Annotated in this window: 107 protein-coding genes and 1 pseudogene (2 of these 108 cut by a window edge); 51 read left to right on the top strand and 57 right to left on the bottom strand. The window is 63.7% G+C overall.

The genetic code is table 11. The features are described from left to right. The 4 genes from NO889_RS06500 to NO889_RS06485 form a co-directional block, all read right to left on the bottom strand. On the bottom strand, positions 1–212 hold the 5' end (the start) of the coding sequence (locus NO889_RS06500) for a 30S ribosomal protein S3ae (protein WP_256411474.1). It extends 430 nt beyond the left edge of the window; the window shows 212 of its 642 coding nt (coding positions 1–212); its start codon is at positions 210–212; its stop codon lies off the left edge, out of view. After that, complete coding sequence (locus NO889_RS06495) at positions 209–598, bottom strand: KEOPS complex subunit Pcc1 (RefSeq protein WP_256411473.1); 390 nt, start codon at positions 596–598, stop codon at positions 209–211. Before NO889_RS06495 ends, NO889_RS06500 begins: the two co-directional genes overlap by 4 nt. Further along, positions 595–1,755: an exonuclease RecJ gene (locus NO889_RS06490; protein WP_256411472.1), complete on the bottom strand. Its 1,161-nt coding sequence runs from the start codon at positions 1,753–1,755 to the stop codon at positions 595–597. Before NO889_RS06490 ends, NO889_RS06495 begins: the two co-directional genes overlap by 4 nt. 73 nt (positions 1,756–1,828) lie before the next feature. After that, the gene (locus tag NO889_RS06485; protein ID WP_256411471.1) at positions 1,829–2,296 is read right to left on the bottom strand and encodes a 30S ribosomal protein S15; all 468 of its coding nucleotides are present in this window, start codon (positions 2,294–2,296) and stop codon (positions 1,829–1,831) included. 357 nt (positions 2,297–2,653) lie between these two features. Here NO889_RS06485 and NO889_RS06480 point away from each other — a divergent pair, with 357 nt between their 5' ends. From NO889_RS06480 to NO889_RS06465, 4 genes are all read left to right on the top strand, one after another. Next, positions 2,654–4,192: a Na+/H+ antiporter NhaC family protein gene (locus tag NO889_RS06480; protein WP_379787600.1), complete on the top strand. Its 1,539-nt coding sequence runs from the start codon at positions 2,654–2,656 to the stop codon at positions 4,190–4,192. Then, complete coding sequence (locus NO889_RS06475) at positions 4,189–4,455, top strand: DUF7513 family protein (RefSeq protein WP_256411470.1); 267 nt, start codon at positions 4,189–4,191, stop codon at positions 4,453–4,455. Before NO889_RS06480 ends, NO889_RS06475 begins: the two co-directional genes overlap by 4 nt. 66 nt (positions 4,456–4,521) lie before the next feature. After that, on the top strand, positions 4,522–5,205 hold the full coding sequence (locus NO889_RS06470; RefSeq protein ID WP_256411469.1) for a PHP domain-containing protein: 684 nt from the start codon (positions 4,522–4,524) through the stop codon (positions 5,203–5,205). 13 nt (positions 5,206–5,218) lie between these two features. Further along, complete coding sequence (locus tag NO889_RS06465; RefSeq protein ID WP_256411468.1) at positions 5,219–6,436, top strand: asparagine synthase C-terminal domain-containing protein; 1,218 nt, start codon at positions 5,219–5,221, stop codon at positions 6,434–6,436. Positions 6,437–6,739: 303 nt separating this feature from the next. On the opposite strand, the gene NO889_RS06460 is transcribed toward NO889_RS06465, so the two are convergent. Continuing rightward, positions 6,740–7,438, bottom strand: coding sequence for a uracil-DNA glycosylase family protein (locus tag NO889_RS06460; RefSeq protein WP_256411467.1), 699 nt, complete (start codon positions 7,436–7,438; stop codon positions 6,740–6,742). A 337-nt stretch (positions 7,439–7,775) separates the two neighbouring features. On the opposite strand from NO889_RS06460, the gene NO889_RS06455 reads away from it, so the two are divergent. Together NO889_RS06455 and psmB are read left to right on the top strand one after the other, a co-directional pair. Then, entirely contained in the window at positions 7,776–7,949 is a 174-nt protein-coding gene (locus NO889_RS06455; RefSeq protein WP_256411466.1) for a hypothetical protein, read from the top strand. Positions 7,950–8,161: 212 nt separating this feature from the next. Beyond that, positions 8,162–8,893, top strand: coding sequence for an archaeal proteasome endopeptidase complex subunit beta (gene psmB, locus NO889_RS06450; protein ID WP_256411465.1), 732 nt, complete (start codon positions 8,162–8,164; stop codon positions 8,891–8,893). 67 nt (positions 8,894–8,960) lie between these two features. On the opposite strand, the gene NO889_RS06445 is transcribed toward psmB, so the two are convergent. After that, positions 8,961–9,704 carry a protein sorting system archaetidylserine synthase gene (locus NO889_RS06445; protein WP_256411464.1) on the bottom strand — a complete coding sequence of 248 codons (744 nt, stop codon included), beginning with the start codon at positions 9,702–9,704 and terminating at the stop codon, positions 8,961–8,963. 99 nt (positions 9,705–9,803) lie between these two features. Between NO889_RS06445 and NO889_RS06440 the strand changes: the two genes are divergently transcribed. Both NO889_RS06440 and NO889_RS06435 read left to right on the top strand, forming a co-directional pair. Then, positions 9,804–10,940: an SPFH domain-containing protein gene (locus NO889_RS06440; protein ID WP_256411463.1), complete on the top strand. Its 1,137-nt coding sequence runs from the start codon at positions 9,804–9,806 to the stop codon at positions 10,938–10,940. Between the two features lie 65 nt (positions 10,941–11,005). Next, the gene (locus NO889_RS06435) at positions 11,006–11,608 is read left to right on the top strand and encodes a winged helix-turn-helix transcriptional regulator (protein WP_256411462.1); all 603 of its coding nucleotides are present in this window, start codon (positions 11,006–11,008) and stop codon (positions 11,606–11,608) included. 30 nt (positions 11,609–11,638) lie between these two features. Here the strand turns inward: NO889_RS06435 and NO889_RS06430 are convergent, their stop codons facing one another. From NO889_RS06430 to NO889_RS06420, 3 genes are all read right to left on the bottom strand, one after another. After that, entirely contained in the window at positions 11,639–11,893 is a 255-nt protein-coding gene (locus NO889_RS06430; protein WP_256411461.1) for a DUF7123 family protein, read from the bottom strand. Between the two features lie 187 nt (positions 11,894–12,080). Beyond that, positions 12,081–12,659 (bottom strand): DUF84 family protein, encoded by a 579-nt coding sequence (locus NO889_RS06425; protein ID WP_256411460.1) that lies wholly within the window; start codon positions 12,657–12,659, stop codon positions 12,081–12,083. Continuing rightward, a complete protein-coding gene (locus NO889_RS06420; RefSeq protein WP_256411459.1) occupies positions 12,656–13,438 on the bottom strand; it encodes a cobalamin-binding protein in 783 nt (260 codons plus the stop codon). Before NO889_RS06420 ends, NO889_RS06425 begins: the two co-directional genes overlap by 4 nt. Positions 13,439–13,683: 245 nt before the next feature. Here NO889_RS06420 and NO889_RS06415 point away from each other — a divergent pair, with 245 nt between their 5' ends. From NO889_RS06415 to NO889_RS06405, 3 genes are read left to right on the top strand one after another with little or no spacing between them, the layout of a single operon-like run. Further along, on the top strand, positions 13,684–14,655 hold the full coding sequence (locus tag NO889_RS06415; RefSeq protein WP_066414566.1) for a transcription initiation factor IIB: 972 nt from the start codon (positions 13,684–13,686) through the stop codon (positions 14,653–14,655). 51 nt (positions 14,656–14,706) lie between these two features. Further along, on the top strand, positions 14,707–15,108 hold the full coding sequence (locus NO889_RS06410) for a DUF7994 family protein (RefSeq protein WP_256411458.1): 402 nt from the start codon (positions 14,707–14,709) through the stop codon (positions 15,106–15,108). A 25-nt stretch (positions 15,109–15,133) separates the two neighbouring features. After that, on the top strand, positions 15,134–15,829 hold the full coding sequence (locus tag NO889_RS06405) for a type I 3-dehydroquinate dehydratase (protein ID WP_256411457.1): 696 nt from the start codon (positions 15,134–15,136) through the stop codon (positions 15,827–15,829). Positions 15,830–15,872: 43 nt separating this feature from the next. On the opposite strand, the gene purN is transcribed toward NO889_RS06405, so the two are convergent. Continuing rightward, entirely contained in the window at positions 15,873–17,477 is a 1,605-nt protein-coding gene (purN, locus tag NO889_RS06400; RefSeq protein ID WP_256411456.1) for a phosphoribosylglycinamide formyltransferase, read from the bottom strand. Between the two features lie 168 nt (positions 17,478–17,645). On the opposite strand from purN, the gene purB reads away from it, so the two are divergent. Together purB and NO889_RS06390 are read left to right on the top strand one after the other, a co-directional pair. Beyond that, a complete protein-coding gene (purB, locus tag NO889_RS06395) occupies positions 17,646–19,166 on the top strand; it encodes an adenylosuccinate lyase (protein ID WP_256411455.1) in 1,521 nt (506 codons plus the stop codon). 56 nt (positions 19,167–19,222) lie between these two features. Continuing rightward, entirely contained in the window at positions 19,223–19,870 is a 648-nt protein-coding gene (locus NO889_RS06390; protein ID WP_256411454.1) for a sensor domain-containing protein, read from the top strand. A 26-nt stretch (positions 19,871–19,896) separates the two neighbouring features. Here NO889_RS06390 and mce read toward each other — a convergent pair whose 3' ends face one another. Then, entirely contained in the window at positions 19,897–20,289 is a 393-nt protein-coding gene (gene mce / locus NO889_RS06385; protein ID WP_256411453.1) for a methylmalonyl-CoA epimerase, read from the bottom strand. A gap of 119 nt (positions 20,290–20,408) precedes the next feature. On the opposite strand from mce, the gene NO889_RS06380 reads away from it, so the two are divergent. Next, on the top strand, positions 20,409–21,212 hold the full coding sequence (locus NO889_RS06380; RefSeq protein ID WP_256411452.1) for a formate/nitrite transporter family protein: 804 nt from the start codon (positions 20,409–20,411) through the stop codon (positions 21,210–21,212). Positions 21,213–21,242: 30 nt separating this feature from the next. On the opposite strand, the gene NO889_RS06375 is transcribed toward NO889_RS06380, so the two are convergent. Both NO889_RS06375 and NO889_RS06370 read right to left on the bottom strand, forming a co-directional pair. After that, a complete protein-coding gene (locus NO889_RS06375; RefSeq protein WP_256411451.1) occupies positions 21,243–21,737 on the bottom strand; it encodes a hypothetical protein in 495 nt (164 codons plus the stop codon). Next, positions 21,734–23,410 (bottom strand): acyl-CoA mutase large subunit family protein, encoded by a 1,677-nt coding sequence (locus tag NO889_RS06370; protein ID WP_256411450.1) that lies wholly within the window; start codon positions 23,408–23,410, stop codon positions 21,734–21,736. Before NO889_RS06370 ends, NO889_RS06375 begins: the two co-directional genes overlap by 4 nt. A gap of 178 nt (positions 23,411–23,588) precedes the next feature. Between NO889_RS06370 and NO889_RS06365 the strand changes: the two genes are divergently transcribed. Then, positions 23,589–24,254 (top strand): O-methyltransferase, encoded by a 666-nt coding sequence (locus NO889_RS06365; RefSeq protein WP_256411449.1) that lies wholly within the window; start codon positions 23,589–23,591, stop codon positions 24,252–24,254. 20 nt (positions 24,255–24,274) lie between these two features. Here the strand turns inward: NO889_RS06365 and NO889_RS06360 are convergent, their stop codons facing one another. Both NO889_RS06360 and NO889_RS06355 read right to left on the bottom strand, forming a co-directional pair. After that, a complete protein-coding gene (locus NO889_RS06360; RefSeq protein WP_256411448.1) occupies positions 24,275–25,219 on the bottom strand; it encodes a DUF368 domain-containing protein in 945 nt (314 codons plus the stop codon). Positions 25,220–25,224: 5 nt separating this feature from the next. Beyond that, positions 25,225–28,311 (bottom strand): oligosaccharyl transferase, archaeosortase A system-associated, encoded by a 3,087-nt coding sequence (locus NO889_RS06355; protein WP_256411447.1) that lies wholly within the window; start codon positions 28,309–28,311, stop codon positions 25,225–25,227. 97 nt (positions 28,312–28,408) lie between these two features. On the opposite strand from NO889_RS06355, the gene aglG reads away from it, so the two are divergent. After that, positions 28,409–29,347: a glucosyl-dolichyl phosphate glucuronosyltransferase gene (gene aglG / locus NO889_RS06350; protein ID WP_256411446.1), complete on the top strand. Its 939-nt coding sequence runs from the start codon at positions 28,409–28,411 to the stop codon at positions 29,345–29,347. Here aglG and NO889_RS06345 read toward each other — a convergent pair. The 3 genes from NO889_RS06345 to NO889_RS06335 all read right to left on the bottom strand — a co-directional run bounded on the left by NO889_RS06345 (position 29,337) and on the right by NO889_RS06335 (position 31,410). Next, entirely contained in the window at positions 29,337–30,233 is an 897-nt protein-coding gene (locus tag NO889_RS06345) for a glycosyltransferase family 2 protein (protein ID WP_256411445.1), read from the bottom strand. The genes aglG and NO889_RS06345 overlap by 11 nt on opposite strands. A 530-nt stretch (positions 30,234–30,763) precedes the next feature. After that, positions 30,764–31,078, bottom strand: coding sequence for a glycosyltransferase family 2 protein (locus NO889_RS06340; protein WP_256411444.1), 315 nt, complete (start codon positions 31,076–31,078; stop codon positions 30,764–30,766). 14 nt (positions 31,079–31,092) lie between these two features. Further along, a complete protein-coding gene (locus NO889_RS06335) occupies positions 31,093–31,410 on the bottom strand; it encodes a glycosyltransferase family A protein (RefSeq protein ID WP_256411443.1) in 318 nt (105 codons plus the stop codon). Between NO889_RS06335 and NO889_RS06330 the strand changes: the two genes are divergently transcribed. Continuing rightward, the gene (locus tag NO889_RS06330; RefSeq protein ID WP_256411442.1) at positions 31,409–32,599 is read left to right on the top strand and encodes a glycosyltransferase family 61 protein; all 1,191 of its coding nucleotides are present in this window, start codon (positions 31,409–31,411) and stop codon (positions 32,597–32,599) included. The two genes, NO889_RS06335 and NO889_RS06330, sit on opposite strands and share 2 nt — an antisense overlap. 16 nt (positions 32,600–32,615) lie before the next feature. Here the strand turns inward: NO889_RS06330 and NO889_RS06325 are convergent, their stop codons facing one another. Further along, on the bottom strand, positions 32,616–32,999 hold the full coding sequence (locus NO889_RS06325) for a hypothetical protein (protein ID WP_256411441.1): 384 nt from the start codon (positions 32,997–32,999) through the stop codon (positions 32,616–32,618). A 734-nt stretch (positions 33,000–33,733) separates the two neighbouring features. Between NO889_RS06325 and NO889_RS06320 the strand changes: the two genes are divergently transcribed. Then, positions 33,734–35,146, top strand: a complete 1,413-nt coding sequence (locus tag NO889_RS06320) for a sulfatase-like hydrolase/transferase (protein WP_256411440.1) — start codon at positions 33,734–33,736, stop codon at positions 35,144–35,146. Between the two features lie 89 nt (positions 35,147–35,235). Further along, a complete protein-coding gene (locus NO889_RS06315) occupies positions 35,236–36,699 on the top strand; it encodes an oligosaccharide flippase family protein (protein WP_256411439.1) in 1,464 nt (487 codons plus the stop codon). Between the two features lie 444 nt (positions 36,700–37,143). Here the strand turns inward: NO889_RS06315 and aglM are convergent, their stop codons facing one another. Beyond that, positions 37,144–38,460 (bottom strand): UDP-glucose 6-dehydrogenase AglM, encoded by a 1,317-nt coding sequence (gene aglM / locus NO889_RS06310; protein ID WP_256411438.1) that lies wholly within the window; start codon positions 38,458–38,460, stop codon positions 37,144–37,146. 134 nt (positions 38,461–38,594) lie between these two features. Here aglM and NO889_RS06305 point away from each other — a divergent pair, with 134 nt between their 5' ends. Further along, a complete protein-coding gene (locus tag NO889_RS06305; protein WP_256411437.1) occupies positions 38,595–39,110 on the top strand; it encodes a TIGR04206 family protein in 516 nt (171 codons plus the stop codon). Positions 39,111–39,177: 67 nt separating this feature from the next. On the opposite strand, the gene NO889_RS06300 is transcribed toward NO889_RS06305, so the two are convergent. Next, positions 39,178–40,047: an RNA ligase family protein gene (locus tag NO889_RS06300; RefSeq protein WP_256411436.1), complete on the bottom strand. Its 870-nt coding sequence runs from the start codon at positions 40,045–40,047 to the stop codon at positions 39,178–39,180. Between the two features lie 146 nt (positions 40,048–40,193). Between NO889_RS06300 and NO889_RS06295 the strand changes: the two genes are divergently transcribed. Both NO889_RS06295 and NO889_RS06290 read left to right on the top strand, forming a co-directional pair. Beyond that, positions 40,194–42,875, top strand: a complete 2,682-nt coding sequence (locus NO889_RS06295) for an outer membrane protein assembly factor BamB family protein (RefSeq protein WP_256411435.1) — start codon at positions 40,194–40,196, stop codon at positions 42,873–42,875. A gap of 125 nt (positions 42,876–43,000) precedes the next feature. Beyond that, a complete protein-coding gene (locus tag NO889_RS06290) occupies positions 43,001–43,669 on the top strand; it encodes a DUF6517 family protein (RefSeq protein WP_256411434.1) in 669 nt (222 codons plus the stop codon). Positions 43,670–43,804: 135 nt separating this feature from the next. Here the strand turns inward: NO889_RS06290 and NO889_RS06285 are convergent, their stop codons facing one another. Genes NO889_RS06285 through NO889_RS06275 form a run of 3 tightly spaced genes read right to left on the bottom strand, consistent with a single transcriptional unit; the run spans position 43,805 to position 50,147 of the window. After that, on the bottom strand, positions 43,805–45,520 hold the full coding sequence (locus tag NO889_RS06285; protein ID WP_256411433.1) for a carboxypeptidase-like regulatory domain-containing protein: 1,716 nt from the start codon (positions 45,518–45,520) through the stop codon (positions 43,805–43,807). Between the two features lie 6 nt (positions 45,521–45,526). Further along, positions 45,527–46,969, bottom strand: a complete 1,443-nt coding sequence (locus NO889_RS06280; RefSeq protein ID WP_256411432.1) for a hypothetical protein — start codon at positions 46,967–46,969, stop codon at positions 45,527–45,529. 7 nt (positions 46,970–46,976) lie between these two features. After that, positions 46,977–50,147, bottom strand: coding sequence for a tubulin-like doman-containing protein (locus NO889_RS06275; RefSeq protein WP_256411431.1), 3,171 nt, complete (start codon positions 50,145–50,147; stop codon positions 46,977–46,979). Positions 50,148–50,311: 164 nt separating this feature from the next. On the opposite strand from NO889_RS06275, the gene NO889_RS06270 reads away from it, so the two are divergent. After that, positions 50,312–51,511, top strand: coding sequence for an iron-containing alcohol dehydrogenase family protein (locus tag NO889_RS06270; protein ID WP_256411430.1), 1,200 nt, complete (start codon positions 50,312–50,314; stop codon positions 51,509–51,511). A gap of 41 nt (positions 51,512–51,552) precedes the next feature. Here NO889_RS06270 and NO889_RS06265 read toward each other — a convergent pair whose 3' ends face one another. Beyond that, positions 51,553–52,998 (bottom strand): MATE family efflux transporter, encoded by a 1,446-nt coding sequence (locus tag NO889_RS06265; protein ID WP_256411429.1) that lies wholly within the window; start codon positions 52,996–52,998, stop codon positions 51,553–51,555. Between the two features lie 87 nt (positions 52,999–53,085). Then, on the bottom strand, positions 53,086–53,517 hold the full coding sequence (locus tag NO889_RS06260; protein ID WP_256411428.1) for an EamA family transporter: 432 nt from the start codon (positions 53,515–53,517) through the stop codon (positions 53,086–53,088). Positions 53,518–53,631: 114 nt separating this feature from the next. Between NO889_RS06260 and NO889_RS06255 the strand changes: the two genes are divergently transcribed. Together NO889_RS06255 and NO889_RS06250 are read left to right on the top strand one after the other, a co-directional pair. Then, positions 53,632–54,399 (top strand): VOC family protein, encoded by a 768-nt coding sequence (locus NO889_RS06255; protein WP_256411427.1) that lies wholly within the window; start codon positions 53,632–53,634, stop codon positions 54,397–54,399. 108 nt (positions 54,400–54,507) lie between these two features. Then, positions 54,508–54,894, top strand: a complete 387-nt coding sequence (locus tag NO889_RS06250; protein WP_256411426.1) for an Ig-like domain-containing protein — start codon at positions 54,508–54,510, stop codon at positions 54,892–54,894. Positions 54,895–55,076: 182 nt separating this feature from the next. Here the strand turns inward: NO889_RS06250 and NO889_RS06245 are convergent, their stop codons facing one another. The 7 genes from NO889_RS06245 to NO889_RS06215 all read right to left on the bottom strand — a co-directional run bounded on the left by NO889_RS06245 (position 55,077) and on the right by NO889_RS06215 (position 59,083). Then, positions 55,077–55,517: a Zn-ribbon domain-containing OB-fold protein gene (locus NO889_RS06245; protein WP_256411425.1), complete on the bottom strand. Its 441-nt coding sequence runs from the start codon at positions 55,515–55,517 to the stop codon at positions 55,077–55,079. Then, complete coding sequence (locus NO889_RS06240; protein ID WP_256411424.1) at positions 55,514–56,680, bottom strand: thiolase domain-containing protein; 1,167 nt, start codon at positions 56,678–56,680, stop codon at positions 55,514–55,516. Before NO889_RS06240 ends, NO889_RS06245 begins: the two co-directional genes overlap by 4 nt. A 74-nt stretch (positions 56,681–56,754) precedes the next feature. Beyond that, positions 56,755–57,510: a proteasome assembly chaperone family protein gene (locus NO889_RS06235; RefSeq protein ID WP_256411423.1), complete on the bottom strand. Its 756-nt coding sequence runs from the start codon at positions 57,508–57,510 to the stop codon at positions 56,755–56,757. Positions 57,511–57,586: 76 nt separating this feature from the next. After that, on the bottom strand, positions 57,587–57,769 hold the full coding sequence (locus tag NO889_RS06230) for an RNA-protein complex protein Nop10 (protein WP_256411422.1): 183 nt from the start codon (positions 57,767–57,769) through the stop codon (positions 57,587–57,589). Between the two features lie 38 nt (positions 57,770–57,807). Next, positions 57,808–58,608: a translation initiation factor IF-2 subunit alpha gene (locus tag NO889_RS06225; protein ID WP_256411421.1), complete on the bottom strand. Its 801-nt coding sequence runs from the start codon at positions 58,606–58,608 to the stop codon at positions 57,808–57,810. Positions 58,609–58,625: 17 nt separating this feature from the next. After that, positions 58,626–58,799: a 30S ribosomal protein S27e gene (locus tag NO889_RS06220; protein WP_256411420.1), complete on the bottom strand. Its 174-nt coding sequence runs from the start codon at positions 58,797–58,799 to the stop codon at positions 58,626–58,628. A 2-nt stretch (positions 58,800–58,801) separates the two neighbouring features. Beyond that, positions 58,802–59,083 carry a 50S ribosomal protein L44e gene (locus NO889_RS06215; protein ID WP_066414660.1) on the bottom strand — a complete coding sequence of 94 codons (282 nt, stop codon included), beginning with the start codon at positions 59,081–59,083 and terminating at the stop codon, positions 58,802–58,804. 57 nt (positions 59,084–59,140) lie between these two features. Between NO889_RS06215 and NO889_RS06210 the strand changes: the two genes are divergently transcribed. After that, positions 59,141–59,296, top strand: coding sequence for a hypothetical protein (locus tag NO889_RS06210; protein ID WP_256411419.1), 156 nt, complete (start codon positions 59,141–59,143; stop codon positions 59,294–59,296). On the opposite strand, the gene NO889_RS06205 is transcribed toward NO889_RS06210, so the two are convergent. After that, entirely contained in the window at positions 59,284–60,375 is a 1,092-nt protein-coding gene (locus NO889_RS06205) for a M42 family metallopeptidase (RefSeq protein ID WP_256411418.1), read from the bottom strand. The two genes, NO889_RS06210 and NO889_RS06205, sit on opposite strands and share 13 nt — an antisense overlap. A gap of 129 nt (positions 60,376–60,504) precedes the next feature. On the opposite strand from NO889_RS06205, the gene NO889_RS06200 reads away from it, so the two are divergent. After that, positions 60,505–60,762, top strand: a complete 258-nt coding sequence (locus NO889_RS06200; protein ID WP_256411417.1) for an MTH865 family protein — start codon at positions 60,505–60,507, stop codon at positions 60,760–60,762. Positions 60,763–60,854: 92 nt separating this feature from the next. Here the strand turns inward: NO889_RS06200 and NO889_RS06195 are convergent, their stop codons facing one another. Next, positions 60,855–62,066, bottom strand: coding sequence for a PQQ-binding-like beta-propeller repeat protein (locus tag NO889_RS06195; RefSeq protein WP_256411416.1), 1,212 nt, complete (start codon positions 62,064–62,066; stop codon positions 60,855–60,857). 240 nt (positions 62,067–62,306) lie between these two features. On the opposite strand from NO889_RS06195, the gene NO889_RS06190 reads away from it, so the two are divergent. Beyond that, on the top strand, positions 62,307–63,026 hold the full coding sequence (locus tag NO889_RS06190; protein WP_256411415.1) for a J domain-containing protein: 720 nt from the start codon (positions 62,307–62,309) through the stop codon (positions 63,024–63,026). A gap of 89 nt (positions 63,027–63,115) precedes the next feature. Beyond that, positions 63,116–63,310 carry a hypothetical protein gene (locus NO889_RS06185; protein WP_256411414.1) on the top strand — a complete coding sequence of 65 codons (195 nt, stop codon included), beginning with the start codon at positions 63,116–63,118 and terminating at the stop codon, positions 63,308–63,310. 37 nt (positions 63,311–63,347) lie between these two features. Here the strand turns inward: NO889_RS06185 and NO889_RS06180 are convergent, their stop codons facing one another. Together NO889_RS06180 and NO889_RS06175 are read right to left on the bottom strand one after the other, a co-directional pair. Continuing rightward, entirely contained in the window at positions 63,348–64,163 is an 816-nt protein-coding gene (locus NO889_RS06180) for a metal-sulfur cluster assembly factor (protein ID WP_256411413.1), read from the bottom strand. After that, positions 64,163–65,224 (bottom strand): amidohydrolase family protein, encoded by a 1,062-nt coding sequence (locus NO889_RS06175; protein ID WP_256411412.1) that lies wholly within the window; start codon positions 65,222–65,224, stop codon positions 64,163–64,165. Before NO889_RS06175 ends, NO889_RS06180 begins: the two co-directional genes overlap by 1 nt. Positions 65,225–65,378: 154 nt before the next feature. On the opposite strand from NO889_RS06175, the gene NO889_RS06170 reads away from it, so the two are divergent. The 6 genes from NO889_RS06170 (at position 65,379) to NO889_RS06145 (ending at position 71,936) form a co-directional block, all read left to right on the top strand. Further along, the gene (locus NO889_RS06170) at positions 65,379–66,419 is read left to right on the top strand and encodes an NAD(P)-dependent alcohol dehydrogenase (protein WP_256411411.1); all 1,041 of its coding nucleotides are present in this window, start codon (positions 65,379–65,381) and stop codon (positions 66,417–66,419) included. A 64-nt stretch (positions 66,420–66,483) separates the two neighbouring features. Further along, positions 66,484–66,966 carry a hypothetical protein gene (locus tag NO889_RS06165; RefSeq protein ID WP_256411410.1) on the top strand — a complete coding sequence of 161 codons (483 nt, stop codon included), beginning with the start codon at positions 66,484–66,486 and terminating at the stop codon, positions 66,964–66,966. 22 nt (positions 66,967–66,988) lie between these two features. Further along, entirely contained in the window at positions 66,989–68,173 is a 1,185-nt protein-coding gene (locus NO889_RS06160; protein WP_256411409.1) for a thiamine pyrophosphate-dependent dehydrogenase E1 component subunit alpha, read from the top strand. A 205-nt stretch (positions 68,174–68,378) separates the two neighbouring features. Then, positions 68,379–70,430, top strand: coding sequence for an ATP-binding protein (locus NO889_RS06155; RefSeq protein ID WP_256411408.1), 2,052 nt, complete (start codon positions 68,379–68,381; stop codon positions 70,428–70,430). Between the two features lie 136 nt (positions 70,431–70,566). Beyond that, positions 70,567–71,346, top strand: a complete 780-nt coding sequence (locus NO889_RS06150; protein WP_256411407.1) for a ribonuclease H-like domain-containing protein — start codon at positions 70,567–70,569, stop codon at positions 71,344–71,346. 98 nt (positions 71,347–71,444) lie between these two features. Next, positions 71,445–71,936, top strand: coding sequence for a universal stress protein (locus NO889_RS06145; protein ID WP_256411406.1), 492 nt, complete (start codon positions 71,445–71,447; stop codon positions 71,934–71,936). Between the two features lie 65 nt (positions 71,937–72,001). Here NO889_RS06145 and NO889_RS06140 read toward each other — a convergent pair whose 3' ends face one another. Next, complete coding sequence (locus tag NO889_RS06140; protein ID WP_256411405.1) at positions 72,002–73,204, bottom strand: polymer-forming cytoskeletal protein; 1,203 nt, start codon at positions 73,202–73,204, stop codon at positions 72,002–72,004. Between the two features lie 159 nt (positions 73,205–73,363). On the opposite strand from NO889_RS06140, the gene NO889_RS06135 reads away from it, so the two are divergent. Beyond that, complete coding sequence (locus NO889_RS06135; RefSeq protein ID WP_256411404.1) at positions 73,364–73,540, top strand: DUF5786 family protein; 177 nt, start codon at positions 73,364–73,366, stop codon at positions 73,538–73,540. Between the two features lie 190 nt (positions 73,541–73,730). On the opposite strand, the gene gltB is transcribed toward NO889_RS06135, so the two are convergent. The 6 genes from gltB to NO889_RS06105 all read right to left on the bottom strand — a co-directional run bounded on the left by gltB (position 73,731) and on the right by NO889_RS06105 (position 85,790). Continuing rightward, positions 73,731–78,371, bottom strand: a complete 4,641-nt coding sequence (gltB, locus tag NO889_RS06130; protein ID WP_256411403.1) for a glutamate synthase large subunit — start codon at positions 78,369–78,371, stop codon at positions 73,731–73,733. A gap of 224 nt (positions 78,372–78,595) precedes the next feature. Then, positions 78,596–78,763: an HEWD family protein gene (locus tag NO889_RS06125; protein ID WP_256411402.1), complete on the bottom strand. Its 168-nt coding sequence runs from the start codon at positions 78,761–78,763 to the stop codon at positions 78,596–78,598. A 75-nt stretch (positions 78,764–78,838) separates the two neighbouring features. Next, the gene (locus NO889_RS06120; RefSeq protein WP_256411401.1) at positions 78,839–82,618 is read right to left on the bottom strand and encodes a PGF-CTERM sorting domain-containing protein; all 3,780 of its coding nucleotides are present in this window, start codon (positions 82,616–82,618) and stop codon (positions 78,839–78,841) included. 279 nt (positions 82,619–82,897) lie between these two features. Then, a complete protein-coding gene (locus tag NO889_RS06115; protein WP_303653076.1) occupies positions 82,898–83,716 on the bottom strand; it encodes an undecaprenyl-diphosphate phosphatase in 819 nt (272 codons plus the stop codon). A 133-nt stretch (positions 83,717–83,849) separates the two neighbouring features. After that, positions 83,850–84,470: a hypothetical protein gene (locus tag NO889_RS06110; protein ID WP_256411398.1), complete on the bottom strand. Its 621-nt coding sequence runs from the start codon at positions 84,468–84,470 to the stop codon at positions 83,850–83,852. Between the two features lie 219 nt (positions 84,471–84,689). Next, positions 84,690–85,790 (bottom strand): DUF4330 family protein, encoded by a 1,101-nt coding sequence (locus tag NO889_RS06105; protein ID WP_256411397.1) that lies wholly within the window; start codon positions 85,788–85,790, stop codon positions 84,690–84,692. 512 nt (positions 85,791–86,302) lie between these two features. On the opposite strand from NO889_RS06105, the gene NO889_RS06100 reads away from it, so the two are divergent. Beyond that, complete coding sequence (locus tag NO889_RS06100) at positions 86,303–87,502, top strand: orc1/cdc6 family replication initiation protein (protein ID WP_256411395.1); 1,200 nt, start codon at positions 86,303–86,305, stop codon at positions 87,500–87,502. 346 nt (positions 87,503–87,848) lie between these two features. On the opposite strand, the gene NO889_RS06095 is transcribed toward NO889_RS06100, so the two are convergent. From NO889_RS06095 to NO889_RS06080, 4 genes are all read right to left on the bottom strand, one after another. Beyond that, on the bottom strand, positions 87,849–88,373 hold the full coding sequence (locus NO889_RS06095; protein ID WP_256411394.1) for a hypothetical protein: 525 nt from the start codon (positions 88,371–88,373) through the stop codon (positions 87,849–87,851). 134 nt (positions 88,374–88,507) lie between these two features. Further along, the gene (locus tag NO889_RS06090; protein WP_256411393.1) at positions 88,508–88,945 is read right to left on the bottom strand and encodes a toxin-antitoxin system TumE family protein; all 438 of its coding nucleotides are present in this window, start codon (positions 88,943–88,945) and stop codon (positions 88,508–88,510) included. Further along, positions 88,942–89,475 (bottom strand): DUF7342 family protein, encoded by a 534-nt coding sequence (locus tag NO889_RS06085; RefSeq protein ID WP_256411392.1) that lies wholly within the window; start codon positions 89,473–89,475, stop codon positions 88,942–88,944. Before NO889_RS06085 ends, NO889_RS06090 begins: the two co-directional genes overlap by 4 nt. A gap of 86 nt (positions 89,476–89,561) precedes the next feature. Further along, entirely contained in the window at positions 89,562–89,990 is a 429-nt protein-coding gene (locus NO889_RS06080) for a helix-turn-helix domain-containing protein (protein WP_256411391.1), read from the bottom strand. Between the two features lie 115 nt (positions 89,991–90,105). Here NO889_RS06080 and NO889_RS16590 point away from each other — a divergent pair, with 115 nt between their 5' ends. The 3 genes and pseudogenes from NO889_RS16590 (at position 90,106) to NO889_RS06060 (ending at position 91,293) form a co-directional block, all read left to right on the top strand. Continuing rightward, complete coding sequence (locus tag NO889_RS16590) at positions 90,106–90,780, top strand: DUF8170 family protein (protein ID WP_465261022.1); 675 nt, start codon at positions 90,106–90,108, stop codon at positions 90,778–90,780. Between the two features lie 65 nt (positions 90,781–90,845). Then, a pseudogene (locus tag NO889_RS06065) lies at positions 90,846–90,965 on the top strand (NTP transferase domain-containing protein); the annotation flags it as partial. Positions 90,966–91,044: 79 nt separating this feature from the next. After that, positions 91,045–91,293 carry a UPF0175 family protein gene (locus NO889_RS06060; protein WP_303653068.1) on the top strand — a complete coding sequence of 83 codons (249 nt, stop codon included), beginning with the start codon at positions 91,045–91,047 and terminating at the stop codon, positions 91,291–91,293. 107 nt (positions 91,294–91,400) lie between these two features. Here the strand turns inward: NO889_RS06060 and NO889_RS06055 are convergent, their stop codons facing one another. Further along, on the bottom strand, positions 91,401–92,657 hold the full coding sequence (locus tag NO889_RS06055; RefSeq protein ID WP_256411387.1) for an RNA-guided endonuclease InsQ/TnpB family protein: 1,257 nt from the start codon (positions 92,655–92,657) through the stop codon (positions 91,401–91,403). 186 nt (positions 92,658–92,843) lie between these two features. Between NO889_RS06055 and NO889_RS06050 the strand changes: the two genes are divergently transcribed. The 9 genes from NO889_RS06050 to NO889_RS06015 all read left to right on the top strand — a co-directional run bounded on the left by NO889_RS06050 (position 92,844) and on the right by NO889_RS06015 (position 101,201). Next, positions 92,844–93,413 (top strand): DUF7342 family protein, encoded by a 570-nt coding sequence (locus NO889_RS06050; RefSeq protein WP_256411386.1) that lies wholly within the window; start codon positions 92,844–92,846, stop codon positions 93,411–93,413. Further along, on the top strand, positions 93,410–93,856 hold the full coding sequence (locus NO889_RS16525; RefSeq protein WP_379787625.1) for a toxin-antitoxin system TumE family protein: 447 nt from the start codon (positions 93,410–93,412) through the stop codon (positions 93,854–93,856). Before NO889_RS06050 ends, NO889_RS16525 begins: the two co-directional genes overlap by 4 nt. Before the next feature lie 567 nt (positions 93,857–94,423). Then, complete coding sequence (locus NO889_RS06045) at positions 94,424–94,939, top strand: OB-like fold-containing membrane protein (RefSeq protein WP_256411385.1); 516 nt, start codon at positions 94,424–94,426, stop codon at positions 94,937–94,939. Next, entirely contained in the window at positions 94,932–95,438 is a 507-nt protein-coding gene (locus tag NO889_RS06040) for a metal-dependent hydrolase (RefSeq protein WP_256411384.1), read from the top strand. Before NO889_RS06045 ends, NO889_RS06040 begins: the two co-directional genes overlap by 8 nt. 328 nt (positions 95,439–95,766) lie before the next feature. Then, the gene (locus NO889_RS16520; protein ID WP_425498816.1) at positions 95,767–96,390 is read left to right on the top strand and encodes a DUF7342 family protein; all 624 of its coding nucleotides are present in this window, start codon (positions 95,767–95,769) and stop codon (positions 96,388–96,390) included. A gap of 231 nt (positions 96,391–96,621) precedes the next feature. Then, entirely contained in the window at positions 96,622–96,861 is a 240-nt protein-coding gene (locus NO889_RS06030) for a toxin-antitoxin system TumE family protein (protein ID WP_256411382.1), read from the top strand. Between the two features lie 886 nt (positions 96,862–97,747). Further along, positions 97,748–99,196: an oligosaccharide flippase family protein gene (locus tag NO889_RS06025; protein ID WP_256411381.1), complete on the top strand. Its 1,449-nt coding sequence runs from the start codon at positions 97,748–97,750 to the stop codon at positions 99,194–99,196. Positions 99,197–99,405: 209 nt separating this feature from the next. Continuing rightward, positions 99,406–100,272 (top strand): UTP--glucose-1-phosphate uridylyltransferase GalU, encoded by an 867-nt coding sequence (gene galU / locus NO889_RS06020; protein ID WP_256411380.1) that lies wholly within the window; start codon positions 99,406–99,408, stop codon positions 100,270–100,272. Next, positions 100,269–101,201 (top strand): UDP-glucuronic acid decarboxylase family protein, encoded by a 933-nt coding sequence (locus NO889_RS06015; protein WP_256411379.1) that lies wholly within the window; start codon positions 100,269–100,271, stop codon positions 101,199–101,201. Before galU ends, NO889_RS06015 begins: the two co-directional genes overlap by 4 nt. 13 nt (positions 101,202–101,214) lie before the next feature. On the opposite strand, the gene NO889_RS06010 is transcribed toward NO889_RS06015, so the two are convergent. Together NO889_RS06010 and NO889_RS06005 are read right to left on the bottom strand one after the other, a co-directional pair. Further along, on the bottom strand, positions 101,215–102,426 hold the full coding sequence (locus NO889_RS06010) for a glycosyltransferase (protein WP_256411378.1): 1,212 nt from the start codon (positions 102,424–102,426) through the stop codon (positions 101,215–101,217). A gap of 382 nt (positions 102,427–102,808) precedes the next feature. Further along, the gene (locus tag NO889_RS06005) at positions 102,809–104,041 is read right to left on the bottom strand and encodes a CDP-glycerol glycerophosphotransferase family protein (protein ID WP_256411377.1); all 1,233 of its coding nucleotides are present in this window, start codon (positions 104,039–104,041) and stop codon (positions 102,809–102,811) included. Between the two features lie 127 nt (positions 104,042–104,168). On the opposite strand from NO889_RS06005, the gene NO889_RS06000 reads away from it, so the two are divergent. Further along, entirely contained in the window at positions 104,169–105,395 is a 1,227-nt protein-coding gene (locus NO889_RS06000; RefSeq protein ID WP_256411376.1) for an O-antigen ligase family protein, read from the top strand. 73 nt (positions 105,396–105,468) lie between these two features. Further along, positions 105,469–106,656, top strand: a complete 1,188-nt coding sequence (locus NO889_RS05995; protein ID WP_256411375.1) for a glycosyltransferase family 4 protein — start codon at positions 105,469–105,471, stop codon at positions 106,654–106,656. A 225-nt stretch (positions 106,657–106,881) separates the two neighbouring features. Here the strand turns inward: NO889_RS05995 and NO889_RS05990 are convergent, their stop codons facing one another. The 6 genes from NO889_RS05990 to NO889_RS05965 all read right to left on the bottom strand — a co-directional run. Further along, entirely contained in the window at positions 106,882–107,991 is a 1,110-nt protein-coding gene (locus tag NO889_RS05990) for a prenyltransferase/squalene oxidase repeat-containing protein (protein WP_256411374.1), read from the bottom strand. A gap of 149 nt (positions 107,992–108,140) precedes the next feature. Next, entirely contained in the window at positions 108,141–108,779 is a 639-nt protein-coding gene (locus tag NO889_RS05985) for an IS6 family transposase (RefSeq protein ID WP_256411373.1), read from the bottom strand. Between the two features lie 227 nt (positions 108,780–109,006). Then, the gene (locus NO889_RS05980; protein WP_256411372.1) at positions 109,007–110,416 is read right to left on the bottom strand and encodes a sulfatase; all 1,410 of its coding nucleotides are present in this window, start codon (positions 110,414–110,416) and stop codon (positions 109,007–109,009) included. A gap of 22 nt (positions 110,417–110,438) precedes the next feature. Further along, a complete protein-coding gene (locus tag NO889_RS05975) occupies positions 110,439–111,701 on the bottom strand; it encodes a nucleotide sugar dehydrogenase (protein WP_256411371.1) in 1,263 nt (420 codons plus the stop codon). Next, a complete protein-coding gene (gene wecB / locus NO889_RS05970) occupies positions 111,698–112,780 on the bottom strand; it encodes a non-hydrolyzing UDP-N-acetylglucosamine 2-epimerase (protein ID WP_256411370.1) in 1,083 nt (360 codons plus the stop codon). The genes NO889_RS05975 and wecB overlap by 4 nt, the downstream gene beginning before the upstream one ends. 66 nt (positions 112,781–112,846) lie before the next feature. Continuing rightward, positions 112,847–112,848 carry a 2-nt sliver of a glycosyltransferase family 4 protein gene (locus NO889_RS05965; protein ID WP_256411369.1) on the bottom strand. It continues 1,210 nt past the right edge of the window, so just 2 of its 1,212 coding nucleotides fall inside the window; its start codon lies beyond the right edge, outside the window; its stop codon straddles the right edge of the window (only 2 of its three bases are visible, at positions 112,847–112,848).

The raw sequence follows: 112,848 nt of genomic DNA, 5'->3' as shown, positions 1-112,848 counted from the left end.
CCCACGTCGGTGATCTTGAACGTGAGCTTCGTGTTGTTCGCGCTGGAGTCGCCGGTGAGCTCCCCCAGGGTCGTCGTGATCGTGCGGCCGACCACCTGGTCGGGCTCGTCGGCGAGCGTCTCGCCGAGCGCCGCGCGGTCGAACTGTTCGGGTGCCAGTACGTCGTACCAGCGTTTCTGTTCTCTGCTCTTGGAAACTGATCGTTCGCTCATGTGTTGGTGTCGGTGTGTGTGTCCGTGTCGGTGTCTCGTGTCTCCGCCGCGTCGGCGGTCGTCTCGTCGCCGACCGCCCTATCAGCGGTTCGGTGTTCGCGTGCGCGTTCGACGATCCGTTCCGCGACTCGCAGGTTCACCACGTAGTCGTCGACGGTCGACCGCAGCCCGCCCGTCGTCGGCCGCTCGATCCGGCAGTCGATCGCGTCGCCGTCGACGCGGACCGCCATCGAGTCGGTGTCGTCGGGCGCGAGCGCGGCGGCGACGAGGTCGGCGTCGGCGTGGGTCGTCCGGACCGCCGCGGTCCGGGACCCGCCCCGCCCGGCGGCCGGGGCCTCCCCGTCGGTCGCGACCGCCGATCCGTCCGCGACCGGGTCGTCGCTCATAGCGACCCCCGGAGCGCGGCCAGCGCGTCCGTCGGGTCCCCGTCGACGGCGATCCCGCCGCGGGTTCCGTTCCCCCAGCCCTCGCCGCCCGCCTCGCGGGCGGCCGACCGGCAGGCGTCCCCGATCCCGCGGTCCGCGGTCGCGGACGCCGCGATCGTCCCCGAGGACTCCCCGAGGGCGATCGTGACGGGCTCCGGCGAGCGGAAGTCCCGGACGATCCGGGCGACCACGGGGAGCACGCCCGCCGGGGCGTCGACGCGGGCGACGAGGCAGCCGTCGTACCGGCCGGTCGTCGCGGCGTCGACCGCGCGGTGGGCAGCGGTCCCGTGGGAGCGCCAGGCGTCGACGGCGGCCGCCCGGAGGCCGTCCCCCGGATCGGCCGCGAGCGTCAGGGCGACGCCCGTCCCCGGCTCCTCGCGCGCGAGCGCCTCGAGGACGTCGGCGTAACCGCCGACCGTCTCGAACGGGGCCGCGTCCGCGTCGATCGCGTACGGCCGGAGCGCGCGCTCGACCGCCGCCGCGCTCCGCGCGCTCGCGTCCTCGGCGGCGGCGACGTCGACGGCGACGAGCGAGGCCAATCGTCGGTGGGCGTCCTCGTCGAGTTCCGCCGGGAGGTCGAGCGCCGCGAGGGCGGCCCGCGTCGCCTCGACGTCGCCTGAGTACGGCGTCCGGAGCAGCGTCGAGGCCGCGAGCCCGTCGGCCAGGTCCGCGGTCGGCACCGCCACGCCGGGTCGGCGCGAGACGAGTCCGGCGCGTTCCGCGGCCTCGAGCGCGTCGCCCGAGCCGTCGGTGCCGGGCACGGAGCCCGCGGCGACGACCCCGGCCAGCGCGATCACGGGGTCGGGCTCGACGCCCAACTCGCGGGCGACCGCGAAGGCGGTCGTGCTCGCGGGCCGTCCCGCGCCGGGAACCGCGTGTGGACCCCGGTCGGCCCCGAGGACCACCGCGACGTCGTCGCCCTCGGCGTCGGGGACCGGGTCGCGTGCGATCCGGACCTGGAACGGCACCTCCCGCTCCCGGAGCGCGCGAGTGAGCGTTCCGGCGGCCGCGAGCGCGTCGCCGTCGTCGGTCGCGACGAGCCGGACGAACGGCGCGTCGGCGAGGACGCTGGCGAGCGCGTCGGGGGCGGGCGCGGAGTCGGCGGTGGTCTCGGTCACGGGCTGGTCGGTGGGATCGGGTCGGTGTGGCGGTGGGGGATCGGTTCGGCGGGTCGTCGGGCCGGCGTGGCGGCTACTCCTCGAGGAGTTCGACGGCGTTTTCGTAGGTGTAAACGAAGTCCTCGTCGAGCTCGTCGCCGCGGTAGTAGTTCACGAGCCGGCGGATCTTCGACTCAGTGTTCTGGAGCGCGCGCTTGTTCTGGTAGTCCTGTCCGTTCTCGGCCATGTGCTCGCGCAGGCGAACCGCGCGTGCGAGCAGGTTCCGCAGGTCCTCGGGCAGGTCGGGCTCGGCGTCGTGTTCCTCGAGGATCTCGGTGACCTTCTTGCCGGTTGCGAGCTTGACGTCGGGCACCGGGACGCCCTTGACGCCCTCGTCGCGCAGCGTGATCCCGATGACGCTCGGGTCCTCGCCCTGCTCCGCCAGTTCGACGACGCGGGACTCGATGTCCTCGGCGTCGACGTCGCTCCACTCCGGGTTCTCGTCCGTCGCCGGCTTGTCCGAACCGGACGAACCGCGACGGCGCGTGTGCATTCGTGCCATTGTCTGGTGTTGGAACGGCACAACCGCGAGTACGTGACCGCCGCCCGCGGGACGCGGTTCTCGGAGCGCTCGCGTTCGCGAGCGGGTCCGACGGGCCCGAAACGGGCCGCTCTCGCGTCGCCGGGCGGCGGTGCACCGCTACGTTCCCAAGCCGTGGGCGAAGAGGCCCCGGCGCGTCGGATCCGCAGCTGTGCTGTTCCCGTTCGACCGGTCGACGCCCGAACGCTTAAGCGTGTTCTTGTCGACCTCGCGAAGAGCCGTCGGAACCGTCCGGGATCGATGGCGTCGAGATCCCCGTCGACGGAAAGCAGTGCTTAAATTCTCCCTGTGAGATCGATTCGTAGGCGAGATGATCACATGACAGACCGACCAGACGGCGGGGATTCGTCCGTCTCGATGGACGCCGGTGGCGGTTCCGAGGCCGAACCGCGGATCAGCTTCTACGGCGGGAAGTGGGCGAGCACGCTCCCGCTCGGATTCTTCATTCTCTGGGCCGTCTTCCAGAGCGGCGTCCTCGGAATCGGCGACACGAACGGGCTGGTGATCGGGGCGCTGATCGGGACGATCCTCGGGATGTTCTTCGTGCGTGGCGACTGGAAGACGTACGCGGACACCATCTTCGAGGGGATGACCCAACGCGTCGCCGCGACGGCGATCGTCGCGTGGCTGTGGGCGGGCATGTTCGCCGAGACGCTCCAGGTCGGCGGCTTCGTCGAGGGACTCATCTTCGCTGCCGACGCGCTCAACGTCGGCGCGGCGACGTTCCCGGCGGCCGCGTTCGTCCTCTGCGGCCTGCTCGCGACCGGGATCGGAACGGGGTACGGAGCCACCGTCGCGTTCGTGACGCTCTTTTTCCCGGCCGGCGTCCTCATCGGCGCGAGCCCGGTGTTGCTCTTCGCGGCGATCCTCTCGGGCGCCGTCTTCGGCGACAACCTCGCGCCCGTCAGCGACACGACGATCGTGAGCGCGGTGACGCAGGACGCCGACATCGGCGGCGTCGTCGCCTCACGATTCAAGTACGCGATCGTCGCCGCGGTGCCCGCCTTCGTCGCCTACCTGATCATGGGTTCGATGCTGTCGGGGGCGAGCCTGGAAGGCGCCGCCGCCCTCCGCGACACGGCGACCGCGCCCGGCTTGGTCCATCTGGTCTCGATGGGAGTCGTGATCGCCACCGCCGTCGCGGGGCGACACATCGTCGAGGCGATCTCCTGGGGCCTCGTCGTCGCGGTCGGCTTCAACCTCGGGCTCGGGCTCTCGTCCGTGAGCGACGTTCTCGTGTTCACCGTGACCGAGGCCGGGACGGTCACCGCGCTGCCGTTCGTCGCGGTCGGCGACACGGCGAGCGTCGGCGGGAGCCTCTACACCGGCGCGATCGGGTTCTTCCCGCTCATCGTGTTGACCCTCCTCATCGTGTCGATGGCGCAGATCATGATCCGCGGCGGCGGCTTCGCGGCGATCCAGGAGTTCCTCTTGAACTCCGTCGCGACCAACGTCCGCCGAGCCGAAGTGACGATGGTGCTCGGTACCGCCGCGATAAACGGGATGATCACGATCAACACGGCCGCGGAGATCGCGATCGCGCCGTACATCGCGCGGATCGGCGAGAAGTTCAACATCAACGGCTACCGTCGGGCCAACATCCTGGACGCGAACACGTCGGCGCTCGGGTACATCTTCCCGTGGGCAGGCGGCGTCTTGGTCGGCTACCAAGTGATGGTCGGGCCGGACGGCCTCGGCGCCGAGTACGGACCGGAGATGGTCGTCAATCCCATCGAGGTCGTGCCGTACGTGTTCCACGGCTGGTTCCTCGTGATCGTCTTCCTGGCGGCGGCGGTCACCGGATTCGGCCGGGAGTACGTTCCCGATCGGACCTCCGAGGAGGTGTCGCGCGCATGAGCGCGCTCGACAAGTTCCTCGCCGGGTGGTCGTTCAGGAGTTCGACGCCCGACTACGAGCCGGGCGACGCGATCGAGGTGATGGTCACCGGCAGGGAGGGCGACACGGCGGTCGCCCGTATCGGCGACTCGACGCTCCGGATCGAGGACGCGCCGGCCGACGCGGTGAACACCCGCGTGCTGGTCGCCGTCGACACGTGGGACGGTTCGACCCACACCGGATCCGGGACGTACCGGGAGACGGTCGGCGAGAGCGCCTTCTGAGTTCCCTCGCGTCCGCCGCCGCACCGGACCGGGCCGCTTTTTAAGACGACTCCCGAAGGGGAGGCCGTGCTATCGGTCGAGCTGCACTCCCACTCGGCGCTGTCCCACGACGGGCGCGACCCGGTCGATCTCCTCTTGGAGCAGGCCGCCGCGGTCGGGCTCGACGCGCTCGCCGTCACGGACCACGACGAGATCGACGCGAGCATCGAGGCGGCCGCGAAGGCCGCCGACTACGGCCTCGTCGGGATCGTCGGCATGGAGGTGACCTCCGCGGCGGGCCACGTGCTCGCGTTCGGGATCGACGAGCTCGTTCCCAGCGGGCTCCCGTTCGACGAGACGCTCGACCGGATCCGCGAGGCGGGCGGGATCGCGGTCGTCCCCCACCCCTTCCAGAAGACGCGCCACGGCGTCGCCGCGCACGTCTCCGACGAGCAGCTCGCGAGCGCCGACGCGATCGAAGTGTACAACTCCCGGCTCTTCACCGGCCGCGCGAACCGCCAGGCGGAGACGTTCGCCGTCCGCCGGAACCTCCCGATGACCGCCGGCAGCGACGCGCACATCTCCGAGATGGTCGGCCAGGCGGTCACCGAGGTCGACGCGGACGAGCGCTCGGCCGACGCGATCCTCGAGGCCGTCGCCGACGGCCGGACCAGCGTCGTCGGGAAGCGCACGCCGTGGCGCGTCTCGCTGCGACAGTTCGCCGGCGGGGCGAAACGCCGGGCCTTCCGAACGATCGACGGACTCCGGTGACGGGGCGAACGCGATGACCGCCGACCGACCCGACGGGACTCCCGATCGCTCCGACACGACTCGTCTCCGGGGCGCGTCCGCGAGCCTCGTCGCCGACGCGATCCGCGATCGCGACCCGCTTCCGGGAACCCGCGGGTTCGCCGGGCTCCTCGCGGATCCCCGCGCGGCGGTCGACGAGCCGGACCGGACCGTCGCTCGCGACCCCGTCCTCGTCCGCGACGTCCTCGGACGTCAGCCCCTGTTCGTCGAGACCGACGCGACCGACCCCGCGGAGCCGGGGGCGTGGAGCTTCGACCGGAACGACCTCCGGAACCCGGAGCCGGTCCCGGCCGGATCGGTCGTCTCGGCGTCGGAACGCGACCGTCGCTGGTCGCTCCCGACGTACGCCCCCTCGAGGCCTGGAGCCGCCCAGGCCGCCGTCGACGACGCGATCGACGCGACCCTCGCCGAGTTCGCCGCCGAGACGGCCGATCCCTCGACCGGTCGGCTCGCCGTGGCGTTCTCCGGCGGGGTCGACTCGGCGCTCGTCGCGAGCGCGGTCCCGGACGCGCCGTGTTACGTCGCGGGGTTCGAGGGGTGTCACGACGTCGCGGCCGCGCGGGAGGCCGCGGCCGAGATGGAGCTGGACCTACGGGTGGTGGCGCTCTCGCACGACGACCTCCGGCGGGCGATCCCCGACATCGCGTCCGCGACCGGCCGCCGGAACCCCATGGACCTCAACATCGCCGTCCCGCTGTACCTGACCGCGGAGGCCGCCGCGGCGGACGGGATCGATCGGTTGGCGGTCGGCCAGGGGGCCGACGAGCTGTTCGGCGGCTACAGCAAGGTCGTCGACCCCGCGAACGACGACCGCGTCGACGCCGACACCGTCCGGGGTGCGCGGACCGAGACGGTTCGGACCCTCCCCGCCCAGCTCGAACGCGACGTGCCGGCGCTGCGGGCCGCCGGCGTCGAGCCCGTCGCGCCGCTGCTCGACGACCGCGTCGTCGACGCCGCGCTTCGGCTGCCGGGCGACCTGCTCGCGACCGCCGACGAGCGGAAGGTGGCGCTCCGGCGCGCCGCGGCCGGACGCGTCCCGGAGTCGGCGTACGCGGCCGACAAGAAGGCGGTCCAGTACGGCACGTACGTCTCGCGAGAGATCGACCGGCTCGCACGGCGGAACGGGTTCAAACGCCGGATGGACGACCACGTCGGGCGGTACGTCGACGCGCTGCTCGAGGGCACCGTCTGAATCCGAATTCCGTGGAAAAACCGGCCCGCGTGGGCCGGTCCTGACCAAGCCGCGCGTTGGAGTACCAGTCCTGCGGCCGACGCCCGATCGGTCCGGGCGTCGTGATAACGAACGCCGGGTATCGTATAAAATCCGCGCAGTGGCGACAAATATGACCGCCCGAAGCGAGCGAACTCCACCGATCCTCGGGGCGAACGCGTCGATTTCGGGACGAACGTCAGATACTGCCCGCACATTCGGGCCGAAATTCGACGCTTCCGCGGCGGCGCGCGTCGGCGACGTGGGTGACCTCCCGGCCGCGGATCACCTGACGAGGTACGGGTCGCTGCCGGCGATGAACCGGCCGAGGTCGGTCTCGCGCCGGAAGTCGGTCGAGCGGAGCCGCCGGAGCGCCTCGACCAGCTCGTCGGCGTCGCCGTCCTCCCACTCTCCGGGGTCTTTGATCGGGAGGACGAGCCAGCCCGATCCGAGCAGCTCCTCGCCGTGGAGCGCGTCCATGTCGACCTCGGTCTTCCACGCGCGAGCGGTGTACTGCCGGAGGACGTGGTCGGTCGCTTTCGCGCCGACCGGGAGGAGGACGTGCGCGGCGATCGCCCGGAGCTCCGCGTCGAAGTACCGCTCCATGTCGTCGTAGGAGGCCGCGGTCGGCTCCCCGTCGGGCAGACACATGTGGAGGTACGAGAGGAACGTCCGGTCCGTCGACACCCGACCGGAATCGTCGTCTCCCGCTCCGGACGGGGCGTCGCCCTCGCCGTCGGCGTCGCGCGGGACGTCGCCCCGGTCGACTCCCGCGAGGAGCCCGGCGTCGGTCAACGCTCCGAGGAACGCCGACGACCACGGCTCGCCGGTGAAGGGGATCCGCTCCTCGAGACCGCCGTGAACGCCGGGGTGGTCACCGATCACGTGGAAGTCGGCGTTGGCGTCGCCGTACCCCGGAACGAACGCTGGACAGTCCGGCCGCATCCCGAACGGGTTGCGCGTGCGGTCGGTGACGTTCTTCACGGAACCCGGTAGGAACGCGACCCGTAATAGACCGTTCGATACCGAACCGAGCCGGCGATCGACCGCGCCGCGTCGTCGCCGCGAGCGCCGATCGACGCGGCCTCCGAACGCCCGTCGAGAGCCGCCGCAGGTAGGCGCATGCGCGGCGAGGGATTCCCATAAGTTATGGAAACGAGTCGGGTTCGACCGGCTTGGGATACGCCTCGATCGTGATCCGCCGACGGAAGTTCAATTGATCCGAAACGTTCGAGAAAATCGCCAGACTGCGCCGGGGTGTCCACGGCATGCCGGTCACAAAGTATATATACGGCCCTCGACTTCGGACCATCGAAGACCCATGTTCGACCGCATCCGCACGGCGGCCCTCTTCGGCCTCCACCAGGCGACCGTTGCCATCGGGATCTCCGCGTTCCCCGTGGCCGTCTTCGCCCGCAAGCAACTCGGAATCAACATCCCGGTTCACCGGCTCGTCGAGACCACCACCGAGGCCATCGAGGCCGCCGAGGAGTAATCCGAGCGAACGCCTTTCGTCGTTTCCGTCGACTCAGTCCCCGCCGAGCCACGGCATCGATCGTCAACCGTTTGATCCGGGTTTCCGCCGGCTTCCGGCCCGTTTCGGCTGATCGCCGTTCCGCCGTCCCCCGTCCCGGATATGGTCGTCGGAACCGGCGGCGGGTCCCCGAAGGGTTGCCTTTATCAGCGCGAGGGGCCAACGAGGCGGTAATGCGAACACCGACCGACGATCTCTCCGACGGGGCGTCCCTCGAACTCGGCCGCGACCAGCCGGTCTTCGGCCCGGAGCTCGGCGAGTTCGAACACAGCGAGCGCCGCGCCGCACAGGCCGACGGCGAGGGCGAGATGAAGACCGGTACGACGACGGTCGGCATCCGCACCGCCGACGGCGTCGTGATGGCGACGGACATGCGCGCCTCCCTCGGCGGCATGGTCTCCTCGAAGGACGTCCAGAAGGTCGAGGAGATCCACCCCCGCGGCGCGCTCACCATCGCCGGCTCCGTCTCCGCCGCCCAGAACCTCATCTCGACGCTCAAGGCGGAGACCAACCTCTACGAGGCCCGGCGCGGCAAGGACATGTCGATGGAGGCGCTCTCGACGCTCACCGGCAACCTCCTCCGCACGGGCGCGTTCTTCATCGTCCAGCCGATCCTGGGCGGCGTCGACGACGAGGGAGCCCACATCTACTCCATCGACGCGCTGGGCGGAACCACCGAGGAGGAGTACACCGTCACCGGCTCCGGCTCGCAGTACGCCCTCGGCGTCTTAGAACAGGAGTACCACGACGACGTCACCGTCGAGGAGGCGAAGACCATCGCCGCGAAGGCGATCCAGTCCGCCGTCGAGCGCGACCTCGCGTCCGGTAACGGGATCAACGTCGCCGTCGTCACCGACGAGGGCGTCGACATCACCCGCCACAAGGACTTCGACGAGCTGCTGTAGACGGCCCCGCCGCGACCCTTTCTCGGGTATCGTTCGGTCCCGCCGCGAGAGGCCTCCACGTCCGTCGTCAGGCCCGGTCGACGTCCTCCTCGGGCGGTCGGATCCCGTCTCCCCAGTAGAAGTGCGGACCCAGGAGGAGGTAGCCGCCCGAGAGGAACAACAGCGCGAACGCGAACCCCTCGCCGATCCACGGGGGGAGCGCGGTCGTGAGCGCGTGCGCGACCGGCGTCACCACCACGGCCGCCTGAACGAACCCCATCACGAGCGCGTCCTGTGCGTGTAGATCGGGATAGGTCACCGTCGACCCCATGAGCACCGCGAAGGCCGCGGTCGCGACGACGAGCGGGACCGGCGCGGCGTAGCCCGCCAGCACCGCGGCCGCGAGGACCGTCGCCGCGAGCGTCGTCGGCACCCCGACGGTCTCGCGGCTCCCGCTGTCGTAGGCCGTGTACAGCCCGAGCCGGGCGACCGCCATCGCGACGAAGAGGGCCGTGGCCCCGAGGCCGCCGGCGACGAGGAACGGGCTCGCGGCGAACGAGTCGGCCTCCAGAACGATGGCGGCGACGAGGGCCGCGGGCGCGACGCCGAAGGAGGCGACGTCCGCGAGCGAGTCGAGGTACGGCCCCGCGGGCGTCGACCCCCGGTGTCTGGCGACCACGCCGTCGAGGCCGTCGGCGATGGCGGCCAACAGGATCAGCCGGGCCGCCAGCGCGGCGTCGACGGTGGCGGCGACGACCGCGAGGAAGCCGACCGCGGCGTTGGCCACCGTGACCGCGTCGGCGAGACCCAGCCGACCGACCCGCAGAGACATACCGGATCGGTCGACGACCCCGCTTTTAGGGTTTGTTATCCTCCGGACGGGATCGGCCGGCGGGCGAACTATTAAGCGTCCGATGACCTAATCCACGGTATGGACCCACTTCCCCTCCAAACCGGTTTCGGACTGGTGAGCGTCGGCCTCCTGTTTCTCATGCTGGTGGTCGTCACGCTCTGGCAGTCCGTCGAGATCGTCGACGCCTACGACAAGGAGGCGCTGACGGTGTTCGGCGAGTTCCGGAAGCTGCTCGAGCCGGGTATCAACTTCATCCCGCCGTTCGTCTCGCGGACGTACGCGTTCGACATGCGGACGCAGACGCTGGACGTGCCCCGCCAGGAGGCGATCACGCGTGACAACTCGCCGGTGACCGCGGACGCGGTCGTCTACATCAAGGTGATGGACGCGAAGAAGGCGTTCCTCGAGGTCGACGACTACAAGAACGCCGTCTCCAACCTCGCCCAGACCACGCTCCGGGCCGTCCTCGGCGACATGGAGCTCGACGACACCCTGAACAAACGCCAGGAGATCAACGCGAAGATCCGCCGCGAGCTCGACGAGCCGACCGACGAGTGGGGGATCCGCGTCGAGAGCGTCGAGGTGCGCGAGGTCAACCCCTCGAAGGACGTCCAGCAGGCGATGGAGCAACAGACCTCCGCGGAGCGCCGGCGTCGGGCGATGATCCTCGAAGCGCAGGGGGAACGCCGCTCGGCGGTCGAACAGGCGGAAGGTGACAAGCAGTCGAACATCATCCGCGCGCAGGGGGAGAAACAGAGCCAGATCCTCGAGGCGCAGGGTGACTCCATCTCGACGGTGCTTCGCGCCCGCTCCGCCGAGTCGATGGGCGAGCGCGCCATCATCGAGCGCGGCATGGAGACGCTCGAGGAGATCGGGAAGGGCGAGTCGACGACGTTCGTGCTCCCGCAGGAGCTCACGAGCCTCGTCGGCCGCTACGGCAAGGCGCTCTCGGGGTCGGACGTCCAGGAGATGGACGGCCTCGAGGGACTCGAGTTCGACGAGGACACCCGCAAGATGCTCGGTCTCGACGACATCGACGAGATCCTCGGTCAGATCGACGAGGCGGCCCAGATGGACGTCGAGGAGCTCGAGAAGGAGGCCGAGGCGGTCAAGACCGGCGACGCGGGCGCGAACATCAAGTCGGCCGACGAGGTCATCCAGGAGATGGACGAGGAGGTTCCCGACGGCGAGGTCGAGCCGGCAGAGGAGAGCTGAGACGGAGATTCGACGTTTCCGACCCGAACGAAGCGCTTTTGCCGGGCGATCGCGTATCACGGAGCGTGACCGAAGAGGTCGACGAACGGAAACGCCGAACCCTGCGGCGGTTCGCCGCCGTCGGAGCCGCGGCCCCGTTCGTCGGAACCGCGAGCGCCGCGGACGACACCAACGAGACGCGGGAGGCGATCCGCGGATACGTACCCTCCACGCCGGGGGCGCACTTCTCGAAGCTCCGCGACGACCTCCGGCTCGGGACGGGGGAGGCCCAGTACCACCTCCGGAAGCTCGAGGAGGCGGGCGAGATCGAGTCGGCGAAGGACGCCGACTACCGCCGGTACTTCCCGGCCGGCCGGTTCGACGCCCTCGACAAGCGGGCGCTCGGCTACCTCCGCCGGGAGACGCCGCGGGGGATGGTCCTCGCGCTGCTCTCGGACCCCGACGCGACGGGCGCGGAGATCGCCGACGCGCTCGGCGTCTCCCGGCCGACGATAAGCGCCGCGGCGGGCGATCTGGCCGCGGCCGACCTCCTCGACCGCGCCGACGGCTACGAGCTGACCGAGCCGGAGCGGCTGTTGACGCTCGTCGTGCGGTACGCGGACTCCTTCGACGCCGACGCGGTCGCGTTCGCCGACGACGCGGCCTCGCTCGTCAGCTACGACCCGTAGTCGCCGCTCGGCCGCCGCGACGGGGGTCCGCTAGGCCGTCACCATCCACGTCGTGCCCGAGGAGTAGCCCCACTTCTCGACGTCGAGCTCGCCGGCCGCGTCGGCGACCGCACCCATGTTCGCGCCGACCTCCTTCGCGGAGAGGCCGAGCTCGTCGGCGATCAGCCGCGATTTGAAGTAGGTTCGGTCGTCCGCGTTGGTCCGGAGGTACTCGAGGATCCGCGTCTGTTTCTCGGAGAGGCCGGTCGGTTCGACCGCGACGGGCTCCGCGCGTGCCGTGCTCATGTCACCACACAGGAAGGCTACCCCCAAAAGGCGGTTGGTAGATCGGGTTAACACCGTCACGTCGTGCGGTTTCGACGCGATATCGGCTCGTCGGACCCCCGCCGACGGGCCGTTGCGGTACGAATCCCGAACTCCGAATCTCGAGCCCGAACCGGCCTCGATCCGGGTTTCCGGATCGGTTCTGCCGTCAGTACAGATCGGAGACGAAGGGACCGAGCGCGCCGGAGACCGCGGCGGCGAGCGCGTCGGCGCGGTCGAGGCTCCCGTTCGTCAGCGCGCCGGCGGCCCCGCCGCGTCGCGCGACGCCCGTCGTGTCGAGCACGTCGTCCATCACCGGCCCCAGCTCCGCGCCCGACTCGACGCGGTCGGCGACGCGGTCGGGGAGACGGAGGCTCGGCCCCGCGCCGCGGCCGACGCGGTCGCCGTCGTCGACGGCCGCCCACATCACGAGGAAGAGGCCGTCGACGCCCTCGAACCGGGCGACGCCGCCCTCGAGGCCGACGCCGAGGTCGTATCCCCCCCTCTCGAGGACCGCCGCCGCGCGGTTCTCCGCGCCGGCGACGGTTTCGGCGTGGCCGGTCGGCTGCTCGCTCACGCCGGAGGCGACCGGGACGGACTCGACGGTCGGCGCGGGGGCCTCGATCGACCCGTCGACGTCGGACCCGCCGTCGGCGGATCCGTCGATCCCGAGCGCCCGCTCGACCGCCCGCCGCTTGGCGGGATTCCCGCTGCCGACGCCGACACGCGGTCCCCGGTCCGGCGTCACGGCTCCGCCTCGTCGGCGAACAGCCCAGCGAGCCGCTCGATCCCGTCGATCAGGACGGGGCTCGGCTGGTTCAAGAGCGAGTCGTCGATCACGTGGACCGGCGCGTCGATCCACTCGCGCTCGGCGACGGTCGCGGGATCGACTCGGTCGCCGCGCCCGCAGACGTGGACGACGACGCGGTCGGGGTCGGCGGCCGCGACCGCCTCGGGGTCGACCTCGCGGGAGCGCTCGCCCGCGTCGACGAACGGGTAGCGGCCGCCGGCGGCCCGGATCGCGTCGGGGACCCAGTTGCCCGCGGCCATCGGCGGGTCCGACCACTCCTCGCAGTAGACGACGGGGCGGTCCGCGCGCTCGTCGTTGGCCGCGTCGGCGCTCGCGTCCCCGATCGCCTCGATCCGCTCGCGGGCGTCGGCGGCCAGCTCCGCGCCCGCGTCCGGTCGTCCGACCGTTCGGGCGATCCCGCGGAAGTCCTCGATCACGTCCGCGAGCGTGGCCGGTTCGCGGTGGTCGACGGCGAGGCCCCGCTCGCGACACTCCTCCGCGATCCCGGTCTGGAGGCCGTCGCTCGTGAACACCACGTCCGGGTCGAGTTCCGCGACGCGGTCGAGGGACGGCGTCGTCCACCCGCCGACGGCGACGGGGTCCACTCCGTGCGCCGATCCGGCGTCCGACGGCGGGTCGCAGTGACGGGTGACGCCCACCAGGCACTCGGCCGCGCCGAGCGCGGAGAGGGTCGCGGTCGCGCTCGGCGCGAGCGAGACGACGCGAGGGTCGGTCATGGTGTGGAGTTCGCTCCCGCGGCTCGAAAGCGTTCGGATCGCGGGGGACGGGGGTGACCGTCGAACGGCGGCCGGCTCCGCCGCCGATCTCCTCGCCGGCGTCACTCGTCGACAACTCTTGTGATCGATCGTGTTCATTCGTCGCCGGCGCGGCGACACGTTCCGGGTCTTTTAAGTTACGTTCGCCCGTCTATCGGACAAGACTGCTCCCGAGCGTTCTCGATTACACCGGGGGACAGAGAGCTATGACCGAACGACTACATACCCGAGGGAGTCGCACCCGCGGGGAGACGGAAGAGGAATCGGAAAGCACCGACGAGACGCTGCGCTGTCCGGAGTGTGACGGCCAAGTCATCAACGACGAGGAGCACGGGGAGACCGTGTGTGCGGACTGCGGGCTCGTCGTCGAGGCGGACTCGGTCGACCGTGGCCCGGAGTGGCGCGCGTTCGACTCCCGCGAGAAGGACGAGAAGTCCCGCGTGGGCGCGCCCACGACGAACACGATGCACGACAAGGGGCTCTCGACCAACATCGACTGGCGCGACAAGGACGCGTACGGCCGGTCGCTCGGCGCGCGCCAGCGCCAGAAGATGCAGCGACTCCGGAAGTGGAACGAGCGGTTCCGGACGCGCGACTCGAAGGAACGCAACCTGAAGCAGGCGCTCGGCGAGATCGACCGGATGGCCTCCGCGCTCGGGCTACCGGACAACGTCCGCGAGACCGCCTCGGTCATCTACCGCCGCGCGCTCGACGAGGACCTCCTCCCCGGCCGCTCCATCGAGGGCGTCTCCACGTCCTGCGTGTACGCCGCCGCCCGGATGGCGGGCGTCCCGCGCAGCCTCGACGAGATCGCCGACGTCTCCCGCGTCGAAAAGGCGGAGATCGCCCGGACGTACCGCTACGTCGTCCGCGAGCTCAAACTCGAGGTCAAACCCGCCGACCCCGAGCAGTACGTTCCCCGGTTCGCCTCGGATCTCGAGCTCTCCGAGGAGTCGGAGATGCGCGCGAAGGGCCTCCTGAAGAACGCGAAGGAGAAGGGCGTCCACAGCGGGAAGTCGCCGGTCGGCCTCGCGGCCGCCGCCGTCTACGCCGCCGCCCTCCTCACCAACGAGAAGACGACGCAGGCAGCGGTCTCGGAGGTCGCCGACATCTCCGAGGTCACGATCCGGAACCGCTACCACGAGCTGCTCGAGGCCGAGGACGGCCTCGTCGCGTAACCGCGCGGATCGACTCGCTCGTTCTCACCCTCCCGATACGATCCACGGACCATGACCCGCTCACGCGACCTCCTCTCCGGCGTCTCGCTCGTGCTCGTCGCCGGCTGGTTCCTCGTCACCACGGGCGGGGGCGGCGGCCGCGCCGCCCTCCTCGTCGCCGGCGTCGGCTGCGTGATCGCCGGCGTCGCGTACCTGCTCGCGGGGGCGGGCGTCGACCCCGCCGTCGCCGGCCGCGATCTCACGCCCGACCGATTCCGCGCGCTCGCGATCGTCGCGCTCGGGGGGGCGATCCTCGCGCTCGGGCTCGACGGCGTCGCCGGCGGCGTCGACGCGCTCTCCGTCGTCCTGCTCCTCGGCGGCCTCCTCGCGGTCGCCGCCGGCTGGCTCAGAGCCGTCCGCGGCGGACGCGCCGAGGCCGTCCGGGCGGAGTCCCGGTCTGACGGGGACAGTTAACTCCCCCACCCCCGAAGGGCCGGACATGTTCGAGGAGTTCGTTCTCGCGGCGAGCACCACCGACCTGTCCGCGGAGCCGCGCGCCCGCGAGGCGGCCGACGCCGTGGAGTTCCGCATGGACCTCGCCGAGGAGCCGCTGGACCAGCTCGCGGCGTACGACGGGGCGCTCCCGCTCGTCGTCACGAACCGCGCGGACTGGGAGGGCGGGGAGGCCGACGACCTCGGCCGGTACGACGCGCTCGCGGAGGCGCTCGCGCACGAGGCGGTCGTCGCGGTCGACGTCGAGCTCGCCGCGCTTCGGGGGAACGCGCCGACCGGCGAACGCTCGCACGCGACCGCCCTGCGATCGAGCGCCCGCGAAGAGGGCGTCGAGGTGATCGCCTCCGTCCACGACTTCGAGTCGACGCCGGAGGTCGGGACGCTCGTCGACCTGCTCGCGGACGCGGCGAGCGAGGGCGACGTGGGGAAGCTGGCGACCACCGCGAACGGCCGCGAGGACGCGCTCGCGATGCTGCGCGCGACCAACGAGGCGACCGCCGCGGGCCGCCGCGTCGCGACGATGTGTATGGGCGAGCCCGGCCGACACACCCGCGCGGTGGCCCCGGTGTACGGCTCGCGCATCGGGTACGCGCCGGTCGACGCGGCGGACGCGACCGCCCCCGGCCAGTACCCGCTCGCGACGCTCCGCGAGCTGGTCGACGGGTTGCGGGAGGAACCGTGAGCTCGGAGGGGAAACGGTAGCCGGAGGCGGGACGGTCGCCCGCTCAGTCGTGGCGGAAGCAGCGCGATCCGGTGAACGCCATCGCCATGCCGTGGTCGTCGGCGGCGGCGATCACGTCCTCGTCGTTGACCGAGCCGCCGGGCTGGATCACGGCCTCGATGCCGGCGTCGGCCGCCTCCTCGATCGCGTCCGGGAACGGGAAGAACGCGTCGGAGGCCATCACGGCCCCCTCGGCCGACTTCCCCTCCGCGTCCTTCTCGGCTTTCATCGCCGCGAGCGTGACCGCGTCCACGCGGGAGACCTGCCCCATGCCGACGCCGACCGTCTCGGTGCCCGTCGCGAACAGGATGCCGTTGGACTTGACGTGTTTGAGCGTCTTCCAGGCGAACAGCATCGTGTCGACCTCCTCGTCGGTGGGGTCGCGCTCGGTGACGAACTCCAGGTCGGCGGCGGTCGGCGACTGGCGGTCCCGCTCCTGGACGAGCCGTCCACCGACGATCGGCTTCTCGACGAAGCGCTCGGAGAAGCGCGCCTCGCCCTCGCCGAGCGGCCCCACGTCGAGCACGCGGAGGTTCTTCTTCTCGCCGAGGACGTCGAGCGCGCTGTCGGTGTAGCCGGGCGCGACGACGACCTCCTTGAACGACTCCGCGATCGCCTCTGCGGTGTCGGCGTCACACCGGCGGTTCAAGGCGACGATCCCGCCGAACGCCGACTTGGCGTCGGTCCGGAGCGCCCGGTCGTACGCGTCCGCGAGCGTGTCGCTCGTCGCGCAGCCGGCGGGGTTAGTGTGTTTGATCACGGCGGCGGCCGGCTCGTCGAACTCCGTTATCAGCCCGAGCGCGGCGTCGGCGTCGTTGTAGTTGTTGTACCCCATCGCCTTCGAGCCGGGGTTCAACTCCTCGGCCCCGACGACGCTCGCCTCCTCGCAGGCGGGGTCCGCGTACAGCGCGGCCTCCTGATGGGGGTTCTCGCCGTAGCGCAGCGAGTCGGCGCGGTCCTCCGAGACGAACCGCCGGGCCGGGAAGGAGCCGCCGGTGTCGCCGTCGATCCGGACGGACCGGGGGATCCCGTCGTCGTCGGTCTCGATATCGACGTTCCCCTCCGCGAACCACCGGACCGCCCGTGGATACGCGGTGAACTCCGCCTCCTGGAGGACCCGGCGCTTCAGCGACGCGGCGTCGTCGTCGTCGTAGACCGGGACCGGCTCCTGGGTGAGGATCGGGCCGTCGTCGACCGCCTCGGTGACGACGTGGACGGTACAGCCGGTCGTCCTGACGCCCGCCTCGAGCACCTGCTCGTGGGCGTCGGTGCCGGGGAACGCGGGCAGCAACGAGGGGTGGACGTTCAGCGTCGTCGGGGCGGCCGCGAGGAACTCCTCCGTGAGCACCCGCATGTAGCCGTCCAGACAGACGACGTCGAAGTCGTACCCCGAGAGCCGGTCGAGGATCCGGCGCTCGTGGCTCTCTCGCGACTCGCCCTCCTCGCGGACGACGACCTCGGTCGGGATCCGCCGCTCGGCGGCCGCCTCGAGGACCGGCGCGCCCTCGCGGTTCGTTAACACGACCGACAGCTCCGCGCCGGCCGGCGCGACGTCGGCGATGTGTCGCAGGTTCCGTCCCCGGTTGCTGGCGAGTCCGGCGATCTTCATGTCCGATCCCTCCGACCGACCGCGTTTATCCGTTACGGTCGTCGTCGGTCGAATATCCACGATCGAGGATAAGTATCCGACCTTGTTGCCGTCAACGTCGCGTGAGTATACACCTCCGTGGGTAGTTCCATCGACACGCTTTTGCGCGCTCCGGGGGCACTCGCGGACATGACCGACGATCCGATCCCCGGACTCTCGCGCTCGGACCCGCTCGCGGCCGTCTCCCCGCTCGACGGGCGGTACGCCGGCCGAACCGCCTCCCTCTCGCCGTACGCGAGCGAGGCGGCGCTCATGCGGGCGCGGACCCGCGTGGAGGTGGAGTACCTGATCGAACTGGCCGACCTCGAGGCGACGCCGATCGCGCTCGACGGGGCGGAGGCCGCGGCCCTGCGCGACCTCCACGCGTCCTTCTCGGCGGAGGACGCGAGGCTGATCAAGGACCTGGAGGTCGAGGGCGCGGCCGGATACGCCGCCACCAACCACGACGTGAAGGCCGTCGAGTACTTCCTGCGGGTGCGCCTGGAGGAACTCGGCGAGGCCGGGACGCTCGCGGATCCCGAGGCGCTGTTCCCGTGGATCCACTTCGGCCTCACGAGCGAGGACGTCAACAACCTCGCCCACCGGCTGCTCGTCGGGCCGGCGGTCCGCGAGGTGCTCGTGCCCGCGATCCGCGAGGTGCGCGACGCGCTGGTCGAACTGGCCCACGAGCACCGCGACACGCCGATGCTCGCGCGGACGCACGGCCAGCCGGCGACGCCGACGACGTTCGGCAAGGAGATGGCCGTCTACGCCGCGCGGCTCGGCCGGACGCTCGGCCGCGTCGACGCCGCGGTCGACGGCCTCTCGGGCAAGCTCGCCGGCGCGTCCGGCACCTACGCCGCCCACGTCGCCGCCTACCCCGACGTCGACTGGCGGGGCGTCTCCCGCTCCGTGGTGTGGGGACTCGGGCTCGATCACGCGCCGCTCGCGACGCAGGTGAACCCGTGTGACGACCTCGCGGCGCTGTTCGACGCGCTCCGGGGCGTGAACAACGTCCTGCTCGATCTGGACCTCGACGCGTGGCTGTACGTCTCCGACCGCTACCTCGGGCAGCGCGCCGTGGAGGGCGAGACCGGCTCGTCGACGATGCCGCACAAGGTGAACCCGATCGACTTCGAGAACGCCGAGGGGAACCTCTCGAAGGCGAACTCCGACCTCACCTTCCTCGCCGACTACGTCACGACCTCGCGGCTCCAGCGCGACCTCTCGGACTCGACGGTGAAACGCAACGTGGGTGCCGCGTTCGCCCACTGTCTGGTCGGCTACTCGAAGACGGCAGACGGGCTCGCGAAGGTGGTCCCGAACGAGGTCGTCATGCGCGAGGAGCTGGAGGCGACCCCCGAGGTGATCGGCGAGGCGGTCCAGACGATCCTTCGACGCGAGGGCGACACCGACGCCTACGAGCGCGTCAAGGCGCTCACCCGCGGCTCGCGGGTCACCCTCGAGGACTTCCGCGCGCTGTTCGACGACCTCGACGTCGACCCGGCGGTCCGCGAGGAGCTGCGGGCGCTGACCCCCGCGGGCTACACTGGGATCGCGGCCGACCTCGCGGACGGCGTGGCCACCGCGGCCTCCGCCGAGGCGGGCGACGTTTCCGAGGCGGGCGACGGCTCCGACGCGGCCGACGACACCACCGATCACCGGGAGTGACCTGCCCCCGAACCGAGAGCGGAACCGTTTTTTCACGAGCCGCCGGCCGAATCGACATGGTCTCCCTCCGTAAGCCCTCCGCCGTTCCGGTCGTCGGCGTCGTCGCCGACCGTCGAACGTACGCGAACCTGGCGTACCTGCTCGTCAGTGCGCCGCTCGGTATCGCCTACTCGATGCTGCTCACCTTCGGGGTCGTGTTCGGGACCCTCCTCTCGGTCGTCGCCGTCGGGGTCGGGGTCCTGTTCGCGACCCTGATCGGGTCCCGACTCCTCGCCGGGATCGAACGCCGACTGGCGAACGCCGCGTGGTCGCTCGACCTCCGGCGTCCGGACGACGTCCCCGACGACGCCGACGGGTTGCTCCCGCTCGCGAAGGGGTACGTCGACGCGTCGTCGACGTGGAGGGGACTCGGGTTCCTCTCGTTGAAGGTCTGGATCGCCGTCCCCGCGGTGTTTCTCCTGTTCGGGATCGCGACCGTGCTCTCGCTCGTCGCCGCGCCGGTCCGGTACCCGTACACGGTCGAGTTCGGGACCGTCAACGGCGATCCGGTCACGTGGACGATCGATACCCTCCCGGAGGCGGCCTTAGCGGTGCCGGTCGCGCTCTGTGGGCTTCTCGTCGTCCTCCACGCGTCCAACGCGGTCGCGTACGTCGCCCGGCGGATGGCGATCGGGCTCCTCGGCCGCCGCCGGGACGGCGGGTGACGGAGCCGTCGAACTCAGTGGTCCGCTCAGTGGTCGGGGTCGACGAACTCCACGAGCACCCCGCCGGTCGACCGGGGGTGGAGGAACGCGACCTCGTGACCCCACGCGCCGGGCCGGGGCTCCTCGTCGACGAGGTCGACGCCGGAGTCGCGGGCGCGGTCGAGCGCCGCGGAGAGGTCGTCCGTCGCGAGCGCGACGTGGTGGATCCCCGGCCCCTCGCGGTCGAGGTAGTCGGCGATCGGTCCCCCCCGCGTCGGCTCCAGCAGCTCGAAGTAGCCGCCGTCGTCGAACTCGAGGAAGACGACGCGCATTCCGTCGAACGTCTCCTCGTGGGCGACCGGCGTCTCGAGGAGTTCGGAGAACAGGCCGGCCAGCTCGGCGGCGTCGCGCGCGGCGACGCCGACGTGATCGAAGCGCATGCCGGAAGGACGGCGCGGCTCCGACTTATAGTCGAGCGGCGCGACCGACCCGGCCGTCGCGGCAGGAGCCGCCCGGAGGGAAAGGTTTGGGTGCCGCCGAACGAGAGATCGAACGAGTCGTGTCCGACCAGAGCCCCGACGCGCAGACGGAGCAGAAGACCTCCCGGACCATCCTCGATACGATCCTCGAGGGCGCGCTCCACGAGATGAACCGCGAGCGGTCGGGACTCCTGCTCTCGGGGCTGTCCGCCGGGCTCGACATCGGGTTCGGTCCGCTGATGATGGCGGTGGTGTTGACCCTCTCGCCGGGGGGATTCGGCGACCTCACCACCGAGCTGCTGTTGGCGGGCGTCTACTCGATCGGGTTCATGTTCGTGATCCTCGGGAGGTCGGAGCTGTTCACTGAACACACCACACTGGCGGTGATCCCGGTCCTCGACGGTCAGGCGTCGCTCCGCGACCTGGGCCGGCTCTGGGGACTGGTGTACGTCGGCAACCTCGTCGGGGGGCTCTGTTTCACCCTGCTCGTGATCCTGTTGATGCCGGAACTCGGCGTCGTGACGCCGGCCGCGTTCGAGACGATCGCGTTGAAACTCGTCACCCACGACCTCCCGTGGCTGTTCGTCGGCGGCGTCTTCGCCGGCTGGCTGATGGGCCTCCTGGCGTGGCTGATCGCGGCGGCCCAAGAGACGACGAGCCGGCTGATCCTCGTGTTGGTCGTCACCGGAACCATCGGGCTCCTCCATTTACCCCACTCGATCGCGGGCAACGTGGAGGTGTTGTTCGGGCTGTTCATGTCGCCCGCGATCACCCCGGTTGACTACGTCGGATTCCTCGTGCTGGCGACGATCGGAAACGCCTTCGGCGGCGCGGTGTTCGTCGCGCTGTTGAAGTACGGCCACGTCGTCCGCGGCGCGAGCTGACGGCGGTCGTCAGTCGCCCCCGAGCCGATCTCAGCAGCCGTACCACGGCTCGATCGCGTCCTCTCGGAGGGTGAGCCCGACGTCCTTCGGTTCACACTCGAACTCGATCGGCAGGTCGGGGTCGTACCGCCACGTTCGCGAGAGGCCGTCCGCGGTGAACGCGTGAACCTCCTCGGGGACCGCCTCGAACCCGTCACGCGACGCGATCGTTTCGGGTTCGAGCGCGAACACGCGACCGAACAGAGTCTCCCCCTCGCCGTCCACCACGCGAACCGCGACCTCGACCGCCGAGTCGGTGGCGTTCTCGACCGTCACCTCGTTGGGGCCGTCGTCGTCAGGGGCGGTCTCCGGGACCACGCCGCCACAGCCGGCGAGCGCGGCCGACGCCGCCGCCCCGGCCGCGGCGAGGAATCGCCGTCGAGGCGGCCGGCGACCTCCACCCTCGGTCGGCGTCGGATCGGTGAACGTCGTCGGATCGGCGGACGTCGTCGGATCGCCAGTCGGCGTCGGATCGGCGGACGTCATCGGCCGGGGCTGTACTCGCCGAACTCCTCGCGGAACACGTCCGAGACCTCCTGGACGGTCGCGTACGCCTTCACCGCGTCGACGATCGGGGGCATCACGTTCTCCCCGCCGCGGGCGGCCTCCCGGACCGCGGCGAGCGCGGCCTCGACCGCCTCGTCGTCGCGGCCGGCCTTGACCCCCTCGAGCCGCTCGCGCTGTTCGGCCTCCTGTTCGGGATCGACCTCCTCTAGGTCCATCTCGGGCTCCTCGTCCACCCGGAACTCGTTGACGCCGACGATCACGCGCTCGCCCTCCTCGATCTCACGCTGGCGCTCGAAGGCGACGTCCTGGATCTGCCGTTGGACCCACTGGCTCTCGACCGCCTCGAGCGCGCCGCCGCGACGGTCGATCTCCGCCAGGATCTCGAACGCCTCCTCCTCGATCCCGTCGGTGAGGCTCTCGACGTAGTAGCTCCCGGCGAGCGGGTCGATCGTGTCGGCCGCGCCCGACTCGTGTGCGAGGATCTGCTGGGTGCGCAGGGCGGTCCGCACCGACTTCTCGGTGGGGAGCGCGAGCGCCTCGTCCTTCCCGTTCGTGTGGAGGCTCTGGGTTCCCCCCAACACCGCCGCCAGCGCCTGGTAGGCGACTCGAACCACGTTGTTCTCGATCTGCTGGGCGGTCAGCGTGGAGCCGCCGGTCTGGGTGTGGAACTTCAGCTGTTTGGACTTGGGGTCCGTCGCGTCGAACCGCTCGTCCATGATCTGCGCCCACATCCGGCGGGCCGCCCGGAACTTCGCCGCCTCCTCGAAGACGTTGTTGTGGGCGTTAAAGAAGAAGGAGAGCTGGGGGGCGAACTCGTCGACGTCCAGTCCGGCGTCGAGGGCGGCCTCGACGTACTCGATCCCGTTCGCGAGCGTGAACGCCACCTCCTGGGCGGCCGTCGAGCCGGCCTCTCGGATGTGGTACCCCGAGATGGAGATGGTGTTGAATCCGGGGACCTCCTCGGCGCAGAACGCGAAGATATCGGTGATGAGCCGCATGGACGGCTCCGGCGGGTAGATGTAGAGGTTCCGGGCGACGTACTCCTTCATGATGTCGTTCTGGATCGTCCCGCGCAGCTCCGATCTCGGGACGCCCTGCTGGTCGCCCATGGCGACGTACATCGCGAGCAACACGGCGGCGGGCGCGTTGATCGTCATCGACGTGGAGACCTCGTCGAGGGGGATGCCGGAGAAGACGGTCTCGAAGTCGTCGAGCGTGTCGATGGCAACCCCCGAGCGGCCGACCTCCCCCTCGGCCATCGCGGCGTCGGAGTCGTACCCCATCTGCGTCGGGAGGTCGAACGCCATCGAGAGCCCCGAGGAGCCCTCGTCGATGAGGTACCGGAACCGCTCGTTGGTCTCGGCGGCCGTGCCCATTCCGGCGTACTGCCGCATCGTCCAGAGCCGGCCGCGGTGCATCGTCGAGTAGACGCCGCGCGTGTACGGCTCCTCGCCGGGGAACCCGGCGTCCTCGCGGTAGTCGTGATCGGCGACGTCGGCGGGGGTGTACAGCGGGTCGACCGACTGGCCGCCGGTGTCGGTCGTGAACTCCTCCTCGCGCTCCCCGAACCGGTCGACGGTGTCGCCGTAGGTTCCCTCCTCCCAGGACTCCTTCGCCTCCCGGATCTCGGCAAGCTCCTCGGGGTCGTACATTACCTACACGGTCGACCGACCGCGACTTAACGGTTGACCCGACCCCGCCGGCGGTCCGGTGGTCCGGCGTTCCGGCGGAACCGGAGGGACGCGAACCGGCTCGAGTCGATAACGCGGTCGCCGACGTGGGCGGCTCGTCGACGTGGACGGTTTTATGTCGTGGCCCCGATCCGCCCGCATGGACGTCCTACCCGAGCACACCAGGCGGTTCCTCGCGGCGACGGCACCCGAACACACGGCGGTCCAGGCTGAGATGGCCGCGCTCGCCGACGAGTGGAGGTTCCCGATCATCGGCCCGGAAGCGGGAGCCGTCCTCCGGCTCCTCGCGCGGCTGGCCGACGCCGAGCGCGTCTTCGAGTTCGGCTCCGGTTTCGGCTACTCGGCGACGTGGTTCCTCCGGGGCGGTGCCGATACGGTCGTCTGTACCGAGTTCGACGCCGAGGAGGCCGAGCGCGGCCGCGAGTTCGCCGACGAGTACGGCTACGCCGACCGCGTGACCTTCGAAGTCGGCGACGCGATGGAGACGATCGATCGGTACGACGGCCCCTTCGACGCCGTCCTGATCGACCACCGGAAGGCGAGCTACGTGGACGCCTATCGGTCCGTCCTCCCCACGCTCCGAACCGGCGGCGTCGTGGTCGCCGACAACGTGACCGCCGGACCCGTCGACTTCGAGCGCCTGGTCGCTCACGCGGCGGACGGCGAGCCGTTGCCGAGCGCCGACGTCGACGCGGCGACCCGCGGGATCGGCGAGTACGTCGACGTGGTTCGGAGCGACGACGCGGTCGAGACCGTGATTCTCCCGGTCGGCGAGGGGATCGCCGTCTCGACGAAGGTGGTATAACAGGGCGGCCGCGGTCGAACTCAGTACTCGAGGACGCCCGCGTGCCGATCGATCGCGATCACGGCGACCGCGCCGGCGACCGCGGCGGCCGCGAATCGCGGGAACGCCTCGCCCCACGTCCCGCCAGAGTCGGCGAGCCGCATCGAGACCTCGATCACCGGAGCGCGGAGCGCGCCGACGATCAGGCTCACGAGGAACGCGAGCGTCGCGGCGCGGGCGGCCTCGAGCGCGCGTCGAACCGCGTGGGCGATCGTGAACAGCCCGAGGACCCCGCCGGCGAGGAACGCGACGATCGGCGGGAGGGCCCCGACGATCCCGGCGGTTCCCTCGCCCGCGGCCGCCGCGGCGATCCCGTCGAGGAACGCGCCGAGCGTCCCCGACATGAACTCGTACTGTCCGAGGACGACCAGGAGCAGCGATCCCGAGAGGCCGGGGAGGACCATCGCGCTGACCGCGACCGCCCCCGAGAAGAAGACGACCGGGAGCGCGTGGCCGAGCGCGGTCGCGGCGTACCCCGACGCGAGAAACGCCGCGAGAAAGCCGCAGACCGCCGCCGCCTTCCTGCCCGTCGTCTCCAGATCGACCGCGCCGTAGAGCACGAACGCGGAGGCGGCGATCAGCCCGAAGAAGAACCCGTACGTCGCGACGGGAACCGCCGCGAGGAGCGCGTCGACGAGGCTCAACACGAGGACGACGGCGGTTCCGATCCCCGCGCCGAGGACGGTGAGGAACCCCCCGTCGACCTCGCGGAACGCGGCCCGCGCGTCGGCGCGGTCGCTCGCTCGTATCCCGGCGAGCACGCGCGCGATCCGGTCGGGATCGATCGCGGTCACCGCCGCGATCAGCCGCTCGTAGATACCGACGATGAGCGCGATGGTGCCGCCCGAGACGCCCGGAACCGCGTCGGCGGACCCCATCGCCAGCCCCTTCAGGTACACGACGAGCCAGTCCCGAACGTCCGCCATCCGGATCAGGTGGCCACGGCGACGCGTTCGGGGGCGACGAGCGAGCCGCTCGACTCGTTCGTCTCGTCGTCGGCTGTGCCGGTACTGCCTTCGTCGGACCCGCTTCCACCGTCGTCTCCCGACAGGACCTGTTCGAGTTCGACGGTCGCGGCGGCGTCATCCTCGCCGATCACCTGTGCCTCGGTGACGTTCACCCGTCCGGCCTGTGGGGTCACGTCGTCGTCGCCTGACGCCACACCCGTCGTGACCTCGTAGGGACCGGTCGCCCGCACGCTCGTATTGGTGTACCCCTCCTCAGGCCCGAACTCGTCGTATCCGGTCGTCGAGTACGGCACTGTGAACTCGAAGTTACCATCGTTATCGGCCTCTGTGTACTGTTGATAGACGAACGTCTCGCCGGAAGGTTTCTCCATTTCGACGGCCGCTCGAACTTCCTCGCCCGGCTCCGCGCCGCTTCCCTCGATCGTCGCGCCGGGGACGCGCTCGAACGTCTTCACCCAGTTATCCTGGAACGCGGCGAGCGCGGATTCGCCGAGGACCTCCTCGAAGTCCACGCCGAGCTGCTGGAGCACCCGCACCTGTCGTGCCGAGGCCGACTGCCCTTGCGACTCGGTCGCGTGGACGAGCCGGTGGTGTTCGAGCGCGTCGACGCGCTCGGACGGAAGCCCGCCGACCCCGCCGACCTGGGCGCTCCCGTCCTCCTCGACGTACTCGCGGGCCGCGGAGACGTTCTCGAACTGGCGGACCATCGACCGTGGATCCTCGGGGAGCACGGCGAGTTCGACCCGTTCGCCGTCCGCCGTCTCCGCCGTCTGCGTCTCCCAGTCGACCACGACCGGCTCGGGCTCGACCGCGCTGCCGTAGTGTTCGTACAGCCGGATCATCTGGCTCTCGTGGTAACGCTGAGTGTTCACCTGCATCACCGTACCGAACCCGCCCTGCTGACCCTGTCGGTAGATGGGTCGGTTGAAGTCCTCCCGCGTCACGTTCCCCTCGTCGTAGAACGTCACGGGCGCGCCGAACTTGGAGTTCGGCGAGGCCATCTCGCGGTCGACCATCACGTATCGGGTGTGTTCGCCCTCCTCGCTCTGGCTCGCGAGCACCTCCCGCGCGGCGTCCTCGCTCGGCGCAAGCAGGTAGTTCGCCGCCTCGGCGGCGTTCTGCTGGAACGGGTTGGCGTTGGGGATCCGCTCGGCGCGGGTGGTGATCCAGTGGCCGTAGTCCCACCACGACTGGACGCCGTACGCGCCCTCCGGGTAGTCGAAGTCGCCGTCGGCGGGGCGTTCGTAGGTTCCGTAGTACTCCATGGAGTTGTCGGCACCCTCCAGTTCGCCGGGGTGCGGCGTCTCGTCGTTCATCCACTGGAGGCTCTCGTCCCACTCGACGACGCTGCCCGGTCCGGTCGAGTTGCCCGCGGTCCACACCGGCGTGGCGACCCCCACGAGCGGCACGAGGAGGACCGCGAGCACCGCGACCGCGGTCAGGACCTGCCACCCCTCGATCTCGCGGAGGGCACGGAGCGAGGTGAGGTCGATCGCGTCGAAGACGACCTGGAGGAAGTACGCCGCGCCGACCGCGACGACCACCGCGAGGTAGTAGTTGAAGCGGCTCTGGGTGAACGCGGCGCTTCCGATGAACGCCGCCCACACGACGAAGTAGAGCTCCTCGGCGTCGTACTCGACGAGGAACGTCGCGCCGACGAGGAACCCCGCCGCGAGCACGAGCCCGACCACCTGCCAGCCCACGCCGACGAGGCCGCCGACCGCGCCGTACAGCTGGGGTACCGCGTAGACGGAGCCGACGACCGCGAGTGCGGCCGGAATGTACAGCGTGTGGTTCGGGTCCTCGGAGCGGTAGAGCGGGCGCGCGACGACGTAGAGGACCGCCGCGAGCGCGAGGAAGAAGGCGAGACCGTACTGACCGAGGACGAATTCCGCGAAGGAGGCGTCCTGAAGCGGTGGCGCACCCTCCCCGATCGTCTGGAAGCTGGCGCTCGCGCTGAAGCCGACGAAGTTCAGGAGGTTACTCGAGAGCGTCGACCACAGCGACGGAAGCGCGAGCCACAGGAATCCGGCGGACGCGACGATCAGACCGCCGACCGCCGCCGGATACGTCTCGGTTTCGAGCTCGCGTGACTCCCACTGGCGGGCGAGCCACGCGAGGAAGACCGCGCCGACGGCGACGCCGATCGGGAGGATCACCTGGAGCAGCGAGTAGCCCGTCACGTCGAACGAGAACGTGTCGAGGGGGATCAGCTGCATCAGTCCGGCGACGCCCATCGAGACGGATCCGGCGAAGGCGATCGGTTCCGGGCTCCTGCCGTGGTACGTGTCGCTCGTGATCTTGAGCGCGAGGTAGACGCCGGTGAACCCGACCATCAGGATCCCCGGCTGCCACGTCCAGATGTAGAGGCCGAGCGCGACGCCGGCGGCGGCGGCGTACGCGACGGGGCGGCGGAGGGCGTCCCAGTCGCGGTCGACGACGAGCTCCCAGACGGGCACGTCACGCTCCGCGGCCGCGAAGGCGACGAGGAACGCGAGGACGGCGACCGACTGGAAGAACACCTCGGCCGCACTGTGGTCGGGGAACCCGACGAGCGAGTAGGTGAAGAACGTGCCCGGAAGGAGCGCGAGCACGCCGGACGCCACGAGGGCGGCCGGGCGGTCGACGAATCGCCGCGCGATGAAGTACGTCGGGACCGCGACGAGGGCTCCCGCGATGGGTGCCATGACGAGCATGACCTCCTCGGGGCCGCCCATGATCGGACCGGCGATCCAGATGCCCACGGCCATGATGTGGTCCCAGAGGGTGCCGAACTGTCCCGCCTGATTCCCGAACGGGAACCCGGTCCACACGTCGTACGGGAGCGTGTTCGGCCAGTTCTCGAGGAGGTAGCTCGTCTCGCGGAGGTGGTACCACGGGTCGTTCCCGCGGAAGTACACCTCGCCGTCGCGGACGAAGTTGCCGTACGATCGGAGGCGGGTCCACAGCATGAAGACCAGTATCCCGAGGAGGGCCGGGACGTGGTACCACCGCTTGAGGAGGTCGAGGGGAGCGTCGTCCTCCTCGGCGGTGTCGGTTCGCTGGCTCATTACACGATGACTCTTCGAAAACGTCCATAAGCCTTGTTATATACCGAGCACGACTCGGTCAGAACGCTTATTCGCGACGCGGAGAAACCGCCGGCCGATGAAGGTCTCCGTCGTCGTCTGTACGTACACGATGGACCGCTACGACGCGTTCACGGAGGCCGTCGAGAGCGCACTCTCCCAGACGTACGACCCGATCGAGGTCGTGTTGGTGATCGACGGCAACCCCGAAGTGTACGAGCGAGCACTGGAGGACTTTGGTGCTCGTGAGAACGTCGTGATCCACGACAACGAGGAGAACCGCGGGATCTCCTACAGCCGGACGAAGGGTGGGGAACTGGCCTCCGGCGAGATCATCGCGTTCATTGACGACGACGGAGTCGCGGAGGACGACTGGATCGAGTCGCTCGTCGAGGTGTACGAGACGACCGACGCGATCGCGGTCGGCGGCGACGTCAAACCCGACTGGCAGGGTGACCGGCCCGACTTCTTCCCCGAGGAGTTCTACTGGCTCGTCGGCTGTGTCGAACCTGGCTTCGCGGAGGACGGCGAGGAGGTCCGGAACACGTACGGGTCGAACATCTCGTACCGACGGGAGCAGTTCCTCGAGGTCGGCGGGTACGATCCGAACACGGGACGGAAGGGTGACAAACACCTCCAAGCGCACGAGGCTCCGGTCGGGATCCGTCTGTTGGAACAGTTCGGGAAGGGAATGGTGTACGCGGAGGACGCGGTCGTCCACCACACCCTGTTCGAGTACCGAGGGGAATTTCGCTGGCTGCTGTTTCGGTCGTTCTGGCAGGGGTACTCCAAGCGCGTGATGGATCTTTTGTACCCGGACGCGCCCGACGCCAAGGGAGAGTATCTGAAGTGGCTGGTGACGGATAGGGTGCCGCGACGGCTGGAGGGGCTCGTTCGGTCACCGTCGCGAGCCGCGGTGGCACAGTTGGCGGCGATCGGCGTGTTTACTGGAGCGGTCGGGTTGGGGTATCTGTACGCGGTGGTGACGCCGGACCTAATCGAGAAGGCTAACGCGTAGGTTCGGGAAAGTCTCTTTCCTCGCCGAACAGGAACTCGTAGTAATAGCCGAGGCCGCGACACGCAAGCATGGCGACTGAGAGGAACGCGAACGCGAGACGCGTGAGCGACGAATCGGGGGCGTCACCGTCCTCTCCACTCGGTCCGTCGGGCCTCGGCGGGATCCCTGGTTTCCCGTAGCGATCCGGGTAGTAGCGCTGTTTCTGACAGAATCCCCGCCCAACGCGGAAGTTCTTTTTCGCGAGGGACTCGAATGAGGTTCGGGCGGGATGGTAGACGATGGCGTCCTCGGCATATCCTTGCTTGTAGCCCGCTTTGTGGACGCGTTCGCCGAACTCTCTATCGCCCCCCGAGATGAGTCGGCTATCGAAGAGTCCTACGTCTTCGAATATTTCTCGGCGGACGAGAAGTGCGCACGTTGGCGCGTAGTTCTCCTCCTCGAGATATTCCTTCACAGGGAAACCAGTTTGAGCGTTGTATCTGCCAACGAGGGTGTCTTTCGGGCACGTGAGTTCGACGTTACACCCGAGGTAATCGATGTCTTGTTCCTCCATTGTTTTGAGGGCTGTTTCCAACCAGTCCTCGTCGACAGTTTCGTCGGCGTCAAGGAAGGCTAGAATATCACCGCTCGCGTGTTCGATTCCTCTATTGCGAGCAGCATAGGAACCCTGTATCTCATCTTCAACGAGGAGATGGACCTTTTGGTAGTTTTCTGCGTAGTTACGAATTACGTTGGCAGTGTTGTCTGTGGAGCCGTTGTCGACGATGAGGATTTCGGAGATTGCTGAAGAATTTAATAGGTATAAAACAGATTCGAGAGTTTTCGAGATACCGCTTGTATCATTATACACTGGAACAACCAGATGGGCTATTCGCTCTTGGGTCACTCGTCTATTGAGTTCGCGAGTAAACGTATTTTATCGTTACGTCTTCGAAGAATATCAACAGTAAATCCCAAAAAATGTCATTCGGTTCCATCTCTCCTAAGAGAGATTTGATCACAAACTCTTCGTTCTGATAGTCAACAATCCGTAGGAATTCACCTCAAACAAGGCTTTGACACCACCAACGGTTCTCTCAAGATATCCAGAGTGGAGTCGATATTGAATCTGTAATAGATCCCATTCAAAATGATCAACAATAGATGAAACCACAGATGAGATCACTCTTATTTGTAAGAAAGTGCTATAACGTTCTATATTTGCGGAGTCAGGTCCAAAATAGAGTCATTCACGTCTTAACTGAGAGTACACCTTTACAGATTGTATAGTTTAAAAATTTTACAATATACAAGATTAAATAAATTAACAAAGGGGGTTTGAGATTCCTGTGTTCTATTCTTGATTCTACGAGGGGAGGGTGGGAGTAGACGAACCGGAGAAAGCGGATGGACAGCAAGATCGTAGCGATGCCAGAGTTAGACTTGTCCCTCACCAATTCGCGCAGCTTTCTTCAGGTGGGCCTTAAATGTGGTTCGAGCAGGATGGCGTACAATGATGTTAGCGGCGTATCTACTGTTGAACCCTGCTTTGTGTACGCGCTTGCCGAATTCTTTGTCGCCACCGGACACTAATGATTGGTCGAACTTCCCGACTTGCTTGATGATCTCTTTCCGAATAACCAGCGCACATGTCGGTGCGAACTGTTTAGATTTCAGATAATGTTCGACAGGAAGCCCCATCACGACATCATAGCGTGCCCAGAACGTATTCTCTCCCTCTGGAATGTACATTTCAATGTTACAGCCTAAATAATCAATATTCTCTTCTTGAAAAATTTTGCAAACTTCCGAGATTCAGTCATTTTCAACTTAACATCTGTATCAGTGAATGCGAGCATTTCATCGGATGTGTATGTAATTCCCGTATTTCGAGCCGCGTAAGAACTCTGAATATCTTCCTCCTTATAACCGACAACGATCTCGGGGTATTCTTCTTCGAATTCGTTAATAACATTTGATATTTCGTCTATTGAGCCGTTGTCAACTATAATGACTTCAAATGGAGGAGAATCTCGTTGATCGATGTGATTAAAAACATTCCCGGTCTTGGGTTTAGTCGACATGGATCTCGGTGAACTACCGGCCCGGTCACTTCGGAAATTCCGGAAAGACGGAGTGAGAGAACTTCTTTTTGAGGGCCGTGATGTCCTAATCCAAGATCTCCTCCTCTACAGAATCGTGTGTAAAAAGTATCTCCGAGAGAGAATCGACGTTCTAAGTCGGGATGAGATATACGACCTAGAGCAATGCTATGTATTCGATGAATTCGAGGAACCCATGCGACTCAAGGGATTATCTGGATTTCGAGGATTAGATGAGCCGAGCGAGTATATTGCCGGCGATAGGTTCGTCTGCGAATTCTCCGACGTAACGCTCCTAGGGCCGGCTGGTCCTGGGGTCACTAACCGGGGAACAGTTATAGCAGATTCAGTTGGAACTCCTCCCCTCGTTCCCAGACGAACTGGTGTTTCGGTATCCCAATCAATGGCGAAGAATGGGATTCGACCGACACTCAACGCTCTCCAAGGGAGAGCTACTGCGGACCAACAAATTGGAACAGCTACCTTTGCTGCGTCACCGTGGAACAACTACTACCACTGGACAGCTGAGTGTCTAATCCGCGTACGATTACTCGAAAAATATGGTGATCTGACTGGAACGTATCCGACGCTACTCATTCCGAAGGAACGCTCTTCTTGGATGGATGAATCTCTCGAATTACTGGATTACTCCGGGGACATTGTAGGATTCGGAGCCAATATAATGAAAGTCGAAACGCTTGTCGTTCCGACATTTCCTGATCCGATTCCGAGAGAGTGTTTCTGGATCCGTGACCGAATGAGAGCTGGTCTCAGATATAATGACAATCACGATAAGCGTGTTTTCGTCGCACGTGAGGATGCAACTGTCCGTCGTATTGCAAATCATGACGCCGTACAGCAAGTCCTTGACCGCTACAACATCGATACGTATCTGCTGGGAGAACTCAGTGTGAAAGAACAGGTTGAACTGTTCAGTAGCGCCGAACTCGTCGTAGGACCCCATGGAGCAGGATTGACGAACATACTGTACGGCGAAGACCTGACCGTAGTCGAACTATTCGGAGACAAAACGATGGCAACGTTCGACCGCCTCGCAGAAAATATGAATCATGAGTATCAATATCTCAAATGTGAGCAGGATGGATTAGACATTCGAGTTGACGTGGACAAACTTGATGAGACTCTCCAGAGCACCCTCAGAACCAACTGAGTTGATAGTATCTAGTTTATAAGTATCCTAGATCCTCAAGACGATCCTCAGCTGTTGTTTCGTTCGTAGATTCAGGGGCGGGAGCATGCGATTCGTACTTCTCGCAGTCCGTTGCAGAGGTATTCACCCAAGGTACTTTCCGCATACACGGTAGCGGACAGTCGATGACATGCCTGTAGAACCCGTACTCACCAAACGCCTCACCGTGATCTGCGGTGATTATTACATCATTCGCATCCAGATTCTCCAGTAAACGCTCTACCTCGTCTAAGACGAGCTTGAGATGGGTCAGGTATTCGTCCCAAGCGGCTTCTCGGGTAACATTTCCGGAACGGAGTGCGTCGAACGGCCGAAACAGTTCAGAACGATCAGCAAGCGAAAACGGATCGTGCGGGTACATGTAGTGGACGAGTTGCTCCGTCTGACGTTCTCAACCCGCTCTAATCGCTCTATCAGTAGTGTATTTCAGATGGGTTCGTGAACTGGCATTACCGTTGATCATCCACTCGGTGTCTTCACCAAATTTTCCTCGCCAGAGTTCTTCGAGGTAACCGAAATCCTCGTCGTCAATGACATCGTACTCAGTTGGTCCGAATGGCACCGCGGCATGTCCGGTATCACCTCCCTGGCCGAAAACGCGATCCGTGTAGCCGTTACCGAAAATGTACGCCGTCTGTTCGATCTCGTTACTACTATCTAGAATTAAAGATATGAGTCATCCATTCGAACGGCGTACTCCCAATAGATATCATCGTCTCCTCCACCGCTATAAAATCGTACTCGTCCTCGACTTCACGAAGAGCGTCTACACGGCAGGCATCAAGAAGAATTAGAGCATCCCACTCACGCTCGAAAATATTCGTTCCCTACGGTCGCCATTTTGTGATACTAAGAAGAAAGGCGACGTAAATGTAGTATATCGGGCGTATGAACCGCAACGTGAGCGGCTTACTGCTATTACGGAGATTAGAAAGGCTCTGTGACACCCATTTCTGAAAACTGACTGCCATTACTAACGATCAGTCTCGTGTGTGTATATTTGTACCGAACTACTCATAAGACGAAAAACTCTCATCAGAGATCTTTTGGTCTTTCTCCCATCAAAGTATACAAATATACTCCTGACCTATACCCATGAATCAGCCGAACGTTCTTTTGGTGATACTCGATAGCGTACGGGCAGAGAACGTTGGACACTTGGGATATCCAAGAGATACGACGCCGAATCTAGATGAGTTTGCCGAGAATTCAACAACCTACACGAACGCACGCGCGTCCGGTATCCATAGTATATCAAGCCACGTGAGTCTATTTACGGGATATCACGTCGCTGAACACCGTGCCACTTCTCACGGGGCAAGTATTCAACCAGGGCATACTATCTGGGAGGACTTAGCCGAGAAGGGCTATCAGACCGGGCTATTCACCCCGAATTCGATTGTCGCGGAATCGTCCAACCTCTCCTCCTTCTTTCAGACCGTCGTCGGTCCGAAGCGCCGAGAGCTCGCATTTCCCGAAGCGATGGGGCCGAAACAGGTCAAAGGCGATCCGAACTATCTAGAGTACCTCCGTGCTGGTTTCCGTTCCGATGCGCCACTCAAGGCGATCATCAACGGCCTATCTCGTGAGTTCGGTCGGTCGAAAGCCACACACGACCCGAAGCGTGAGCATGGCGGCGAGTACATCAAGGAGTTTCGAGAGTGGCGAGACTCCGGTGATGGTCCCTGGGCGGCTTGTCTCAATCTCATGGACGCACACTATCCGTACATACCACTGGATCAGTTCGATCGTTGGGGTGGAGAGACTCTTCAGAAGCTCCACCGTGAGGCGATGGGAGGGCCCCTCACTACCAAGTATCTAGGAGAGAGGCCGTTCTGGGAGCTGGAAGCCACCGAGAGTCTCTACGACGATTGTATCCGGCAAGCAGACGCCTATGTAGGTGATCTGCTGGAATATCTGCGATCCGTAGACGAACTCGAGGAAACACTCGTTGTAGTGACCAGTGATCACGGAGAGGGCTTCGGTGAATACAGCGTACTGAACGATGAGGTTCAACTCATCGATCATAGCTGGGGAATCGGCGATGAGGTGTCACACGTACCACTCGTCGTCAAACATCCTGGGCAGTTCAGCGGTGATTCCGTGAATGCTCCTGCGACACTTACACGATTCCCTGCTGTCGTGGAGAAAGCAGTCAACGGAGAACGAACACGGTTTACGCCGAACGACGGGATCACGATTACGACATCATACAGAATCGCAGAACCTGGCGATCAGCTGCCGATTCCTCGAAATAAGCGGGAATCGTATTTTGGACCATGGCATGCCATCTGTCGGGAGCACGACGGGCAAGTGGTTGTTGATGCGGTTCGTCGTGGAGATCGAGTTCAGTACACTCCCGACACTAGTCGCCACACAGGATCTGCTGACAGGGAGTACGTGGAGTCGATAATAGGACAATTATCGAACGCGAACATGACTGAGGAGGAAAATGAACTAGAGCGCGAAGTCGAACAGCGCCTCCACGAACTCGGCTACATGACGTAGTCTCGTTCAGTGCGCCGAAATTGGACGAGAACTGCTCTTACCAGTATCGAAAAGGAGCCCTTATTGTCCTCTCTCACGCCAATCGATACATGCGTCTGGGACAGACGTCAATTATCCACTTCGCGTCCCGTTTCTCGTCATCCGTGCTTGGGTTCGTCGCGACCGTGTTTATCGGACGCATACTCGGTTCCAACGGCCTCGGCACCTACTATCTCGTTCTCTCGATGATCGCTTGGTTGGGTATTCTCACGAAGATGGGCGTTCCTGGTGCCATCACGAAACGTATCAGTGAGGGAGAATCACAGAGTACGTACGCTATCGCGGGCGTGTCCATTAGTGCCATCCTCTTCGTAGCGGTCGCCATTTGCGTGATCCTGTTCAGGGAGTCAGTAAACAGTTATATCGGGTACCCTGCTGCGGAATTCGTTGTTCTATTGCTGTTCGTGAACCTTGCTCAGTCGTTGGTGAACGCCGTTTTAAAGGGACAGAGTCTCGTTCACGTGTCGGGTATTTTCAATCCGATTCGAACGGGAACCCGGAGCATCGTTCAGATCTCTACACTTTTTATGGGCCTCGGTCTAGTCGGTCTGTTTGCTGGATACGCTATAGGATACGCACTCGTCGCAGTACTCGGAACGTGGATAGTCGTCCAGAACTTCGGTCGAATAACGCTACCCCGACGTTCTCACTTCCAAAGTATAATTTCGTACGCGAAGTTCTCATGGATCGGTTCTCTCCGTTCGCGAGCGTTCAACTGGGTGGACGTGTCAATTCTCGGTTTTTTCGTGTCGTCCTCGCTTGTCGGTATCTACACGGCGGCTTGGAACGTCGCCGTCTTTCTGATACTGTTCGGTGGTTCGTTGAGTCAGACGCTGTTCCCTGAAATGAGCTCGTTGTCCGCCGATGAAGACCGAGAAGCGGTCGCCGATCTCTTCGAAACCGCTCTCGCATTTGCGGGATTAATTTTGATCCCCGGGTTAGTTGGCGGAACGATCCTCGGCGAACGACTCCTTCGAGTGTACGGAGAGGAATTCTCCCGAGGAGCAGTCGTTCTCTCCGTGCTTATCGTCGCCACACTAATTCAAGGATATCAGCGTCAGTTCACGAATACATTAAACGCGATCGATCGGCCCGATCTGTCGTTTCGTGTCAATACTGTATTCATTATCGGAAACGTGGTACTAAATCTCAGTATCATTCCCCGCTTCGGTGTCGTCGGCGCAGCTACAGCGACGGCCGCTTCCGTCGCTGTGAGCCTTGGTATGGCTTACGCTGTACTTTCGTCATTGATCACGTTCTCAATCCCAGTCGGAGAGATCGCCAAACAGTGGATCGCTGCGGCGATCATGGGCTTGTTCGTCTATACCGGTGTATGGCTAGAGTCCACATACTCGATCGTCGGCCTCAACATCGTCGTCGTATTCGCGTTAGTCGGGTTGGGGGCGGCAGTGTATTTCACAACACTGCTCACGATCTCAAGCCGTTTCCGGAAGACTATCGTTGACAACCTTCCCGTACAGATCAGTCTTTTCGGCGAGGATTTGAGAGATTGAACAATTATAATGGTTCGTCTGTCGTTCCACTTCTGTCCGGCCACATCCCAATAGCGTACATGGGAACCCACGAACGATTTCATCTTGCTTCGGAAGGAAGTAGACGTGATCGAAGCAATCATGCTTGGCGCACGCATGAATGAATACCTTTGCCTGGGCTCGACTATCAATCGCGCCGTATAGCTTAGTAACAAAGTATTCACCACACCACTCTCATTAGAGATACAAACGATCGTACTTGCTACAGGCAAGGGCACGCGTCTCCAACTGATCACCGAAGACGATCGTCGGGGTCACCGACATACCTTCCAGCGACACGTCTTCGACGACCTGATCGACTGTAGGTTCACAGAGCGAAGTGTCGTCGGCTACAAGGCCGAACAGATCATCGACCGCTACGGCGACAACCACGACTCGGTCGCCGGCATCGGCGACGAGACCACGCTACCACGTCAGCCCCTCGTACGTAATCCCCTCGCGCCGCTCGACGATCCGTCGACCGTCGATCACCACGGGTTCGGCCATCGCGTCGAACTCCCCGTCTAACGCCGCGAACTCGTCCCAATCGGTCACCACGAGCGCGCCGACCGCACCTTCGATCGCCTCCCCCGCCGACTCCGCGTACTCGATGTCGGGGAAGCGCTCGCGCATCGTCTCGGTCGCGACCGGGTCGTAGCCGACGACCGCCGCGTCCCGCTCCAGTAGCCCCTCGATGACGGGGATCGCGCGGGAGTTGCGCGTGTCGTCGGTGCCGGGCTTGAACGCCAACCCGAGGACGGCCACGCGATCGCCCGCGACGTCGACGTGGGAATCGAGCAGCTCGAGCATGCGCTCGGGCTGGCCGTCGTTGACCGCGACCGCGGCGTCGAGCATCGCGGGCTCGTACCCCTGCTCGCGGGCCGCGGCGCGGAGCGCGTCGACGTCTTTCGGGAAACAGCTCCCGCCCCAGCCGACCCCCGACCGGAGGAACCGCGCGCCGATCCGGTCGTCGAGCCCGACCGCGTCCATCACCTCGTAGGCGTCGATCCCGAACGCCTTACAGACGTTGCCGAGGTCGTTTGCGAGCGACACCTTCGACGCGAGGAAGGCGTTGTTGGCGTACTTGATGGTCACGGCCGTCTCGGGGTCGGTTCGGACGACGGGGGCGTCAGTGGTCTCCAGAAGCGGCTCGTAGAGCGCCTCCAGCCGATCCAGCGCCCACGTCGCCTCCGTGCCGAAGACGACCTTGTCGGGCTGTTTGAAGTCCGCGACCGCGGTTCCCTCGCGGAGGAACTCCGGGTTCGTCGCGACCTCGACGCGGTCGGCGACCGGTCCCGCGCCCCGGCGGACCGCGTCGCGGATCGTCGCCACGCCTCCCGGCGTGATCGTGCTCTTGATCACGACGAGGTGGCGATCGTTCTCCCCCGTCCCGCCGGTCGCTCCGTCGCTCGCCCTCGCGATCGCCTTGCCGACCGTCTCCGCGGCCGCGGAGAGTCCGGCGAGGTCGATGCTCCCGTCGGAGTTCGACGGAGTTCCGACCGCGAGGAACGTCAGATCGGCGTCGGGAACGCCGTCGTAGGCGGTCGTCGCCCGGAGGCGGTCGCCGGCGTGTTCGGCCAACAGCTCGTCGAGGCCCGGCTCGTGGATCGCCGCGTGCCCGTCGTTTATCGCCGCCACCACGTCGGGGTCGATGTCGACCGCGGTCACGTCGTGGCCCGCGTCCGCGAGGCAGGCCGCGAGGGTCGTTCCGACGTAGCCGCTTCCGACGACGCTCACTCGCATGTGTGGGTGCGCGCGTCCCGGAGGCAAGAACGTTCCGCGTCCACGCGCTCGTCACCTCCGCGTCCACGCCGACCGTCGACCGTTTCCGGCGGACCGCCGACCGAGTTAACTCCCCGCCCCGACTACGCGGTCGCATGCCGGACCATCGAGCACGGGCGACCGTCAGCAGCCGCCGGGAACTGCTCGCGGTCGCCACGCTGCTGGCGGTCCCCGTCGCCGTCGTTCCGGGTTCGGCCGGCGATCCGACGCTCGTGAGCCTGTGGGGACTCGTCGGTACGGGAGCGGTCGGATCGCCGTTCGGGGTTGACGCCTACCCGGTCTGGACCTACTTCGCCGACGGGCCGCGCCGCTTCGGGGCGCTCCCGCGGTCGATCCGCGTCTGGCCGCTCGCGACCGCCTTCCACCTGCTCGCGACGATCAGCGCGGGCGGCGGCGTCGCGGTCGGCCGCGAGGACCGGCGCGTGACGGGCGGGCTCCTGCTTCTCGCCGCGATCGCGAGCCTGTGGGTGGGGGTGGGCGTGGCGGGTCGGTTCGGCGTCGGGGCCGTCTCGGGATGGCTGACCGTCCTCCCGGTCGGTGCGGCGGCGACCCTCGCGGTCGCGGCGACCGCGTACCGAGGCGATCTCCGCGCCGTCGTCGGTCGCGGATGACCGGGAAACTCGCTCGAGTGGGGGGCGTCGCGCTCGACCGCGACGAGCACCGCGTCCTCCCGACGGGTCACTCGCTCCGGTCGTCGAGAAACCGCCGGGATCGGGAGCGGAGTTCCGAGCGGATCACCCTCCGGGTCGAGCCCTCGCCCTCCCTGGAGACGTCCGGATGTCGCTCGCGGAGAAACGCCTCGAACGCCCGCTCCGCGAGCGCGTCGGTCGTGACCGGGCGGCCGCGGTCAGCGATCCGCGTCGCGATCCGTCGGAGGCGCTCGCGGCTCCCGTAGGTCGCGGCCGCGTCCGTGGGCGAGACGTCATCGGCGCCAGCGTCACCGCCTCGTTCGACATCGGCGTCACCGCCTCTGTTCTCAGTGATCTCGTTCCGGATCACGCCCCGACCGCCCGCCTTGTTCCGGACGACGACCCCGGCCGCAGGGCCGTCGTACCACGCGGACGACGGGACGGCGTAGGACTCGGGATCGAAGTCGCGAGCGCGGCGCTCGCGTTCGACGGCGTTCACCGGATCGAGCCCGAGCCGCTCGAAGATCGCCTCCGCGGCGTCCGGCGGCCGGAACGCGCCCGCGTCCGCCGACCACACGTCGTGTCCGAGAAACGACGGCGTCCGGGACCAGTCGTACCCGATCGTTCGCCGGCCGGTCGCCACGCCGAAGAAGACGACGTCGGACACGTCCTCGACCGCGTCCCGGAGCGTCTCCCGGTCGAACCGCTCTCTGACGTGGCGGACCGCGTGGCCGTACGCGTCCGGGAGTTCGCCGGGGTCGTCGTAGACGGCCTCCCGATCGCCGAACCGGATGAGCCCGGAGTCGGTCATCCGGAACCGGAGGTGCCAGCCGTCGATCAGTTCGAGGAGCCAGAGATGTCCAGAGAGGAGCCCCTCGGGAGCGTCGGAAACGGTCGGAAGCGACGGATAGCGTTTCATGATGGAGGGGAGAGCGGGGAGCGGCCGGTCTCCGACCTCGACCGCGTCGGTGACGACTCCGGGTCGGCGTCGGATGACTCTTGTGGCGGCCGGCGGATTCGACCGGGGAGGAAACACTCATGGCATCGGTCTGACTAGTGTTCGGCATGACGGGGCCCGACGGATCGGGGACGAGTCGCGACCGGGACGGTGCCGGAGCGTCGGCGATCCGGGGTCGGCCCGCCAGGCGGTCCGTGCTCCGCGGGACGGCCGGAATGTTGTCGGCGATCGGCGTCTCGGCGTGGGGGATAGCCGACGAGTTACCGACCGCGGCGGCGACGAACCACGTACCGGATCGAGCGATCTACGTCGGCTCCGACGACGGCTCGCTGTACGCGGTCGACGCCGAGACCGGCGAGGCGGTCTGGCGCTTCGAGGAGCCGAGCGACGCGGTCTCTTCCTCGCCGACGGTCGTCGACGGCACCGTCTACGTCGGATCGACGGACGGCTCGCTGTACGCGGTCGACGCCGAAACCGGCGACTCCGTGTGGTCCTTCGAGGCCGGCGACGGCGAGGACGGGGGGATCGTCTCCTCGCCGACCGTGATCAACGACCGGGTGTTCGTCGGGTCCAGCTCCGGATCGATCGTCGCGCTCGATCGGAGCGAGGGAACGGAGGAGTGGCGCGTCTCCGACGCCGTGAGCGCCGTGGTCTCCTCGCCGGCCGTCGACGGGGAGACGCTCCACGTCGGAACGGAGACGGGAGCGATCCTCGCGCTCGCGACCGCCGACGGGACGGAGCGGTGGCGAGTCTCGGACCCCGAGGACGGACTCTCCTCGTCGCCGGCCGTCGTCGACGGGACGCTCTACGTCGGCTCCTTCGACGAGCGACTGTACGCGGTCGACGCCGAGGCCGGCGAGACGACGTGGAGCACGGACCTCGGGGACATCGTCTTCTCCTCGCCGACGGTCGTCGACGACACCGTCTACGTCGGCTCCGTCGGGGTCGACGTCGGGCTCCACGCGCTCGACGCCGAGACGGGTGAAAAGCGGTGGACGAGCGACGGGATCGCGGGCGTGGTCTCCTCGCCGACGGTCGTCGACGGCACCGTCTACGTCGGTTCCGTCGGCGGGTCGCTGTACGCGCTCGACGCCGAGGACGGCGATCCGGAGTGGTCGAAGAACACCGGCGATCAGGTCAACTCCTCGCCGACGGTCCGGGAGGGAACGGTGTTCGTCGGGAACGCCGCCGGAGAGGTGTACGGATTCGACGCCGAGAGCGGCGAGCGACGATGGCTGTTCGACGACCCCGAGGACGCGGTCTTCTCCTCGCCGACGGTCGTCGACCTCGCGGGCGACGGCCACGGCGTCGGGTCGCGGACGTCGCTCGGGACGCTCGGACACCATCACGTGGCGGCGGGCGTCGAGTTCGAGGGGGGAGGCGACTCCTCGAGCGGTTCGACCGGTTCGACCGGTTCGGACGACTCGACGGATCCGGACGCCGACGACTCCACGGACGGCGGCGCCGACGACGGTGGCTCCGGCCCTTCCGACGAAAGCACCGCCGAGTCGGGAGCCAGTTCGAACGACGGCACCGCGGCCGGTTCGGGCGCCTCGGGCTGGGCGAGCGGGATTCCGGCGGTCGGGCTCCTCGGCGCCGCCGGCGGGCTCACGGTCGTCGCGCTCGCAGCGTATCGATTCCTCGGTGCGAACTCGGGCGGTTCCTCCCCGGTGACGGGAGCGGGAGCGGACGCCGGCCCCTCGTCGACCGGACCGACGTCGCCGGAAGCGAACGAGACGAGTTCGACGGGCGTCGCGGGAGCCAGCGACTCGGAGGCGACCGGCGTAACGGGGACGAAGAACGCCGGGATCGACGCGTCCGGGACCGCTGACGCCTCCGACGGCGTCGCGTCGTCTCCGGAGACGACGGGCGACTCGTCGACCGCGTCGTCGACTCGCGCGTCCACCGGACCGGAGGAGGACCCGGAAGCCACCGACAGCGGCGGCGGAACCGGTACAGGCGTCGAGGCCGCCGGCACGGGCGTCGAGACCGCCGGCTCGGACGGGGCCCCGTTGCTCGCGGCGGTGGACGAGCTCTCGTCGATCGACTCACTCGGGTCCGTCGGGCCGCTCGTCGCGTACGCCGTCACCGACGAGCGGATCGACGGCAGCGACGGACGGATCCTGGCGCTTCCGGACGCCGCGGAAGGGAGGGGTCTCACGGAGCGGTTCCGCTCCGTCGCCACCGACTGGGGCAGCGTCAGCCACTACGACGGGATCGTCACGGTGTACGGGTCCGGAGCCGAGCCGTACCCGTGGATCCTCACCGATCCGATCCAGGACGTCCCCACGCTCGGCGACCACCTCGACGACCCGCCCGAGGACCCCGCGGCCCGGCTCTCGCCCGTCGTCGACGCCGCCGAGGCGATGTCGCAGGCCAGCCGGTACACGGTCAGACACTACTACCTCTCGCCGGAGACGGTCCGCGTCGTCGGTTCGGGGACGAAACCGACGGGAATCGTCGACGACTGGGGCGTCAGTTCGGTGGTGGACACGCCCGAACACGGAACGCGTGCGGCCTCGCCGTACACGGCCCCCGAACAGCTCCCCGACTCGGAGGAGCCGCTCTGGCGGGGCAAACCCGACACGTACGCGCTCGGCGCGCTCGCGTATCACGCCGCGACGGGGAGTCCGCCAGCGGGCCACCGTCCCGCGAAGCCGAGCGAGCACGCCGGCGTGCCGTCGGCGCTCGACAGGCCGATAACCCGCGCGATCGACCCGGACCCGGACGAACGGTACGACTCGATCGGCGAGTTCGCGCGGGTGCTCAGGCTGGCGGTCTTCGACTGAGCGACCGCCCCACGTCGACGACGCGGGATCGATCCCGTGCCGGTTCGAAGCCCGCAATGATTCGGTATCGATATCGAGAATAGATGGACAAGTGATATATTAAGCGATCGAGAACGTGTCACTGTATGCCATCACGTCGTCGATTCCTGGTTGCGGGGGCCACCGCGGGGACGATCGCCCTGAGCGGGTGTACCGACGCGGTCGAGGTCGCGACACAGGAGGAGATCGAGCGGTCCGCGGAGCCGGCCGAGCCGGCGGAGTCGAGCGTCGAGGAGACCGGCTTCGAGGAGGTTCGAAACGAGACAGTCGTGGTCGAAGAGGAGTTCGAGGAGTTCGGCCAGCGGCGGGAGTTCACCGCGCGCACCGAGGTCCGCGCGTACCTCCGGGAGATCGAGTCGGAGCTGACCGGCCAGGAGCAGTCGGTGTTCGCGGTCGTGAGCACGCCCGGCGTCTCCGCGGCCGGCCAGCAGCTCAGCCCGCTCGCGAACATGGACGAGGAGGAACTGATCGAGGAGGCGCGCGGCGAGATCAGCGCCGAGTACGAGGGCGAGATCCGCGACCCGGAGCTCGACGAGACGATCGAACAGGAGGTGTTCGGCGAGACCACCGAGGTGAGCGTCTACGAGGCGACCGTCGTCCTCCCCGACGGCACCGAGGAACGAGGGTACATCCACCTCACCATCGTCGAGCGCGGCGAGGACGTGGTCCTCGTCGCCGGCGCGTACCCCGCCGAGGCCGAGGGCGAACGCGAGCGGATCGAACGGCTCTTCGAGTCGCTGGAGCGAGACGAATAGAGTCGATCGGCGATCAAAGGAATTCCCCCCAATAGGAAGTCTCTGAACTCGACTGCTCGAGTTCGCCGGGAACGTACTCGACGGCGACCCACGGCTCGGGGTCGGTTCCGGTGAGAGTTCGGTCGGAGAGAATGACTACGACTGGGACGAGTTGAGATCGAAGTCCTCCTCGAAGACCTGGTTCTCCCCGCTGAAGTCGACGGTTCGCGATTTCGTCTCGTAACCATCAGCGCTTACTTCAACCCGATATTCCCCGTTCGAGGGGATCCCAGTGACCTCGTATTCTCCGATCAAGCTGGATGTCGCCGTTCGGACGTCACCCGGAGCGATCGTCACCTCGACGGTCGCGTTCTCGATCGCTTCCCCGTTCGTGTCGCTGATATCTCCTGTGAGACTTACTCCCGTCGATTCGAGTTCGATGTCAGCCTGCTCACCGAACGACTCCACGGTGTGCTCGGCCGACTCGTGGCCGTCGGCCTGGGCGCGCACGGTGTAGCTCCCCTCGAGGTCGTCGACGCTGAAATCGTAACTGCTCCCCTCGACGGAGTCGACGGTCTCGCCGTTCCCGTCGAGGAGTTCGATCGTCGCGTTGAGTTCGTCGCCGTTCGTGTCGACGACCGTACCGCTCACGGTCGCGCTGGTCGGGGCGAGTTCGACCTCGTTGGTCCCGTTCTCGGTGACGTCGACCTTCGCGGTTCCGTACTCGAAGACCTCGGTCGATTCGGCGGAGATCTCGTACGTTCCGGTCGAGACGTTCTCGAGGGTGAACGTTCCGCCCTCCGCCGTCGTCGTGTTCGCCGGGCCATCCGTCTCGTTTCCGTCCGCGTCGACGATCCGTTCCGCGGTCACCTCGACCGACGAATCGATCGTCTCTCCGTCCGCGTCGACCACGCTCCCGCTGATCGTGGCGAGGGCGGCGTCCGTCCCGTTGGCTGCGCCGGGGTCGTCGCCGCCCCCGCCGCCGATCAGGCCGAGGGCGCTCGCGCCGAAGAACCCGCCGATCAACACGATCAACACGATCGCGCCGATGGCGACGTACTTGCCGATCTCGGCCATGTCGAACCGGCTCGAGGAGCCCGCACTCGAGAGCCGGTCGGCCGTGGAGCCGCCGGAACTCGGCGCGCTCAACGCCGGGACGCGCTGGCTCACCCGCCGCCGGATCTCCGAACTCGAGAGGCCGTGCTCCCGCGAGAGCGTCTGGACGGACTCGTTGATCGAGGCGATCTCCTCGTCGATGAGCCGGCTGCGGATCGACTCCTTCGTCGACTCCCACCGTTCCTCGGTGTCGCCGATCGGGGCGATGCCGCTCGACCCGTCGGGGGCGACCACCAGATCGAAATCCGACAGCGCGTTCGACTCCGGCGAGTCCGCGACGGCGGCGCGGTTGTACGTGCCCATGAGCTCGTTGACGAGCCCGAGCGCGCTCTCCGCGTCGCGCACGCCGACGGTCCCGCCCTGCCGCGAGCCGACCAGCTCCTCGAGTATCGCTCTGTCCTGATCGGAGCCCGGCAGCGAGGTGTTGCCGGCGTCGAGCGCCCGGAAGACGCTCATGTCGTCGGCGGAGTCGTCTATCGTGTATCCCCACTCGGCCTCGATCCGGTCCCGCAGCGCGTCGATGAACTCCCGCATCGACCCGTCCCGCGTGGTGTACACGGCGTAGAACTGCTCGGTTCGGGCGTTCCGGGTCTCCCGCGCCCGGAAGAACATCGTGAACTTGCGCTCACGCCCCGCCTCGATCGCGAGTCTCACGCCGGCGGGACCCAGGTCCTTCACCCGTTCGTTCGACCGGCCGCCGCCGCCCGTCGGCGAGTGTTCGTTTCCTCTCGTGTCGTATACGCGTAGTGATGGCATCCGTGGTCACCCCATCTTCTCGAGGAGTTCGTCGAATCCGACGGTCATCACGTTCCCGTTGCGGTCGCGCATCGGAACGCGTTCGCCGTTCTCGTCGGTCGTCGTCTGGTAGTACACCGGGTAAATGTCCGACCCGGAGGTGTCCTGTACGAGCGTCCGAACCGTCTGGTTGTTCTCGATAAGCGTCTCGCTGACGAAGTCCTGGAACTCGTCGAAGTACTGGTGGGCCTCGAGCGCCTGCTTGTCGCGGAACTCCTCGGCGAGGATGTCGCACTTCGTCGCGACCAACAGCACGTCCTTGTTCGAGGCGACGTCCAGAATGTCGAAGTACGGCTCAATCTCCAGCGGCTCGTTGTTGTGGTACCGCTCGACGTCGATGATCAAGATCAGCGTGTTGGCGTCTCGAACCCGCTGGGCGAGCAGCCGGAGCGTCGAGTTGTCGATCTCGTCGTCCGGACTCATCAGCGCGTTCGGCAGGCGTTCGAGATACTCGCCCGCGTAGTCGAGACTCGACAGCTCGATGTTCTTCGGGAACACCCGGCCGTCGACGAAGTTGAAGTTCAGGTCCTCGACGTCGGTCTGTCCGGTCGCGTCGAGCTTCCAGCCGGTGTCCTTCGACGCCGCGTCGAGCGACCCGACCAGCTCCATGAGGTCGCTGCTCGGGTTCAGCGGCGTGTCGGCCTCGCGGCCGACCGCGTCGTCGAGCGCGGCCAAGTACTTCCCGACGAGGAACAGCGACTTCCCCGACCCCTGCGGCCCCAACACGAAGAAGTTCTCCTCGGCGTCGTAGGTCACGAACCGGCGCAGCGTGACCACGAACACCGCCGCCATCAGCGTGTTCACGCCGACGCCGGCCCACTCGACGCTCACGTTCGGGCTCGGCGGCACGATCCGTACGGTCTCGGCGGAGACCTGGAGGATCTGCGGGAAGTTGACGTGGTATTCGATCAGCCCGCCGACGACGATCATGCTGATCAGATAAAACAGGAGCGTCGCGGAGCGCCGGAACTCGAGCGCGCTCGCCGTCCGAACCTCGAGCAGCTTGGGGCCGCCGCCGACGAGTCCGCCGCCGACGAAGCCGCCGAGGACCCACACGATGTTGGCCCCGAAGTCGATGTTCGGGATGAACAGCCCGATCGACAACAGCGCGACGAGCGCGGAGACGGTCCCGAGACACAACAGTATCCCCTGGACCCGCTTTTTCGGGTCGAGGGTCACGAGGATCAACAGCCCGAGGTAGAGCCCGAACATCAGCGCGGAGAACTGTTCGAGGGTGACGCCCAAAAGCGGGTTCAACGCGAGGATGGCAGGCCTGACGATGTCCGACGCCTGCCACGCCTCCCCGAGCGAGACGAAAAGCGGGCCGGCGACGATCACCATCACCGCGAAGTACACGACGAGAAAGACCTTCTCGCCGTTCTCCTCGAGGAACTCACCGATCGCCGTCATCTACCGATCACTCCCCCCCGTCCGTCGTCTCGGAGGGCACGTCGGCCTGTTTCGTCCCGTCGGAGAACGGAACGCGCTCGATGTGCTCGTTCAGGAGGTCGTCCTTGATATCCCCCTCGTCGCGGAGGAAGAACTGGGTGTCGTTGGGGTTCTCGAGGTTCAACACGTCGTTGCGGCGGACGTACTGTCCCTCGTCGAGTCCGTAGGTGTGATGGACCAGGATGTCGGTGTCGTCGGATGCCTCCTTGGCCCGGTAGCCGGTCTGGTAGCCGTCGGCTTCGACCTCCGCGCGGAGGTTGTCCAGGAAGATCCCGTCGATGAAGATCCCGAGCCCGATGTCCCAGCTTCCGCCGGCCTCGACCGGGAACGACGCGAAGTTCTCGCTGCCGGCACCCAGGTTGTACGCGCCCTGGAAGACCGGCTTGAGGTCCGCCACGTCGCCGATCTGGTTTATCGCTCGACTCATCACCCCGACGACGATGTTCATGTCGTTGTAGCGGGAGCGGTCGCCGCTGATCCGGCGTTTCCGGATCCCGGTGTACTTGGGGTTGTGCGCGTTCTTCGCGAGCTCCTCGAGGGAGCCGCGGAGCCGCTGGCGCTCAGTCTCGTCGTCGAACAGCTTGCTCTCCGCGATGTCCGAGTCGTCCCTGAGCTGGAGGATGTCGTGCGGCTTGACCGTCTTGACGTAGTGGTACTGCTCGTCCTCCGTCGAGACGGTGGTCTCCCGGCTCTCGTTGTAGTTCTCCCGCAGGTTCCGGTACTCGTTCTGCGAGTTCATGAACACGTCTCGCGGGCCGTTGAGCTCCTCGAAGAGGCTGACGGTCCCCTCGTACAGCTCGGCTTTGTGCTCCGCGTCCTCGAGCTCCGACTGTAGCTCGTCGCGCCGGCGCTCGATGTCGTCGGTCTCGATGACCTCGTCTTTGATCAGCTCCTCGAACTCGCGCGCGAGCTCGGAGAAGCTCGCGCCCGCGTCGAGCTGCCGCTCGATCTCGTCGAGCGCCCGCGGACTGTCCGTCTCGAGTTCGGCGCGCGTCTCCGTGAGGATGTCGCGGCGGCGATTCTCGAGCTCCTCCTCTATCGTCCGCTGGAGGCTGCCGACGGAGAACTCCAGCTCGATCGACAGCGAGTCGCCGGCGCGGGAGATCGTGAACACCTCGTTGTCGTCGAGCTGGTTGCGCTTCATCCGGTAGTTCTTCTGCGCCTGCTTGCGCTCCTCCTCGCCGGAGGTGTCCCACGGGAGGATGGACTCGAGGGTCCCCTCCTCCTGGTTCATCTGGAGGAACGCCTGTTTGGCGTCCGCCAGGTCGGCCAGGGAGGCGTTTATCCGTCGTTCGGTGTCGGAGACGTTGATCCCGACGCGGTCGAACTCCTCGGAGAGCTCGTTGAGCGTACTCCGGACCTGTCCGTCGCTCACCGCCTCGAGCTGGTCTTCCGTCTCGGCGTTCTTCACCTCGCGGCCGTACGTCTCGAGGGCCATCTCGAGGTCGTCGCCCATCCGCTCGGCGTCGATCGAGCGGCAGTCCTCGTACTCCTCGTAGATCGGCTGGACCGACCGCTCCCACTCGTCGACGCGGCGGTCGACCTCGTCCTGTTGGGACCGCCGCCGCTCCTCGAGCTCCTCGTCCGCGTCCTCCAAGTCGGACTGGAGCCGGTCTCTCCGCTCCGTGGCCTCATCGAGTTTTGCCTCGAGCTGGTTGAGCCGGACGCCGGCGTTTATCGCCTCGTCCTCCAGCGCGAGAAGGTAGCTGATCGTGCTCTCGACGCGGTTGTCGTCGACCGCGCGGAGCCGCACGAGGAGGTCCTTCCGGTGGGCGAGCCGGTTCAGTTCGTCGCGGATCACGTCGCCGAGCTGCTTGTCGATGCTGTCGACGAACTGCTCGCCGTCGCTGCTCACCTCGGCGGTACCGGCGCGGATCGAGCCGCCGATCACCTCGATGAGCTCGACGATGTCGTCCGCCTCCATCTCCGCCTCCGAGACGATCTCGCGGTAGATCGAGACCGACTCGTAGTCGAGCTCCGTGAACAGATCGAGGTCGAGCAGCGACTTCACGTTGTTGAGCCGCGTCTCGAGGTCCGTCCGGTCGGAGTCGTGGAGCTCGCCGTTCATGCCGTCGGGGCTCCACTCGCGCGAGAGGAACCGGTCGACGCCGGCGTAGATGTCCGCCTCCGCCTCGAGGGCGTCCTGTTTGGCGTTCAGGATGTCCTTCGTGACGGTCTTCGCGTCCTGTATCGCGTCGACGTTGTACCGGAGGACCTGCGGTATCCCGATGATGAAGGGAGCGTAGGAGGGCGTGTCCGCGAACGGGTCCTCCATGTCCATCATGTTGTAGTAGGTCGCGATCAGGTAGATCGCCGCCCGGTCGAACTCTAAGAGCGCGTCCGAGCTCTGGAGGATGTTCGCCTTCTTCCCGCCGAACCCGGTGGGGTCGATCGGGATCAAGATTCGGTCTTTGAACAGGTCCTCGTCCTGGAGGCTGAGGTACTCCAGTTCAGAGAGCGCGGCGTGGGCGTTCGCGTTCTCCGCGTCGCCCTCGTCGTCGTTCGGCAACACGCCGAACAGCGTGATCTCGGCCGTCCGCTGGGTGCGTTTGAGGTGTTTGACGAGGTCGATGAAGATCCCCGAGCCGGAGCCGCCGCCGAGCCCCGCGATGACCGCGACCTTCCCGCGGCCCGGAAGGTCGATGGCCGTCCGCACGTCGTCGTCCTCGGCGTACGCCTTGTAGTAGAGCCCCTTCCCCAGGCCGCGCTTCCGGACGACGCCGGTGGCGAAGTCGAGGTTCTCGTTGATGAACTCCGGTTTGAGCCACCAGTTCTCCTCCTCCATGCCGACCCCCGAGGCGATCCGCGGCACCGCCTCCTCGCCGATGAGGTCGTTCTGGTCGTGGAGCTGGATGTTCCGGGTGAGCGGGATGTACTCGATCGATATCTCTCCCGGTCGACCGGTGTGTTCGGAGCGGAGCCGGTCTTTCGTCTCCTGGATCTGCTGTTCGATCTCCTTGATCCGCTCGAGGTCACGGTTCTCCTCCTCCTCCGCCGTGTCGATCACGGTCACGGTCAACGTCTCGGGGTTCGGGCGAGGTCGCAGGACCGCCTCCTGGACCCAATCGGCTTTCAGTAGCTCGTACGTAATGGCCTTCCCAGCACCCCCGATCGCAAATATTCTGCTTGGGAGATTCATGCTGACACTCAATGATCCTTACAACTATCTATAAATTATTCGATGGCTGGATGTTTTTTTGACAGATCCCGTAAACGAACGCGGACGGATCGGCAGTTTCGACCTATATACCGGATCCGTCCGCTCCCCACAGGTACAAACCGCTCGTCGTGGTACGGATGGGCATGTTGCCGATCGCGGACCGGTTCGAGGCGGAGTACGAGGGCTGTGAGGTGCTGTACGGGCGCGGGCGGGTCGCCGACCTCGGGTCGTCGCTCGCCGATCGAGGAGTCGACGACGCGCTCGTCGTCTGCGGCTCCAACGTCGGGGCGAACGACGACCTCATGGACCCGATCCGGGAGGGGCTCGGCGACCGACACGCCGGGACCTTCGACGGGACGACGCCCGAAAAGCGGGCGGAAACCGTCTTCGACCTGCTCGAGGCGGCGTCGGCGACGGGCGCCGACGCCCTCGTCGCCGTCGGCGGAGGAAGCAGCCTCGACGTCGCCAGACAGGCCTCCGTCCTCGCCGCGGACGGTCGCGACCTCGCGGCCCTCGAGGCCGAGGCGCGCTCGGGGTCGATCGCGCCGGCGACCGCGGAGCCCGCGCTCCCCGTGGTCGTCGTGCCGACCACGTTCGCGGGCGCGGACCTCTCGGCCGGAGGGTCACTCGAGGTGTACTCGGCCGCCGAATCGCCGACGGACCACCCCATATCGGTGCGGGGCTCCGCCATGCCGGTCGTCGATCTGCTCGATCCGGACCTGTTCGAGACGACGCCGCGGCCCGTCCTCGCCGGCTCCGCGATGAACGGCTTCGACAAAGGGGTCGAGACGACGTACGCCCGCGACGCCTCGCCCGTCAGCGACGCGACCGCGATCCACGGGGTCCGACTCCTCTCCGGGGCGCTTCCGGTCGTCGCGGGCGACCGCGCTGGCGACGAGGCCGCCGCGATGGACCGGGCCGTCGCGGGCGCGCTGCTCGTCCAGATCGACCGGAAGATCAACGTCATCCACGCGTTCGGTCACGGCTTCGCCCGCCGGTACGACGTCCAACAGGGGGCGATCCACGCGGTCGTCGCCCCGCACGTCCTCGCGTACCTCTTCGAGGAGGCCGACGCGGGCCGCCGGGCGCTCGCGGCCGGGTTCGGCATCGACGCCGAGGGACGCGACGACGACGCGGTCGCCGAGGCGGTCGTCGACGCGGTCGCGGCCGTCCGCGACGCCCTCCCCGTGCCGGACCGCCTGCGCGACCTCGACGCCGTTCGGGAGGACGACCTCCCCGCGATCGCGGCGTTCGTCGCCGAGGACCCGCCGATGGAGCGGGCGCCGGCGGGGATCGACGCCTCTCCGGAGCGGATCGAGGGCGTGCTCCGCGGGGCGTGGTGAGGCGGTCGCCGACGGCGGGGACGGCCGGTCGCGACGCTCGACTAATCGTCGGCGACCGCCGCGTCGGGGCGGTACGCCTGGCTTATCGCCTTCCACTTGCCCGACCGGAACCGCCAGTAGTTGATCGCCGCGGGGATCGTCGTCTCGGCGAGGAACGCTAAGTAGAGTCCCCACAGCCCGAGCCCGGTGGTCGCCCCGACGTACGCCAGGGGGATCGACACGAGGAACATCCCGACGAACTGGCTGGCGAAGGGTATCTTCGTGTCGCCGGCGGCGTCGAGCGGCCCCGCGGCCCCGCCGGAGATCCCCTGGAAGATCACCGCGACGCAGGCGGCGTACACCAGGTTCACGGCGATGGGGACCTCGGGGCTGGCCGCGCTCTCCGCGAAGAGCACCACGATGTCGGTCGCGAAGACCGCGATGAGCGCCGCGCTCACGAGGTACGTCCCGACCGAGAAGCGGATGATGTCGCGGGCGTACGCCTCGGCCTCGCCGGGGTCGTCGCCGCCGAGCTCCTGGCCGACGAGGCTCGAGGACGCGAGGCCGAACCCCCACCCCGGCGTGTTCATGATGCCCCAGATCCGGCGGGCGATGACGAACGCCGCCACGGTGTTCTCGCCGAAGATGTCGAGGACGGACAGCATCGGGAACTCCGCGGCGGTCCACACGAGGTTGCGAGCCCCGACGGGGAGCCCGATCTCGACGAGGTCGCGCAGCATCTTCGGGTTGAGGTACGACCCGAACGGGTCGATCGCGACCGGGAACGCGCCCAGAAGGGGGAGCCGCCCCCACGCGATCCCGGCGGCGAACGCCGCGGTGACGACGACGTTCGAGAGGACGGTCCCGAGTGCGGCCCCCTCGACGCCCCACCCGAGCCCGAAGATGAACCCCACGTTCAACGCGACGTTCGCGATCGCGCCGCCGGCGCGAAGCTGCATCGCGGTGTAGGCGTCGTCACAGCCCACGAGCACCCGGCTCCCGACGAGATTCAAGCCCGCAAAGGGGACCCCGAGCCCGACGACTCGCAGGTAGTCGGCCCCCAACCGGATCGCCGCCTCGTTGCTGCTGATGAGCGAGATGAGTTCGCTCGGGTACGTCCAGAAGACGACCGTGACGGGGGTGCTTATGACGACCACCAGGAGGGTGCTGGCGCGGACCGCGTCGCCGAGCTCCCGGAACGACTCCGCCCCGTAGCGCTGTGAGACCAGCGCGATGGTCCCGCCGGCGACCCCGCCGCCGATGGCGAACGCGACGCCCCAGAACGGGCCGGCGAAGCCGACGCCGGCGACCGCGCTGGTCCCGATGGCGACGCCGACCATCGCCACGTCGACGGCGTTCTTCGACATTCGAGCGACGCCCGTGACGATCCGCGGCCACGCGAGGTCCGTCGTCCGGACCACCCGGTGGCGATCGATCAGCCCCAGGCGCGCGAGCCCGAAGCCGATGTAGAGAACGACGAGTCGGAAGGGATTCGGAACGGAGGACACTGGAAGTACGGACCCTTTCCCGGCAGCAATAAAGGCGTTTCCTCACGCGGCTGGCATTTCCGGATCGGCATCGGCCGATCGTGGCTCTCAGGTCCCGGAGACGAGGTAGACGGAGGCGACGGCGAAGGCGATACCGAGCGCCTTCCGCGCCGAGAACGACTCGCCGAGGAGGACCACCCCGATCAGCGAGGAGAAGACGAGGAAGGTCGCGAAGATCGGTGTCACGACGCTGACGGGCCCCAACGAGAGCGCGCGGTACAGCGCGAGGATCCCGACGCCGAGGAAGACGCCGGCCGCGAGCACGTGGAGCAGCTTCGGGGAGCCGAGGTGCGAGCTGAAGCCCTGGCCGGTGTACCAGACGACGCCGGCCGCCATCGAGACGAGGAGGGTGTTCGAGACGATGACGGCGACGTCGCTCGGGACCGCGTTCGGGCCGGTGGTCGCGATCCGCATGAGCGGCGAGACGAACGTGTACGCGCCCATCGCCAGCAGCGCGTACGGGAGGTAGGTGGTGTCCATGTCGGGACGTGCGGCGGCCGCGACAAGTGTCTGCCGACCCGCGACGGAGGGGGCCGTCGATCCGCGGTGGAACGCTTCAGTACGTTTTTGCGTCGAGCGGCCGAACGGACGAACATGGAGTCCACGTTCGACCACGTGATGATCCGCGTCGAGGATCTAGAGGAGAGCCTCGACTGGTATCAGACCCACCTGAACTACGAGGAGAAGGGTCGCTGGGAGGCCGACACGTTCACGAACGTGTTCCTCGGCCCCGAGGACGTCCACGACGCGGGTGCGCTGCTCGAGTTGACCTACAACCACGACGGCCGCTCCTACGAGATGGGCGACGCGTGGGGCCACATCGCGGTGCGCGTGCCCGAGGACGCGCTTCAGGAGTCGTACGACCAGTTGATGGAGGAGGGCGTCGAGGACTACCGCGACCCCGAGTCCTGCGGGAACCGCTACGCGTTCGTGAAGGACCCCGACGGCCACGAGGTCGAGATCGTCAAACGCGACTACGGCGCGAAGTGGAGCCTCGATCACACGATGATCCGCGTCGAGGACGCCGACGAGGCGCTCGGCTACTGGACGCGCAAGTTCGAGTTCGGCGAGGCCCGCGACCGCTGGGAGGCCGACACGTTCGCGAACTACTTCGTCGCGCCCGAGGACGCCCCGAGGGAGGCGATGAAGCTCGAACTCACCTACAACTACGACGGCCGCTCCTACGAGATGGGCGACGCGTGGGGCCACCTCGCGCTCCAGGTCGACGACCTCGACGACGCCTGGGAGGAGTTGATGCTCCGTGAGGCCGCCGACTACCGCGACCCCGAGTCGTGTGACGACCGCTACGCGTTTACCAAGGACCAGGACGGCCACGAGGTCGAACTGGTCACCGAGGACTGACCGACCGGCTCGGTCGACGCTCACGTTCGCCGGCGGGGCGCGTTCGTGCTCGGTCGGATCGGTCGGCGTAGAGAAAGCACTTATCGGTCGCGTCGAACCGTGGAGGCGATGCCCCGCTCTAGACGGTCGACCCTCCGGAGCAGCGTAACAGCAACGGCGACGGGACTGGTTGGCTGTCTCGGATTCGGTGGGACGAACGAGACGGTCGCCGTTCACGTCGACAATGAGAGCAGTACCGCTCACGAGGTAACGGCCTCGGTGACGTTCGAGGGCGACTCGCTCTTCGAACGGACCGTCGCGCTCGACGCCGGCGAGTCCGAGAGCGGATCGTTCGAGAACCCGGAAACCGTCGGCTCGGCACGCGTCGAAGCCACGTTGGAGGACGGTTCGCCGACGACCGATCCCGTCCGAGTCGGACCCGGAACGGGGATCCGATCGATCACTATTCGGATACCCGAACGTGAGGTAGTCGAGATCCGGGCGGGACGAACGTAGCCGAACGAGCGAAGCGAGCCTCGATGAAACCCGGTCTCGGGGCACCGCCCCCTCGAATCGCAGAGACGTCGTCGATCGGATCGCGACACGTCGGCGCGCCGGATGACGGAACCGATCGTCGGTGAGCGAACCGATCCGGCCCCGTTACGGGTCGACGGATCGATCCACGGCGTCCGCCCTCATCAGGTCTCCATCGGCCGGAAGACGACGATCCGCCCGCCGTCGGTCTCGCGCTCCCCGACGCCGGCCTCGACCGCGGAGCCGACCTCGATGGCGTCGCCGTCGACATCGACGCCGCCGTCGCCGTCGACCTCCCGAACGACTCCGGTCAGCCGGACCGGTCCGAACTGCGCGACGGCGGTGACGTACGGCGCGTCGTCCGAGAAGCGCGGCGAGGGGACGTGGACGACGGTGTACGTCTCGACGGTCCCCTCCGCCGGGAGCGGCTCCTCCGAGAGGTCGGAGGCACCGCACTCCGGGCACACGCGCCGCGGCGGCAGCGACCCGTGACCCTCCGGACAGACGAGCGCGTACCCCTCCTCCGCCGCGAGCGCGTCGAGCCACTCGTCGTAGCCGGCGTTCGCGGCCGGCGCGCTCCCGCCAGACTCGGCCTCGTCCGTCATTCCGCCACCTCCAGCACGTGGACGACCGCGCTCGCGACCGTCCCGCCCGCGTTGTGGGCGACGGCCACCTCGGCGTCGGGCACGTGCTCGCTGTTCGGATGGTCTCCCCTGAGCAGCCGCGTCAGCTCCGCGATCTGCGAACCGCCGGTCGCGCCGACCGGGTGCCCCTTCGCTTTGAGTCCCCCCGAGAGGTTCACCGGGAGGTCGCCGTCGGCGGTCGTGTAGCCGTCGCGGGCGGCGGCGATCCCCTCGCCCGGCTCCGCGAACCCGAGCGCCTCGATCGCGAGCACCTCGGCGATCGTGAAACAGTCGTGGACCTCCGCGAGGTCGACGTCGGCCGGCCCGATACCGGCCGCGTCGTAGGCGGCGGTCGCGGCGTCGACCGCCGCGGGCGTCGCGGCGAGGTCCGCCCGGTCGGCGAGCGCCATCCGATCGGTCCCCTGCCCCGTGCCGGTCACGGCGACGGACGCGTCCAGATCGTTCTCGGCGGCGTACTCCGCGGAGACGAGCACGAGCGCGCTCGCGCCGTCGGTGATCGGGCAGGCGTCGAAGAGGTGGAGCGGCTCCGCGACCGGCGGGGAGTCGAGCGCCTCCTCGACCGACACCTCGCTGCGGAACTGGGCGTACTCGTTCGGGAGGGCGTTCTCGTGGTTCTTCGCGGCGACGTGTGCGAGGTCCTCCCGACTCCCGCCGTGCGCCTCGAAGTAGGCGCGGGCCATCAGCGCGTACGCGCCGGGGAACGTGACCCCCGCGCGCACCTCGAAGAGGTCGTCGGCGGCGATCGCGAGCCCCTCCGTGGCCCCCCCGGTGTCGAGGTTCGTCATCCGCTCCATCCCGCCGGCGAGGACGACGTCCGCGTCGCCCGCCGCCACCGTCCGGACCGCCTCGCGAACCGCGACCCCCGCCGACGCGCACGCCGACTCGTAGCGGGTGGCCGGACAGCGGACGCCCGCCGCCTCCGCCATCAGCGGGGCCTGGTGGCCCTGGTGCTCCGCGAGCGCCCCCATGAAGTTGCCGTAGTTCAGCTCCTCGGCGTCGTCCCGGTCGACGCCGGCGTCGGCGAACGCGCGGTCGGCCGCCTCCGCGAACAGGTCCCTGCCGGTCCGCTCGGGGTGGCTCCCGAACCGCGTGAGTCCGACGCCGGCGACGCGTACCTCGGTCATACACGATCGATGGCCGGGGACCGCGTTTAGCTCTGCCGGAAGCGGGAACCGCGGGGACGAAGAAACTGGCTACGCTATCCGATGTACCGCAGGTCGTCGTCGGGGACCGCCGGCCCGTCCTGCATCTCGCGGATCTTGCCGACGACCTCCTCCATCTCCTCGGCGCGGTCCTCGAGGGAGTCGTAGCCGAGTTCGAACCCGAGCAGCGTCTCGAGGACCTCGAGCACTGCCCGCGCGCTCTTCGGGTCGACGAGGTAGCCGCTCGTCTCGCCCATCAGGCAGGCCGCCTCGAACCCGCGTCGGCCGCCGAGCCCGAGTACGAGCCCCGAGACGCCGACGATCCCGCCCGCCGGCTCGTCCGGCCGGAACTCGACGCCCGCCTCGCGGAGGTCGTCCGCGAGCGCCGCCTCGGAGACAGCGCCGAGCACGGTGTACTCCTCGACGAGCTCGCCCGTGGGCACGCCGCCGAGCGCGAACGCGCGCTCCGCGCCGAACGACTCGGCGACGTCGAGGAACGTCGAGGTGAGTCGGTAGTGGCCCGCGTTCGACCCCGCCTGGTGGTCTCCCGTCAACACGAGGAGGTCGGAGCCGTCGGTTTCGACGGCGTGGAACTCCGCACAGGTGAGCTCCGCGACCCCGTCCTCGCCGTCGACGCTCACCTGCGGCGGGAACTCCGTGGCGTACACCCGCCGGACCAGTTCGCCGTCGAACTCCTCGAGGAGGTGTTCGGCCGCGAGCTTCCCCACGTGGCCGACGCCCGGCAGGCCCTCGATCAGCACCGGGTCGTCGAGCTCCCGCGTCGCCACCTCGTCGATCTCGATGTCGTCCATACGGTGTCCGTGCGGGCGGCGGTCACAAGAGGATGGCTATTCGGGGATCACGGTCGGGGCGCGTCCCCGGTCGCCGTCACTCGGGACGGTCGGGGCGCGCCCGACGACGGTACTCGCCGTACCGGTCGGTCGGGTCGAAGGGAGCCGGCGCGCCGTTCTCGGTCGGCGCGCCACAGAGCGGACAGCGGTCGCCGAGGGTGTACACCGGCCGGTCGTGGGTCGCTTCCCAGTCGGAACAGCGTCGGATGTCGGAGTGCACGGGTGAGAGAGGTGACGGAGGTGAGACGGCGACGCGGGTTACTCGTCGTCCTCGCGCCGCTCGCGGTGGAAGGATCCGACGCCGCCGGCGGACTCGATCGCCTCGCGGGCGCGCTCCGCGGCGGCCTCGAGTTCGTCCTCGGCCGTCTTGTAGTCGGGCGCGCGAACCTTGATCCGGTACTCCGGCGAGCCGACGTAGCCGACGTCAAGCTCGACGCCGTCGGGGATCTCGCCGTTCCCCTCGGCGGCCGCCAGGGCGCTCTTGACGTCGTCGACGCCGTCGGCGGCGGTCGACTCGAGGTCGACGTAGCCCGTGACGTCGACGTACGGGACCGAGACGTTGTCTCGGGCCGCGTCGACGATCGCCGCCGCCGCGTCGTCGTCGAGGTCCACGTCCTCGAGCGCCTCGAGCCCGCGGATGGCGGACGCCTCGAAGGCGTCGTACAGCGAGTCGTACTCGCGGAGGAGCGCGTTGGCGACCGCGGTGTAGCGGTCGTCGTCCACGTCCTCGCCGAGCGCGATCAGCATCCAGTTGTCGGCCTTGCGCTCGTTCTTCCAGTCCTGTATCGTCTCCTTGCGCTGGTGTTCGTTGACGTCCTTGATCGACAGGTCGATCTGGTTCGAGGACCGGTCGACCTCCAGCACCTTCGCGACGACCGTCTGTCCCTCGCGGACGTGGTCGCGGACGTTCTTGATCCAGCCGGAGGCCACTTCGCTGATGTGACACAGGCCGCGTTTGTCCTCGTACTGGTCTAGATCGACGAAGACGCCGAAGTCGGCGATCTCGTCGATCTCGCCGACGACGAGCTCACCGGGTTCGGGCCAGCCGCTGTACTTCATGATGGGAGGCGAGGCGGTTACCGCGCCTCAACGGTTTCCACGACGTCGCCGGCCAGCTCGGCCTCCCCGCCGGTCGGGGTCGCGAGCGTGGTGCCGCAGACGGCACACGAGACGACCGAGGACGCCTTGCCGAAGACGACTTGTTCGTTCTCACAGTCCGCACAGCGCACGCGGTAGAAGCTTCCCGCCATGCTCACTCCTGGAACGTGAGTCGGCCCGCGCGCCATCCCTCGCGCATGTGGGCCTTCCCGCAGTCGCTGCAGCGGTACTTCAGGTGCGTCTTCTTGGTGGGCTTGTCCCCACCGGGCACCTTCGAGTACCCGCCGGCGTTGCCGATCGTCGCGAGCGCGCGGCGTCGCTGTCGCGCGTCGCGTTTCATGCCGGTCGCACGGCCCGATCGGACCTTCTCGACCTCGTGCTCCTGGTGGGAGTCACAGTGAGGGCAGTACGTATTGAAGCGGCGTGGCATTTCCATGGATATCTACCTTGGGAGGCGGTTCGACGCCGACGCTTAAAACGGGTTTGGTCTGGCGTGGACGCCGGGCGGCGCGAGGGCCGCGTCGCCGCGACGCTCCACCACGTCACCGCCGCGACGCTCCACCACGTCACCGCCGCGACGCTCCACCACGTCACCGCCGCGACGCTCCGCCACGTCACCGCCGCGACGCTCCGACCTCACAGCGTGTAGTCGTGCTCGCCGGTCTCCGACTCCAGGAAGGCCGTCAACAGATCGATCGTCGCGCCGACGTCCCGCACGTTCGCGGTCTCCGTCACGGTGTGGAGGTACCGCGTGGGGATCGAGATCGCGCCGACCGGCTTCGCGCCGCCCGGCGTCTGGAACCCCGCCGTGTCGGTGCCGCCCGCCGGCAACACCTCGTGTTGGTGGTCGATGCCGTTCGACTCCGCGATCTCGGTCAGCCGCCGGTGGACCTTCGGGCTCGTGATCACGGAGGAGTCCTTGAGCTTGATCGCCGCGCCCTCGCCGAGGCTCGTCACCGCGTCGGCCGCCTCGCCGATCTGCGGGACATCGTTCGCGACGGTGACGTCGAGCGCGATCGCCAGGTCCGGATCGATATCGACGCCGAGCGCGTGCGCGCCGCGGAGGCCGACCTCCTCTTGCACCGTCGCGGCGAAGTGGATCGTGACCTCCGGCTCCTCGATCCGGCGCGCCGCCTCGAGGGTCGCGAACAGACAGACGCGGTCGTCGAGCGCCTTCCCGGTCACGCAGTCGCCCATCCGCGTCGTCGTCTGGTCGAGCGTGACGAGATCGCCGACGCTCACCGCCTCGGCGACCGCGTCGGCGTCGCGGCCGAGGTCGATGAAGACGTCCGACACCTCCTCGTCCGCCTCCGTCTGCTCGTCGGTGAGGGTGTGCGGCGGCACGGAGCCGATGACGCCCGTGAGGTCCTCCTCGCCGTGGACGGTCACGCGCTGGGCCCGGAGCACCCGCGGATCGAACCCGCCGAGCGCGTCCACCCGGACGAACCCCTCGTCGTCGACGTGCCGGACCATGAACCCGATCTCGTCCATGTGAGCCGCCACCGCGACCGAGTAGTCCGGGTCCGCGTCGCCCTCGATCGTCCCGACGACGTTCCCCATCGCGTCCGTGCGGACGCGGTCGACCGAGTCGGCGAGCTCGCGGCGAACGATCTCGCGGACGCGGTCCTCGTAGCCGGGAACCCCTCGGGCCTCGGTCAGTTCGTACAGCAGGTCGGAATCGAGCGGGTCGTCACCGTCGAACGGGTCGTCGTCGGACGCGGCGGACATACTCGGGACGAGCGTCGCCACGGTCAAAGTACCGTAGGTTCCGGCGACCGTCCTTCCGGTGTCGGAAACGGTGAACCGATTTCCCGTGGTTCCACAACGCTTTTGCGGGCCCTCCGGAGAGGTGGGAGCATGACGGACGTCAAAGCGGAACTCCGCGAACAGTTCATGGACGCGTTCGGCGGCGCGGACTTCCCCGTCCAAAACCAGATGGATCTCGTCCCGGCGCTGCCGAACGGGCCGGCGACGAAGTTCGAGGCGGGCGACGTGAGCTTCACCGCGATGGAGCTGGCCGCCAAGCTCGGCAGCGCCCAGGACTTCCCGTACGACACCCCCGAGGAGCTCGTCGACGACATCCTCGATGCGCTCGAGTCGAAGGAGCTGATCTGAGGCGGTCGAGGTCGAGTCGGAATCCCCGCTTCCACCGCGTGTACTTTCGCGGCCCCGGCGTAATGAGAGGCAATGGAACCGGATTCCGGCAGTCACTCCTCTCGAATCTCGTATCCCGTCCGTTTGGCATCGGTAAGCAACACGTCGTCTATGACCCCGAACGCGACTTCCTCGTCGTCGAACCTATCCTTGTACAATAGATCGCCGGTATCGGCAGCAAAAGCGATCACTTCTCCCCGATCACTGCCTGCCCATACTCGATCCCCATCGGGTATCGGGGCGGTTGCTACTGACCCGTCAATAGGGGACTCCCAGTGGCGCTCTCCCGTCGAACGATCGTACGCTCGAACGAATCCTGCGGGATCACCGACGTAGAACCGTGTATCTCCGATGGATGGACCGAGCGGTTCGGTCATCGATTCCGTTTGCCACAACGTTTCGTAGTCGTTCGCGTCCACCGCGGTGACCGTTTCGTTGACCCGCTCGTATGCGTACAGCGTCTCGTCGGCGTACGTTACGCCGCTAAATCCGAGCGTCAGTTCGATCGTCCCCTCTTCGGTACCGGTTTCGGCGTCGTACACGATGATCTCGTCCGTCGTTCCCACGAACGCTCGACCGTCGTAGCCTTCCAAACCGACGACGAATCGGGTTCCGAGTTCGTCGTCCCACAGTTCATCACCCGTCTCGGCATCCAGTGCCCGGACCACTGAGTCCTGCTCGTTATCCGTTCCACCGCTTTGGCCCCCGTAAACCACACAGTCGTCGATCCGTGTGTAGTGGTCGATCAGGTCTCTCGTGCCGTTCGTTGCCGTTTCGTCGGTCCACTGTACGTCGCCGGAGTTAGGATCGAACGCGTACAGTCGAGCGTTGTCCGCATCACCCGCCTGACCGCTTGTACCGGCATAGATCGCCTCCTCGTAGACGGTTCCGGTCGGGTCGAGTTGGATGCCGTATGCGTCCGAGAGGTCGTCCGTGTTCCACGATACGGTACCGTCGGGATCGAGACGGACCAACGTATCGAGTCTGAACCGACCGACGAACGTCGAATCGGCGGCGAAAACGTCGCGAAAACGGAGGTCGAGATCCCAAGCCGGTGTTAGATCGAGCGACGTGATCTCGTCGGATTCGTCGCTCGACGGTTCGGAACCTTCGACCGAGTCGTCGTCAGCCGACTCGCTACCGTTGCCAGCAGCCTCGTTTTCGGACTCCTCGGGCTCATCGGTGGGTTCCGATCCGTCATCCGCGGCAGTCTCTCCGACTCGAAGGCACCCTGAAACTACGCCAGCGCCACATACAGCGATCAAACGTCGCCGTCGCATAACGTTCGATCATACGACAAGTTATTATTTAACAATATCCTCTACAGAGGAGCTGATCTCCGAAACGAATATGAAAAGCATCGACGAATCGAGAGCGTACGACCCGGTGGTTGAGACGGTTCCACCGGTAAAGTCCCATCTGAAATATAATACATTCATGTTTTCTCGTAGCGTCTCCGTTCCCGCCGGCGAGAGGTTGATAGGCACGCGGCCGTTAACTCGGCCGTGACCGTGGCCGCTACCGGCGTCGTCCCGCAGTGGGTGCTCTGGGGGGTCGCCCTCGGCGTCGCCGCGAGCGTCGTCGTCGCGATCGTCTTCTACCTCGGGCACCGGCTGTTCCCGGAGGAGGCGTCGTCCGTCGAGGGGACGCCGAGCGGCGACGCGCGCCGTCGTGGGGAGATACGCGCGTACCTGGCGGCGATCGGCGAGCGCTTCCTCGAGGACCACGCCGTCGGCGGGGTGGTCGTCCCCTTCTACCTCCCGGCGCGGGGGGTCGCCGTGACCTTCGACGCGCACGACTACTTCCGGCTCGAGGGGGAGAACGTCCACGCCGTGTTGTGCGAACACGAGATGCCCGGCCGCGGGCTGGGCCGGCGGCTGCCGTTCGACGTGACCGAACCCGACTGGGGCTCCGATCCCGATCGGTCCCGCCGAAACGACCGCGTCGCGGACGCGTACGCGGAGCTCGGGCTCCCGACCGACGCCGACGCGGACGCGGTGAAACGCGCCTACCGCGAGCGCGTCAAGGAGACGCACCCGGACCGCGGCGGCGACGAGGAGGCGTTCCGTCGGGTCCAGGAGGCGTACGCGACCGCCAGCGACCACGCGGACGGACGCGGGAGCCGATCCCGCTCGCCGCGGGGGTCGACCCCGGCGGGCCGGGCGGGTCGGGCGAAGCGGGCGGACCGAGCGGAGCGACACGGACGGACGAACCCCCGGAACTGACCGGGGCGATCTCGACGGACGCGACCCTCTCTCGGGTGGGGCGCTCGTCGTGAACGTTTTGGTCGTGCGCACCGAGTCGAACGGTATCGATGAACACGGAGAACGCCTGTCTCGGCTGTGGCGAGCCGTTCGACTGGGGGGAAGACGAGTGTCCCGAGTGCGGCTGGAGTCGCGAGGCGTGGGCCGCCCGCGGACGACATGGCCTACAGACGGAGGGACACGGCGAGCCGGAGCGGGACGGCGGCTCCGGCGGCGGGATGGGCGGTCTCGGGCCGATCCGTTGAAGTCTCGGGCCGATCCGTTGACCGGGGTGTGGGAGCCCTAGGCGGTCGGATCCCCAGACTCTCCCGGTCCGTTCGGCCCGTGGCGGGCGCGGTGGAGCGCGTCACACACCGCGCCCTGGCCGCCCATGTTGACGTCGGCGAGCCGCGATCGCTTCTGGACGAGAGCGAGCTGGTCGGCCGGGATCGGCTCGCCCTCGGGGGTGAGAAACAGCGTGTCGTCGTCGGTCGTCACGTGTCCGCTGGCTTCCGCGCGTCCGAGGTAGTCCGCGACGGGCTCGCGATCGACGACGACCGAGAGCCCGTCGAGCGCGACGTGGGCGTCGTCGCCGTCGAGACTCACGTCGCCGCGGTCGAGGTCGACGATCTGGACGGGATCGACCCCGGCCGCCAGGAGGGCCTCTATCGCCTCGCGCTGTCGGGAGACGCGGGCCTTGTCGGCGATCGTCGCTCTGACCTCCGCGACGCCGCCGTCGGCGTCGGGGAACGTCTCGCCGAAGGTGTCCCCGGCGTTCACGCCGGTCGTGATCTCCTCGGCGTGCATGTGGTCGTGGAGCTCCACCCGCGCCTCGCGGACCCACTCGAGGTCCTCGACCTCGTCGCGCGCGTCGACCGCCATCATCCACGCGAAGGCGGGCGAACACCAGGCGGTCGGGAGCGTGAACGTCACGCGGACGCGATCGTCGTCGATCTCGATCGTGCCGACGTAGTCGAGTTCGACGATCGAGCGGGCCAGCTCCGGGTCCTCGACGCGGTCGAGCCGCGCCGTGACGGCGGCCTCGTCGCGATCGTCCGCGGTGTCGGGGACCGCGTCCCTCGCGCCGGTCCCGCCGGCGTCCGTGCGGCTCCCCGACATCAGTCCGCCGCGGCCCCCGCGTCGCCGCCGTAGTGGTCGACAAGATCGAACCGCTCGGTCACCGCGTCGTCGCGGAACTGCCGCTTCTTCTCCTCGATGTCGATGTCGTACAGCCGGGCGGCGTTCTCGCCCATCACCTTCCGCATCGTGTCGACGTCGAGTTCGACCCCGTACTCGTCGCGCTGTTCGTCGGTGAGCTCGGCGTTCATCACCTGGTCGACGAGCCAGTCGGGGTTCCACAGCGCGTAGTCGGAGCCGAACAGGACCCGATCCTCGCCGAGCCAGTAGAGCAGCTCGCCCATGATCTCGCCGAACTTCCGCGGGCGGTTCGTGGTCATCGCCGAGGCGACCGCGAGCCCGCCGTAGACGTTCGGCTCCTGGGCGGCGATCCAACAGAAGTCGTCGAGTCGCGGCAGTCCGACGTGGTTGACGATGAAGTTGAGCTCCGGGAACGAGGAAGCCGCGTCGTCGACGTCCTTCACGTCGAAGGCGTCGCGGTTGAGCGGCCGGATCGTCGGGCCCTTGTGCGCGTTGATGTTCTCGATCCCGAGGTCGGAACACTTCTCTAAGAACTCGAAGGCGTCGTCGCTATCGAGCCGCCACCCCTTCGACTCCCCGCGCCACGCGGCGGTGTACAGCTTCACGCCCGGAACGTCGTACTCCTCTTTGAGGTGTTCGAGGTACCGGAGCCCCTCCTCGCCGTCGCGCGGGTCGAAGCTCCCGTTGAGCACGAACCGCTCGGGATACTCCTCGGCCAACTCGGCGTTCTGTTCGGTCGTGTTGAACCCCTCGTCGTAGAACTCCGTGAGGTACGTGGGCTGGAAAACCGCCATGTCGACCGCCGCGTTCCCGAAGAGGTCCGTCGCCATCCGGTCCGCGCCGTAGTGGCGGTACTCGTCCATGTCCCACTGCTTCTCCTCGGGGGTGAACCCGGTGTGGTAGTCGTAGAAACACTGGATGAACTGCTCGCCGCCCTCGTGGGTGATGTTCTCCCGACGGGCGTCCCACAGGTGGACGTGGCCGTCGATGACGAAGATCTCCTCGCCGTCCATTTCGTACATACGGGTTCGACTGAGATGTGTGTACACATAACGATAAGGATCGTTCAGGATAGTTACAGATGGTCGACGGGCGCCGACGCGAAGCGGCTCGTCCGCTCGAGCCGGCATTCATAACGAACGTTTATGTGAAAGGCCGTGGGAGCATGGATCACACATGGAAGCAGCCAGACTCCACGCGTACACGGACGACATGAGCGAGGGGCTCACCATCGACGAGGTCGACCGCCCCGCGGCGACGGGCCCGGACGACGTGATCGTCGAGGTCGAGGGAGCGGGGTGGTGTCAGACCGACAACCACATCATCGAGGGGATGTGGGCGGAGTACGTCCCGCAGGACCTCCCGATGACGCTCGGCCACGAGAACGCCGGGACGGTCGTCGAGACGGGCGAGGACGTCGAACTCGTCTCCGAGGGCGATCCGGTCATCTGTCACCCGGTCCAGACCTGCGGCACGTGTCGTCCCTGTCGGCTCGGCGAGACGATGTACTGCGAGAACAGCGCGTTCAACGGGCTGACCACCGACGGCGGCTTCGCCGAGTACCTCCACACGAGCGAACGCTCGGTGATCCCGCTTCCGGGTGGCGTCGAGCCGATCGACATCGCCCCCCACGCCGACGCGGGGATCACGGCGTACCACGCCGCCAAGAAGGCGGTCGCCGACCTCAATCCCGGCGACCACGCGGTCGTCATCGGCGTGGGCGGTCTCGGCCACATCGGGCTCCAGTGTCTCGACGCGATGAGCGCGGCCCGGATCACTGCGGTCGACCTGAAGGAGTCGGCGCTCGACTTGGCGGACCGCTACGGCGCCGACCACCTGATCGACCCGACCGAGGACGACGTGCCGGCGGAGATCGAAGCGATCACGGACGGCACCGGCGCGGCGCAGGTGCTCGACTTCGTCGGCGAGGACGTGACGACGGCGTACGCGCCCGACATCACCGCCGCCGGCGGCGATCACCACATCATTGGCTACGGCGGGCACGTCCACGAGCCGGCGCAGGCCCTGGTGAACGGCGAGTTCTCCTTCGTCGGGAACATCGTCGGGCGCTACGCCGAGCTCCAGGAGCTCGTCGCGCTCGTCGAACAGGGCGACGTCGACCTCCACACCAGCCGATACGACCTCGGCGAGGTCAACACGGTCGCCGAGAAGCTCGAGCACGGCGAGATCGACGGCCGCGCCGTCATCACGCCCTGAGGAAGGCTCAAGCCGGCGTTTCACTCTCGGAAAGAGATATCCGACGCCTCCGTAACGTTCGCCTATGGACGCCGATCTCTCGCCCGGATCCGGACTCTCCTCCTCACGACGGTGGTCGATCCTCGCGGGCGTCTACGCGTTCGGCTGTGCCACGCTGACGGCGACCCTCCTCTCGAACGTGCTCGGCGTCTTCGCCGAGGTGATCGGCCTCCCGGCGGCGCTCTCGATGCCCCTCCTCGCGAGCCCGGCGCTCGTCGCCGGCGCGGCGATCTGGTGGGCGATCGTCGAGCGTCGGGGCGCGTACACCTACCTCGCGGGAGCCGCGTTCGGGCTGCTCACCGCGCTCGCGACCGGGGCGGCGTGGACCGTCCGGTTCGTGTCGATCTGGAGCGTCGAGATGCTCGCGGCCGGTCCCGTGCCGCTGCTCGTCGGGGTCGTGCTCGGGGCGACGGCGCTCGCGGGGACCCTCGTCGGGGTCCCGTTCGCCTACGTTCGTCGGCGGGGCGCGAGCCGGTCGAACTCCCCCACGACCGCTAACTCCTTGTGAGTCCGGGACACACCCAACGCGTATGGACGAAGACGGTGTCGACGCACCCGACGACGCGGTCGCCGGCGACGGCAGCGATCCCCTCGCCGACGAGGACGTCTACCGCGTGCTCGGACCGGACGGACGCCCCCTCCCGGACGCGGCCGTTCCGGACCTGTCGGACGCGAGGTTCCGCGCGATCTACCGCGACATGGTCACCACCCGGCGGTTCGACGAGCGCGCGGTCAGCCTCCAGCGGCAGGGCCGAATGGGGACGTACGCGCCGTGTGCCGGCCAGGAGGGGTCGGCGGTCGGATCGACGCACGCGCTCGAAGCGCGCGACCTGATCAGCTACCAGTACCGCGAGCACGGCGCGGTCGTCGTCCGCGACCTGCTCGCCGAGTACCTCCCGTACTGGATGGGCCACGAGGCCGGGACGGCGGCGATCGCCGAGGGCAACGTCTTCCCGCTCAACATCGGGATCGCGGCGCACCTCCCGCACGCGGTGGGGGCGTCGTGGGCGTTCGACCTCCGCGACGAGGACCGCGTGGTGGCGTGTCACTTCGGCGACGGCGCGACGAGCGAGGGCGACTTCCACGAGGCGTTGAACTTCGCCGGGGTGTTCGACACGCCGACCCTGTTCTGTTGTCACAACAACGGCTGGGCGATCTCCGTGCCGCGCGAGCGCCAGACCGCGAGTTCGACGCTCGCCGCGAAGGCGACCGCCTACGGCTTCGAGGGCGTCCGCGTCGACGGGATGGACCCGCTCGCGAGCTACGCCGTCACGCGGGAGGCGGCCGAGCGCGCCCGCGGCGGCGGAGCCGGGTGGGGCGCGGATGGGGAGGAAGGCTCCGACGCCCCGGCCCGACCGATCCTGATCGAGTTCGTCGAGTACCGCTACGGCGCGCACACCACCGCCGACGATCCCACCGCCTACCGCGACGACGACGCGGTCGATCCCTGGCGGGCGATCGACCCGATCGACCGCATGGAGACGTTCCTCCGGGAGACGGGCCGGATCGACGACGAGGGCGTCGCGGCGGCCCGCGACCGCGCCGACGACCTCGTCGCCGACGCGATCGACGCGGCCGAGGCGGTCGAGCCCGACCCGGCCGCGATGTTCGAGCACGCCTACGCCGACCTCCCGCTCGAACTCCGCCGGCAGCGCGACGAGCTGCTCGCGGCCGTCGAGGAACACGGCGAGGGGGCGTTCGACGCGGGCGAGTGAACGTTGGATCCGTCGATCCCTCTACGAGACGGGAAGTGAACCGGCCGGCGGAACTCGATCGCGCAGTCGGCAGTCGAGATCTGAGATGTGACACATCGCGTCAAGTCCACTCACCGGTCGACCGTCCGCGAGACGCTCTCGGAGGACGTATTCGTGTTCCACAAGCCAACGTTTATTATTATCTGAAGAGATTACGTTATGACTAGTGTTGCACGATCTGGGTATCGTCGGGCAGATATACGTCGGCGTCTTCGCGCTCAGCGGTCTCGTCTGTGTCGCCGCCATCGGTCGGGCACGGAAGTTTCAGGATCCCGACGTCCGCCGCGGGTTGGTGGGGTTGCTCGCCACTGCCGGCGGATGGGCGCTCCTCAGGGCCGCCGGGTTCCTGCTCCCCGACCCGTTCCGTGTGCCGGCGTACATCGTCGGACTCGCCATCGGGTTCGCCACCGTCTGGGCGTGGCTCTACTTCTGTTCCGCCTACTCCGGACGGACGTACCACCGCAACACGTCGTTGCGACGGGTGAGTGCGGCCGTCTTCCTCGTCGTCGTTTCAATCAAAGTCACGAACCCCGTCCACGGGGCGTACTTCACGGCGAGGCATGTGTCGACGCCGTTCGCACACCTCGCGGTGGAACACAACGTGCTCCACTGGACCGCGACCGGCCTGTCGTACGTGTTGTCGGCGGTGGGGCTGTTCATGGTCTTCCAACTCTTTTTCGAATCGGAGTACGACACCCGCCCCCTCAGCGCGCTGTCGGTCCTGATCGGGCTCCCGGTCGCGTTCGACATCACCGCCCAGTTCACGCCGTTGCTCATCAACATCATCTACGCCCCCATCGGGGTGGCAGTGTTCGCAGTCGGCGTGCTGTTCGTCTTCGAACGCCGCTTCCTCGCGGTACAGCAGGCGTCGCTCGGTGACGACCTCTCCATCTATCTCGACGAACGGGGGCGTATTCGTGACTACTCCCCGACCGCCAGGGAGGTGCTCCCGGAACTCGACGAGTCGACGGGCGACCGCCTCGCCGAGGCCGTTCCGTCGGTCGTCGAGGCCCTCGAGAGCGACGACCAGATACTCGAACGCGAACGGTCCGGCGAACGACGGTACTATTTCGTCTCGACGAGCACCACCACGCTCGGTGACACCGGTGCCCAGATCGTACTGCTATCGGACGTGACCCGGACGGAGCGCCAGCGCCGCCAACTCGCCGAACGCGAGGCCGAGATCAACGAGCAGAACGAACTCTATCGGGGCGTCATCGACGTCAGTTTCGGCTTCGTCTTCCGGATCGACGAAGGGGGCCGGTTCACCTTCGCCTCGCCGTCCGTGGAGGAGTTCCTCGGCTACTCGCCGGCGGAACTCGAAGGGCAACCGGTTTCGGTCACCCTCCCGAACGAGGCGACGGTCGAGCGAGCGTGGAACGAGATCGAGCCGATATTCGACGGCGAACGAAACATGGTGCGGGACTTTCCGCTGGAGACGAAAGCCGGGACGACCGTGTTCACGGACGTGCGTGGCGTTCCCATATATAACGGAAACGTTCCCGACGACGAGCGAACCACGGAAGACATCGTGGGCATCCAGTTGATGGTGCGTGACGCGACGAACCGTCGGGAGCGTGAGGGTCTCATCAGCGTCATCAACCGCGTTCTGCGTCACAACATGCGGAACAAGATGGGCGTCATCATCGGTTACGCGGAGATGCTCGAGAGCCGGCTCGGCGGCGAGGACGCGGAGAAGGCGACACGTATCAGGGACACGGCCGACCAGTTGCTCGATCTGACCGAGTCGGCCCGGCGTCTCGAGGAGTACCGGGAGCTGTCACCCGAGCTCGAACCGGTCGACATCGTCCCGATGCTCGAGGACACCGTTTCGGAACTACGGATACAGTATCCCGAGGCGTCGGTGACCATCGACGCTCCCGACACCGCCGTAGTGAACGCGCACGACCGTCTCAAAACGGCACTGTGGGAGGTCGTGGAAAACGCCGCGAAACACGGCGGTGACCCGCCCGTCGTCGAGATCGACGTGACGGTCACCGAGACGGGAGCGACGATCGCCGTCAGGGACGACGGGCCGGGGCTCCCCGAAATGGAACGGGACGTTCTACGGTCGAACGTGGAGACGCCGCTGGTTCACGGCGAGGGCCTCGGTCTGTGGCTGGTCCACTGGATCGTCACCAGCCTCGACGGTGAACTCGAAACGACGGCGGGGGACGAGGGAACGACGGTCGCGATCCGCCTCCCGAACGCGTCGTGAGACGCGACCCGCCGACCGTTGCGGACGAGCGTGGCCGAGTACACCGAAGCGCTGCGGTTGGAAAGCCGTCGACGGCCGCGGCCCCCCGGCGGAGCCTCCCGCGGGGTTTTTGCCCGCCCGTCTCCCGGTAGCGGACATGCGCATCGAGAACAGCTTCATTCCGGTCGAAGGGGTCGGCGAGACGACGGAACGCCGGCTCTGGGAGCGAGGCGTCCGGACCTGGGACGAGTTCGACCCCGCCGTCGACGTCGCCGGCGTCGGCTCCACCACGGCCGACCGGATCGAGTCGTTCATCGCGGAGGCCCGCGCCCGCCTCGACGACGGCGACGCCGCCTACTTCGACCGGCGGTTCCCGAGCGGCGAGCGCTGGCGGCTCTACGAGGACTTCCGGGAGGAGACCTGCTTCTTCGACATCGAGACCACCGGCCTCGACGAGCACCGCGACCGGGTCACGACCGTCAGCTTCCACCAGGACGGGGAGACGACGACCCTGGTGGCGGGCCGGGACCTCACCGCCGACCGGCTCCGCGAGCGGTTCCGGGAGGCCGACCTGCTGGCGACGTTCAACGGGGCGCGCTTCGACGTGCCGTTCCTCGAGACCGCCTTCGGGATCGACGTCGACACCCCTCACCTCGATCTCATGTACCCGGCGAAGCGGATCGGTCTCTCCGGCGGACTGAAGCCCATCGAGAAGCAGATCGGCATCGAGCGCGACCGTCCGGACCTGTCGGGACGGGACGCGGTTCGGCTCTGGCGCGAGTACGAGCGCGGCGACGACGACGCCCTCGAGACGCTCGTCTCGTACAACCGCGAGGACACGGAGAACCTGCGGACGCTCGCGGACGCGGTCTGTGAGTCGCTCCATCGCGACGTGTTCGCGCCGGCGGTCGGAGAGCACACGGCCGGAGAGCGGTAGCGACCAGCCGGGCAGCGAGCGGTCGAGAACCGGCGGCGGAACGTCCCGTCGTCGCCGACGTGTTTTTGCTTTGTCATTGAGAAGGGGTGAACGAGACCATGTACCAGGACATCCTGTACCCGACGGACGGAAGCACCGGGTCGGAAGCGGCGGCGGAGCACGTTCGGAACCTGGCGTCGTCGTTCGACGCGACCGTCCACGTGTTACACGTGGTCGACATGCGTCACGCCGGGCTCGGAGCGAGCGGGGGATTCCACTCCGACGAGCCGTCGGCGATGAGCGGACGGAGCGCCGAGACCGGCTACGAGGGCATGGAGAAGCCCGACGTGGACGACGAGATCGCGGAGCAGGCGAAGGCGATCGTCGAGGAGGCGGCCGCGGCGCTCGGCGACGTCGAGACGGTACCGGCCGTCGAGACGGGGACCCCGCATTCGGCGATCCTGCGCTACGCCGACGACCGCGACGTCGACCTCATCGTGATGGGGACCCACGGCCGTACGGGCGTCGAACGGTACCTGCTGGGTAGCGTCGCGGAGAAGGTCGTGCGGATGGCGGATCGGCCGGTGTTGACGATCCGCGGCGACGAGTGACTCCCCCGAACGTCCCGCCGTTCCGCGCTCGGTCCGTCGCGCCGAGGCCGGCGGTTCCGGAGCCGTTACTCACGGTCCGCCCTCCCGTCGTCTTCCGCGGCTGAGACACCCGGCTCGGGAGGACCGTCCGTCTCGACCGACTCCGCCCCCTCAAGCGTCGTATGTAACGACCCTGAGGTCGCGATCGAGGCGTCGTCGGGGTCGTCAGCCGTGCCCTCGCGATCCCCGTCGGCCCCGGATCCGTCGGCCGTCGCGACGGTCGGCTCCGCGTCCGTCGGTTCCTCCGGTTTTCCCGTCTCTCCTCGGTCGACACCGTTCTCGGCCGTCTCCGGGTCCGCGTCCTCGCCCGGCCCGGCGTCGGGTTCCGGCTCGGCATCCGGTTCCGGCTCGTCGTCGTCACCGTCGTCCTCGTCGATATCGCCCTCCTCTTCGATCGACTGGACCAGCTTCATCTCGCCGCGGGCTCGCAGCGATCCGTCGATCTCCGCGCCGTCGTGGATCACGAGGTCGCCGGCGGAGACGTCGCCGCGGACGTGGGCGTCCGCCTCGATCGTGACCGTCCCGCCGCGGGTGGTCACGTCGCCGTGGATGACGGTGTCGGCACCGACCGTGACGTCGCCGCGGGCGCGCAGCGAGCCGAACACCTCGTTGTCCTCGCCGACGGCGACCGACTCGGCCCGGAGGTTGCCGTGGAGCCGGCAGTCGTCGCCGACCGTCGCGGGCGTCGACACGCGCCAGGCGTCGTCGGAGACCTCGGCCCCGCGGGGCACGAGGAGCGGATCGCGCACGTCCTCGCCGTCGGCGAGCGCCTCGGCCAGCTCGTCTGCCGCGTCCGTCTCGCCGACGCGCAACAGCTGGGAGAGCACGATGAAGTAGAAGACGAGCGTTGGGACGGGGTTCCGGATGACGATCCAGCCGTTGGCCTCGAACCCCTCCTCGATCTCGACGTCGTCGCCGATGTCGAGGTCGCCGGAGACCATGAGCCGGCCGGTGACCGTCACCCGCTCGCCGAGGTAGGCGTCTTCTCCAACGAGGACGTTACCGTCGACGGAACACCAGGTGTCGAGCCGACAGTCGCCGTCCGCCTCGATGTCGTCGCCGACGTCGACGCGCTCGCCGATAGCGACGTTTCGGCCGCGGATCCCGAACTCGACGGTCGACTGTCCGCCCACGAGCACGTCGCCGTCGACGACGACGTCGTGCTCCTCGACGGTGGTCCCCGACGGAACCGAGAGCTCGTCTATCGGACCGCTCCCCCTCAGTGACACACCCGTGGGAACTCCCTCGGGAGACATAAACGATAGGGGGGCGTCCGACGGGCGTCCGACGCCCATCGCGCTCCCCGGCAGACTCTCTCACTCGTGGGGACCGTTCCCGATGCGCCCCGCGGTCACCGCCCTTTTCACCCCGCTCCCCGACTCGGTCGTATGGGATTCGGATCGTACGACGAGAGCGAACAGGGGGGACAGGAGGTCGACGCCGACGAGGACGGGGCCGTGAACGTCCACGAGCACGACCACGACGGCGACGTCTCCGTCGAGGGCGACGCCGATACCGACGAACTCGTCGAGCGACTCGGCGCGATGAAAGACGACGAGGAGTAACGGCCCGAGTCCGGAGACACCGTCCGGATCTCGGAGTGTCATTCGTTCGAACTGGAACGGATGACGCAGCCGTCCGATACGCTCGCGGAGTCGTATAGTAGAGGACGTCGACGGCACCACCTACTTTGATCTCCAGTTACGTCAGCATCGCGAGTCCAGCCAAAACCACGAGAGAGGGGCGTTCGCCGACTCAGTCGCCGCTCGAGACCTGCCCGGTCGTGTCGGCGGCGGCAGCGGGCGCGGCGTCGGCCGGCGCGGGCGGCTCCTCGCGCACGTCGGTGCCCGTGCCCTCGGCGATCACGTCGGCGTACGCGTCGGGGAAGACCCGCACGAAGTCCGAGAGCGTGGCCTCCCAGTCGTCGAGCAGCTCGGCGGCGCGATCGCTGTCGGTGTACGCCCGGTGGTTCTCGACGAGCCGGCGGAGCATCGCCTCGTCGCTGGCGTCGAGGTCGCGCGAGAGCGACACCATCCCGCGGTTGATCCGGTCGTCGAGCCGGTCGTCGGGGTCGTACACGTACGCGACGCCGCCGGACATCCCGGCCGCGAAGTTGCGGCCGGTGTCGCCGAGCACGGCGACGACGCCGCCGGTCATGTACTCACAGCCGTGGTCTCCGAGCCCCTCGACGACGGCTTTCACGCCCGAGTTGCGGACGCCGAAGCGCTCGCCGGCGACGCCGTTGACGTACGTCTCGCCCGCGGTCGCGCCGTAGAGACAGACGTTGCCGGCGACGACGTTCTCGGCCGGGTCGTAGCCCGCGTCCTCGGGGGTCGAGATCACGATCCGCCCGCCGGAGAGCCCCTTGCCGACGTAGTCGTTCGCCGCGCCGGCGAGCTCCATCGTGATCCCGCGCGCGAGGAACGCGCCGAAACTCTGTCCCGCGTGCCCGTCGAACCGACAGGTGACGGTGTCGTCCGCGAGCCCCTCGCCGCCGTGTTCGGAGACGACGCGGTTCGAGAGCGTCGCGCCGACCGCGCGGTCGACGTTGTCGATGTCGCGGGTGAGCGCGACGGGCGTCCCGTCCTCGATGGCGGGCGACGCCTCCTCGATCAGGTCCCAGTCGAGCAGCGACTCGATGCCGGCGTGCGTCTGTGCGCGCGTCTTGGTGCGGGAGTCGCCGGCAGGGTCGGCGATCACCGCCGAGAGGTCGAGGTGGCTCGCCTTCTCGTGGTCGGTCTCGCGCTGGGCCAACAGGTCGGGCCGGCCGACGAACTCCTCGAGCTCCGTGAACCCGAGCTCGGCCATGAGCTCGCGCAGCTCCTGAGCGATGAACGTCATGTAGTTGATCACGTGGTCGGGCTGGCCGGGGAACCGCTGTCTGAGGTCCTCGCGCTGGGTGGCGACGCCGACGGGGCAGGTGTTCTCGTGACACTGCCGGGCCATCACGCAGCCGGAGGTGACGAGCGAGGCCGTACCGAAGACGTACTCCTCCGCGCCGAGCGCGGCGGCGACGGCCACGTCGCGGCCGGTCTTGAGCCCGCCGTCGGCCGCCACCCGGATCCGGTCGCGCAGCCCGGTCGCGCGAAGCATCTGATTCGCCTCCGCGAGCCCCAGCTCCCACGGGAGCCCCGCGTTCTTGATCGACGTCTTCGGCGACGCTCCGGTCCCGCCGGAGTGGCCGGAGACGTGGACCACGTCGGCGTTCGCCTTCGCGACGCCCGCCGCGATGGTGCCGATCCCCGCCTCCGAGACGAGCTTCACGTTGACGTCGGCGGCGGGGTTCGCCGCCTTCAGATCGAAGATGAGCTGTTTCAGGTCCTCGATCGAGTAGATGTCGTGTTGCGGTGGCGGGGAGATGAGCCCGACGCCGGGCGTGGAACACCGGACGTGGGCGATCATCTCGTTGACCTTCTCGCCGGGGAGGTGGCCGCCCTCGCCCGGCTTCGACCCCTGTGCCATCTTGATCTGGAGCTCGTCCGCGCTCGCGAGGTACTCCGCGGTGACGCCGAAGCGCCCGGAGGCGACCTGTTTCACGGTACACTCCTTCTCGGTGTCGAACCGCTCGGGCGGCTCGCCGCCCTCGCCGGTGTTGGACTTCGCGCCCAGCCGGTTCATCGCGATCGCGTTGTTCTCGTGGGCCTCCGGCGAGAGGCTCCCGAGGCTCATCGCGGCCGTCGAGAAGCGCTCGACGATCGACTCGACGGGCTCCACCTCCTCGACCGGGACCGGGTCGCGGTCGGAGTCGAACTCTAAGAGTCCGCGCAGCGTCTGGAGCGTCTCGGACTGGTCGTTGACCAGGTCGGCGAACTCGCCGTACTGCTCGTAGTCGCCGCTCCGGACCGCCTGCTGGAGCGTTCCGACCGTCTGCGGGTTCCAGCCGTGATGGACGCCCGACGAACGGTTCTCGTACTCGCCGACCGTCTCGAGTTCGGGGTCGACGCCGAAGGCCATCGCGTGGCGGGTCCGGAGGTCGTCCTCGATCTCCTCGAGCCCGATCCCCTCGGTGCGGATCTCGGTGCCCTCGAAGAACTCGCCGACGAGCCCGGAGTCGAGCCCGACCGCCTCGAAGATCTGTGCGCCCTGGTAGGACTCGACCGTCGAGATCCCCATCTTCGCCATCGTCTTCAGGAGGCCGTCCTCCAGCGCGCCGCGGTAGGCGGCGAGCGCGTCAGCCTCGTCCGCGCCGTCCGGGCCGGCAACCACGTCGGCGATGGAGGCGTACGCGAGGTACGGGTCGACCGCGTCCGCCCCGTAGCCGACGAGCGTGGCGAGGTGGTGGACCTCGTGCGGCTCGCCGGACTCGACGACGAGTCCCGCGCGGTTCCGGAGCCCGTTGCGCACGAGGTGGTGGTGAACCGCGCCGGTGACGAGCAGGCTCGGCACCGCGAGCCGGTCCGGACCGATCGCCCGGTCCGAGAGCACGACCACGTCCGCGCCCGCCTCGATCGCGGCGGACGCCTCCCGGCGGATCCGGGTGACGGCGTCGGTGAGCGACGTGCCGCGGTCGTAGGTGATGTCGACGGTCTCGGCGGAGAAGCCCGTATCGCCGTCGAGGTCCTTCAGCGCAGCCGTCTCGACGTTCGACAGGACGGGAGAGTCGGCGACGATCTGGCGGGCGTGCTCGGGCGTCTCCGCGAGCAGGTTGCGCTGGTTGCCGATCCGGGACTCGAGCGAGGTGACGAGCTCCTCGCGGATGTAGTCGATCGGCGGGTTCGACACCTGCGCGAACAGCTGTTTGAAGTAGGTGAAGAGCGGCCGGTCGACGTCGGCGAGTACCGACAGCGGCGTGTCGTCGCCCATCGACCCGACGGGGTCCTTCCCCGCCTCGGCCATCGGCTCCACGAGGTGGTTCAGCGAGTCCGTGGTGTAGCCGAAGGCGGCCTGGTACGCGCGGACGGTGCGGTCCTCGTCCGCCGGGCCCTCGTCCGTCGCCGAGTCGGCGTCCGTCGTCGCCTCCGCGTCCTCGCCGACGAGGTCGTCGAGCGCCGTCTGTCCGTCGTCGACCCACTCGCCGTACCTCTCGTCGGTGAGCTCGTCGAACACTTCGTCGTCGGGAACGATCCGGCCCTCCTCGGGGTCGGCGACGAAGATCTCGCCGGGCTGGAGGCGGCCGCGGCGCGTCACGTCCGCGGCGTCGGTCGGGAGCGCGCCGACCTCGCTGCCGACGACGAGCCGGTTCTCGGTCGTGACCTCGTAGCGGCAGGGCCGGAGCCCGTTGCGGTCGAGCACGCCCGCGACGCGGTCGCCGTCGAAGCCGATGACGAGCGCGGGACCGTCCCACGGCTCGACGAGCGAGGCGTGGTAGTCGTAGAAGTCCGCGCGCTCCGCGGCCATGAGGTCGTCGTCGCGGAACGCCTCGGGAACGAGCATCCGCAGGACGTGCGGGAGGTCGCGGCCGGTCTGTAAGAGGAGCTCGACCGCGTTGTCGAGGCTGGCGGTGTCGGACTGGTTCGGGTCGTCGATCACCGGGCGGATCGTCTCGAGCTCCGCGCCGAACGCCGGGTGGTCCAGGTCGTTCTCGCGGGCGCGCATCCAGTTCACGTTCCCGCGGATCGTGTTGAACTCGCCGTTGTGGACCACGTTGCGGTACGGATGCGCGAGGTGCCACGCGCCGAGCGTGTTCGTCGAGAAGCGGGCGTGGACCAACGCGACGTAGCTCGCGAACCGCTCGTCTCGAAGATCCGGGTAGTACTCGGCGAGCTGTGAGCCCTTGAGAAGTCCCTTGTACACGACGCGCTGGCGGTCGAACGAGCAGACGTAAAAGCGCCCCGCGCCGTCGACGTCGCCCACGACGTTCTCGATCTCGCGACGGGCGGCGTACAGCGCGCGGTCGAACCCGAGCAGGTCGGGATCGGCGTCGGGGTCGGCGTCCGGATCGGTGAACCGCTCGGCGAGTCCGGCCCCCTCGACCGGCGCGACGAACAGCTGAGCGACGTGGGGCTCCGAGTCGAGCGCGGTCTCGCCGAGGTCGCCGTTGTCGGTCGGGACGTCCCGCCAGGCGAGCACCTCCAAGCCGTACACGGAGAGCACCTCGGCGATGACGTCGTGGATCTCGGCTTGTACGCCCGGCTCCGGCGGCATGAAGACGGAGCCGACGGCGTACTCCTCGGGGAGGTCGGCGTCGACGACCGCCGCGAAGAACTCGTCGGGCCGCGCGACCATGATCCCGGCCCCGTCGCCGGTGTTCTCCTCCGCGCCGGTCGTCCCCCGGTGTTCGAGGTTCTCCAAGAGGCGGACGGCGTCGCGTACGGTGTCGTGAGCGGGCGCGCCGTCGAGGTCGATGACGCCGCCGATACCGCAGTTCGAGCGGTCGTCGGTCGGGGAGGCGAGCCCCGCGTCGCGGTCGTCCCGAGTCGTCCCCGGCTCGGGGATGGTACTACGTGACTTGGTCATACACCTCCTCACGGATCATGGGTTAAAGGAATAACCCTGATATGGGTAGGAACCATCGTACACACATTAGGGAATATAAGGTAATTATCTATAAGGGATTGGTACGGTTTATCACAATCTACGTTCAGTCAAAAACGAGCCCAAAACAGATTCAAAAATAGACGATCAGCTAAGGAAGTGCGATAGAGACACCCCGATCCGCGATATATCCGGTCGTTCGTCAACTACTCTTCGAACGGTGCGTACGTTCCGTTGACGTCCCAGTCGTGGATACAGTAGACGTCGCCGGGGTCCTCGTCGATCCGCCAGCCCTCCACCTCGTCGTCCCAGCGTTCGGTGCGGCCGCACAGTTCGCAGGTTCGGTCGGTCGGGGGTGAGATGGTGACGCTCATACGCGGAGGAAGGCGTCGCGTCACGAAAAGGATACCGCCAAACCGCGGACGGCCGCGCCGGTCGATCCCGGTGGTCTACCCCTTCGACCCCGTTCGCCGGCGGCCGGCGAGCAGGCTCGCCGCGACGAGCGCGACCAGCGCGGTACCGACGTCGAAGCCCGGAACGTCGTAGGCGGTCGAGCGCAGCGGGGCCTCCTCGAAGGTGGGCGGCCGCTCGGAGCGATCCCCCTCCGACGCGGGGGACCCATCAGCGGCGGCCGCCTCCTCGGTCGCCGGAGCCTCGGTCGGGGGGCCGTCGCGATCGCTCGCTTTCGTCGCGTCGCGCGATGACGCCCGCTCGACGGCCGTGAAGCGCGAGACGTACTCGGCCTCGTCGGGAGCGTTCAGATCGGCCACCGGTCGGGGACCGATCTCCTTGCGGTCACGGAGGGCACGCTCCTCGGCGGCACGAATCGAGGACGCTCGATCGGGATCCGCGCGCCGAACGCCCCCGCCGTCGTCCGCGGAACTCGATCGGGTCGTCGGGTCGTCGACGCCGGACACGCTTTCATCGCGGTCGGTCGCGGGAGTCGAGTCGCCGGCGTCGGCGTTCGATCCCGACCCCGGTCCGTCACCGGGACCGGATCGATCGCCGGCGCCATCGCCACGTCCGACGCCGCTACTCTCTCCTACGCCCCCGCCGCCTCCACTGCTGTCCCCGCCTCCACCACTACCGCTTCCACCACTACCGCCTCCACCACTACCGCCTCCACCACTGCCGCCACTTCCGCCAGCAGCGCTCGTACCGCCACTACCCTCGCCCCCGCTCTCACTACCCCCACCGCCACTCCCGCCGTTGCCTCCGTCGCCGCTGGTATCGGGACTCGTCGAGCCGGGATCGGTTGAATCTCCGGCACCGGTGGGTGTACCACCCGTTTCGGTCCCTCCGCCGGCGTCGGCCGATTCGGACCCACCGGAGTCGGACCCGTCACTGCCGTCATCGGCGGCGACCGTATCGTCAGCGGTCCCGTCGGTGACGGTCGCCTCATCGACCGCCTCTCCGTCGGTCGGATCGGTCTCCGTAGTCGACGTATCGCTTACGCCGTCCGTCCCGTCGCTGGTTTCGGTTGTGTCAGTCGTGTTAGTGTTCTCGTCGGTTCCGGTGGTCGTCCGTCCGGGTTGATCCGCGGTACCATCGCCGTCGGTGGTCGTTTCATCGTCGCCTCCGTCCGTAGTGTCGGACGACGCGGTCCCGTCGGTCGTCGTTCCAGTCGACGATTCGGCGTCGGATCCGTCGGAGTCGGTGACGTTGCCGGAGTCGGTGACGTTGCCGGAGTCGGTGGAACCGTCCGACTCGTCGGTTTCGTCGGAGCCACCGGTTCCGGCGGGTTCGGTCGTATTTCGGGCGTACGTGAACGGGGCGACACCGGCGTGGGTGGCGTTCGATCCGGCGGCCGTGCGGAGGCGGTCGTCGACCACGTCGAACGTCGCCGCGAGGTCGGTTTCACCGGTCGCCGCGACGGTCTCGCCGAGCGTCTCGTTGGCGTTGCCGACGAGGAACAGCCCCGTCGCGTGTGGGAGGACCGTCGTGCCGTTCGCGGTCGCTACGGGCGTCGCGGTCGATCCGGAACCCGTCGCGTTCGAGATCGCGAACTCGAGTCCGGCGAGTCGATCGAGATCGGACCCGGTCGTGAGGGCCGGGTCGCGGACCGAGGTGTAGCCGTCGAGTCCGGTGGCGTTGATCGCGTAGACGACGGTGTCGTTGTCGGTAACCGTCGCCGTGGATGTGAGCGTCTCGTTCGCGATCGCGTCCGAGACCGTCTCGGGCGCGGAGAAGTCGGCGGCGGCGGTTTCCGCGGTCGAATACAGCGAGAGGCCGTTCGTCGATCGGTTTCGAAGCCTCACGGTCGCGGTGTCGATCGGTCCGTTCGGGGCCGCAGTCGCCGTGATCTCGTACTCTCCCGGTGGAATCGATCCGTCGATTTCCGGAGTCGTGACCGACTCGATCGTTCCCGGCTCCTCGATCGTGAAGAGATCGCCGGCGAGATCGGGGTTGCCCGCCGCGTACGTGTTGAAACGGAGCGTGGTCGGTTCTTCACGTGGCGTCGTAACGCTCGCGGTGGCTATCTGTGTATCCGTGTTCGACTCCGTGATCGCGAGGTTGGTTGTGTTGGCATCTGCCACTAATTCGAATTCAGTTTTGTTTCCAAGAGTAGTTGAGTTAGGAACAACAGTTAGGTTAGAATATTGATCACGACTACTGATTACGCTGAAAGATGAGTTTTCATCAAAGCCGCCACCAAGGAGAAAGTAATCGCCGGTTTGGAGCTGAGAAGTATTGAAATAGACGAGACTCGAACTATTGCTTGTTGATTCTGTTCCCTGGAGAACAGATGTCGTGTGCTCTGATTCACGATATAACTCAATACGGTCTGATTCGTCGCTAGGTACTTCAAAAGCAACGAGACCTCCAGCGTATATCGTTGTATTCAGATACTCTGTACGAGTGAACGAATGTTTCGTAGCAGAGGTTGCTTTTTCAGATTTATTGATAGATATTAAGCCACTATCGGAAATACCATTCTGTACAAATTGCCGATTAAAGTCTGAATTCTGTAATATCGGATAAGATCCAAGAGAAACAGGATCTCCAACATCAGTTCCATCATCAGTAAGGCGCATAACGGCTGTATATTTGTTACTTTGTGACAGATGAGTTTCTTCGTCGTATTTGTTTTTCAATTCAATTATAACATCTTCTTGATTCCCGGTGAGTATTTGTGATGATCCAATATATTCGTCAGTTACAACAGATCCATCATTCGAGACCGGATGGAGAGTAACAATATAGGGAGTAGAACCGCCGTATTCATCATCTAATAGTGTATTTGAGATAGTGATGTTGTCTGTTATTGCCGTATCAGCGGAGATGTTCTCAAAATTTATTGATCCATATAATGACTTACTCACGTGTTTATCAATATAGAATTCTGAAGCTGCTTCTGGCAATTCATCTCCAGCACTATAGTCTTCACTGCTCAATCGACTTTCTGGTACGAGATAAATCGCATGTGGTCCTGGAAAACCATTTGATTCAAGATATTTAATAGAGATCTCATTATCTCCATTAAGATCATCGTGTGAAACAGATTTAATCCCCGCAATACGAGTATATTTTCCGTCAAAAGCGACAACAAGTGTGCTATTTACGTTTGCTTCCACATCCTCAACTGTAGCAGAAAGAGTGGTGAACCCATCTTCGTCAGGAGATCCAGTTGCCTGATCTCTAAATTGGAACGATCCTCCGGCGATATTAAATCTTTCAGAGAGTATCGAGTCACTTGTAGACGAAAAAGAATTGCGTAATGAACTGTTATTATTACGACCAACTTCGAAAGAATACTGAACATTTGAATATGGATTAGCAGCATCTATAACAATTCCAGCAATTAATATCCTATCGACATAGATAGGATCCCCATTACCGGAATGTTCAATCACCAGACGGAGACTCTTATTACCATTATCAGAGACATATTCTTCTTGACTGAGAAGATCTCCATTTCGTATTGTTGTATTTTCGATGTATGCAGATGATGTGTTTACGCCATGTGTTGAGATTCTAGAAAGGTCAATGTCTAAGTAGACATTTTCATTTTCAGAATAATCACTATTTTGATTAATTTGTATATCATGAACGGTATGAGTAGTATCTCCAGGAACAATATCTGTCGGAGATCCCGTCTGGTTTATATAAACTTCATCAGATGATTCAGCATCCACCACAGAAGCCCCCAACCCGATCCCGGCCAGACTGACGACGATAGTTAGAACGGCAACGATCGCGACGATCCGAAGCGAGTTCTCACGTGTCATGATTGGCCCACGAGCGCCGGTGCTGCCGCTAGCGCGGATGCTCAGGCGTCGACAACGCCGACGCTCAACGCCCGCGCGACCGCCAGACGGTCACGCACTGCGGGATACTCGTACCCAACCCGGTCGATCATATATCGGTTACGAAAATGGACGTTTCTGATCCGATAAATTTCCGGGAAGGAAGCACTAGAGCCGTCGTCCGTGAAATCTAATGACAGAATAGCCGTAGTACGTATTCGCGTCATCGACGGACGGTCACGGCGCGGATCTCGCCGCGACTCACACGACGACCGAGACGACGCCGCCGCCGACGATCGCGATCCCCCCGAGCGCGAAACAGACGGCCCAGAACGGGACCCGCTCGACGATCCGCATCAGCGCATCGATCGTGGCGTAGCCGACGACCGCGCTGACTCCGAGCGCGACTGCGGCCGCGGTCGGGTCGATCCCCGGAAGTCCCCCGGCATCGAGAAGCGTCAGGACCGCCGCACCGAGGCTCGCGGGGATCGAAAGCAGAAAGGACAGCCGAAACGCCGACGGCGGGTCGTAGCTCCGGAACAACAGCGTGCTCGCCGTCATCCCGGACCGAGAGATGCCCGGAAGGATCGCGAGGCCCTGGGCGGCCCCGACGAGCAGCGAGTCGACGAGCGTCGGATCGTGTCGCCCGCCCATCGACACCGACTCGGAGGCGTACGTCAGGACGCCGGTCACCAGGAGCAGGACGCCGATGACGGCGATGAAGACGCCGCCCGTGAGCCGACTCGCCAGGTCCACGGCGAAGACGTACAGCGGGATCCCGACCAGACCGGTCATCGCACTGGCGAGGACGAGATACGAGACGAGCGCCGCGTCGCCGTCGTACGCGCCGGCGGGCCGCCAGCCGGGTGTCGCGCGCAGCGCGGTCAGGATCTCCCCGCGGTAGTACGTCGCCGCCGAGAGCGTCGTCCCCACCTGTAAGAAGAGCGCGAGCTGGAGGGCGGCCTCCGGCTCGGTGCCGACGAACGTGAGGAACAACGCGAGGTTCCCCTGGCTCGAGACCGGCAGCCACTCGACGACGCCCTGAACGATCCCGGCGAGGACCGCGACGAGGAGGTCCATGTCCGTCACGTCTCACACTCGCGCGATCCGGGTACTTAAGCGACGCCGATCCGTTCGCGTGGTGGCGAAAGAGAGGACAACGGGAAGAGCGGAAGCGTCAGCCGCGGACGGAACCGACACTCGCGACGAGCGGCTACCGACCGGAGCGATCGTCGTCCGGACCCGTACCGGCCTCCGAACCGTCGGGATCGTCGTCAGCCTCCGGCGGAGCCGGCGGTTCGAGCGCGCGGACCAGGAGTTCGACGGGCCGCGTGTCGCGGAGCGCCGCCCAGCTCCGCCGGTCGCGCATCGCCGCGAAGCCGACCGCGTAGAGGCCGAGCGCGCCCGCGAGGAGCGTCCGCGAGACGGCGTCGCCGGCGACCGCGGCGAGGAAGGCGAGCGATCCCGCGCCCACGGCGAGCCCGCCGGCGACGCGCAGGGGCGTCTCGCGGACGTGTCTCACTGCGGCTCCGGCCGCATCGGCGAGGATCGACCCCTCCATCGCCCCGATCAGGAAGTCGAGCACGCGGTCGAGGACCCGGAGGAAGGGCCCGACCGTCCACGTCTCGCGGAGGTCGATCACGATCACCTCCGGGTCGGGCTCGGCCGTGAGCCAGCGGTACAGCCACGAGGCGCGGACCGCGCCCGCGACGCGATCGGCCGCCGACCGGGCGCGATCGAGGAGGACCGAGCCGGAGCCGACCCGCGAGAGCAGTCCGTCGCCGGAGTCGGCGGTGGTTCGCGAGACGTCCCCGTCCGCGTCACGAGTCGTCATCGAGTAGACCGATCGAGTGGAGCATCAAACCGGTTGTGATCGCGGCGGGCATCGCTCGGGCAAGGGAGAAGGGCCACTCCGCGTATCCGACCGATGGTTCGGAGCAACGAGTGATACGTTTCGGAACGACGGAACGTCACCGAAGCCGGGGACGGCGGCCGACGCCGACTAGCCGCCGACGCCGGCTAGCCGCCGACGCCGACTAGCCGCCGACGCCGACTAGCCGCTGACGTTGACGACGGTCGCGCGGACGGTGACGGTTCCCAGATCGAGTGTCACGGTCTCGCCCTGCCGGAGGGGATCGCCCTTGAACCGCGGGCCGGAGACGGTCTCGCGCACCTGGAGCTCGGTCGTGAGCGTCACCTCGCGGTCGACCGGATGGTCGACCACGTTCACCGTCCCGTTGTCGCCGGTGGCGATGATAAGCGAGGGTCGGGTGTCGACGGCGGTGACCCGCGCGACGGTGTCCCCGCCGGCCTCCTCGGCCATCCCCGGATCGAGCGCGTCGGCCATGTCGTCGCGGACGTCGTCCATCCGGAGGGTGACCGTGCGGGTGGACGCCGACCCGACCTGGAGGTCGCCGCCGACCCGCTCGATCCGGCCGTCGATGGTGTAGTCCGCGGTCGACAGCCGGACGTTCTGACCGCGCCGTACGGGGCTGCCGCCGAAGCGCTGGTCACCGCCCTGCCGGTGGGTTCGGAGGGTCGCGGCGACGAACACCCGGCGCCGGTCGGGGTCGTTCGTCGCGAACTGCGTCACGTTCTCGATCGTCGCGACGGTCCGGCCCGCGATCCGGACCTCGTCGCCGGGAGAGACGTCCTCGGCGTCCGCGGTCGAGAGCGTGTCCCGGAGGACGACCGTCGTCTCCTCGCGCTCGAGCGCGTCGCCCTCGCCCACCCCGCGGATCCGTCCGTCCAACTGGTAGCGATCGGTGTTGAGCGCGAGGCTCCGGCCGAGCCTGAGCGGGGCACCGTCGTAGGCGATCGAACCGTCCCCGTCGAGTTCGCCCTCGAGTTCGACGCGGAGCGTGACGCCGATGTTACTTCCGCGCGGCGTGAGGTGGACGTCGGTGACGGTCATCGTCGAGACGTCGTTCGGGCTGTAGGTGTCGCCCTCGTTTATCGCCTCGACGACGTACGCCGGCTGCGGGCCCATCTCGATCGTCGCGTGGGTGGAGTCGAGGTCGGGTTCGGGCTCGGGGTCGTCGGAGAAGACGAGCGCGACGCCGGCGACGCCGACCGCGAGGATCAACAGCACGACGAGCGCGTCGACGACGTTGACGACGCCGAACAGGTCGCCGTCGTCGTCGATCAGTTCCATGAGGGACCACCCATGAGTCGCATTATCCCGTGGGTGTCGGGCGGGAACTAAAACGGTTCCCCTTTCGGGGGCGTGTGGATTCGGACGTACTGGCGTTCGTGGATGGGTGAGAGAGTACGTTTCGTCTGTCGCGGATGCTTCCCTCTCCGATGGTTTCAGCTGAACGAAGCGTCACAATCGAATGCCGGCATCGACACGCCGGAGTTCTCAGACACCCCTCGTTTCGTCTGTTCTTCGAATCTATGGTAGCAGGGATTAGTAAGACACACCCCTCGTTTCGTCTGTTCTTTGAGGTAGCATGTGAGATGGACCTGTCTCAGGTCAAACTTTGAGACACTCCGCCTGCTCGTCTGTAGATGGATGAGACACACCCCTCATTTCGTCTGTTATTGGTATATTTTCGGTACGTCTTCTTTCGATTCTAGAAGAAATAGATATAATGACGAATCAGACGAAACAGACGAATACACAAATTTATATAGAAATGGGTTATTGGTAGACACACACACATAATGAGCGAAGATCTCTTTTCGGATATCACGGATACGCTCTTCGAGAACAAGGCCATTCTTTCGGAGGAGTACCAGCCGGACGAGATCGTCGAACGCGAAGACGAGATCGATGCCTTCCGGTCCGCACTCAAGGACGTCTTGTTCGGCCGGAATCCTTCCAATGTGTTCATCTACGGGAAGACAGGGGTCGGAAAGACCGCGGTCACGGAGTATATCATGACCGCGCTCAAAGCTGAAGTGAAGCGGCGAGACGACGCGGACGATCTCCACGTCCATTTCCGGAACTGTAACGACGATACGGTCTATCGCACGGTTCGAGCACTGATCAACAGTATCCGTAGAGATGACCGCGAGCCGTTTCCAGAGACCGGCCATTCGACGGCACACGCACTAGAGACACTCTATGAGGAGATGGATTCGAACGGTGGAACGTATCTGTTCGTCCTCGACGAGATAGATCATCTCTCCGATCCGAACACACTATTGTATGAGCTCCCGCGAGCACGCGCGAACGATCATCTGACCGCCTCGCGAGTAGGCGTCATCGGGATCAGCAACAACTACGCGTTCCGTTCCTCGCTGAGTCCGAAAGTAAAGGATACGCTGATGGAAAAAGAGATCGCGTTCTCACCGTACGATGCCGACGAGCTTCGATCGATTCTCATGACACGAGCGGAGAAAGCGTTGATCGAGGACGCGTGGGACGATTCGGCGATCAAACTCGCCGCGGCCAACGCAGCAAAGGACACCGGAAGCGCACGGCAAGCCATCGACCTGCTCCGAGAGGGGGGCGACGTTGCCGAGGAGAACGGTGCCAGCGAGATCACGGACGAACACATCGAGGTCGCAGTCGATCGCGTTCAGCGCGGTCGCGTCGAGAACAAACTGCGTGATCAGACCATGCACGGTCAATTGATCCTCGAAGCGCTCGCGAAACTCGAAGTCGGCGGCTCGACGCCCGCCAAGTCGAAGCAAGTACAGCAGGCATACGTCCGCGTGGCTGAAGGGAGACAGCAAGACCCGCTCACCACGCTCAAGAGTATCCAGAACCATCTCGCCGATCTCACCATGTTGGGGTTTCTCGAACGGACTGAACACAACGAGGGACGCGCAGGTGGCGCTCACTACCAGTACGAGTTAGCACTCGATCCAACCATCGTCCTCGAAACGCGGGATGCGATCGAAGCCGAATCGATGTGAGCTCTCTTTTGGGAGGCAGAACAGACGAAACGAGGGGTGTGTCCGGTGGATCTCCGAGACCATGGATCGGGTCGATACATCGTGAAACGAGTGGAGGGTGTTCAAGGATTCACCGAACATCCAGATGGGTTCGAGACCGAACTCACGGACAAGCCCCACCTTCAACGAGCGAAGTCGGTAGACTGAGCGAAGTAGGGTAGTATCGTTGGTCTGGAGAAGAACAGACGAAACGAGGGGTGTGAGTTCGAGCTATGTGTTCGATCTCGACGGAACCCGCGGACCCTGTGATCACATCGACGGCTTTCGGACCTCGTCTTCCGAGATTCGCCTCCGTATGGCATGGCCACTAGAACTCGACGCAGACAGACTCGTCCGGCTTGTAGTCATCGGGGTCGCCACCGCCTCGTTCGCCAAGGAAGACGATGGTATCGAGCTGACCACGTGTGAATCTGGCTTCGTACGACCAGAAGAACCCGTCTTCGATATCGTCGCTTCGACCGTGGAATTCGAAGCTCCCGTGCATGTTGTGGTCGAGCCAGAACTCCTCGTCGACGGTCTGAGTGTTCGGCACTCCAAGACCGATTCCGCGGTGGAGGCGATCGTGCGGATCCGCGTCTTCACAAAACGAAACGTACTCGTCCCACGATTCGAAGCCATGCTCGGTGGCCTCTGTCTGTTTTTCTGTAGGTGTTTTATCGCGGAATTCCCGCTCACGCCGGAGGAGCCGTCCTTCCGCGGTAATTTTGTACGTCTGCATGGCTGGCCGACCGATCTCTTTTGTCTGCCACTTTATCGCGGACGGACTGACTTCCTCCGGAAACTTCGGCAGCCTGACGCCATCTGCGACCAGCACGTCGTCGTACAGGCCCATCGTAGGGTGTCGTTACACGCCGACGGCAAAAACACCCATCAAAGAACGTCGTTCAGCCCACTGTCGTTTGAGCTACAGTAGTCTGGGCTACTCACCTTGACAGCTTTGACCGCCCCGACCGGATCCCCCCAATCTCAGTCGGTGGCCGACTCCCAGAGAGCGCCGACCCGCTCGTCAATCCACGGGAGAATGGTCCGTTCGACGACTCGCGTGAGATCAATCGCGTAGTTTCGGTCGATCGCGGCGGCCGTGCCCACATCCGGAAGCGGATGGTAGTGATCCCAGGCGTTGTGTGGCTGGTCGTGTCGATCCCATCGACACCATCGCCGATCACCCGCGCGTGTCTCGTGGTACGACACGTGAAAATCGCCGTTCGTGTACGCACGGAGCTCGAGTGAGACGCTCTCGACGTCTGTGGGGTAGTACTCGGCGTCGAGCGTCACGACGAGGCTCTCTAGCTTGTTCGTGGGAAACAGAGACGTCTTGTAGACCTCGGGTCGTCGACCGAACGCGCGGGCGAGATAGCGGAGCGTCGCCTCGTCGACGGACCGCGACCGGTCGGGACCGGTCACACGGCGTTCTCCTCGAGCGAGGAGTCCGAGCCGCGATCCCGCCGAACGACTTCCAGTCGGTCGATCCGGTCTCTGAGCGTGTGCCACTCGCTCAACGCGAGCCAGACCGCCTCGAGATCGTCGTAGTCGGCGTGATCGAACGCGTCGACCGCCGTCGGCGACTCCGCGTCGAAGCGCTCGCGAAACGCGGCCTCGCGATCGGTGAGCTCGGCGAGGGCCTCGTGGAGCTCGTCGCGCGACAGACCCTCGAGCCGGTTTCGACGCCGCCACTCGAAGTACGACTCGTTTCGGACGTAGGTGAGCGGGGACTCCGAGACGGCTTCGACGACCCCGATGTCGGCCAGCCGCTCGAGGTGCCGCCGGGCGGTGTCCGGCGCACACGAGGCGCGCTCCGCGATGTCCGAGACGCCCGCCGGATCGTACAGCTGGAGCGCGATCCGGTACACTCGCTCGTCGGCGGGCTCGGACTCGAGGTCTGTCCCGAACCCCTCGGCGAGTCCGAACGCTCCGACCGGATCGTCGACCGTCATGGCGATCGATAGTCGATTTGACGATATAATTCTTGTGTCGCCGATTCATTTGGTCAATAAAATGAAGGGACGATTCCGGCAACCGGTCACTCGGGCCGCGGCATCTCTTCGAGTTCAGCGATCTCACCGGTCTTCTCGACGCGGGCGTACTGTCTCCGCCATGCGTCCGTCGGGAACAGGTCGTTTCGATCGAAGAGATCTCGGGCCTGTTCGGTAAGCCGGTAGAACTTGTACGGGTAGCCGCGCACGCGATCGCCCGGCTCAACGACCAGTTCCGCAACGACGCCGACATCTCGTAACACGCCGAGATGTCGACGGATCGCGTCCTCACCGAGCGCGGGGTTCATGTAATCGAGTTCTCGGACGCTCGGGGCTCCCTGCGGATGGCCGACGATGTCTGCGATCAAGTTCGCACGGGTTTGGTCGGTAGCCTTCTGGAGCGCCGTCCACGCCTCAAACCCGCCAGGCTCTCCACCAGCGTCCGCCGTGTTCGTCTCCGTGAGTTGGGGGTTCATACACGCTACTAGAGACGGATGGAGCATAAACACTTGGTCTCTGGATACAACCAATTGATCAAGTAGTTTCGTAATCAGTATCACTATACAACGACAAACTGGATCGTGATATGGAATGGAAGACGGTGACGCCGATGACAGTCACGGCGATCGTGGCGGCGCCGACGATAGGAGACGTGCTGACGACGAGACTGCCGGTGGGACCACACGACACGCAGAAGCCGGTCTGATCGGTGACGTCGCGGATGACGAACTCCACGACGAAGCGACGTTGTCGCTCACGCCCGAACAACACCAGCGACTCAAGAACGGACTTCACGAGTCCCGGTTCGACGACGTCCGCCGGGCCGACCGTCGGTATCTCGTTGTCGGCAGCGGATCGGGTGAGTCCGGTGAGCGTCGCCGGCACGTGTGTGCTCGGTTGGACGACCGCCGGGACGCCGTCGCGTTCAGACTGGAAGAGTTCGGGTTCGACGCTGACGACCTCGACCTGTGGGCCCCGGCCTTCGAAGTGTTGTCGTCGCAGTCGACGTGGGTCGTCGGCGTGATCGAGGACTTCGACGGCGGGCACGTCTGGGAGCTCGGCTACCTGTATCGACGGCAGACGAGCGTGCGAGATGTGTTGTGGCTGCTGAAGCGTGTGTACGACGACCCGGAGACACAGCGGGCGCAGTACGAGAACGGGATGGCTGCCTCGCATCTGGCCGCCCTCGAGGCGGCGGTGGGTGACCGGGTCGTGGAGTGGGCGACGCTCGACGAGCTCGAGAGCGCGGTCGAGCGAATTCCGTGAGAGGGTCTATCGGGGACGCAGGCGGGATCGACGGAGTCAGGTGTCGAGTGGTCGACCGACTCGTCATGGACGCGGTCATCCCCGCTGCCGGGCGCGGCAGTCGACTCGGCGAGCTGATGGCGGACCGACCGAAGGGGCTCGTCGAGGTGGCGGGCCGACCCCTGCTCGAGCACGTCCTCGAGACGGCGTCAAGGCAACAAACCTCGTGATCTAGACGAGTGGACGAGCGGCGTTACTAAGTAGTACGACGCCGGATCAAACGACATGAGCAGCATCGATCTTCCGTCGGACGTGCTGGACGCGATCGCGGCACCGCCGGAGGATCGCGAACCGATCGTCCGGCAGGAACTCGCGGTGTCGCTGTACCGGGAGGAGTATCTGTCCTTCGGAAAGGCACGAGAGCTAGCCGGTCTTTCGAAGGCGGAGTTCCATCGGCTCCTCGGAGAACGCGGGGTGGAACGACACTACACCGAGGAGGATCTCGCGCTCGACGTCGAGTACGCGCGAGAATGACGGTCGTCTCGAACACGTCACCGCTGGTCAACAACCCCACCCTACTTCGCTCACCCTGAGGGGTTCGCTCGTGGAGGGTGTCGCCAGAACTCGAAGAGTTCTGGCTGCTAACCAGAAGTCTGTGACTTCTGGTGATGAGGCTTGTCCATGAACTCAGCCTCGAACCCGTTCGGGTGGACGGTGAATCCACCACTCGGCGTCACTGTTCCAGACTTGAGGGCAAGCTGACTGTTGCCCGTCCGCCGAGACGACTGTTGGCCTCGACGGACATACCGCATCCCGATGTTCTTCGCCGCATTGTAGTCCGCGTTCGCTTCTGACTCACACTTTACGCACCGGAAGTCCGTGCGAGTTCGGCGATTCTCCTCAGCTGTGAATCCACACTCGGCACACCGTGTCGACGTGTACGCCGACCCGACTTGCTTCACCGAGACGCCGACCACTTCGGCTTTGTATTCTACCTGCTCGTACAGCGTTCGGAACGCCCACCTGTGTCCCCATGACGCACCCGTGCGGTCGCGGATGTCGGTCAAGTCCTCGAACGCGATCACGTCACACTCGTATCGAAGTGCTTCATCCACAATCGCGTTCGACGCTTGGTGAAGCACGTCACGAACGTATCGTAGTTCGCGTCCACTTGATTGTTCGAGCGTTCGGTGGGCGCTTCGCGTTCCGGCCTGTTGGAGCCCGGCACGCACCTTCTCGAACTCGCGGAGATTATGGGTTAACTCCCGTCCGCTGAAGAAGTAGGCAGTGCTGGTGACGGCGAGATTTTCGATACCGAGGTCGACCCCGAGGACCGTTCCGTCCTCGGCGGTGTTCCGCTCGGTGTCGGTCTTGTGTCGGCGGAAGCCGATGTGTAACAAGTAGTCGCCGTCACGAGTGGTGAGTGTGCTTTCCGTAACGCTCCAGTTGTCGGAGTCGAGGTACTGCCGTTGGTAGCCATCGTCGGCGTCGGGCAGAGCAAGATCACACCGGACGCGACTCTCCGTCGTGGAGAGCGACACCGTATCGTCATCGAACAGCGTCATCGTTCGGGTGTCGTACGTTACCGTGGGTGCGGTGAACGTGGGTTTGCTGACCTGCTTGCCGTTCGAGCGGCGTTCGAGACAGCCGGTGATGGCTTGTGCGGCTTGGTGAGTGGCGAGAATCGCGTGCTGACTACCGAGGTCGGTGTGTTTGCGCACGTGGTCGTAGGCGAGGGGTTGTACGTCGCTCTTGGCGTTACACTTCCCCCACGCCATGTCCGTGGCGAGTTGGCAACCACGCTTCCACTCGGAGATGGTTTCCTCAAGCAACTCGCGTTGCTCGCCATCTACCGAGAGGCGGGTGATTGCCGTCCGACGCACGTAGTCGTCTGCCACGTATTCAATGTGAACAAGTGGCTATTTATAGACTGGTGTTTGTGACAAATACGAACGCGCTCCTTCCCTCCCTACTCGCTCCCTTCGGTCGCTCCTTGAGGAAGGAGACTCCGCGCTACCGCTTCAGTTTAAGCGGAATAATCCGTCTAAAAAAGTTTTATCACGTTTTGAGCCGCATTGTGAGGTATGGAGGATCCGAGCTCGGATATCCAAGGCGACACCGGCGAACGCGCACCGGACTTCGACGCGCTGACCCCACCGGAAGAGGTCGTCCGTGGTGACCGAACGCGAGACGACTTCTTCGATGCCGTGCTCGGGCTCAACGACCCGGCTACAGCCAGCGAGGTCGCCGACCGTGCGGGCCATGGGGTCGACGCCGCACGTGAATACTTGGACTGGTTCGAACAGATGGGCATCGTCATCCAGATCACGGAATCACCGGCCACCTACGAGCGGAATCAGGAGTATCTGAACTGGCGACGCGTCCAGAAGCTCCGACGTGAATACACCACCGAGGAATTGCTCGACCTGCTACGGTCGGAATCGGAGCGGGCGGACGCACTCGCACGCGAGTTCGATGCCGAATCTCCGACGACGGTCTCGATCACACAGTATGCCGCAGCAAGCGACCAGTCTATCGAGGCGGTCTGGGAGGAGCTCTCGTCATGGGAGACTGCTCGCCGTCGCGTCTCCCTCCTCGAACGAGCACTCACCCCTATGTCCGACGACGCCACGGATCTCGGATCCGCGGTATGACTGCCGGCCGCGGGAACGATACGCCCGATCCGGGTTCCAGCGGGCCGATCGATTTCGACCGGCTGGAGATCATCCGAGAGCGCCTCGCGACGGACGATCGGTTCACCGAGGTCGGTGAACAGCCAGCGTTCGCTCCCGAACGACTGGTCTGTCGGTACGACCAAGAACTCTACCCCGATCGCGTGCGAAATGCTCGTTTGGAGGTCGTCTGGTTCGAAAACGGGGATTTCTCGCTCCACTATCACGAAACCCACGAGACGGGGGCGTTCGATCACCGATGGGACAGACACCCGTCCGGTCACAACACTCGTGATCACGTCCATCCGGGACCGGACGCACCGACGCCCGGCGACGATACGACACACCCGACCGACTGGCGTGGCGTTCTCTCGACGGTGCTTTCGGAGATCGAAGACCGCCAGCGTGCCTTCTGGACCCGGTAAGTGAGCTCTCTTTGTGATCGGCGTTCCGAGGGGATCAGTCGGTGGAGAGTGCCGTCCGGAACGTCGCCGCATCGACGGTCCCGTACGTTACTACTCGTGAGCACGCAGGCGAATCGAGGTCATACCGCGACAGCGATGTGAAACTGCTCAGGATGTCCGTAAGAGCAAGGTCGACGCGAGGCTTTCTCCTCGATTCTCCGGTAATCCGCCAGTTCCGGTACAACGAGTTCGTCATACGCGGTATCTCCGAGCATGCGAAGCTGATCTTGGTTGCCGTATACGAATCGGAACAGCGGAGCTACAATGCGATAGCGACCGCGTTTCGATGCCGTCGGCTCACGACGAAGTCCGCGTCTCGGTCATAGCAGTCCGTGAGTTGATCGAGTTCGACATCCCGATCAACGAATTGCTCCATACCGTCAGTAGCATCCCCGGCTAAGTAGAAATCGTAGTTTCTGAAACTACGAATTCTAAAACCACGATTTCTTCTCTGGAGGAGGTCAATGAGTTGTCTGTAGACCAGACCACCGATGGATCTTTATTTGTCAGCGACGGATGACTCTCTAGATGGCTTCTGCTGTCGGGTCCCGACTCGTCGCCCTCGGAGTCTGTGTCGTCGCTCTTGGTGGACTCTTTGTGCTTGCTGGCGCAGGATATCCAGCGTCCACCAGTCTGGGACCTGACCTCGCAGAACCTGACGTAACACCAGCCGATCTGGCCGGCAAGCATCTTGAGACTGGCGGCGTCGTGATCGAAACTGACCCTGTCATTATTGAGGTCACCGACGGCACCACTACACAACACCTTCCTGTCGAGAATGCGCCAGACGTCGCCGTTGGCCAAGACATCATCGTTGATGGCACGCTCACGGCGGACGGAACGCTTGCCGCGGATCGGGACCGGACAGTCGTTCGAGAGCCGTGGGAGACGACGTACATGTACGCGATCTCGGTGCTTGGCGCACTGTTCGTTGCGCTCCGGATCGCCGATGGGTGGCGATTCGATCCGGAGACGGTCACCTTCTCACCCCGGGACACACCACTTCATACCCGCTATCTGTCGGAGGAGGAAGCCAGTGGCTGATCTCTTCACGCATATTTTGATCGGGTACACCCTCGCGATCATGCTCTCGTGGCGGTACGAGTGGATCCCCTACCCGTTCGTCACGATGGTGCTGATCGGATCGACGCTCCCAGACCTCAATCGGATCGATCTGGTGGTCCCCGAGGAGTCGATTTCAGTGCTCTTGGGGCTGCCGTTCACGTGGAATCCGCTCCACCGTGTCGGTGGCACACTCCTCATTGTGTGTATTGGCGCACTCCTCGTCCCGAAGGCGTATCGGCGTGTCGTGTTCGTTCTCTTGAGTGTTGGTGCTAGCTCCCACTACGTGCTCGATTTGCTGTTGTACAAGCCGTCTGGGATCACGAGTCCGTTGTTGTGGCCGTTCGTCACCCATGGCCTTGCCATCGATGGGTTTTATCTCAGCACGGACCGGTGGCCAGTCATCGCTGCGGCGGTGCTTGCTAGTCTCGTTTGGGTCGTCGATCAGCGTTTGATGCGTACAGATAATCCAGACGCGTGATGATATAATCGGTTCGGAGTGAGTGAGTACGGTTCGTGTCCTTTCTGCGTGTTCATCGCGAAAAGAGAATGATTTAAAATCGGTTCCGACAGAAATTCTGTGGACTGCACTTCAGCGGTTGTTCGAAACGAAAATTCCAGCAAATACGCCAAACCAATAGATGATACTCCCGAGTGATGAGACTCGCAGAATTGTCGCTGCTTCTTTTTTGTATCTCAACAGCTCGGTTACGAATTCGGACGGGAATGTCGACACAGCAGCACCGTAAGGAGATCGGGTACGAGACAGAATCGAGTTCGCTGACGGGGATCAGTGGCGTGGTCGGTCTATGACGGGATCCGAGAAGTCCGCCATGCGAGAGGGCAATTCACTCGGGTCGAGGCATTGCTTCGAGTTCGGCGATTTCGCCGGTCTTCTCCACGCGGGCGTATTGTCGCTGCCACGCGTCTGCGGGGAACAGGTCGTTTCGATCGAACAGCTCTCGAGCCTGCGAGGTGAGCCGATAGAACTTGTACGGGTACCCGCGCACGCGATCGCCGATCGTGCGGACTGCTCCACTGACGGGGCGCGAGACGCGCTCACCCAACTGGCCGAGATGGGAATCGTCGACCGACGTGGGAGTCACCCCGTGGAGTATCGACGCAACGAGTCGTATTTCCAGTGGAAGCGCGTCGAACGGCTGGCCGACGAACACACCCATGCGGAGCTCCGGGAGCGCCTGGATCAGCTCCTCGAAGAGGACGCCGACCTCCAGGGCTCGTTCGGTGTTCCCTCCCCCGATTCCGTCGAGGTCGCGCGGATCGAGGACGGCGACCACGCGGCGGTCCACGATCGACTCGAGTCGCTGTCTCGGTGGCGAACGGTTCGGCACGACATCGAACTGCTCCAGCGGGCCGTCTCGCGGGCGGCCGATCGGCAACGTGACGGTGGCGACCTCGGTGCGTCCGCCTGACCGGGAAGGACATGCCGGACGATACACCCCCCGATGACGTGCCCGCCGGTGGGCGACTCGACCGGACGACGATGCGAACGCTCGGCCGACGGGCAGCGACACGTCCGCTCGTCGAGTCGTGGGCGTTCCGTTCGAACCCGACTCGGTCTCGCCGCGCTCGCTCGCCATCTCGCTCGACTCGACCGCGTCTCCCGACGCGGTCGACGCCGCACGGATCGATATCACTGGTTCGTGACGAACGCCTACTCCGTTCACTACGTCGAGACGCGTGGAACGGCTCGCTTCCAGTGTCGGTGGGATCGCCATCCGAAGACGGACGCACCCAGAGCACACGTTCATCCACCCCCGGACGCCGGCGGTGCGGAACCGTCACCCCTCGGCTTCCACCATCTCGACGTGCCGTTCACGGTTCTCGACCACGTCACCGACCGCGTCGAGACGCTCCACGACGACGCGGGTCACTCCGCGTGAACGCGCCCGCGGGCGTGGAGCGGGCGAGCGAGTTGCTGAGTGGGGAGAGCGGGACGAGTTCCTGACATCCCACTACGTAGAGTGCTTTTTTCCAGGGGGAGCAGTCGGTCCCACGCCCCACCGTGTCGAGCGTTCTCGGAGACGACCAACGACAGGTCTCGCACCGCACCCCACCGCGTCAGGTGTTCGACCGGGGTGGCGCTCGCGTTCGAGCAGGAGACCCCGACGCGTATCCGCGGGCGTAGTCGCCGTGTCGACGTATTGCGGAAGCTTCCGAGTTAGATAGGGTGCGGTGGCGATGACGGAGGGACACACCTCATTTCGTCTGTCTCGGGAATGACCCCGGTAGGATTCCGTGGATTCCCACTCGCTCACTAGCAAAGCGAGAGAGTACGTTTCGTCTGTCTTCGCGGCGAGGTGTCACCGGTCGCGTTCCGTTTCGATCTCGTCTCTAATACGGGTTCGTCTCGGTACGGACGACACGAGAGTACGATCGACACGAGCCGATCGGTGAGCCAGGAACGAGCGCCACCGTCGAGAGAGGCGAAACAGACGAAATCTACTCTCTCTCAACGCCATCACGGGAGGACGTGAGGCGGAAAGCACACGAGATGGACGCTCCCGCTCATCGAGGGTGTGGTCGCGACGGTGGTGGAGGAGATCCGGACGAGTTCGGCGAACGACCGTCGGAAACACGCGCAGACGTCGCGCACGGAACGAGACCGACGACATTATTCGGGTCGCCGTCCGAAATCGGACAACTCCCTGTATGTCATCGTCAGATCCCGAACCGGTCTCCAGATTCTCGACACTGACTGCCTTCGACGTGTTGATGGGTAATCGGCGGACGAATGGCCGCTGTTGAAATAACGAGCTCGTTCGAATTATGTCGACCATTCTTCGATCGATATTTTCGATTTTTTCTGGAAAAGCGGCGAATCTGCTGATAAGCCTAGCATTCACCCCGATCTTAGTTCGGATCATTTCTCAAGAACAATACGGATTGTACGTCAGCGTGTTCGCCGGATTCTCGATCTTCGCTCTCCTTGCCAGAGGAGGACTCTTCGATGCGACTCGGAAAATCATCGCCGAGAACGTAACGGAGCAAAAAACGGCATCCGAGATCGTTTCGGTATCGCTCGTAATTAGTGTTGGATATGGGATCGTAGCGATATCAGCCGCTGCGATTGCCATGCTGGTTGGGGTCGTTCCGTCTCGCTACGTCTCGTTTGTGTGGATCCTTCTTTTGGCGGTGGTCTTTGAAAACATTTTCAGCATCGTAAGGGGCACGTTCTATGGACAACAGCGCGAACACGTGGCCGAAATTCTCCACGTGGGAAGACGAGTGTTCTACGTGGTCATCGGGCTCACGTTGGCGTACCTCGGGTACGATCTACAAGGCTTGTTCGCGGCGTACAGTGTGTCCTTCGTCGTTGTCGGGGTTCTCGGAATCGCGTATGTACGTAAGCACTTCGAGTTCTCGATCCCTTCGATGGGGAGTATCAGAGTACACGGACGGGAAGTAGCGACGTTCGGAGGGTTTCAGCTGATTGGAGGGGTGAGTGCGGCCTTCCTATACAAGGCGGACATCCTCCTCGTCGAGTACTTCCGAACGTCGACGGCGACGGCGCTGTACAACAGCGCGATCGTTCCCGCGGAGATGATCTGGTTCGTCCCGTCGGTCATTCAAATGGCGTTTTTACAGCACACGGCGAATCTCTGGGCGGAAGACAACATCGAAGAGATAAACAAACAGATCAAAACCGGGATCAAATACAGCGTACTGGCGCTGACGCTGTTCGGCGTCGGGCTGTTCGCTCTCGCCGAACCGTTTCTCCAGGTCTACTTCGGCGGGAATTACGTTGCTGCCGCAGACACCCTACAATTGCTCATCTTAGGAACGTTCTTTTTTGGAGTCAGCCGAGTGATCGTTCCCGTCTTTCAGGCAACCGGGTGGGTGAGACACACGGAGCTGATGACCGCCGGAGCCCTCCTGCTCAACGTCCTGTTGAACGTCGTATTGATCCCTCGATACGGGATCATTGGGGCGGGGATCGGGACAACGATCTCGTACGTCATGCTGTTCGTCGGCAACGTCGGTATCTGGTTCTACTCTCCGTTCGAAGTAGTGTCACTCCGATGGACAATTCCCTTCGTACTCGCGCAGGGTGCGTTCGCCGTCGTGTTCCTCGCAATCGTGTCCATTACAGAGATCTCCTCGTTGGTTTCGCTTCTCATATTCCCACCGTTGGGGTTGGTACTGTTCATCGGAATTAACGTCATTTTCGGGTATGTTTCATTAGATATAATCTGGCATCGAATATCCCAATTTTAGAGTGGATGCGACTCGAACTATGAGAAGACATACATTAGATACCAATTAAATCCAATTTTGAATACTATATATAATGGTTATAGTAGCTCAACTCAAGGTATTATATGATATTCTACTATTTTATGAAATATTACACATAGAAGATCAACGATTGCTTCCGAGTTAATGATAAAAGATACATAGCCCCCGGAGTATAGAACAGACGATTCATGAAAGTAACGAAAGCAGTTATTCCAGCTGCGGGGTTCGGAACCCGATTTCTTCCTGTGACCAAGTCACAGCCAAAGGAGATGATGCCAGTCCTAGATAAACCAACGATCCAGTACGTCGTTGAAGAAGCTATTGAGGCCGGAATTGATGATATTCTGATCATTACTGGACGCGGAAAGCAAGCTATCGAGCGCCATTTTGACAAATCGTACGAACTTGAAGAGGAATTAGAAGCGGACGGGAAACTCGATCGTCTCGAGCAAGTTCGGGACATCGCTGATCTCGCGGACATTCATTACGTTCGTCAGAAGGAACGAGAAGGATTGGGAGACGCTGTGCTGTATGCTGAAAAGCACGTCGGTGATGAACCATTTGCACTCCTACTCGGCGATACAATCATCAAGAACGAAACACCGTGTACTCAGTCGCTTGTTATGGCCGCAGAAGAACACGAAACTTCTGTTCTCTCGCTTGAACGGGTTCCGTGGGATGATGTTCCTTCGTACGGAGTCGCGGATATTGATGAAGTGGATTCAACTACTGAGAGCTTTCCAGTCAGCGATTTCGTAGAAAAACCATCGCAGGAAGAAGCACCTTCAAACCTCGCGATCACTGGGCGATATATCCTCACACCGGATATCTTCGAAAAACTTGAAACAACCGGGAAGGGCGCCGGAGGTGAGTTACAACTCACCGATGCGATCCGGAAGCTCGATGAGGTACGTGGTATGGAACTCGATGGCGATCGTTACGATATCGGAAATATTCCGTCTTGGCTACAGGCAAATGTCGAATTGGCACTGAAATACGACAATGGCGAGATCAACGCAGCCGTCAAGACGCTGCTCGGAGATTGGGCCGAATGAGTCGTCTCCTTGTCACCGGTGCCGCAGGATTCCTCGGATCACACCTTTGCGATGAGTTGCTAGCCGACGGATATGAAGTCATCGGAATGGACAATCAGGTAAGCGGTCGAACGGAGAACCTCGACGACGCTTTTGAGAACGATAGATTCTCATTTTATGATCACGATGTTACGGAGTTCATACATATTTCTGGGGAACTAGATGCCGTTCTACATCTAGCGAGCCTCGCTTCACCGGTGTTCTACCGGGATCATCCGATCAAGACGTTGAAGGTTGGTGCACTCGGAACACACAAGACGCTCGGACTCGCCAAGGAGAAAGATGCAACATATCTGTTCACGTCCACGAGCGAGGTATACGGGGATCCTGAAATAAATCCACAACCAGAGGAATATCGCGGGAATGTAGATCCATACGGCCCCCGATCGTGTTACGACGAGTCGAAACGATACGGCGAATCTCTGGTTCGGGCATATCGCGATAAACATGACCTCGATGTTCGAGTCGCTCGTATCTTCAATACATATGGTCCACGAATGCGTCTCGATGACGGCCGTGTGATCCCGAATTTCGCGAAACAAGCGTTGACCGGAAGGGATCTCACCGTGTACGGAGATGGTGAGCAGACTCGGAGTTTTTGTTACGTATCGGATATGATTCGTGGACTCATTACGTTGCTGGAGTCGGATGTTCAATCCCCCGTGAACATCGGAAATCCCGACGAACGAACAATAAATGAGCTGGCCGAATCCGTGTTAAACATCGCAGGGAGTGAAAGCGGGCTCGTACATGAGGAACTCCCACCACAAGATCCACAAGTTCGAAGACCGGACATCTCGAAGGCACAGCGAGAACTAGGCTGGTCTCCTCAAGTTCCTCTAGGCGATGGGCTGAAAACGTCTATCGAGTACTTTAAGACGCAATTATAGAATCACTCAGACTTCACTTACTCAGTAGGGATTCGTAGATCTCTTCCTGTCGTTTTCCAAGTTTAGCGTAGTCATATTTCGACTCGACCCATTCTCGGCCACGATGCGTATACCGAATTATCTCTTTAGGGTTGTTCACAAAATACTCTATTTCGTCGGCGAGACGGGAGACATCTCGTTCCGGTGCTAACCGACCAGTCTCGGCGTGTCGAACTCCTTCGGGAATACCATCGTGGAAAGTCGTAATCGGCGGGGTACCAGTAGCCTGTGCCTCCTGAAACACGAGTCCTTGTCCCTCCATGTCGCCGTCAGAAGTGGTGACGCTTGGTTGTATGTAAAGGTGGGCTTCCTGCATCAGCTCTGAAACACGCTCTTGTGGAACTCTCCCGATAAATTCGATTTCATCTGAGATCCCGGCCTCCGAAGCGATCTCGCGGTATTGCGGTGTTAGATCCCCGTCACCAGCGATAGTGTATGATAGATCGACTCCTCCGTTTTTGACCTGGCTTACCGCTCGGATAGCGTATTCAATTCCCTTCTTCCCGGTGTGTCTACACGTGGATACCAAACGGAGTGTCTCGTTAGGATCGTAGTCTGATGGTGAAAACTGAAAAAGATCGGGATCAATTCCGATCGGGAGTGTCGTTGTGATCTCTTCCGGGCAGCCAGCCATCAGCATCCTTGATCGAATATGCTCGCTGATTCCAATTGCTAAATCGACTGATTCCCAGTGATTTGTCCGAGAATAATAGTTGTAATTTTCCGGGTGAAGGTGTTTCGTGACATCATATCCATAATATGTGGCTACAAAGGGTATATCTGGATGTTCTTTAGAAAGAAAATCCCAGCATCGCGCAGTTGGACCAAAATGGGCATGGAAGACATCGAATTTATTTGGATCATGAAGAACAGATTGAGCAGCTAACCTTTCTGGACTCTGCTTACCATATTTTATTTCAGATATTATTCTTAAGATTGATTTGTGTTCAAGTACAAATTTAACATACTGTTTGATGCCACCAGTATATGTATTAATCTTCGGTATATAATATGTTTTTTCTTTGAGGTTATAGTTATTAACGATAGAATGGTTTGCGGGAGGGTCGGGCTCTCCTAAACTGATAATCGTCACATCATGTCCAAGGTCAAGTAAAGATACAACTTGATTAATAATAAATGTCTTAGAATATTTTGGGAACCAAGAAGTCAAAAATGCTACTTTCATAGGTGGTTTAATAGTGGGCTAAATAATATATTTTATTATTCTACTCTATTGAATCCGTAGAAGCGACGGATCAGCGTTGGGTTTGAAGATAGAAGCAAGAGAATAAATGTACACTCATTTGGTTCGTGATGCAGGCCTATCATTAGCTCAAAGTACTGTGCCTCCAGTCCAACTGTAATGAGTGATTCCTGATTGACACAGATTTCTCACTGGGAACAAGTAACATGTCATTCTTTGCCGATCCACTTTTGCGGGTTCGTATGAACGTAACTAGGGCGAAATCGTCGATCGGGGATAAGGTGAATCGAGTTCGTAACAGACACATTGGTTATTTAAGTTATATTATTTGCTATATCATTTAAAAATATCTTTGACGAAGGATCTAATCATTTTGTTGATAATTGACTCGCTCATAAATTTCAGAAAATACCCGTTGAGCGTTCTTACCATCAATATATTCAAATGTAGATCTCAACCAATATTTTTCGTTATCAGGAGTAGCAATAGTAGTGTTCGAAAGTATTTGTATTAATTCTTCTTCCGTGGCAGCGATATGGCCGGGAACATTTGAATATTCAAAAAACAGATCGCGCTCATCTAAATATTCAGTAATATCATATGGGTAGAAAATTATTGGAGTACTGTTATATAGAGAATCATAAAATAGAGAAGAATAGTCAGTCATAAATACATCTATCTCTTCCAAAATAGGATAGAAATCCATAGATTTTTGGACAAGATATACATTATCTCCATCAATACTCTCAAAAGTTGTATTACGATGGGGAATTATAAATAAATGAATGTTTTGTTGTTTTAATTTATCGCACACATCATCTGTCACAATGCTTCTTATATTTTGTCCAGACTCCCTCCAAGTAGGGAAATAAAACAAAGTAGTACCATTTATTGAATTTATTTTTGAGATGAGTTTTTTATTGACTCCAATCTCGAGACCAGGATAGTTCCGATAGAACATATCCATTCGGGGTAACCCCGTCACAAAAACGCGTTCTGGATCAAGATTCGTTGCTTCCACAACTTTTGGTACATATTCCGAAGAGGTAGCTATAGAATAATCATAATTCCAGAAGATAAATTTGTTCAATACTTTTTTAATCGGTCTTCCCTTTAATTCGGACTCATTTGACCAATGGTACTTTTTAAAAGGAACACCATGACCTAAACGAACGATCGTTGCGCCTCCAGTCCACCACCAAGGAATATCTCGGCGAGTATGTGTAACAAATGCGAGAGTCGATCGAAGTGAATAATAGATGCCTCTAATCGACCAAAAAGTATAACCATGGAATCCATTACTTCGTAATTCTTGAGCAAGATCATTATTTTTTGTAATCCATACTGGCGTTATACCCTCCACACAGTTGTGAATATATAGAAACATAAATTTAGAATTGTCTGTAAATGAGTTTTTATCACCATATCCAAAAACGTGAATTGTATCTTTTTTAGGTATTATTTTCGATATTAAATATAGAATTAGAAATATAGGTAATGATATCTGCCTCCATCCAAATCCTAAAGTAGACTGAAGAACCTGTAAAATTCCTTCATTTTTATATTTGTGTATCACCCGATGAAATAGGCTATTCATACATTGTAGTTAAATTCTGACAAATTAGTAGTTTCGGAACACGGCATATAATAACTTTTGATAATTGATTGACGTATAGATAGAGCAAATCGACAATTTTAGGTGGATTCTGATAAATCTTTACCAAATGAATACTGGAGTACATTATATGAGAGAAAATACTGGATTTCTCATACTGATCGCGATATTCTTTATTGCTCTCTTGTTACCAAATTCAACACTTCCTCAATTAATTGGATATATTGCTGCTGCCTTATTGTATACATTTGTATTGTGCTACACACTTCCTAGAGACACTATTATGGTGATCCCCAACTGGGTAGCGGCTACACTCACGGTGATCTTTCTTATTGCGTTCTATCATTTGGTAGCTACTCCCAGGCTCGGAATAGTCACTCGAACAATAGCCTTTTTTGGGCTTATATTCACCAATCTTGTATATCTTCCTAGAATAATTCCAGAGCGATATTTTTTCGCGATGTTCGCACGCCTTTCTACAGTGATTGTGTGTATTGGTTTTATACCACTCATTGGTCCTACAGCAATATTCGGTTTTGACCTATCATTATGGCCTTATCAGGCCTCAGTAGTCAGTATCCAGTTTAATGCGATAACCAGTATTTTCAGCAATCCAAATGTACTCGGATTTCTCTCACTTATTGGTACAATTTGTGCAGCTGTAGAGTACCGCCTCTATGATACTCAACTTTCAATTGGCTTATTCGGCGTTTCTCTAATGGGACTAATTTTCACAGACTATATAGGTGGATGGCTTGTCCTTATCGCGTTGGTGATCTTATGGTTATCGTATCAGATTTGGGGTCGGAGTGGTGTACTTGGTACTACATTTGTGGGTGGTGTCTGTGGAGTCGTGATTCTAGCAGTCGTGTTTGATCTGCTTCCTGGTCCATATATATTACAATCACAAGATCTGAGTAATCGAAAGCCACTCTGGCTCGCAGGTGCCGCTGCGTTCTCTCAAAATCCCATCCTAGGTACTGGATTTGGAACAGCAGACTTGATGATGGAACCGTTCCTTGATAGATTAGAAGGATATAGTCCTCACAACTCGTTCCTACGTATGTTTATTGAAACGGGCCTAATCGGTGGAGGAGCCTACTTAAGTATCCATGTACTGGCGATCACACAAACTGCCCGGGCCATTACTGATGAGCGGTCTTTCTTCTTATTTGGGTTTGTAGTAATCGCAGTAATAACACAAATGTTTGAGACTTTCTCTATTTTCGGTTTGTCAATGAGGTCAACTATCGTTACACTCGGGATCGGATACGCAATACACAATATAACTATACAAAGATCAGAGGTTAGAACAGGATCTCATAAAATGGAATGATTCAATGTCACTGGAAACCAACAATCAGTTCGTGACTGAAGAGTAAAAGTCCAAAAGGATATACACACAATCAATGAATATACTCCAGTTAGGAACAATTCCAAAAGAAAAAGGAGCGTTTAAAGAAAGCGGCGGTGTAGCTACTCACGTTTGGCAATTAGCGACCCATCTAACGGATAGTGATCATTCAGTGATCGTTTTTGCTGACAACTACTTAGGAAAACAATATATACACGGAGAGTTTCAAGTAATAGGCCGATCTGTGAGAAATTTACCCATAGGTCTGTCTTTGAAAAATATAGAACTACCAGACATAGTGGAGATCATAACTACGTACCGATCACTCGGAGTAGTGAGAGTAATACACATGATCGTTTATTATATTTTTCTCACCGGTATATATCACAAAACGAATCCAGATGTCGTTCATGCTCATGAACTGAGATTCCGCCACTACGTGGCATCACTCGTCGTTGATGAGAATACTCCGCTAATAGCAACCTCTCACAGTGTCCACTCAATTACATACTCAGAACCAAAGAAAGCGGAAAAATATAGATCGATCCTCCAGCGAAGTTATGCTGCCTGTGACCATCTGATATATGTAAGCAATAAACTTCGATGTGAAGTTGAAGAACACGTAGGTTCGTTTGATGGTCACTCACAAGTCATATATAATTCGATCAATAATATAGATAAAAATATCCAGGACAATGAGCAAAAAACAGAAGAACACACACTCCTCTACGTTGGAGAGTTCACCGAACGAAAAGGAGTGTATAGAACGATTGACGCTACAATACTAAGTTACAAAAAAGTATCTGATCTAAAATTAGTAATTATTGGTTCAGATGATACTGAAAAGATTGAAAAGTATATAAAAGACCAGCAGGTGAAAGATATTGTATCTGTCCCTGGGCGTGTCGATGATGTTGATAAATGGTATTCGAAAGCAGATCTCCTCGTAGTTCCAACACGAAGCGAGTCGTTCGGCCTCGTATTCCTTGAGGCTATGCAACACGGAATTCCGGTGATCGGAACCACAGAAGTACCAGAACCAGTAATACCAAACAAACACGTAGGATATCGAGTTCCACCAGATGATATTGAACAGATCAGTAATGTGATCGTCAACTCATATACACAGGAATGGCAGCACCAAAAAATCCAAGACCATGCTCGTTCGTTCAGTTGGAATGAACAGATATCAAAATATGAAGAATTCTATCGAGAATCTCTCCGTATTGAACGAACTAAATAATACAATTATAGATATCCGAGAGACTCCAGTTGATCAGACACGTTATCCGGCATACTATGAGGAGAGCCCTCATGACAGTCTACACCGATCGCTATTTCTTCAATAACGTAAGATAAATATTCCTCAACCGTTTCGAATTCTGTCGTTTCAACGACTTGCTCACAGTACTCGATATGCTCTTGTGGTATTTCCAACGAGATCTCCGTCATTTGTTATTCACTCTAACTATTCATTCTCAGAAATTAACAAAAGTGCGTCGATAAAGAATTTTGCCGCCCAGTTCGGATAACGGAAGCGCATATATTCGTCCCAAACAGGATGTGATCCCTTAATACCTCCATCGATCGACATACAATTAATTCGTTGATACGTTTTGATGTTCTGTATTTCATCCCTAGCTCTATCTATGTATTCCTCATTTTCAGCTATGTTCGAATGAATACGGAGCCAAACGAGAGCCGTTTGTATACTCCCAGGTAAACAATAGAAAGCCTTAGAATTCCAGTCCGAATCGTATTTTCCTTTGAGAGGGCCGTCTTTGAGCCTGATCTCACGGAGCTGATCGGCAGCGAGCCGAGCTGAGGAGATATATGTCGAATCATCAAGAACGAATCCGCTCTCAAGCAACCCACGAATCGTGTAGGCGAGGGTGTGGAGATACGGTGTTTCCCCTTCGGAGAATCCTGCGTTTCTAAACCATCCGTTCTCCGTCTGTCTGGATACGACCCAGTTCAGATGGTTTCTAGCCGCTGGCTCGTATGTACGGTCAGATATCCGGCCAACCTCTAATAGTGCCCACGCGACACGAGAACAGTACGAGTGGCTCTCGTCCCGATAATCGTAACGGTCCCAGTATCCATTTTGGTGTTGAACAGACACCAACCAATCCGCTGCCTCTATAGCTGCGGATCTGTATCGCTCTTCGTCGGTTTCCTCGTATGCCCGAACGAGACCGAAGAGGATTTGACCCGTATTGAAAACGCTTGGATCGGCGTTCGGACCTGGGTCTACACCACCCGGAAACGCACCGTTTTCGAGCTGTACTTCGAGAAGCCAAGAAGCCATTCGTTCGGCTCTAGTACGCGCTTCCCGTGCGTCGGCGTACTCAGCATAATCATACAACGTGGGAACGATGTAGCCCGAAGTCTCGGGATAGGGCCCGGACCACCCGGTGAGTAAGCTGTAGTATGCTGCGGAACCGCCACATTCGGTTACGTCCTGGCTCCGATATAGCCAGTCGATCGCCGCCGAGAGATGCTCCTCGTCCGATCGGGGCGTCGTTTGCTTTCCTCGAAGGTCTCGGTAGATATTCTTGGTGAGTGTGATCGGTCTCATATCTCTATGTGTGGAAGAGACCTCGTCTGCCCGTCGATATGAGCGACCATCCGAGAGGAACTCTCGAATTCGACTTCGATCTCGGTATCATGATCGATTTCTACGCCGAACTTCGGGAAATAGGAACCGGTTTCGATATCTGGTAGTGTTTAGATAAGCTGATTCCATGCGAAGTCGAACGCTTGTAGCCAATTTTCGGCGGTACTCGGCTCGACATGGCTAAACATATTTGAGAATTGGTTTTTTTTTCGCCGTTTTCTTTTTTGAAAGATACGTTCTACGGCATTCCGATTCCCATGTGTGATGTGTTGGAATCGGAGCCCGTGACGATGACAGGCCGCGTGTAACCATGGCGCACCGTCGACGAGAAAGACCGCGTCGTCAACCTGATTTTTCTCACGGAGTTCTGAAAGAAACATCGAGGAAATAGCGTTAGTTCTCGTTGGATACAGTCGAACGTGGAGCAGGTGGTTGGTGTCGGGATCGACGGCAGCGTACAGCCAATATCGGTCTGAATTGAGCTGAATCACTGTTTCATCGACCGCAACGTGATTCGGGTTGGCACCGTCTGTCGGCTGTAGATCGGCTTTCTGTACCCACCGATGAACGGTGGTTCGATGACGAGCGACACCCAAATTCTCAAGAAGTGAGACAGTATCCGAAAGTGATAGGCCAGCCAAATGGAGTCGGATACCAAGCTTCATCGCGGATTCGGGTGTCGCCTCTCGCTCCAGAAAATCTAACTCGATACAACCGCTATCCCCGCTGAGGCGGTCGAAACTGGGCATGAACCACCCGATCTTTTGACCGCCTCATCCTTCGACCTTATCTCAACACCGTCCAGTTTTAAATACAATTTCAAGTCTTCTTCGGAGACGAAAGAAACATCTTTTCCGTCTCTCTGAACGGAGATCTCCGAATGAGTGTGTAGTCTATTTATCTAGGAAGCTGTCTCGGACTCTTTCTGGCTGCTGTCCGTACAAGCAGATCGTAGCGGTCCTTTCGATCACCCATATCAGATCTTTCCTTCCTGTCTGAGTTCCGCGATTCGTTCTCTGATCCGTCTTTTTTCCGCGATCGTTCGATTCCGTCGGAGAATGAACTCTCGGTGACTATCGAGTTCGGACTGGAGCATGGAGCGTTTCTCGTCTTCCCCCTGAATTAGCTGCTGTTCTTCGGGATCCGCTTCGATATCGTACAGTTCGATCGAGCCAGTGTGTTGGTTACGAACCAATTTCCAGGGAGGCTCAGTTCGTGCCTGTAACACGTCGTTATCTGTATTCTCACCGAGAGCGGGATCGTAATCGTACACGACTTCCGTCGAAACGCCTTGCCGCTTCGTTTCGAACAGATCCATTCCTTCAAAACTATCTGGAGAGGCCTGTATTTCACTCACAGAGTTGACGATCGTCTGCGGGACATCTACGAGTGCCGCAACTCCACGTGTTGCTTGCCCGACATCCGGGCCGTGAAACAGCAGGGGAACGTGGATGACCTCCTGATAAAGAGTATCAGGACCGTGGCTGAATCCACCGTGATCATGGAGCTCGGTTCCGTGATCACCTGCGATGGCGATCAACGTATTCTCAAACGCGTCTTGTTCTTTCAGCGTCGAAACGAGCCGACGTATCGCGGCATCCGTGCGACGTATCTCCGCATCGTACAGTTGACTGATTTGGGCGACGGTTTCGTCATCTATCGAAGCATTCTCTTTTTTGTATTCGTGGGCGACTGTATGCCAGAGTCTACCGATCTCAAGACGGGTGAATTCGGCATCGGCGGGCAGAAATTCGGCTGGAGGTATCCAGGGATAATGCGGATCCATGTAGTGTACCCAGAGGAAGAACGGATCATTACTAGATCTTGTCTCCAACCATTGGCTTGCGGCCTCAGTGAGTGGCTCAGCCGGCGTGAGGGGTTGTGAATCGAGGAGCGCGTTCGTCATTCGCCCGAGTTGGCCAAGTCGGTCGGTGAGAACGTCACTAAACGAAACGCTTCGTTTGGCGAAGCGTTTGAGTTTCTGAGTGAGCCGGCCGGGATTAAGCCGCGCGTCATCTGTCGAAGTAAAATCCCGAAACACGTCGAATCCACGATCGTATTGATAAGCTTCCGTCAACCACGGGTTCTTTGCATTGAATCCGGCCGTCGAGTACCCTTGTTGTCGGAAGACTTCCGCGATCGATACCGCAGAATCTGGAAGACCGATTCCTTCCTCGTGACTAAGGGAATGGATCCCGCCGAGAAGGGATTTGAACGAATAATACGTCGGGATCCCGTTAGCTATTGCGTGTTCGAAAGTGGTTCCGTTATCCGCTAATTCGTTCATAAACGGAGTCGTATCTCGGTGGTCTCCGACGAATCCGACTCGATCTGCTCGTATTGAGTCGATCGTAATATAGAGGACGCTTTGTTGATCGTTATTCATTATCGGGTTTGAATAGCGCTAATCACACCTGGTACACATCGAATCCGGCAGCCTCCCACCGATCCATATCCAACATAGCTCGCGTGTCCACGATCACGTCACCCGACATCCGGTCAGCGAACGTCTGTGGAGAAAGAGCGCCGTATTCGGGGTGATCCGTCACCAGTACGGCGGCATCGACCTCATCGAGGCTCTCCTCAAGCGACGAAAGTTCGTACCCGATGTCGTCGCTGTTCACGTACGGATCTGTCAATCGAAGTTCGTCGACACCTCTTTCTAACAATCCCTCGGCGATCACGAACGACGGGGTCTCTCGAACGTCGGACACTCCACCCTTGTAGGCAACACCAAGTAACGCAACTCTCATGCCCTCCAGGTCACCGAGCGCCGCCGAGAGCAACTCGGCTACGAACTCCGGCATCCCGTCGTTGACCCGGCGAGCCGTCTCGATCAGCATCGGGATGTCGTTGTTGTGGTTCAGGAATAACGGATCGATCGGAATACAGTGACCGCCGACGCCCGGACCCGGACGCAGGATCTCTACCCGCGGGTGTTCGTTGGCCATCGCGATCGCCTCCCGAGAGTCGATCCCGAACTCGTGTGCGAGTTTCGCGATCTCGTTGGCGAACGCGATGTTCGTGTCGCGGTAGGCGTTCTGGATCAGCTTCACGAACTCCGCCGTGGTGGCATCGGCCGTCCTGATGTCGCCGGAGACGAACGAGTCGTACAGCGCGACGAGCCGGTCGGTCGGCTGACCCCCGACCGTACCGACGATCCGGTCGTTCTCCCGGAGCTCCGTGAGAGTGTTCCCCGGCAACACCGTCTCCGGACTGTAGCCAAGAACGAAGTCCTCGCTCGCGGAGAGTCCCGACCTCTCGACTACGTCCCGCAATCGACCGGCGGTCGTTCCTGGGGGGACCGTCGACGAGAGGATCACTACATCTCCCTCACGGAGTTCCGCCGCGACCGCCTCGCCTGCTGCCTCGACGTAGGAGAGGTCCGTCCGGTCAAGGTCCTTGTCGTACGGAGTCGGAACGCAGATGACGTGAAACTCCGCCTCCTGCGGTTGAGAGACGATCCGCAGTCCGTCTTTGAGTGCTCGCCTCACGAACCGGTCGAGGTCCGGTTCCTCGATGTCGAAGGAGCCTTTCATGAGGTCGGAACGGTGGTCCGGGTCGGCATCGAACCCGTACACCTCGTAACCAGAGTTCGCGAGGACCGCGGCCGTCGGGAGTCCGACGTATCCGAGCCCGTGTACGCAGATCCGTGGTTCAGTATCTGTCATTCGTATCCAAGCGTACCGAGGATTCGTTCAGCGGCTCTCCCATCCCCGAAGGGATTCTCCCAGTCCGGTTCCATCGTGAGCATTTCGTTGACTCCGGTGAGGACGTCCCCCGACTCAACTCCGACGATCCGGTTCGCGCCGACGTCGACCGTCTCGGGACGCTCCGTGTTGTCTCGCAAGGTGACACAGGGAGTTCGGAGGATACACGTCTCCTCCTGGACTCCCCCAGAGTCTGTGAAGACGATCGTCGCCTCGTCCTCCAACACGAGGAAATCGAGAAAGTCCTGTGGATCGACGACGTCGATCGCTTCCGGAACGTCGATCCCGAACTCGGAGAGTCGTTTCTTCGCACGGGGATGGATCGGGTACACGACGGGGAGATTGTGTTCGTCGGCCGCGTTCGCGACGCTGTCAAGCAGTTCCGCGAACCGATCACGGTCGTCGACGTTCTCGGCACGGTGGGCCGTCAACAGCGCGAACGGTCCGTCGAGATCCAGCTCCGAGAGGACCTGGCTTCGCTCGTGAGCGATCTCGACGTTCTGTTGGACGGCGTCGACGATCGTGTTTCCGGTGACCGTGATCCACTCGTCGGACAAGCCCTCCGAGAGCAACTGGCTCTGCGACGTCTCAGTCGGCGCGAACAGATAGTCGGAAGCGTGATCCGCCAGCCGGCGGTTGACCTCTTCGGGCATCTCCCGATCGAAACTCCGGAGGCCGGCTTCGACGTGTCCCACCTCTATCCCGTCCATCTTCGTCGCCGCGATCGATCCCGCCAGCACCGAATTTGTGTCTCCCTGAACGAGCACTACGTCGGGGCGTTCGGATTCGAGCACGGATTCGATCTCGGCGACCATTTTCCCCGTTTGCTCCCCATGAGTACTGGATCCGATCGCTAGGTTGCAGTCGGGAGTCGGAAGATCGAGTTGCTCGAAGAATACCGAGTCGAGTTCCTCGGAGTAGTGTTGCCCCGTATGAACGATCGAGAACGGCACGTCCCGTCGTTCACAGGCACGGATGACCGGAGAGAGTTTGATGATCTCCGGTCTCGTTCCCAGGACGAAACTGAGCGTAGAGGACATCTTGTGGATTCGTTGTATCGATGAACCCGGAGAGCGGATTTAAAAGCTCGTATTCGTCGTTTTGGCTC

The organism is Halorubrum rubrum (assembly GCF_024494685.1).
In the GTDB taxonomy this organism is placed as follows: domain Archaea; phylum Halobacteriota; class Halobacteria; order Halobacteriales; family Haloferacaceae; genus Halorubrum; species Halorubrum rubrum.
The sequence above is the reverse complement of the archived record's forward strand: the minus strand, read 5'-3'. Positions and strand labels throughout refer to the sequence as shown.

What these genes read in the sequence shown, in the direction of transcription:
- NO889_RS06495 (WP_256411473.1), bottom strand. Translation starts at nt 598, where the DNA reads ATGAGCGACGACCCGGTCGCGGACGGATCGGCGGTCGCGACCGACGGG.
- NO889_RS06485 (WP_256411471.1), bottom strand. Translation starts at nt 2,296, where the DNA reads ATGGCACGAATGCACACGCGCCGTCGCGGTTCGTCCGGTTCGGACAAG.
- NO889_RS06480 (WP_379787600.1), top strand. Translation starts at nt 2,654, where the DNA reads ATGACAGACCGACCAGACGGCGGGGATTCGTCCGTCTCGATGGACGCC.
- NO889_RS06475 (WP_256411470.1), top strand. Translation starts at nt 4,189, where the DNA reads ATGAGCGCGCTCGACAAGTTCCTCGCCGGGTGGTCGTTCAGGAGTTCG.
- NO889_RS06465 (WP_256411468.1), top strand. Translation starts at nt 5,219, where the DNA reads ATGACCGCCGACCGACCCGACGGGACTCCCGATCGCTCCGACACGACT.
- NO889_RS06455 (WP_256411466.1), top strand. Translation starts at nt 7,776, where the DNA reads ATGTTCGACCGCATCCGCACGGCGGCCCTCTTCGGCCTCCACCAGGCG.
- psmB (WP_256411465.1), top strand. Translation starts at nt 8,162, where the DNA reads ATGCGAACACCGACCGACGATCTCTCCGACGGGGCGTCCCTCGAACTC.
- NO889_RS06445 (WP_256411464.1), bottom strand. Translation starts at nt 9,704, where the DNA reads ATGTCTCTGCGGGTCGGTCGGCTGGGTCTCGCCGACGCGGTCACGGTG.
- NO889_RS06440 (WP_256411463.1), top strand. Translation starts at nt 9,804, where the DNA reads ATGGACCCACTTCCCCTCCAAACCGGTTTCGGACTGGTGAGCGTCGGC.
- NO889_RS06430 (WP_256411461.1), bottom strand. Translation starts at nt 11,893, where the DNA reads ATGAGCACGGCACGCGCGGAGCCCGTCGCGGTCGAACCGACCGGCCTC.
- NO889_RS06420 (WP_256411459.1), bottom strand. Translation starts at nt 13,438, where the DNA reads ATGACCGACCCTCGCGTCGTCTCGCTCGCGCCGAGCGCGACCGCGACC.
- NO889_RS06415 (WP_066414566.1), top strand. Translation starts at nt 13,684, where the DNA reads ATGACCGAACGACTACATACCCGAGGGAGTCGCACCCGCGGGGAGACG.
- NO889_RS06410 (WP_256411458.1), top strand. Translation starts at nt 14,707, where the DNA reads ATGACCCGCTCACGCGACCTCCTCTCCGGCGTCTCGCTCGTGCTCGTC.
- NO889_RS06405 (WP_256411457.1), top strand. Translation starts at nt 15,134, where the DNA reads ATGTTCGAGGAGTTCGTTCTCGCGGCGAGCACCACCGACCTGTCCGCG.
- purN (WP_256411456.1), bottom strand. Translation starts at nt 17,477, where the DNA reads ATGAAGATCGCCGGACTCGCCAGCAACCGGGGACGGAACCTGCGACAC.
- purB (WP_256411455.1), top strand. Translation starts at nt 17,646, where the DNA reads ATGACCGACGATCCGATCCCCGGACTCTCGCGCTCGGACCCGCTCGCG.
- NO889_RS06390 (WP_256411454.1), top strand. Translation starts at nt 19,223, where the DNA reads ATGGTCTCCCTCCGTAAGCCCTCCGCCGTTCCGGTCGTCGGCGTCGTC.
- mce (WP_256411453.1), bottom strand. Translation starts at nt 20,289, where the DNA reads ATGCGCTTCGATCACGTCGGCGTCGCCGCGCGCGACGCCGCCGAGCTG.
- NO889_RS06375 (WP_256411451.1), bottom strand. Translation starts at nt 21,737, where the DNA reads ATGACGTCCGCCGATCCGACGCCGACTGGCGATCCGACGACGTCCGCC.
- NO889_RS06370 (WP_256411450.1), bottom strand. Translation starts at nt 23,410, where the DNA reads ATGTACGACCCCGAGGAGCTTGCCGAGATCCGGGAGGCGAAGGAGTCC.
- NO889_RS06365 (WP_256411449.1), top strand. Translation starts at nt 23,589, where the DNA reads ATGGACGTCCTACCCGAGCACACCAGGCGGTTCCTCGCGGCGACGGCA.
- NO889_RS06360 (WP_256411448.1), bottom strand. Translation starts at nt 25,219, where the DNA reads ATGGCGGACGTTCGGGACTGGCTCGTCGTGTACCTGAAGGGGCTGGCG.
- NO889_RS06355 (WP_256411447.1), bottom strand. Translation starts at nt 28,311, where the DNA reads ATGAGCCAGCGAACCGACACCGCCGAGGAGGACGACGCTCCCCTCGAC.
- aglG (WP_256411446.1), top strand. Translation starts at nt 28,409, where the DNA reads ATGAAGGTCTCCGTCGTCGTCTGTACGTACACGATGGACCGCTACGAC.
- NO889_RS06340 (WP_256411444.1), bottom strand. Translation starts at nt 31,078, where the DNA reads ATGTACATTCCAGAGGGAGAGAATACGTTCTGGGCACGCTATGATGTC.
- NO889_RS06330 (WP_256411442.1), top strand. Translation starts at nt 31,409, where the DNA reads ATGGATCTCGGTGAACTACCGGCCCGGTCACTTCGGAAATTCCGGAAA.
- NO889_RS06335 (WP_256411443.1), bottom strand. Translation starts at nt 31,410, where the DNA reads ATGTCGACTAAACCCAAGACCGGGAATGTTTTTAATCACATCGATCAA.
- NO889_RS06325 (WP_256411441.1), bottom strand. Translation starts at nt 32,999, where the DNA reads ATGTACCCGCACGATCCGTTTTCGCTTGCTGATCGTTCTGAACTGTTT.
- NO889_RS06320 (WP_256411440.1), top strand. Translation starts at nt 33,734, where the DNA reads ATGAATCAGCCGAACGTTCTTTTGGTGATACTCGATAGCGTACGGGCA.
- NO889_RS06315 (WP_256411439.1), top strand. Translation starts at nt 35,236, where the DNA reads ATGCGTCTGGGACAGACGTCAATTATCCACTTCGCGTCCCGTTTCTCG.
- aglM (WP_256411438.1), bottom strand. Translation starts at nt 38,460, where the DNA reads ATGCGAGTGAGCGTCGTCGGAAGCGGCTACGTCGGAACGACCCTCGCG.
- NO889_RS06305 (WP_256411437.1), top strand. Translation starts at nt 38,595, where the DNA reads ATGCCGGACCATCGAGCACGGGCGACCGTCAGCAGCCGCCGGGAACTG.
- NO889_RS06300 (WP_256411436.1), bottom strand. Translation starts at nt 40,047, where the DNA reads ATGAAACGCTATCCGTCGCTTCCGACCGTTTCCGACGCTCCCGAGGGG.
- NO889_RS06295 (WP_256411435.1), top strand. Translation starts at nt 40,194, where the DNA reads ATGACGGGGCCCGACGGATCGGGGACGAGTCGCGACCGGGACGGTGCC.
- NO889_RS06290 (WP_256411434.1), top strand. Translation starts at nt 43,001, where the DNA reads ATGCCATCACGTCGTCGATTCCTGGTTGCGGGGGCCACCGCGGGGACG.
- NO889_RS06285 (WP_256411433.1), bottom strand. Translation starts at nt 45,520, where the DNA reads ATGCCATCACTACGCGTATACGACACGAGAGGAAACGAACACTCGCCG.
- NO889_RS06280 (WP_256411432.1), bottom strand. Translation starts at nt 46,969, where the DNA reads ATGACGGCGATCGGTGAGTTCCTCGAGGAGAACGGCGAGAAGGTCTTT.
- NO889_RS06275 (WP_256411431.1), bottom strand. Translation starts at nt 50,147, where the DNA reads ATGAATCTCCCAAGCAGAATATTTGCGATCGGGGGTGCTGGGAAGGCC.
- NO889_RS06270 (WP_256411430.1), top strand. Translation starts at nt 50,312, where the DNA reads ATGTTGCCGATCGCGGACCGGTTCGAGGCGGAGTACGAGGGCTGTGAG.
- NO889_RS06260 (WP_256411428.1), bottom strand. Translation starts at nt 53,517, where the DNA reads ATGGACACCACCTACCTCCCGTACGCGCTGCTGGCGATGGGCGCGTAC.
- NO889_RS06255 (WP_256411427.1), top strand. Translation starts at nt 53,632, where the DNA reads ATGGAGTCCACGTTCGACCACGTGATGATCCGCGTCGAGGATCTAGAG.
- NO889_RS06250 (WP_256411426.1), top strand. Translation starts at nt 54,508, where the DNA reads ATGCCCCGCTCTAGACGGTCGACCCTCCGGAGCAGCGTAACAGCAACG.
- NO889_RS06245 (WP_256411425.1), bottom strand. Translation starts at nt 55,517, where the DNA reads ATGACGGACGAGGCCGAGTCTGGCGGGAGCGCGCCGGCCGCGAACGCC.
- NO889_RS06240 (WP_256411424.1), bottom strand. Translation starts at nt 56,680, where the DNA reads ATGACCGAGGTACGCGTCGCCGGCGTCGGACTCACGCGGTTCGGGAGC.
- NO889_RS06235 (WP_256411423.1), bottom strand. Translation starts at nt 57,510, where the DNA reads ATGGACGACATCGAGATCGACGAGGTGGCGACGCGGGAGCTCGACGAC.
- NO889_RS06225 (WP_256411421.1), bottom strand. Translation starts at nt 58,608, where the DNA reads ATGAAGTACAGCGGCTGGCCCGAACCCGGTGAGCTCGTCGTCGGCGAG.
- NO889_RS06220 (WP_256411420.1), bottom strand. Translation starts at nt 58,799, where the DNA reads ATGGCGGGAAGCTTCTACCGCGTGCGCTGTGCGGACTGTGAGAACGAA.
- NO889_RS06215 (WP_066414660.1), bottom strand. Translation starts at nt 59,083, where the DNA reads ATGGAAATGCCACGCCGCTTCAATACGTACTGCCCTCACTGTGACTCC.
- NO889_RS06205 (WP_256411418.1), bottom strand. Translation starts at nt 60,375, where the DNA reads ATGTCCGCCGCGTCCGACGACGACCCGTTCGACGGTGACGACCCGCTC.
- NO889_RS06200 (WP_256411417.1), top strand. Translation starts at nt 60,505, where the DNA reads ATGACGGACGTCAAAGCGGAACTCCGCGAACAGTTCATGGACGCGTTC.
- NO889_RS06185 (WP_256411414.1), top strand. Translation starts at nt 63,116, where the DNA reads ATGAACACGGAGAACGCCTGTCTCGGCTGTGGCGAGCCGTTCGACTGG.
- NO889_RS06180 (WP_256411413.1), bottom strand. Translation starts at nt 64,163, where the DNA reads ATGTCGGGGAGCCGCACGGACGCCGGCGGGACCGGCGCGAGGGACGCG.
- NO889_RS06175 (WP_256411412.1), bottom strand. Translation starts at nt 65,224, where the DNA reads ATGTACGAAATGGACGGCGAGGAGATCTTCGTCATCGACGGCCACGTC.
- NO889_RS06170 (WP_256411411.1), top strand. Translation starts at nt 65,379, where the DNA reads ATGGAAGCAGCCAGACTCCACGCGTACACGGACGACATGAGCGAGGGG.
- NO889_RS06165 (WP_256411410.1), top strand. Translation starts at nt 66,484, where the DNA reads ATGGACGCCGATCTCTCGCCCGGATCCGGACTCTCCTCCTCACGACGG.
- NO889_RS06160 (WP_256411409.1), top strand. Translation starts at nt 66,989, where the DNA reads ATGGACGAAGACGGTGTCGACGCACCCGACGACGCGGTCGCCGGCGAC.
- NO889_RS06150 (WP_256411407.1), top strand. Translation starts at nt 70,567, where the DNA reads ATGCGCATCGAGAACAGCTTCATTCCGGTCGAAGGGGTCGGCGAGACG.
- NO889_RS06145 (WP_256411406.1), top strand. Translation starts at nt 71,445, where the DNA reads ATGTACCAGGACATCCTGTACCCGACGGACGGAAGCACCGGGTCGGAA.
- NO889_RS06135 (WP_256411404.1), top strand. Translation starts at nt 73,364, where the DNA reads ATGGGATTCGGATCGTACGACGAGAGCGAACAGGGGGGACAGGAGGTC.
- gltB (WP_256411403.1), bottom strand. Translation starts at nt 78,371, where the DNA reads ATGACCAAGTCACGTAGTACCATCCCCGAGCCGGGGACGACTCGGGAC.
- NO889_RS06125 (WP_256411402.1), bottom strand. Translation starts at nt 78,763, where the DNA reads ATGAGCGTCACCATCTCACCCCCGACCGACCGAACCTGCGAACTGTGC.
- NO889_RS06120 (WP_256411401.1), bottom strand. Translation starts at nt 82,618, where the DNA reads ATGACACGTGAGAACTCGCTTCGGATCGTCGCGATCGTTGCCGTTCTA.
- NO889_RS06115 (WP_303653076.1), bottom strand. Translation starts at nt 83,716, where the DNA reads ATGGACCTCCTCGTCGCGGTCCTCGCCGGGATCGTTCAGGGCGTCGTC.
- NO889_RS06110 (WP_256411398.1), bottom strand. Translation starts at nt 84,470, where the DNA reads ATGACGACTCGTGACGCGGACGGGGACGTCTCGCGAACCACCGCCGAC.
- NO889_RS06105 (WP_256411397.1), bottom strand. Translation starts at nt 85,790, where the DNA reads ATGGAACTGATCGACGACGACGGCGACCTGTTCGGCGTCGTCAACGTC.
- NO889_RS06100 (WP_256411395.1), top strand. Translation starts at nt 86,303, where the DNA reads ATGAGCGAAGATCTCTTTTCGGATATCACGGATACGCTCTTCGAGAAC.
- NO889_RS06095 (WP_256411394.1), bottom strand. Translation starts at nt 88,373, where the DNA reads ATGGGCCTGTACGACGACGTGCTGGTCGCAGATGGCGTCAGGCTGCCG.
- NO889_RS06085 (WP_256411392.1), bottom strand. Translation starts at nt 89,475, where the DNA reads ATGACGGTCGACGATCCGGTCGGAGCGTTCGGACTCGCCGAGGGGTTC.
- NO889_RS06080 (WP_256411391.1), bottom strand. Translation starts at nt 89,990, where the DNA reads ATGAACCCCCAACTCACGGAGACGAACACGGCGGACGCTGGTGGAGAG.
- NO889_RS16590 (WP_465261022.1), top strand. Translation starts at nt 90,106, where the DNA reads ATGGAAGACGGTGACGCCGATGACAGTCACGGCGATCGTGGCGGCGCC.
- NO889_RS06060 (WP_303653068.1), top strand. Translation starts at nt 91,045, where the DNA reads ATGAGCAGCATCGATCTTCCGTCGGACGTGCTGGACGCGATCGCGGCA.
- NO889_RS06050 (WP_256411386.1), top strand. Translation starts at nt 92,844, where the DNA reads ATGGAGGATCCGAGCTCGGATATCCAAGGCGACACCGGCGAACGCGCA.
- NO889_RS16525 (WP_379787625.1), top strand. Translation starts at nt 93,410, where the DNA reads ATGACTGCCGGCCGCGGGAACGATACGCCCGATCCGGGTTCCAGCGGG.
- NO889_RS06045 (WP_256411385.1), top strand. Translation starts at nt 94,424, where the DNA reads ATGGCTTCTGCTGTCGGGTCCCGACTCGTCGCCCTCGGAGTCTGTGTC.
- NO889_RS16520 (WP_425498816.1), top strand. Translation starts at nt 95,767, where the DNA reads ATGACGGGATCCGAGAAGTCCGCCATGCGAGAGGGCAATTCACTCGGG.
- NO889_RS06025 (WP_256411381.1), top strand. Translation starts at nt 97,748, where the DNA reads ATGTCGACCATTCTTCGATCGATATTTTCGATTTTTTCTGGAAAAGCG.
- galU (WP_256411380.1), top strand. Translation starts at nt 99,406, where the DNA reads ATGAAAGTAACGAAAGCAGTTATTCCAGCTGCGGGGTTCGGAACCCGA.
- NO889_RS06015 (WP_256411379.1), top strand. Translation starts at nt 100,269, where the DNA reads ATGAGTCGTCTCCTTGTCACCGGTGCCGCAGGATTCCTCGGATCACAC.
- NO889_RS06010 (WP_256411378.1), bottom strand. Translation starts at nt 102,426, where the DNA reads ATGAAAGTAGCATTTTTGACTTCTTGGTTCCCAAAATATTCTAAGACA.
- NO889_RS06005 (WP_256411377.1), bottom strand. Translation starts at nt 104,041, where the DNA reads ATGAATAGCCTATTTCATCGGGTGATACACAAATATAAAAATGAAGGA.
- NO889_RS06000 (WP_256411376.1), top strand. Translation starts at nt 104,169, where the DNA reads ATGAATACTGGAGTACATTATATGAGAGAAAATACTGGATTTCTCATA.
- NO889_RS05995 (WP_256411375.1), top strand. Translation starts at nt 105,469, where the DNA reads ATGAATATACTCCAGTTAGGAACAATTCCAAAAGAAAAAGGAGCGTTT.
- NO889_RS05990 (WP_256411374.1), bottom strand. Translation starts at nt 107,991, where the DNA reads ATGAGACCGATCACACTCACCAAGAATATCTACCGAGACCTTCGAGGA.
- NO889_RS05985 (WP_256411373.1), bottom strand. Translation starts at nt 108,779, where the DNA reads ATGCCCAGTTTCGACCGCCTCAGCGGGGATAGCGGTTGTATCGAGTTA.
- NO889_RS05980 (WP_256411372.1), bottom strand. Translation starts at nt 110,416, where the DNA reads ATGAATAACGATCAACAAAGCGTCCTCTATATTACGATCGACTCAATA.
- NO889_RS05975 (WP_256411371.1), bottom strand. Translation starts at nt 111,701, where the DNA reads ATGACAGATACTGAACCACGGATCTGCGTACACGGGCTCGGATACGTC.
- wecB (WP_256411370.1), bottom strand. Translation starts at nt 112,780, where the DNA reads ATGTCCTCTACGCTCAGTTTCGTCCTGGGAACGAGACCGGAGATCATC.